General features: G+C 59.1%; 94 protein-coding genes and 3 pseudogenes (1 of these 97 cut by a window edge). 35 read left to right on the forward strand and 62 right to left on the reverse strand.

Annotation, left to right across the window (positions count from 1 at the left end):
* Both ACA073_RS25965 and ACA073_RS25970 read right to left on the reverse strand, forming a co-directional pair.
* Positions 1-560: the 5' end (the start) of an NAD(P)/FAD-dependent oxidoreductase gene (locus tag ACA073_RS25965; RefSeq protein WP_497400525.1), read on the reverse strand. The gene continues 589 nt to the left of window position 1, outside the view; only the first 560 of its 1,149 coding nucleotides appear in the window; it begins with the start codon at positions 558-560; its stop codon lies beyond the left edge, outside the window.
* A 21-nt stretch (positions 561-581) separates the two neighbouring features.
* Positions 582-749 carry a rubredoxin gene (locus ACA073_RS25970; protein WP_007954349.1) on the reverse strand — a complete coding sequence of 56 codons (168 nt, stop codon included), beginning with the start codon at positions 747-749 and terminating at the stop codon, positions 582-584.
* Positions 750-950: 201 nt separating this feature from the next.
* On the opposite strand from ACA073_RS25970, the gene ACA073_RS25975 reads away from it, so the two are divergent.
* Complete coding sequence (locus tag ACA073_RS25975; protein ID WP_497400527.1) at positions 951-1,502, forward strand: chorismate--pyruvate lyase family protein; 552 nt, start codon at positions 951-953, stop codon at positions 1,500-1,502.
* A complete protein-coding gene (gene ubiA / locus ACA073_RS25980) occupies positions 1,502-2,392 on the forward strand; it encodes a 4-hydroxybenzoate octaprenyltransferase (RefSeq protein WP_497400529.1) in 891 nt (296 codons plus the stop codon). Before ACA073_RS25975 ends, ubiA begins: the two co-directional genes overlap by 1 nt.
* A gap of 102 nt (positions 2,393-2,494) precedes the next feature.
* Here the strand turns inward: ubiA and ACA073_RS25985 are convergent, their stop codons facing one another.
* Positions 2,495-2,878 carry a COG4315 family predicted lipoprotein gene (locus ACA073_RS25985; protein ID WP_497400531.1) on the reverse strand — a complete coding sequence of 128 codons (384 nt, stop codon included), beginning with the start codon at positions 2,876-2,878 and terminating at the stop codon, positions 2,495-2,497.
* Between the two features lie 153 nt (positions 2,879-3,031).
* Here ACA073_RS25985 and phoB point away from each other — a divergent pair, with 153 nt between their 5' ends.
* The 3 genes from phoB (at position 3,032) to ACA073_RS26000 (ending at position 6,553) form a co-directional block, all read left to right on the forward strand.
* Positions 3,032-3,721, forward strand: coding sequence for a phosphate regulon transcriptional regulator PhoB (gene phoB / locus ACA073_RS25990; protein ID WP_007896474.1), 690 nt, complete (start codon positions 3,032-3,034; stop codon positions 3,719-3,721).
* 81 nt (positions 3,722-3,802) lie between these two features.
* On the forward strand, positions 3,803-5,089 hold the full coding sequence (gene phoR / locus ACA073_RS25995) for a phosphate regulon sensor histidine kinase PhoR (RefSeq protein ID WP_497404234.1): 1,287 nt from the start codon (positions 3,803-3,805) through the stop codon (positions 5,087-5,089).
* Between the two features lie 123 nt (positions 5,090-5,212).
* A complete protein-coding gene (locus ACA073_RS26000) occupies positions 5,213-6,553 on the forward strand; it encodes a hemolysin family protein (protein WP_497400533.1) in 1,341 nt (446 codons plus the stop codon).
* A 117-nt stretch (positions 6,554-6,670) separates the two neighbouring features.
* Here the strand turns inward: ACA073_RS26000 and ACA073_RS26005 are convergent, their stop codons facing one another.
* The 8 genes from ACA073_RS26005 to ACA073_RS26040 all read right to left on the reverse strand — a co-directional run bounded on the left by ACA073_RS26005 (position 6,671) and on the right by ACA073_RS26040 (position 17,462).
* Positions 6,671-7,567: a peptidoglycan DD-metalloendopeptidase family protein gene (locus tag ACA073_RS26005; RefSeq protein ID WP_497400535.1), complete on the reverse strand. Its 897-nt coding sequence runs from the start codon at positions 7,565-7,567 to the stop codon at positions 6,671-6,673.
* Positions 7,568-7,774: 207 nt separating this feature from the next.
* Positions 7,775-8,740, reverse strand: a complete 966-nt coding sequence (locus tag ACA073_RS26010; RefSeq protein ID WP_497400537.1) for a response regulator — start codon at positions 8,738-8,740, stop codon at positions 7,775-7,777.
* 168 nt (positions 8,741-8,908) lie between these two features.
* Positions 8,909-9,670, reverse strand: a complete 762-nt coding sequence (phoU, locus tag ACA073_RS26015) for a phosphate signaling complex protein PhoU (protein ID WP_497400538.1) — start codon at positions 9,668-9,670, stop codon at positions 8,909-8,911.
* A 72-nt stretch (positions 9,671-9,742) separates the two neighbouring features.
* Positions 9,743-10,576 carry a phosphate ABC transporter ATP-binding protein PstB gene (gene pstB, locus ACA073_RS26020; protein WP_462008087.1) on the reverse strand — a complete coding sequence of 278 codons (834 nt, stop codon included), beginning with the start codon at positions 10,574-10,576 and terminating at the stop codon, positions 9,743-9,745.
* A 172-nt stretch (positions 10,577-10,748) separates the two neighbouring features.
* Entirely contained in the window at positions 10,749-12,419 is a 1,671-nt protein-coding gene (pstA, locus tag ACA073_RS26025; RefSeq protein WP_497400540.1) for a phosphate ABC transporter permease PstA, read from the reverse strand.
* 15 nt (positions 12,420-12,434) lie between these two features.
* Complete coding sequence (locus tag ACA073_RS26030) at positions 12,435-14,468, reverse strand: ABC transporter permease subunit (protein WP_497404236.1); 2,034 nt, start codon at positions 14,466-14,468, stop codon at positions 12,435-12,437.
* 485 nt (positions 14,469-14,953) lie between these two features.
* Complete coding sequence (locus tag ACA073_RS26035) at positions 14,954-15,955, reverse strand: phosphate ABC transporter substrate-binding protein PstS (protein WP_497400542.1); 1,002 nt, start codon at positions 15,953-15,955, stop codon at positions 14,954-14,956.
* Positions 15,956-16,163: 208 nt separating this feature from the next.
* Positions 16,164-17,462 (reverse strand): MFS transporter, encoded by a 1,299-nt coding sequence (locus tag ACA073_RS26040; RefSeq protein WP_497400544.1) that lies wholly within the window; start codon positions 17,460-17,462, stop codon positions 16,164-16,166.
* Between the two features lie 362 nt (positions 17,463-17,824).
* Here ACA073_RS26040 and ACA073_RS26045 point away from each other — a divergent pair, with 362 nt between their 5' ends.
* Positions 17,825-18,229 (forward strand): acyl-CoA thioesterase, encoded by a 405-nt coding sequence (locus tag ACA073_RS26045; RefSeq protein WP_007896491.1) that lies wholly within the window; start codon positions 17,825-17,827, stop codon positions 18,227-18,229.
* A gap of 56 nt (positions 18,230-18,285) precedes the next feature.
* Complete coding sequence (locus tag ACA073_RS26050; RefSeq protein ID WP_497400545.1) at positions 18,286-19,185, forward strand: D-hexose-6-phosphate mutarotase; 900 nt, start codon at positions 18,286-18,288, stop codon at positions 19,183-19,185.
* 118 nt (positions 19,186-19,303) lie between these two features.
* Here ACA073_RS26050 and ACA073_RS26055 read toward each other — a convergent pair whose 3' ends face one another.
* From ACA073_RS26055 to ACA073_RS26075, 5 genes are all read right to left on the reverse strand, one after another.
* Positions 19,304-19,840: a DUF3299 domain-containing protein gene (locus ACA073_RS26055; RefSeq protein WP_497400547.1), complete on the reverse strand. Its 537-nt coding sequence runs from the start codon at positions 19,838-19,840 to the stop codon at positions 19,304-19,306.
* 87 nt (positions 19,841-19,927) lie between these two features.
* Entirely contained in the window at positions 19,928-20,173 is a 246-nt protein-coding gene (locus ACA073_RS26060; protein ID WP_497400549.1) for a GlsB/YeaQ/YmgE family stress response membrane protein, read from the reverse strand.
* 246 nt (positions 20,174-20,419) lie between these two features.
* The gene (locus tag ACA073_RS26065; RefSeq protein WP_497400551.1) at positions 20,420-21,502 is read right to left on the reverse strand and encodes a 5-(carboxyamino)imidazole ribonucleotide synthase; all 1,083 of its coding nucleotides are present in this window, start codon (positions 21,500-21,502) and stop codon (positions 20,420-20,422) included.
* Positions 21,503-21,513: 11 nt separating this feature from the next.
* A complete protein-coding gene (gene purE / locus ACA073_RS26070) occupies positions 21,514-22,005 on the reverse strand; it encodes a 5-(carboxyamino)imidazole ribonucleotide mutase (protein ID WP_019694319.1) in 492 nt (163 codons plus the stop codon).
* A gap of 331 nt (positions 22,006-22,336) precedes the next feature.
* Positions 22,337-23,254 carry a LysR substrate-binding domain-containing protein gene (locus ACA073_RS26075; protein ID WP_461952615.1) on the reverse strand — a complete coding sequence of 306 codons (918 nt, stop codon included), beginning with the start codon at positions 23,252-23,254 and terminating at the stop codon, positions 22,337-22,339.
* 180 nt (positions 23,255-23,434) lie between these two features.
* Between ACA073_RS26075 and aspA the strand changes: the two genes are divergently transcribed.
* From aspA to ACA073_RS26110, 7 genes are all read left to right on the forward strand, one after another.
* Positions 23,435-24,859 (forward strand): aspartate ammonia-lyase, encoded by a 1,425-nt coding sequence (aspA, locus tag ACA073_RS26080; protein WP_497400554.1) that lies wholly within the window; start codon positions 23,435-23,437, stop codon positions 24,857-24,859.
* 531 nt (positions 24,860-25,390) lie between these two features.
* Positions 25,391-26,842: an alanine/glycine:cation symporter family protein gene (locus ACA073_RS26085; protein WP_497400556.1), complete on the forward strand. Its 1,452-nt coding sequence runs from the start codon at positions 25,391-25,393 to the stop codon at positions 26,840-26,842.
* 142 nt (positions 26,843-26,984) lie between these two features.
* Complete coding sequence (locus ACA073_RS26090) at positions 26,985-27,989, forward strand: asparaginase (RefSeq protein ID WP_497400558.1); 1,005 nt, start codon at positions 26,985-26,987, stop codon at positions 27,987-27,989.
* 163 nt (positions 27,990-28,152) lie between these two features.
* Positions 28,153-29,145 (forward strand): AraC family transcriptional regulator, encoded by a 993-nt coding sequence (locus ACA073_RS26095; protein ID WP_497400560.1) that lies wholly within the window; start codon positions 28,153-28,155, stop codon positions 29,143-29,145.
* A 308-nt stretch (positions 29,146-29,453) separates the two neighbouring features.
* The gene (locus tag ACA073_RS26100) at positions 29,454-30,485 is read left to right on the forward strand and encodes a histone deacetylase family protein (protein WP_497400562.1); all 1,032 of its coding nucleotides are present in this window, start codon (positions 29,454-29,456) and stop codon (positions 30,483-30,485) included.
* A 13-nt stretch (positions 30,486-30,498) separates the two neighbouring features.
* A complete protein-coding gene (locus tag ACA073_RS26105; protein WP_497400564.1) occupies positions 30,499-31,599 on the forward strand; it encodes a polyamine ABC transporter substrate-binding protein in 1,101 nt (366 codons plus the stop codon).
* Positions 31,600-31,825: 226 nt separating this feature from the next.
* On the forward strand, positions 31,826-36,442 hold the full coding sequence (locus tag ACA073_RS26110; RefSeq protein WP_497400566.1) for a dermonecrotic toxin domain-containing protein: 4,617 nt from the start codon (positions 31,826-31,828) through the stop codon (positions 36,440-36,442).
* 51 nt (positions 36,443-36,493) lie between these two features.
* On the opposite strand, the gene pdxR is transcribed toward ACA073_RS26110, so the two are convergent.
* Positions 36,494-38,038: a MocR-like pyridoxine biosynthesis transcription factor PdxR gene (pdxR, locus tag ACA073_RS26115; RefSeq protein WP_497400568.1), complete on the reverse strand. Its 1,545-nt coding sequence runs from the start codon at positions 38,036-38,038 to the stop codon at positions 36,494-36,496.
* Between the two features lie 90 nt (positions 38,039-38,128).
* Here pdxR and ACA073_RS26120 point away from each other — a divergent pair, with 90 nt between their 5' ends.
* Genes ACA073_RS26120 through ACA073_RS26130 form a run of 3 tightly spaced genes read left to right on the forward strand, consistent with a single transcriptional unit; the run spans position 38,129 to position 39,897 of the window.
* The gene (locus tag ACA073_RS26120) at positions 38,129-38,752 is read left to right on the forward strand and encodes an FMN-binding negative transcriptional regulator (RefSeq protein ID WP_497400570.1); all 624 of its coding nucleotides are present in this window, start codon (positions 38,129-38,131) and stop codon (positions 38,750-38,752) included.
* A gap of 9 nt (positions 38,753-38,761) precedes the next feature.
* A complete protein-coding gene (locus ACA073_RS26125; RefSeq protein WP_497400572.1) occupies positions 38,762-39,208 on the forward strand; it encodes a GNAT family N-acetyltransferase in 447 nt (148 codons plus the stop codon).
* A gap of 17 nt (positions 39,209-39,225) precedes the next feature.
* The gene (locus ACA073_RS26130) at positions 39,226-39,897 is read left to right on the forward strand and encodes a GNAT family N-acetyltransferase (protein ID WP_497400574.1); all 672 of its coding nucleotides are present in this window, start codon (positions 39,226-39,228) and stop codon (positions 39,895-39,897) included.
* A 119-nt stretch (positions 39,898-40,016) separates the two neighbouring features.
* Here the strand turns inward: ACA073_RS26130 and ACA073_RS26135 are convergent.
* The 3 genes and pseudogenes from ACA073_RS26135 to ACA073_RS26145 all read right to left on the reverse strand — a co-directional run.
* Positions 40,017-40,111, reverse strand: a pseudogene (locus ACA073_RS26135) (homocysteine S-methyltransferase family protein); the annotation flags it as partial.
* Positions 40,112-40,114: 3 nt separating this feature from the next.
* Positions 40,115-40,393 carry a helix-turn-helix domain-containing protein gene (locus tag ACA073_RS26140; RefSeq protein WP_497400576.1) on the reverse strand — a complete coding sequence of 93 codons (279 nt, stop codon included), beginning with the start codon at positions 40,391-40,393 and terminating at the stop codon, positions 40,115-40,117.
* Positions 40,390-41,715: a HipA domain-containing protein gene (locus ACA073_RS26145; protein WP_497400578.1), complete on the reverse strand. Its 1,326-nt coding sequence runs from the start codon at positions 41,713-41,715 to the stop codon at positions 40,390-40,392. The genes ACA073_RS26140 and ACA073_RS26145 overlap by 4 nt, the downstream gene beginning before the upstream one ends.
* A 347-nt stretch (positions 41,716-42,062) precedes the next feature.
* On the opposite strand from ACA073_RS26145, the pseudogene ACA073_RS26150 reads away from it, so the two are divergent.
* Positions 42,063-44,092 (forward strand): annotated as a pseudogene (locus tag ACA073_RS26150) (autotransporter outer membrane beta-barrel domain-containing protein).
* Between the two features lie 206 nt (positions 44,093-44,298).
* Here ACA073_RS26150 and oadA read toward each other — a convergent pair.
* Both oadA and ACA073_RS26160 read right to left on the reverse strand, forming a co-directional pair.
* On the reverse strand, positions 44,299-46,107 hold the full coding sequence (oadA, locus tag ACA073_RS26155) for a sodium-extruding oxaloacetate decarboxylase subunit alpha (RefSeq protein ID WP_497400580.1): 1,809 nt from the start codon (positions 46,105-46,107) through the stop codon (positions 44,299-44,301).
* A gap of 11 nt (positions 46,108-46,118) precedes the next feature.
* Complete coding sequence (locus ACA073_RS26160; protein WP_497400582.1) at positions 46,119-47,534, reverse strand: acetyl-CoA carboxylase biotin carboxylase subunit; 1,416 nt, start codon at positions 47,532-47,534, stop codon at positions 46,119-46,121.
* A gap of 190 nt (positions 47,535-47,724) precedes the next feature.
* Between ACA073_RS26160 and ACA073_RS26165 the strand changes: the two genes are divergently transcribed.
* Positions 47,725-48,687, forward strand: coding sequence for a LysR family transcriptional regulator (locus ACA073_RS26165; protein ID WP_497400584.1), 963 nt, complete (start codon positions 47,725-47,727; stop codon positions 48,685-48,687).
* On the opposite strand, the gene ACA073_RS26170 is transcribed toward ACA073_RS26165, so the two are convergent.
* The 3 genes from ACA073_RS26170 to ACA073_RS26180 form a co-directional block, all read right to left on the reverse strand.
* A complete protein-coding gene (locus ACA073_RS26170) occupies positions 48,629-48,838 on the reverse strand; it encodes a PA3496 family putative envelope integrity protein (RefSeq protein WP_497400586.1) in 210 nt (69 codons plus the stop codon). The two genes, ACA073_RS26165 and ACA073_RS26170, sit on opposite strands and share 59 nt — an antisense overlap.
* Before the next feature lie 224 nt (positions 48,839-49,062).
* On the reverse strand, positions 49,063-49,929 hold the full coding sequence (hexR, locus tag ACA073_RS26175) for a transcriptional regulator HexR (protein ID WP_008027445.1): 867 nt from the start codon (positions 49,927-49,929) through the stop codon (positions 49,063-49,065).
* Between the two features lie 236 nt (positions 49,930-50,165).
* Positions 50,166-53,033 carry an EAL domain-containing protein gene (locus ACA073_RS26180; RefSeq protein WP_497400588.1) on the reverse strand — a complete coding sequence of 956 codons (2,868 nt, stop codon included), beginning with the start codon at positions 53,031-53,033 and terminating at the stop codon, positions 50,166-50,168.
* 259 nt (positions 53,034-53,292) lie between these two features.
* On the opposite strand from ACA073_RS26180, the gene uvrD reads away from it, so the two are divergent.
* The 3 genes from uvrD to ACA073_RS26195 all read left to right on the forward strand — a co-directional run bounded on the left by uvrD (position 53,293) and on the right by ACA073_RS26195 (position 57,182).
* A complete protein-coding gene (gene uvrD, locus ACA073_RS26185; RefSeq protein ID WP_497400590.1) occupies positions 53,293-55,476 on the forward strand; it encodes a DNA helicase II in 2,184 nt (727 codons plus the stop codon).
* Positions 55,477-55,764: 288 nt separating this feature from the next.
* On the forward strand, positions 55,765-56,637 hold the full coding sequence (locus tag ACA073_RS26190; RefSeq protein ID WP_497400592.1) for a Tim44 domain-containing protein: 873 nt from the start codon (positions 55,765-55,767) through the stop codon (positions 56,635-56,637).
* A 137-nt stretch (positions 56,638-56,774) separates the two neighbouring features.
* Positions 56,775-57,182 carry an SMI1/KNR4 family protein gene (locus tag ACA073_RS26195; protein ID WP_007943369.1) on the forward strand — a complete coding sequence of 136 codons (408 nt, stop codon included), beginning with the start codon at positions 56,775-56,777 and terminating at the stop codon, positions 57,180-57,182.
* A gap of 21 nt (positions 57,183-57,203) precedes the next feature.
* On the opposite strand, the gene ACA073_RS26200 is transcribed toward ACA073_RS26195, so the two are convergent.
* Complete coding sequence (locus tag ACA073_RS26200) at positions 57,204-58,967, reverse strand: cation:proton antiporter (protein ID WP_497400594.1); 1,764 nt, start codon at positions 58,965-58,967, stop codon at positions 57,204-57,206.
* Positions 58,968-59,253: 286 nt separating this feature from the next.
* On the opposite strand from ACA073_RS26200, the gene ACA073_RS26205 reads away from it, so the two are divergent.
* Positions 59,254-59,736: an acyl-CoA thioesterase gene (locus ACA073_RS26205; RefSeq protein ID WP_497400596.1), complete on the forward strand. Its 483-nt coding sequence runs from the start codon at positions 59,254-59,256 to the stop codon at positions 59,734-59,736.
* A 146-nt stretch (positions 59,737-59,882) separates the two neighbouring features.
* On the opposite strand, the gene pdxY is transcribed toward ACA073_RS26205, so the two are convergent.
* The gene (gene pdxY / locus ACA073_RS26210) at positions 59,883-60,755 is read right to left on the reverse strand and encodes a pyridoxal kinase PdxY (RefSeq protein WP_497400598.1); all 873 of its coding nucleotides are present in this window, start codon (positions 60,753-60,755) and stop codon (positions 59,883-59,885) included.
* 118 nt (positions 60,756-60,873) lie between these two features.
* Here pdxY and ACA073_RS26215 point away from each other — a divergent pair, with 118 nt between their 5' ends.
* Positions 60,874-61,284, forward strand: coding sequence for a DUF3301 domain-containing protein (locus tag ACA073_RS26215; RefSeq protein WP_497400600.1), 411 nt, complete (start codon positions 60,874-60,876; stop codon positions 61,282-61,284).
* Between the two features lie 84 nt (positions 61,285-61,368).
* Here ACA073_RS26215 and ACA073_RS26220 read toward each other — a convergent pair whose 3' ends face one another.
* Positions 61,369-62,334, reverse strand: a complete 966-nt coding sequence (locus ACA073_RS26220) for a CobW family GTP-binding protein (protein WP_497400602.1) — start codon at positions 62,332-62,334, stop codon at positions 61,369-61,371.
* Between the two features lie 27 nt (positions 62,335-62,361).
* Between ACA073_RS26220 and ACA073_RS26225 the strand changes: the two genes are divergently transcribed.
* Complete coding sequence (locus ACA073_RS26225; protein WP_497400604.1) at positions 62,362-62,718, forward strand: NADH:ubiquinone oxidoreductase; 357 nt, start codon at positions 62,362-62,364, stop codon at positions 62,716-62,718.
* A gap of 30 nt (positions 62,719-62,748) precedes the next feature.
* Here ACA073_RS26225 and zigA read toward each other — a convergent pair whose 3' ends face one another.
* Positions 62,749-63,957, reverse strand: coding sequence for a zinc metallochaperone GTPase ZigA (gene zigA / locus ACA073_RS26230; RefSeq protein ID WP_497400606.1), 1,209 nt, complete (start codon positions 63,955-63,957; stop codon positions 62,749-62,751).
* 111 nt (positions 63,958-64,068) lie between these two features.
* Between zigA and folE2 the strand changes: the two genes are divergently transcribed.
* From folE2 to ACA073_RS26260, 6 genes and pseudogenes are all read left to right on the forward strand, one after another.
* The gene (gene folE2, locus ACA073_RS26235) at positions 64,069-64,965 is read left to right on the forward strand and encodes a GTP cyclohydrolase FolE2 (RefSeq protein WP_497400608.1); all 897 of its coding nucleotides are present in this window, start codon (positions 64,069-64,071) and stop codon (positions 64,963-64,965) included.
* A complete protein-coding gene (locus tag ACA073_RS26240) occupies positions 64,962-65,630 on the forward strand; it encodes a metal ABC transporter ATP-binding protein (protein ID WP_497400610.1) in 669 nt (222 codons plus the stop codon). The genes folE2 and ACA073_RS26240 overlap by 4 nt, the downstream gene beginning before the upstream one ends.
* Entirely contained in the window at positions 65,630-66,496 is an 867-nt protein-coding gene (locus ACA073_RS26245; RefSeq protein ID WP_497400612.1) for a metal ABC transporter permease, read from the forward strand. The genes ACA073_RS26240 and ACA073_RS26245 overlap by 1 nt, the downstream gene beginning before the upstream one ends.
* An 11-nt stretch (positions 66,497-66,507) precedes the next feature.
* Positions 66,508-67,383: a metal ABC transporter substrate-binding protein gene (locus ACA073_RS26250; RefSeq protein WP_497400614.1), complete on the forward strand. Its 876-nt coding sequence runs from the start codon at positions 66,508-66,510 to the stop codon at positions 67,381-67,383.
* Positions 67,380-67,487 (forward strand): annotated as a pseudogene (locus ACA073_RS26255) (carbonate dehydratase); the annotation flags it as partial. The gene ACA073_RS26250 and the pseudogene ACA073_RS26255, both read left to right, overlap by 4 nt.
* A 118-nt stretch (positions 67,488-67,605) precedes the next feature.
* Entirely contained in the window at positions 67,606-68,496 is an 891-nt protein-coding gene (locus ACA073_RS26260; protein WP_497400616.1) for a His/Gly/Thr/Pro-type tRNA ligase C-terminal domain-containing protein, read from the forward strand.
* Between the two features lie 151 nt (positions 68,497-68,647).
* Here ACA073_RS26260 and ACA073_RS26265 read toward each other — a convergent pair whose 3' ends face one another.
* On the reverse strand, positions 68,648-69,169 hold the full coding sequence (locus tag ACA073_RS26265) for a DUF3617 domain-containing protein (RefSeq protein ID WP_497400618.1): 522 nt from the start codon (positions 69,167-69,169) through the stop codon (positions 68,648-68,650).
* A 132-nt stretch (positions 69,170-69,301) separates the two neighbouring features.
* Between ACA073_RS26265 and cls the strand changes: the two genes are divergently transcribed.
* The gene (gene cls / locus ACA073_RS26270) at positions 69,302-70,741 is read left to right on the forward strand and encodes a cardiolipin synthase (protein WP_497400620.1); all 1,440 of its coding nucleotides are present in this window, start codon (positions 69,302-69,304) and stop codon (positions 70,739-70,741) included.
* Here the strand turns inward: cls and cfaB are convergent.
* The 5 genes from cfaB to hflK (ACA073_RS26295) all read right to left on the reverse strand — a co-directional run bounded on the left by cfaB (position 70,738) and on the right by hflK (ACA073_RS26295) (position 78,073).
* Complete coding sequence (cfaB, locus tag ACA073_RS26275) at positions 70,738-71,922, reverse strand: C17 cyclopropane fatty acid synthase CfaB (RefSeq protein ID WP_497400622.1); 1,185 nt, start codon at positions 71,920-71,922, stop codon at positions 70,738-70,740. The two genes, cls and cfaB, sit on opposite strands and share 4 nt — an antisense overlap.
* A 190-nt stretch (positions 71,923-72,112) precedes the next feature.
* A complete protein-coding gene (locus ACA073_RS26280) occupies positions 72,113-74,023 on the reverse strand; it encodes a cation-translocating P-type ATPase (RefSeq protein WP_497400623.1) in 1,911 nt (636 codons plus the stop codon).
* Positions 74,020-75,078, reverse strand: coding sequence for a protease modulator HflK (hflK, locus tag ACA073_RS26285; RefSeq protein ID WP_497400625.1), 1,059 nt, complete (start codon positions 75,076-75,078; stop codon positions 74,020-74,022). Before hflK (ACA073_RS26285) ends, ACA073_RS26280 begins: the two co-directional genes overlap by 4 nt.
* Positions 75,075-76,115 (reverse strand): protease modulator HflC, encoded by a 1,041-nt coding sequence (gene hflC / locus ACA073_RS26290; RefSeq protein ID WP_497400627.1) that lies wholly within the window; start codon positions 76,113-76,115, stop codon positions 75,075-75,077. The genes hflK (ACA073_RS26285) and hflC overlap by 4 nt, the downstream gene beginning before the upstream one ends.
* Entirely contained in the window at positions 76,112-78,073 is a 1,962-nt protein-coding gene (hflK, locus tag ACA073_RS26295; protein WP_497400629.1) for a protease modulator HflK, read from the reverse strand. The genes hflC and hflK (ACA073_RS26295) overlap by 4 nt, the downstream gene beginning before the upstream one ends.
* A 216-nt stretch (positions 78,074-78,289) precedes the next feature.
* Between hflK (ACA073_RS26295) and lpdA the strand changes: the two genes are divergently transcribed.
* Positions 78,290-79,690, forward strand: coding sequence for a dihydrolipoyl dehydrogenase (gene lpdA / locus ACA073_RS26300; protein WP_497400631.1), 1,401 nt, complete (start codon positions 78,290-78,292; stop codon positions 79,688-79,690).
* A 121-nt stretch (positions 79,691-79,811) separates the two neighbouring features.
* Here the strand turns inward: lpdA and ACA073_RS26305 are convergent, their stop codons facing one another.
* The gene (locus ACA073_RS26305; RefSeq protein WP_497400633.1) at positions 79,812-80,285 is read right to left on the reverse strand and encodes an Lrp/AsnC family transcriptional regulator; all 474 of its coding nucleotides are present in this window, start codon (positions 80,283-80,285) and stop codon (positions 79,812-79,814) included.
* Positions 80,286-80,429: 144 nt separating this feature from the next.
* Here ACA073_RS26305 and ACA073_RS26310 point away from each other — a divergent pair, with 144 nt between their 5' ends.
* Positions 80,430-81,059: a LysE family translocator gene (locus tag ACA073_RS26310; RefSeq protein WP_497400634.1), complete on the forward strand. Its 630-nt coding sequence runs from the start codon at positions 80,430-80,432 to the stop codon at positions 81,057-81,059.
* Here the strand turns inward: ACA073_RS26310 and ACA073_RS26315 are convergent, their stop codons facing one another.
* From ACA073_RS26315 to ACA073_RS26335, 5 genes are all read right to left on the reverse strand, one after another.
* On the reverse strand, positions 81,060-83,183 hold the full coding sequence (locus tag ACA073_RS26315) for a hypothetical protein (RefSeq protein ID WP_497400636.1): 2,124 nt from the start codon (positions 83,181-83,183) through the stop codon (positions 81,060-81,062). It lies immediately after the preceding gene.
* Positions 83,170-84,366, reverse strand: coding sequence for a DUF3142 domain-containing protein (locus ACA073_RS26320; protein ID WP_497400638.1), 1,197 nt, complete (start codon positions 84,364-84,366; stop codon positions 83,170-83,172). Before ACA073_RS26320 ends, ACA073_RS26315 begins: the two co-directional genes overlap by 14 nt.
* Before the next feature lie 129 nt (positions 84,367-84,495).
* Positions 84,496-86,526 (reverse strand): pyridoxamine 5'-phosphate oxidase family protein, encoded by a 2,031-nt coding sequence (locus tag ACA073_RS26325; protein ID WP_497400640.1) that lies wholly within the window; start codon positions 86,524-86,526, stop codon positions 84,496-84,498.
* Positions 86,527-86,589: 63 nt separating this feature from the next.
* On the reverse strand, positions 86,590-87,216 hold the full coding sequence (locus ACA073_RS26330) for a glutathione S-transferase family protein (RefSeq protein ID WP_497400642.1): 627 nt from the start codon (positions 87,214-87,216) through the stop codon (positions 86,590-86,592).
* Between the two features lie 130 nt (positions 87,217-87,346).
* A complete protein-coding gene (locus ACA073_RS26335; protein ID WP_497400644.1) occupies positions 87,347-88,249 on the reverse strand; it encodes a LysR family transcriptional regulator in 903 nt (300 codons plus the stop codon).
* A gap of 109 nt (positions 88,250-88,358) precedes the next feature.
* On the opposite strand from ACA073_RS26335, the gene ppk2 reads away from it, so the two are divergent.
* Positions 88,359-89,180, forward strand: coding sequence for a polyphosphate kinase 2 (ppk2, locus tag ACA073_RS26340; protein WP_497400646.1), 822 nt, complete (start codon positions 88,359-88,361; stop codon positions 89,178-89,180).
* Between the two features lie 70 nt (positions 89,181-89,250).
* Here the strand turns inward: ppk2 and glmS are convergent, their stop codons facing one another.
* The 21 genes from glmS to rpmH all read right to left on the reverse strand — a co-directional run bounded on the left by glmS (position 89,251) and on the right by rpmH (position 109,639).
* Entirely contained in the window at positions 89,251-91,083 is a 1,833-nt protein-coding gene (gene glmS / locus ACA073_RS26345) for a glutamine--fructose-6-phosphate transaminase (isomerizing) (RefSeq protein WP_497400648.1), read from the reverse strand.
* A 1-nt stretch (position 91,084) separates the two neighbouring features.
* A complete protein-coding gene (locus ACA073_RS26350) occupies positions 91,085-91,861 on the reverse strand; it encodes a DeoR/GlpR family DNA-binding transcription regulator (protein ID WP_497400650.1) in 777 nt (258 codons plus the stop codon).
* A gap of 214 nt (positions 91,862-92,075) precedes the next feature.
* Positions 92,076-93,443, reverse strand: a complete 1,368-nt coding sequence (gene glmU, locus ACA073_RS26355; protein ID WP_497400652.1) for a bifunctional UDP-N-acetylglucosamine diphosphorylase/glucosamine-1-phosphate N-acetyltransferase GlmU — start codon at positions 93,441-93,443, stop codon at positions 92,076-92,078.
* A gap of 116 nt (positions 93,444-93,559) precedes the next feature.
* Positions 93,560-93,985 (reverse strand): F0F1 ATP synthase subunit epsilon, encoded by a 426-nt coding sequence (locus ACA073_RS26360; protein WP_007969909.1) that lies wholly within the window; start codon positions 93,983-93,985, stop codon positions 93,560-93,562.
* Positions 93,986-94,030: 45 nt separating this feature from the next.
* Entirely contained in the window at positions 94,031-95,410 is a 1,380-nt protein-coding gene (atpD, locus tag ACA073_RS26365) for a F0F1 ATP synthase subunit beta (RefSeq protein WP_262170939.1), read from the reverse strand.
* A gap of 27 nt (positions 95,411-95,437) precedes the next feature.
* Complete coding sequence (gene atpG, locus ACA073_RS26370; RefSeq protein WP_497400654.1) at positions 95,438-96,298, reverse strand: F0F1 ATP synthase subunit gamma; 861 nt, start codon at positions 96,296-96,298, stop codon at positions 95,438-95,440.
* A gap of 50 nt (positions 96,299-96,348) precedes the next feature.
* Positions 96,349-97,893: a F0F1 ATP synthase subunit alpha gene (gene atpA, locus ACA073_RS26375; RefSeq protein ID WP_008155713.1), complete on the reverse strand. Its 1,545-nt coding sequence runs from the start codon at positions 97,891-97,893 to the stop codon at positions 96,349-96,351.
* A gap of 21 nt (positions 97,894-97,914) precedes the next feature.
* Positions 97,915-98,451: a F0F1 ATP synthase subunit delta gene (locus ACA073_RS26380; RefSeq protein ID WP_008027533.1), complete on the reverse strand. Its 537-nt coding sequence runs from the start codon at positions 98,449-98,451 to the stop codon at positions 97,915-97,917.
* 12 nt (positions 98,452-98,463) lie between these two features.
* Entirely contained in the window at positions 98,464-98,934 is a 471-nt protein-coding gene (locus ACA073_RS26385) for a F0F1 ATP synthase subunit B (protein ID WP_008073637.1), read from the reverse strand.
* Positions 98,935-98,990: 56 nt separating this feature from the next.
* On the reverse strand, positions 98,991-99,248 hold the full coding sequence (gene atpE / locus ACA073_RS26390) for a F0F1 ATP synthase subunit C (RefSeq protein ID WP_002555987.1): 258 nt from the start codon (positions 99,246-99,248) through the stop codon (positions 98,991-98,993).
* A 133-nt stretch (positions 99,249-99,381) separates the two neighbouring features.
* Entirely contained in the window at positions 99,382-100,251 is an 870-nt protein-coding gene (atpB, locus tag ACA073_RS26395) for a F0F1 ATP synthase subunit A (RefSeq protein WP_497400657.1), read from the reverse strand.
* A 16-nt stretch (positions 100,252-100,267) separates the two neighbouring features.
* Positions 100,268-100,675 carry a F0F1 ATP synthase subunit I gene (locus ACA073_RS26400; RefSeq protein ID WP_008027539.1) on the reverse strand — a complete coding sequence of 136 codons (408 nt, stop codon included), beginning with the start codon at positions 100,673-100,675 and terminating at the stop codon, positions 100,268-100,270.
* Positions 100,676-100,822: 147 nt separating this feature from the next.
* Positions 100,823-101,695, reverse strand: coding sequence for a ParB/RepB/Spo0J family partition protein (locus tag ACA073_RS26405; protein WP_461952558.1), 873 nt, complete (start codon positions 101,693-101,695; stop codon positions 100,823-100,825).
* A 9-nt stretch (positions 101,696-101,704) separates the two neighbouring features.
* Positions 101,705-102,502 (reverse strand): ParA family protein, encoded by a 798-nt coding sequence (locus ACA073_RS26410; protein ID WP_461952557.1) that lies wholly within the window; start codon positions 102,500-102,502, stop codon positions 101,705-101,707.
* An 18-nt stretch (positions 102,503-102,520) separates the two neighbouring features.
* Positions 102,521-103,165, reverse strand: coding sequence for a 16S rRNA (guanine(527)-N(7))-methyltransferase RsmG (gene rsmG / locus ACA073_RS26415; RefSeq protein ID WP_310349330.1), 645 nt, complete (start codon positions 103,163-103,165; stop codon positions 102,521-102,523).
* Positions 103,162-105,054 carry a tRNA uridine-5-carboxymethylaminomethyl(34) synthesis enzyme MnmG gene (gene mnmG, locus ACA073_RS26420; protein WP_497400660.1) on the reverse strand — a complete coding sequence of 631 codons (1,893 nt, stop codon included), beginning with the start codon at positions 105,052-105,054 and terminating at the stop codon, positions 103,162-103,164. Before mnmG ends, rsmG begins: the two co-directional genes overlap by 4 nt.
* Positions 105,055-105,710: 656 nt before the next feature.
* Complete coding sequence (mnmE, locus tag ACA073_RS26425) at positions 105,711-107,081, reverse strand: tRNA uridine-5-carboxymethylaminomethyl(34) synthesis GTPase MnmE (RefSeq protein WP_497400662.1); 1,371 nt, start codon at positions 107,079-107,081, stop codon at positions 105,711-105,713.
* Positions 107,082-107,160: 79 nt separating this feature from the next.
* The gene (gene yidC, locus ACA073_RS26430; protein ID WP_497400664.1) at positions 107,161-108,846 is read right to left on the reverse strand and encodes a membrane protein insertase YidC; all 1,686 of its coding nucleotides are present in this window, start codon (positions 108,844-108,846) and stop codon (positions 107,161-107,163) included.
* A gap of 2 nt (positions 108,847-108,848) precedes the next feature.
* Positions 108,849-109,094, reverse strand: a complete 246-nt coding sequence (gene yidD / locus ACA073_RS26435) for a membrane protein insertion efficiency factor YidD (RefSeq protein WP_010207715.1) — start codon at positions 109,092-109,094, stop codon at positions 108,849-108,851.
* Complete coding sequence (rnpA, locus tag ACA073_RS26440) at positions 109,087-109,488, reverse strand: ribonuclease P protein component (protein ID WP_497404238.1); 402 nt, start codon at positions 109,486-109,488, stop codon at positions 109,087-109,089. Before rnpA ends, yidD begins: the two co-directional genes overlap by 8 nt.
* Before the next feature lie 16 nt (positions 109,489-109,504).
* A complete protein-coding gene (rpmH, locus tag ACA073_RS26445) occupies positions 109,505-109,639 on the reverse strand; it encodes a 50S ribosomal protein L34 (protein WP_003213577.1) in 135 nt (44 codons plus the stop codon).
* Positions 109,640-110,205 lie beyond the last annotated feature (566 nt).

Here is a 110,205-nt window from a genome sequence, read left to right on the forward strand (position 1 = left end):
GCTGCCGGGTGCAGCAGGGTCGGCATGACCTGTTCGCACGGTGCAACCAGTTGCACCTCGTAACCGCCAAGGATCAGGTCGTTGGCGAACTCGCAACCGATCAGGCCGGCACCGAGCAACAACACCCGACGTTTGCCGGCCGCTGCCGCACGGAAGCGCGCGTAGTCTTCGAGGTCGTTGATCGGGAACACGGCGTCCGCCGCATCACCCTCGATAGGCACGCGCACGGTTTCGGCGCCCCAGGCCAGGATCAGGTCGCGGTAGATCACCGATTCTTCGCCGATCCACAGGCGCTTGTGGCCAGGGTCGATGCCGCTGATGCGCGTGTGGGTGCGCACTTCGGCTTTCAGTTGCTCGGCCATCGCACCCGGTTCGGCCATGCTCAGGCCGTCGGCGTCTTTGTTCTTGCCGAAGCCCGTGGAGAGCATCGGCTTGGAGTAGGAGCGTCCGTCATCGGCGGTAATCAGCAGCAGCGGTGTTTCACCATCGAGTTTGCGAAACTCCCGGGCCAGGTTGTAGCCAGCGAGCCCGGTGCCGACGATCACGACAGGTGCGTTCATTCTCTACTCCTCTCAAATGTCTTAGTTGATTTCAATCATTTCGAAATCCATCTTGCCAACGCCGCAGTCCGGGCACAGCCAGTCTTCCGGCACGTCTTGCCACAGGGTGCCCGGCGCAATGCCGTCATCCGGCCAGCCGTCGGCTTCGTTATAGATCAGGCCACAGACCACACATTGCCACTTTTTCATTCAGGTACTTCCTCAGGGTTCAGGCTTATTGCCGGCGCGAACGGTCGATGGTTGCAGCGTTGCCGTCCGGCTCAGGGCGTTTTGTACTGATCGGGCCCGGCAGTTGCAAGCCTGTTCGGCGCAATGGCGCGCCGGTTCAATCAAAATCGCCGGGTGACATGGTAAGCTCGCCGCCTCATTTGCTGCCAATAATGACTCACTGTGCCGCACTCAAAACCTCCATTCTGGCTTCCCCAAAGCCGACTCTCGCCCCTCCCCGACGCCTCTATTCTCGACTGGTTGTTCGACGAAGGTTCGCTGACCCGACGGCTGATCCGCCTGTCGAATGAAAGCTTCAGCGTCACGCCGCTGTTCGAAGGCTGGCAACCGCTGCGCGCAGACGAATGTGCGGCGCTGGACCTGGCCAAAGGCAGTGAAGGCTGGGTGCGCGAGGTGTATTTGCGCGGCCACGGGGAAGCTTGGGTGTTCGCCCGAAGCGTGGCGGCACGCAGTGCATTGCAGGGCGATGGGTTGCACATGGACGAACTGGGCAGCCGCTCGCTGGGCGAATTACTGTTCTGTGATCAGGCGTTTCAACGGCGCGCCATCGAGGTTTGTCACTATCCTCAGGATTGGTTGCCGCTGGAGTGCCGGGCAGCTGAATTGTGGGGCCGTCGCTCGCGCTTCGACCGTGGCGCCTTGAGCGTGCTGGTGGCCGAGATTTTCCTGCCGACCTTGTGGCTCGCCACCCGCGCCCATCCGGAGAACTGCTGATGTACCAGAGCCTGCTCAAGTCCCTGAACCGCGTGAACCCTCGGGCCTGGGATTTCATTCAGCTGACGCGCATGGACAAGCCGATCGGCATTTACCTGCTGCTGTGGCCGACGCTGTGGGCGCTGTGGATTGCCGGTAAAGGCTCGCCCTCGCTGGCCAACGTAGTGATCTTCGTCCTCGGCGTGGTGCTGACCCGCGCTGGGGGCTGCGTGATCAATGACTGGGCGGACCGCAAGGTCGATGGCCATGTGAAACGCACCGAACAACGGCCACTGGTGAGCGGCAAGATCAGCTCCAGGGAAGCTTTGGTGTTTTTTGCGCTGTTGATGGGCGTGAGTTTCCTGCTGGTGATGTGCACCAACGCGGCGACGGTCTGGCTATCGTTCGGCGGCCTGGCGCTCGCCTTCAGTTACCCTTTTATGAAGCGCTACACCTATTACCCGCAAGTGGTGCTGGGCGCGGCGTTTTCCTGGGGGATGCCGATGGCGTTCACCGCCGAAACCGGTGAACTGCCAGCGGCTGCGTGGTTGCTGTGGATCGCCAACCTGCTATGGACCGTCGCCTACGACACGTATTACGCGATGACCGATCGCGACGACGATTTGAAGATCGGTGTGAAATCCACGGCGATTCTGTTTGGCGAGGCAGACCGGGTGATCATCCTGACGCTGCAAGGTCTGGCGTTGGGTTGCCTGCTGCTGGCCGGATCGAAATTCGAACTTGGGGGCTGGTTCCACCTGGGATTGCTGGCGGCGGCGGGCTGTTTTGCCTGGGAGTTCTGGTACACCCGTGGCAAGGACCGGATGCGTTGCTTCAAGGCGTTTTTGCACAACCATTGGGCGGGGTTGGCGATTTTTGTCGGGATTGTGCTGGATTATGGGTTGCGTTGAGATAGCGAAAAGATCGCAGCCTGCGGCAGCTCCTACATGGAACGGTATTCCAACGTAGGAGCTGCCGCAGGCTGCGATCTTTTTACGGCTTCAGCGAATCACTTACTTATGCTCGCGCATCACGTGCCACACGTCTTTCATCTTGTCGCCCGTCATGTCTCCGGGCTTTTTGTCCTTCTGAAAGGTGTACAGCGGCTTGCCGTCATAGGCGTATTGCATCTTTCCGTCATCACGCTTGATGACGCTCCACTTGCCTTCGGCCTTGGCGCCCGCCGGCGCCATCATTGGCGGCCAGTATTCAGCGCACTCGCCGTTGCACATCGACTTGCCGCCCGAGTCCTTGTCGTACGTGTACACCGTCATGCCCTTGTGATCGACCATCATCCCGTCTTTCATCATCGCCGGCTCGTCGGCGAAGGCCAATGTCGGCAGCGTTAGCGCAGCCGTGACCAGCAGAGCCTTCCAGGATTGAGCAATGTGCTTCATGGAAACCTTCCTTTTGTGGTTGTCAGGGTTCGGACTTAAAGCTTAGTTCAGGATCATGACAATCGCCGGTCGACTAAAATAGTGTCACACGACTGCAATAATTCCGTTATCTAATGCGGCGCAAGACAGTTAAATGACAAGAGGATTAATGGCATGGTTGGCAGGAGCATTCTGATCGTCGACGACGAAGCGCCCATTCGCGAAATGATCGCCGTTGCGTTGGAAATGGCCGGCTATGACTGTCTGGAGGCCGAGAACTCGCAGCAGGCCCACGCCATCATTGTCGACCGCAAACCAGACCTGATCCTGCTCGACTGGATGCTGCCCGGCACCTCCGGCATCGAGTTGGCCCGCCGCCTCAAGCGCGATGAGCTGACCGGGGACATCCCGATCATCATGCTCACCGCCAAGGGCGAAGAGGACAACAAGATCCAGGGCCTGGAAGTCGGCGCCGACGATTACATCACCAAACCTTTTTCCCCACGTGAACTGGTCGCGCGCTTGAAGGCTGTGCTGCGCCGTGCCGGACCTACCGACGGCGAGGCACCGATCGAAGTCGGCGGTCTGCTGCTGGACCCGATCAGCCACCGTGTGACCATCGACGGCAAACCTGCCGAGATGGGCCCGACCGAATATCGTTTGCTGCAATTCTTCATGACCCACCAGGAACGCGCCTACACCCGTGGCCAGTTGCTGGACCAGGTCTGGGGCGGCAATGTGTATGTCGAAGAGCGCACCGTCGACGTGCACATCCGTCGTCTGCGCAAAGCCCTCGGCGATGCTTACGAAAATCTGGTACAAACCGTGCGCGGCACCGGCTACCGGTTTTCCACCAAAGCCTGATCCGTACCCTTCCCGCCCGACAAGCTGACAAGGACACGCGTTCAAGTGAACCAAAACTGGCATGGCACCCTGATTCGCCACATGCTGCTGCTGGTCACCGCCTGCCTGGTGATCGGCCTGGTTACCGGCTACTACGGCTGGAGCCTCGCCGCGGGCCTGGGCCTTTACCTGGCCTGGACCCTCAAGCAATTGCTGCGTCTGCACGAGTGGCTGCGCCTGCACAAAACCGAAGATGCACCGCCCGATGGCTATGGCCTGTGGGGCGAAGTGTTCGACAGCATCTATCACCTGCAACGCCGCGACCAACGCGTGCGCGGACGCCTGCAAGCGGTGATCGACCGGGTCCAGGAGTCCACTGCCGCGTTGAAAGACGCGGTGATCATGCTCGACACCGACGGCAACCTCGAATGGTGGAACCGCGCGGCGGAAACCCTGCTCGGTCTCAAGACGCCGCAGGACAGCGGCCAGCCGGTGACCAACCTCGTACGCCATCCGCGCTTCAAGGAATACTTCGAGCAGGACAGCTACGCCGAGCCGCTGGAAATCCCGTCACCGACCAACGACCGCGTCCGTATTCAGCTGTACATCACCCGCTACGGCAACAACGAACACTTGATGCTGGTGCGCGACGTGACGCGTATCCATCAGCTGGAACAGATGCGCAAGGACTTCATCGCCAACGTCTCCCACGAATTGCGCACGCCGCTGACGGTGATCTGCGGTTATCTGGAAACCCTGCTCGACAATGTCGAGGAGGTGAACCCGCGCTGGAGCCGTGCCTTGCAGCAAATGCAGCAACAAGGCGGGCGCATGCAGACGTTGCTCAACGACTTGCTGCTGCTGGCCAAACTGGAAGCCACCGATTACCCGTCGGACAATCAGCCCGTGACCATCGACAACTTGCTGCAATCGATCACCGGCGACGCTCAGCAACTGTCCGGGCAAAAAAATCAGCGCATCACCCTCGAAGCCGACCCGACGATTCAGCTCAAGGGCAGCGAAGCCGAACTGCGCAGCGCGTTTTCCAACCTGGTGTTCAACGCGGTGAAATACACCCCGGCCGAAGGCAATATCCGCATTCGTTGGTGGGGCGACGAGCAAGGCGCGCACCTGAGCGTGCAGGACTCCGGCATCGGCATCGACAGCAAACACCTGCCGCGCCTGACCGAACGTTTCTACCGTGTCGACTCCAGCCGCAACTCCAACACCGGTGGCACCGGGCTTGGGTTGGCGATCGTCAAACACGTGTTGCTGCGCCACCGCGCACGGATGGAGATCAGCAGCGTGCCGGGCCACGGCAGTACGTTTACCTGCCATTTCGCGCCGGCTCAGGTCACGAAAACGCGAGTCATCCGCACGGCCGATTGATACCGACCAGCACTCGCCACTAGGCAATAGTCCGGTCAGCCGCTACATTGGCTGACTTGTGCCTGCTCTTCAGGCCCACATTTTTCTTTCCTTTCGAATACACGGAACCCGCAAAACTCCATCATGGACCCTTCCCCTGGCTTGACCCTCGCAACACTCTTCGCCGATTTCGGCATGATTCTTTTTGCTCTGATCCTGGTTTTGCTCAACGGTTTTTTCGTTGCGGCGGAATTTGCCATGGTCAAATTGCGCTCGACCCGGGTCGAGGCCATCGCTGAGAAAAACGGCTGGCGCGGACACATCCTGCGCACCGTTCACAGTCAGCTCGATGCCTACCTGTCGGCCTGCCAATTAGGTATCACCCTCGCCTCCCTCGGCCTTGGCTGGGTCGGTGAACCGGCGTTCGCGCACATCCTCGAACCGCTGCTGGAAGCCGTCGGCGTGCAGTCGGCCGAAGTGATCAAAGGCGTGTCGTTCTTCGCTGCATTCTTCGTCATCTCGTACCTGCACATTGTGGTCGGCGAACTGGCGCCGAAATCCTGGGCCATCCGTAAACCGGAGCTGCTGTCGCTGTGGACCGCCGTGCCGCTGTACCTGTTCTACTGGGCGATGTACCCGGCGATTTACCTGCTCAACGCCAGTGCCAACACGATCCTGCGGATTGCCGGCCAGGGTGAACCCGGCCCGCATCACGAACACCATTACAGCCGTGACGAGCTCAAGCTGATCCTCCACTCCAGTCGCGCCAGCGACCCCAGCGACCAGGATATGCGTGTGCTGGCCTCGGCCGTGGAAATGGGCGAGCTGGAAGTGGTCGACTGGGCCAACTCGCGCGAAGACCTGGTCTACCTCAACAGCACGGCCAAGCTGGAAGAAGTGTTCAGCCTGTTCCGCCGTCACAAGTACAGCCGCTTCCCGGTGTACGACGAGGAAACCGAGAGCTTTATCGGCCTGCTGCACATCAAGGACCTGCTGCTGCAGCTGTCGGTGCTGGAGATGCTGCCGTCCAAGTTCAATCTGACCGAGCTCCTGCACCCGCTGGAGCGGGTGACCCGGCACATGCAGCTGTCCAGCCTGCTGGAACAGTTCCGCCAGGGCGGCGCGCACTTCGCGTTGGTCGAGGAGGCCGACGGCAAGGTGATCGGCTTTCTGACCATGGAAGACGTGCTGGAAGCGCTGGTTGGCGATATCCAGGACGAACACCACAAGGCTGAGCGCGGGATTCTCGCGTACCAGCCGGGCAAGCTGCTGGTACGCGGTGATACACCTCTGTTCAAAGTCGAACGCCTGCTGGGCATTGACCTTGACCACGTCGAAGCCGAAACCCTCGCCGGGCTGGTTTACGAAACCCTGAAACGAGTGCCGGAAGAGGAAGAAGTGCTGGAAGTCGAAGGCTTGCGGATCATCATCAAGAAGATGAAAGGGCCGAAGATCATTCTGGCCAAGGTGTTGATGCTGAATTGATTTGTCCCGGGCTGAAACCGAGTCGATCCCTTCGCGAGCAAGCCCGCTCCCACAATTGAAATGCATTCCAACTGTGGGAGCGGGCTTGCTCGCGAAGGCGTCAGGACAGACAACACGTTACTGCTTGCCGAGCGCAAAGTTGGGCAGCGCCCCCACCGGTTGATTGAACTGGTACGGAATCGACACCAGCCCCAACCCGGTATTGCGCTGCACCACGAAATGCAGGTGCGGCCCGCTGCTGTTGCCGGTATTGCCCGACAGCGCCAGCGGACTCCCCACCGACACCCGCTGCCCTTCGCGAACGCTGACCGACCCTTGCTTGAGGTGCAGGTAGACGCCCATCGTCCCGTCATCGTGCAGCACCCGCACGAAATTGCCCGACGGGTCGGTGCCGCGCCCGGTCTGGGCATTCTCGGTTTTCACCACCACCCCGCCTCGTGCCGCGATGATCGGCGTGCCCACGGGCATGGCGATGTCCATGGCGTAGCGGTTCCTTGGACCGAAGTGGCTGTACTGTCCATCGGCGCCCTGACTCAGCCGAAACGGTCCGCCACGCCAGGGGAACGGGTATCGATAGGCCATGGCAGCCCCTGAGGGATCACCCAGGGAGTATTCGAATTTGGGGGTGTACGCGAGCGGCCTTTCGGCTTTCGTGGCCGTGAGCAGCGCCAGACGAATACTGCTGCGCGCCGGCATGACCCGGCGAATCGGCCGGCTCGGTGCACCGCTGACGTTTTGCAGCCCGGCGAAACTCAACTCGATTTCTACCGGTGCATACAGGTCATTGCGCACGTAAACGCTGTCCACGCCCTTCTTCTTCGTGATGACGAGGTACACCTGTCGCTCAAGGTGCTCGACCATGCGATCGCGAAAAGTGAACACCTGGGAGCCTTTGGTGGGGCGGTCGCTATAGGAAACCACGCCATTGGCGTCGGTGGATTTGTAGATGGTCATGGCCATGGCCGTGGTGGACGCCATGAACAGACCACAGAAAAACAGCAGGCGCGCGAGCATGGGCAAAAATTCTGTCGAGGGAGGCCTGGGGGTGAGCCTAGCAGCTGCAATGGACCCGGGTAGTCGGCAGATGTTTCAAAATGGGCAGTTCAGGGGATGTAAGGTGAATCAGAAGGCCCCTTCGCGAGCAAGCCCGCTCCCACAGGATTCACACTGTACCTGTGGGAGCGGGCTTGCTCGCGAAGAGGGACTGTCAGGCGACGAAGATCACGCGCCTGGAACGAAATGCTTCTGCGCCGTACCACGTGCGATCAAACGCGAGATGTAATCCAGTTTCTGCGCGTCCTGGTCGACAAAGCGGAACGTCAGTTGCAGCCATTCGCTGTCGGGTTTCTGCTCGTGGGCGACGATAGCGTGCAGGTAACCGTTCAGACGCGCGACTTCAGCGTTGTCGCCCTGTTCCAGATCGAGCACGGCGCTGTCGAGCACTTGCGGCAGGACTTCGCTGCGTTTGACCACCAGCAGCGCTTCCTTGAGGCTCAAGGCCTTGATCACGCATTGCTGGATACCGTTCGGCAGGCGCAGTTGGCCCGGGCCACGACCGCCGGTTGACGCTGCAGAGGCAGCTGGTGCCTTCACCGGCGGGCTGTTGAGCAGGCCACGGGACGCTGCGGCAGCCGCTGGGGCCGGGGCTGGCGCAGCGGCGGCAGGCTGGGCGATCGGGGCAACCGGCGCAGGAGCAGGCGCGACGCTGGCGACCGCAGGCTTGCCACCGGTCAATGCGCTCAACGAATCGTTGCCGAACGCCGAGTTCATTTTGGTCGGCGCGCTGTTCATCAAGGTATCGAGCTTGCCGACCTTGTTCAGCGCCTGCTTGACCTTGGTCAGCAGTTGCTCGTTGGTGAACGGCTTGCTGACGTAGCCGGAAACCCCGGCCTGGATCGCCTGGACGACGTTCTCTTTGTCGCCACGGCTGGTCACCATCACGAAGGGCATGGTCTTGAGGTTGTCCTGCTCGCGGCACCAGGTCAGCAATTCCAGGCCGGACATTTCCGGCATTTCCCAGTCGCACAGGACCAGGTCGAACGCTTCCCGTGCCAGCAAGGCCTGAGCCTTCTTGCCGTTGATCGCGTCTTCGATCCGGATCCCCGGGAAGTAGTTGCGCAGGCACTTCTTCACCAGGTCACGAATGAACGACGCATCGTCCACGACCAACACACTGACCTTACTCATCCATTACCCCTTTAAAAAATCCCGGCAAGCATACCAACTGTCTGATGGCACATTGCCAAAAACCTTCAGTCACGCCGGGACTTTTCGTTCGCGGGTGCTGCTGTCGAATTCGTAAGCCCCTAAACAAAAACGCCCGGCCAATAGGCCGGGCGCTTTACTTGGGCAATCTTACTTATCGTCAACTTCGCCCGGAACATTAGCGGTTTCACCACTTGTGCCTTCAACTTCTTCCTTCATGCGCTTGAGGCCCAGGTGACGCACGTCGGTGCCGCGCACCAGGTAAATCACCAGCTCCGCGATATTGCGCGCGTGGTCGCCGATGCGTTCCAGCGAACGCAGCACCCAGATAATGCTCAGAACCCGCGAGATAGAGCGCGGGTCTTCCATCATGTAGGTGGCGAGTTCACGCAGGGCGGTCTTGTATTCGCGGTCGATGATCTTGTCGTACTGCGCCACCGACAACGCCAGGTCGGCGTCGAAGCGGGCAAACGCGTCCAGTGCGTCACGCACCATGTTGCGCACCTGGTCGCCGATGTGGCGCACCTCGACGTAGCCGCGTGGGGCTTCGCCTTCTTCACACAACTGAATAGCGCGGCGGGCGATCTTGGTCGATTCGTCGCCGATGCGCTCGAGGTCGATCACCGACTTGGAAATGCTGATGATCAGACGCAAGTCGGACGCGGCCGGCTGACGACGGGCCAGAATGCGCAGGCATTCTTCGTCGATGTTGCGTTCCATATGATTGATCTGGTCGTCGATCTCGCGAACCTGCTGGGCCAGGCCGGAATCGGCCTCGATCAGCGCCGTCACGGCGTCGTTGACCTGCTTCTCCACCAGCCCGCCCATGGCCAGGAGGTGGCTGCGCACTTCCTCGAGCTCAGCGTTGAATTGCGCGGAGATGTGATGGGTAAGGCCTTCTTTACTAATCATGTTGGCGTCCTTGGAGCGTCCGGTAAGGTGCGGTGGGCCGCAGCGTCAATTCAGTGAGCAACCACAGGCTTCCTAGCCGTAACGACCGGTGATGTAGTCTTCGGTCTGCTTCTTCGCCGGATTGGTGAACAGGGTGTCGGTGTCGCCGAATTCCACCAGTTTGCCCATGTACATGAACGCCGTGTAGTCGGAAACCCGCGCGGCCTGTTGCATGTTGTGGGTCACGATGACGATGGTGAATTTCGATTTCAGTTCGTAGATCAGCTCTTCGACTTTCAGCGTGGAGATCGGGTCGAGTGCCGAACACGGTTCGTCGAGCAGCAGCACTTCAGGTTCCACGGCGATAGTGCGCGCGATCACCAGACGTTGTTGCTGACCACCGGACAGGCCCAGTGCCGACTCGTGCAGACGGTCTTTGACTTCGTCCCACAGCGCCGCGCCTTTCAACGCCCATTCGACGGCTTCATCGAGGATGCGTTTCTTGTTGATGCCCTGGATGCGCAGGCCGTAAACCACGTTTTCGTAAATGGTTTTCGGGAACGGGTTCGGCTTCTGGAACACCATGCCGACGCGACGACGCAGCTCGGCCACGTCTTCGCCCTTGCGGTAGATGTTGTTGCCGTACAGGTTGATTTCACCTTCCACGCGGCAGCCGTCAACCAGGTCGTTCATGCGGTTGAAGGTGCGCAGCAGCGTGGACTTGCCGCAGCCGGACGGCCCGATGAAGGCGGTCACGCGCTGCTTCGGAATATTCAGGCTGACGTCGTACAGCGCTTGTTTGTCGCCGTAGAACAGGTTCAGGCCCGGCACTTCGATGGCCACGGTTTCCTGCGCAAGGCTCAGGCTCTGTTTGTCGCGGCCCAGGGCAGACATGTTGATGCCGTGGGTATGTGCTTCGTGCTGCATGGGAGGCTCCCTGTGCTGACAAATTCGGTTCGGGCCACCGCTTCGCGGCATGGCCAATAAATATTCCTGTGGACGCGGTCCACTGTGGGAGCGGGCTTGCTCGCGAAGGGGGCCTCACGGCCGCCAAAAGCTTCGCGAGCAAGCCCGCTCCCACAAGGTCCGCGCCGACCTGTTAACTATCCAGCGCTTTGTATTTCTCGCGCAGGTGGTTCCGGATGTAGACGGCCGACAGGTTCAATGTCGCGATCACCAGTACCAGCAGCAGCGCCGTGGCGTACACCAGCGGTCGTGCGGCTTCGACGTTCGGGCTCTGGAAGCCGACGTCATAAATATGGAAGCCCAGGTGCATGATCTTCTGATCAAGGTGAAGGTACGGGTAGTTGCCATCCAGCGGCAACGACGGCGCCAGTTTCACCACACCCACCAGCATCAGCGGCGCCACTTCACCGGCGGCGCGAGCCACGGCGAGGATCATGCCGGTCATCATCGCCGGGCTGGCCATCGGCAGCACGATCTTCCACAAGGTTTCAGCCTTGGTCGCGCCGAGGGCCAACGAGCCTTCACGCACGGTGCGAGGAATCCGCGCCAGGCCTTCTTCGGTGGCCACGATCACCACCGGCACCGCCAGCAGCGCCAGGGTCAGGGACGCCCAGAGCAGGCCCGGCGTACCGAAGGTCGGTGCCGGCAGTGCTTCAGGGAAGAACAACCGGTCGACCGAGCCGCCCAGCACGTAAACGAAGAAGCCCAGACCGAACACGCCGTAAACGATGGCCGGAACGCCCGCGAGGTTGTTCACGGCAATGCGGATAATCCGGGTCAACGCGTTCTGCTTGGCGTATTCACGCAGGTAAACCGCCGCCAGTACGCCGAACGGGGTCACGATCATCGCCATGATCAGGGTCATCATCACGGTGCCGAAGATGGCCGGGAAGATCCCGCCTTCGGTGTTCGCTTCACGCGGGTCGTCGCTGAGGAATTCCCAGACCTTGCTGAAGTAGAAACCGATCTTGGTCATCGTGCCCATGGCGTTCGGCTGGTAGGCGTGAACCACTTTGCCGATGTCGATGACGAGCTCTTTGCCGTTGGCATCGCGGGCCGTCAGGCTGTCGCGGTTGAACTGGGCGTGCAAGTCGGCAAGACGTGCTTCGATGTCCTGATAACGTGCGTTCAGCTCGGCGCGCTCGGATTCCATGTCCGCTTGCGCGGTGGCATCGAGTTGGCCAGCCAGTTCCAGTTTGCGAGTGTGCAGACGAATGCGTTCGAGACCGGCGTTGATCGCGCCGATGTCGACCTTTTCCATGGTCTTGAGCTGTGCAGCGAGCTGGTTGACGCGGGCAACACGAGCCTGCAACTCAGGCCACGCAGCCTCGCCTTCAGCGATGACCTTGCCGTCCTGTTTGACGTTGACCAGATAGCCGTAGAAATTGCCCCACTCGCGGCGCTCGATGGCCATCAGCTCAGGTGGCGTCTTCTGGTTGGTCAGCCACTCGCCGACGATCCAGGTGAAGTCGTTGCCGTTCAAGTCACGGTTGCCGACCTTGATCAGCTCGCGAGTCATGAACTCCGGGCCTTCATCAGGCACCGGCAGCCCGGCGCTTTTCAGGCGCGCGCGCGGCACTTCTTCTTTCTGCACCACTTCGCCGATGACCAGGTGATTAGCCTGGCCCGGTACGTCGTAGCTGGCGTGGATCAGGTCCGCCGGCCAGAAGTGACCCAGACCGCGCACGGCAATCACCGCGAGCAGGCCAATGGTCATGATGACCGCGATGGACACCGCGCCGCCGCTGATCCAGACGCCGGGGGCGCCGCTCTTGAACCATCCGTTCAGGGAGTTCTGTTTCACAGACTTCTACCTTTCTTAAAGCGACGAGTATTTCTTGCGCAGACGCTGACGAATCAGTTCCGCGAGGGTGTTCATGACGAAGGTGAACAACAGCAGCACCAGCGCCGAGAGGAACAGCACGCGGTAGTGGCTGCCGCCGACTTCCGATTCGGGCATTTCCACCGCGACGTTGGCGGCCAGCGTGCGCAGACCTTCGAACAGGTTCATTTCCATGACCGGGGTGTTACCGGTGGCCATCAGCACGATCATGGTTTCACCGACCGCACGGCCCATGCCGATCATCAGTGCCGAGAAGATGCCCGGGCTGGCGGTGAGGATCACCACCCGCGTCATGGTCTGCCACGGGGTAGCACCAAGTGCCAGGGAACCAAGGGTCAGGCCGCGAGGCACGCTGAACACGGCGTCTTCGGCGATGGAGTAGATGTTCGGGATTACCGCGAAGCCCATGGCCAGACCGACCACCAGTGCGTTGCGCTGGTCGTAGGTGATGCCCAGATCGTGGGAGATCCACATGCGCATGTCGCCGCCGAAGAACCAGGTTTCCATGTACGGGCTCATGTACAGCGAGAGCCAGCCCACGAACAGGATCACTGGAATCAGGATCGCGCTTTCCCAACCGTCCGGCACTTTCAGGCGGATGGACTCGGGCAGGCGACTGAAGACGAAACCGGCCACCAGGATGCCAATCGGCATCAGCATCAGCAGGCTGAAGATGCCCGGCAAATGCCCTTCTACATAAGGTGCGAGGAACAGGCCGGCGAAGAAACCGAGGATCACCGTCGGCATCGCTTCCATCAGCTCGATCACCGGTTTGACCTTGCGGCGCATGCCCGGGGCCATGAAGTACGCGGTGTAGATTGCTGCGGCAACGGCCAATGGAGCGGCCAGCAGCATGGCGTAGAACGCGGCTTTCAGGGTGCCGAAAGTCAGTGGCGACAGGCTCAGCTTCGGTTCGAAGTCGGTGTTGGCGGCGGTCGATTGCCAGACGTATTTAGGCTCGTCGTAGTTCTCGTACCAGACCTTGCTCCACAGCGCGCTCCACGACACTTCCGGGTGCGGGTTGTCGAGCAGCAGCGGTTGAATCTTGCCGCCTGCTTCCACGATCACGCGGTTGGCCCGTGGCGACAGACCGAAAAGGCCCTGGCCATCGACCACCTGATCCACCAGCAAGGTGCGGTGCGCGGTGCTGTGGAACACGCCGAGCTTGCCGGACGCATCAAGGGCAACGAAGCCTTTGCGACGTTCTTCGGCAGTGATTTCAACGATCGGCGTGGTGCCCATCTGGAAGGTGCGGATCTGCTTCAGGCGCAGTTCGCCATCCGGGTCGCGCGCCATGAACCATTGGGCCAGGCCACCTTTGGAATCGCCGAGGATCAGCGAGATACCGCCCACCAGCTGGGTGCTGGCGGTAATTTCGGCATCGCCGTTTTCGAGCAGCTTGTAGCGACCGTTGAGGCTCTTGTCGCGCAGGCTGAACACGTCGGCTTGCGCACGACCGTTAATCACGTACAACCACTGCTGACGCGGGTCGACGAAGATGTTCTTCACCGGCTCGGCCATTTGCGGCAGGTCGATGCGCTTCTGCTCGTTGGTGATTTCGCCGGTCATCATGTTTTCTTCGCTGGTCAGCGATAGAACATTGAGTTGCGAACCGGTGGAGCCGACCAGCATCAGCGTGGTGTCGGTGGCGTTGAGACTGACGTGCTCCAGCGCGCCGCCCGCCTCGTTCAGCGCGATCGGGGTTTCGCCGTACGGATATTCGACGGCCGGCGAGATGGTTTTCTTGCCGTCCGGGTAGCTGACTTTATAAGTGTGACGGAACACCAGCGCCTGGCCATTGGACAAGCCCACCACCACCAATGGATGGCCCGGTTGGTCTTCGCCGATGGAGGTCACGGTCGTGCCGGCCGGGATCGGCAGATCGACGCGCTTGAGTTCAGCGCCACTGTCGACGTCGAAAAACAGCGCCTGCCCTTTGTCGGAAATCCGCATGGCGACCTGGTTCTGCTCTTCCAGGGAGATCATCAGCGGCTTGCCGGCATCTTGCATCCAGGCGGGCGTGATGGCGTCCTTGGCGGTCAGGTCGGCACCCTGGAACAGGGGCAAGACGACGTAGGCAAGGAAGAAGAAGATCAGCGTGATCGCAGCAAGAACAGCGAGGCCGCCAATGAGGACGTACCAGCGGGTCAGGCGATCCTTTAGCGCGCGGATGCGGCGCTTGCGTTGCAGCTCAGGCGTATTGAAATCAATTCGCTTGGGGGGATTTGTAGTCATGGTGGAATTGGCCAGATCAGTCATGCGCACACCCTAGCGATCCTGTATGACAGAAAGATGACAATGCAGTGACGCAACAAATCCTCCGCCAGCGGAACTGGCAGTGGATCGGAAATTTGGGAGGCCGGCGTACCGGCATTTGCAGGAGCGAAGCTTGCTCGCGAAGGCGTCATTTCATTCAACTTAAATGCTGACTGAACCACCGCGTTCGCGGGCAAGCCTCGCTCCTACAGGTCCGGGTTTACCCCGGACCTAGGGTTTTACTTTTTTACGACTTCAGCGCCGCCTTCCGCGAGACCCAGGTCAGCCAGTGCTTTTGCAGCAACCTTGGCCGGCAGTGGGATGTAGCCGTCTTTCACTACAACTTCCTGGCCCTGTTTGGACAGAACCAGTTTCACGAACTCGGCTTCCAGCGGGGCCAGAGGCTTGTTCGGGGCTTTGTTGACGTAAACGTAGAGGAAGCGCGACAGCGGGTATTTGCCGTTCAGGGCGTTTTCTTCGGTGTCTTCGATGAATTCAGTGGTGCCTTTTTTGGCCAGGGCCACAGTCTTCACGCTAGCGGTTTTGTAGCCGATGCCCGAGTAACCAACGCCGTTCAGCGAGGAGCTGATCGACTGCACGACCGAAGCCGAACCTGGCTGTTCGTTGACGTTTGGCTTGTAGTCGCCTTTGCACAGGGCTTCTTCTTTGAAGTAGCCATAGGTGCCCGATACCGAGTTACGACCGAACAGTTGAACCGGCTTGGTGGCCAGATCACCGGTCACGCCCAGGTCACCCCAGGTTTTCACTTCGGTTTTAGCGCCGCACAGACGAGTGGACGAGAAGATCGCGTCGACTTGTTCCATGGTCAGGTGCTGGATCGGGTTGTCTTTGTGTACGAAGACAGCCAGGGCGTCCACAGCAACCGGGATCGCGGTTGGCTTGTAACCGTATTTGGTTTCGAAGGCTTGCAGCTCGGTGTCCTTCATCTTGCGGCTCATCGGGCCCAGGTTAGCGGTGCCTTCAGTGAGCGCAGGTGGCGCGGTAGACGAACCGGCAGCCTGAATCTGGATGTTTACGTTCGGGTATTCTTTTTTGTAGTTCTCAGCCCACAGGGTCATGAGGTTGGCCAGGGTATCGGAGCCGACGCTGGACAGGTTGCCCGACACACCAGTGATCTTGGTGTAGCTCGGGATCGACGGGTCTACAGCGGCGAACGCGTTGGCAGTCGCAACGCCAGCAGCGACAAAAGTCATTGCCGCCATCAAACGCTTCAGTTTCATGCCTTACTCCTAGCAGATAGGGTGTGTTAAGTCGGGGCCAAGTATCAGCAGGCCGTGTGAACACTCTATGGCTGAAATATGACAATTGGATGAAAGGCCAGCATTCAGTGTTTCGAAGTGATTCCGCGTTAGCGTTCTTCGCGGGCAAGCCTCGCTCCTACAGGTGTTCTTGTAGGAGCGAGGCTTGCCCGCGAAGGCGTCAGTCGGCTTAGCGCCCCTTCTTCCAGAGATACCCACCCACCACAATCCCGACCCCACAAATGACCGCCACGTAATAGGCCGGCCCCATCGGGCTTTCCTTCAGCAGCAACGTCACTACCATCGGGGTCAGACCGCCAAAAATCGCGTAGGCCAGGTTGTAGGAAAACGACAGGCCGCTGAAGCGCACCACCGCCGGGAAGGCTTTGACCATCACGTAGGGCACCGCGCCGATGGTGCCGACCAGCAAACCGGTCACGGCATACATCGGGAACAGCCAGTCCGGGTGATTGAACAGGCTGTGGTAGAAGGTCCACGAGCTGAGCAACAGCAGGGTGCTGCCGAACACAAATATCCGGCCGGCGCCGAAGCGATCAGCCAAAGCACCGGAAGCCACGCAGCCCAGGCTCAGGAATACGATCGCCAGGCTGTTGGCCTGCAACGCGGTGGTTGGAGCGAAGTGGTAAACGGTCTGTAGCACGGTCGGGGTCATCAGAATGACCACGATGATGCCGGCGGACAGCAGCCAGGTCAGCAGCATGGAGATCGCGATCGCGCCGCGATGATCGCGTAACACCGCGCGCAGCGGCACTTCTTCGGCCAGGGCTTTGCGCAATTGCAGTTCGGCGAATACGGGCGTCTCGTGCAGCCAGCGGCGCAGATAAACCGAGAACAGACCAAACACACCACCGAGCAGGAACGGGATCCGCCAGGCGTAATCCGACACTTCCACCGGGGTGTAAATGCTGTTAATCACCGTGGCGACCAGCGAACCCAGGAGGATGCCCGCCGTCAGACCGCTGGTCAGCGTGCCGCAGGCGTAGCCGATGTGCCGCTGTGGCACGTGTTCGGAAACGAAGACCCACGCGCCGGGCACTTCCCCGCCAATCGCAGCGCCTTGAATCACGCGCATCAGCAGCAACAGGATCGGCGCCCACATGCCGATCTGCGCGTACGTCGGCAGCAGGCCCATGATCAAGGTCGGCACCGCCATCATGAAAATGCTCAGGGTGAACATCTTCTTGCGGCCCAGCAGGTCACCGAAGTGCGCCATCACAATGCCGCCCAACGGACGCGCCAGGTAGCCGGCGGCGAAGATGCCGAAAGTCTGCATCAGCCGCAGCCACTCGGGCATGTCGGCCGGGAAGAACAGCTTGCCCACCACCGTGGCGAAGAACACGAAGATGATGAAGTCGTAGAACTCCAGCGCGCCGCCCAGGGCAGACAGCGATAAAGTTTTGTAGTCATTGCGGGTCAACGGACGTGCGGGCTGGGTAGGCTGCGCGATGCTCGAGGGCGCTGTGGTCATGGCAAGGGCTTCTCTAATAGTCGGATCTGCAACCTCCACAACGCTGGCGGAGGCTTGGGCAGGTCCGCACGATAGCAAATTGTTCGAAATAGCACATAGAGGCGCGTATTTGAGGGGCAAAATGAGAACCGGACGGTCGTCTCGGGGTCTACCGACCGATATACTCGCGATCTTGCAATAGTTTGAAAGGGTTGCTGTGCAAAAACGCCTGCCGGGGTGTGCAGGCGGTTTCGCAGAGTTTCCCTTTAGGCGCCTTACGAAAAACGTGACGAACGTAGTATGTTCGGGCTGAATCGTTTTTTCTGAGACGGCTATTCACCTGAAATACCAATGAAGAGTCACGGGTCAGAGGCACCCCCGGCATGATAGAGCTCGAACAAGAAGATCCAATCCCGCAAGGCGACCTGGCCCTGCAAATCACCGCGCTTCCGCGTGAAACCAACGGTTTCGGCGATATTTTCGGTGGCTGGCTGGTGGCGCAGATGGATTTGGCCGGCACCGCAATGGCCAGCAAAGTCGCTGGCGGTCGAGTGGCCACCGTTGCGATCGACCGCATGGCGTTCCTGGTTCCGGTCGCGGTGGGCGCTCAGCTCTCCTTCTATACCCAGGCCCTGGAAATCGGCCGCAGCTCGATCCAGATGATGGTCGAGGTCTGGAGCGACGATCCGCTGTCCAGCGAGTGGCGTAAAGTGACTGAAGCCGTGTTTGTGTTCGTTGCCATCGACGGCAGCGGTCGCACCCGCTCGGTGCCGCCACGCGCGCGTTAAACACGGGGACCGTTTTGCGGTCCATTGCAGCCCTGTTCCCGATCGAGAGTTGTCCCATGAACACGCCCAACGTTGAAGCCGTGAAACTGGATGAACTGAACTGCTGGCGCATCCGCCACGGTCAGGCCGAATTGCTGGTGGCCCAGCAAGGCGCGCACATCCTCAGTTATCAATTGGCCGGCCAACCGCCGCTGATCTGGCTCAACGATGAGGCTGTGTTCAAGACCGGCAAGGGTATCCGCGCCGGTGTGCCGGTGTGCTGGCCGTGGTTCGGCAATTTTTCGCGCAACCCGCAGAGCGTTCAGGCGATGCGCGTCAGCAACGAACCACCGACCGCCCACGGTTTTGTGCGGGCGATGGACTGGGAGCTGGGCGGTATCGAAACCGAAGGTGAAAGCCTGAAGGCGGAATTCGTCCTGCCCTACCCCGAAGGTGGCTTCCCCGGTTGGCCGCATCAGGTGGATTTGAAGTTGAGCATTCGACTGGATGAACAACTGCATATCAGCCTGACCAGCCACAACCAGGGCACCGATACCGTCACCCTCAGCCAGGCGCTGCACAGCTATTTCGCGGTCAGCGATGTGCGCAATGTGCAGGTTGAAGGGGTGGATGGCTTGAATTACATCGAGACGCTGGATGACTGGAAAACCAAGACTCAGTCTGGTGATCTGAGCTTTACCGGCGAGACCGATCGCATCTACCTCAATGCTCCGGCGAAACTGACCATCGTCGATCCAGCCTGGGAACGGCGCATCGAGCTGACCAGCAGTGGTTCGCGCTCGGCGGTGATCTGGAACCCGTGGATTGATCGCGCGGCGGCGTTCAGTGACATGGCCGATGATGGCTGGCAGCGCATGCTGTGCATCGAAACGGCGAATGTGATGGATGATGTGGTGGCGTTGGCGCCGGGTGCAAGTCATACGCTCGGCGTGAGCATCGGTAGCGCACCTTTATAGGCAACACCATAGAACACTGTGGGAGCGGGCTTGCTCGCGAATGCGGTATGTCAGGCAACATTAATGTCGACTGACACGCCCTCTTCGCGAGCAAGCCCGCTCCCACAGTTTTGGTTTTCTATAAATCCGACTCTTTCACCACTCTGACCTTCGCCGCATCCAGCGCATACGCCGCATCAGCCAACTCATTGTTGACCTTCTCGATCTTCAACGTACCCGTTACCCACAGCGGCGTGTAGATATCATCCAGCTTCAACCCTTTCGGATAGCGCACCAGCACCAATTGATTCGGCGGCGGTGGCGGCACGTGGATGCAGGCGCCCGGATAGGGCACGAGGAAGAACAGTGTGCTGCGGCCCTTGGCGTCGGATTCCAGCGGCACCGGATAACCGCCGATGCGGATGTTCTTGTCGTTCATCGACGGCACGGTTTTGGTCGAGTACATCACCGCCGGCAAGCCTTTGCTCTGCTTCATGCCACCCTTGTCGGTAAAGGTGCCATTGGCTTCGGGGGAGTCGTGGTCGATTTCGGGCATGGCCTCGAGGGCTTTCTGGTCCGACTTGGGCATCAGTTCCAGCCAGTCGGTTTCCGGCAGTTCGCCGGCATGGGCGAGGCCCGAGCCCAGTAAAAGAAAAGTCAGTAAAAGACGGCGCATGGAAATGCTCGGTAAAGGAGAGGACGATGCAACGCCAAGCATTCTAGCCCTCCCGCCTTGCGCAGCAGAGAGGGCTTTGTCGCTAAATCAGTTCTTTTTGATCAAGCCGTAGATCACCAGCAACACCACTGCGCCAACCAGCGCACCGATGAAGCTCGCGCCTTGGCCGGCCTGGTAGATGCCCAGGGCCTGACCGCCGTAAGTGGCCGCCAGCGAACCGCCGATACCGAGCAGGATGGTCATGATCCAGCCCATGCTGTCATCACCCGGTTTCAGGAACCGGGCCAGCAGGCCGACGATCAAGCCGATAAAGATGGTTCCGATAATTCCCATGGCATTTCCTCTGAGTAAGTGGCTGTGTCCTGTCTCACCAATACGTTCCTCTTTTGACGAGTGGCTGTTGTCGTCAGGCAAGGCGCCGTGACGAGTCATAGCCAGAGCATGACGGCAACAGACGCCGTCAAAAAGGAACCGTATGGGTGAGACAGGACACCTGACGAAAGCCTAGTCAGACTTTCGCATCCTGCCATGAGAGAACGGCGGCCCCTGAATGGTTCCGCCGCTGCCACATGAAACTGTTTACTCGGCGATCAGCGCTTCGACCTTGAGGATCTGTGCCGCCAGCGTATCGCGGTCTGCACAACGCAGGTTGGCGTGACCAACCTTGCGGCCGACCTTGAAGGCCTTGCCGTAGTGATGCAGATGGCAATCGGCGATGGCCAGGACCTTTTCGGTCTCCGGCACTTTACCGATGAAGTTGAGCATGGCGCTCTCGCCGACCTTGGCCGTCGAACCCAGCGGCAGACCGGCAACGGCCCGCAGGTGGTTTTCGAACTGGCTGCATTCGGCGCCTTCGGTGGTCCAGTGCCCGGAGTTGTGCACGCGCGGGGCAATTTCGTTGGCCTTCAGGCCTCCGTCGACTTCAAAGAACTCGAACGCCATCACGCCAACGTAGTTCAGCTGCTTGAGCACGCGGCTGGAGTAGTCTTCGGCCAAGGCTTGCAACGGATGATCGGTGCTGGCCACGGACAGCTTGAGGATGCCGCTGTCGTGGGTGTTGTGAACCAGCGGGTAGAACTTCGTTTCGCCATCGCGGGCACGCACGGCGATCAGCGAAACTTCGCCGGTGAACGGCACGAAGCCTTCCAGCAGGCAGGCAACGCTGCCCAGTTCAGCGAAGGTGCCGACCACGTCTTCAGCGGTGCGCAGGACTTTCTGGCCCTTGCCGTCGTAACCCAGGGTGCGGGTTTTCAGCACGGCCGGCAGACCGATGGACGCCACAGCGGCGTCCAGATCGGCTTGCGACTGGATGTCGGCGAACGCCGGGGTGGGAATCCCCAGGTCCTTGAACATGCTCTTCTCGAACCAGCGATCGCGGGCGATGCGCAGGGCTTCGGCGCTCGGGTAGACCGGGACGAACTGCGACAGGAATGCCACGGTTTCAGCCGGGACGCTTTCGAACTCGAAAGTCACCAGATCGACTTCATCGGCGAGCTGTCGCAGGTGATCCTGATCGCCGTAATCGGCCCGCAGGTGTTCGCCCAACGCGGCTGCGCAAGCATCCGGCGCGGGGTCCAGGAAAGCGAAGTTCATGCCCAGCGGAGTGCCCGCCAGCGCCAACATGCGACCCAACTGGCCGCCACCGATTACACCGATCTTCATCGTCAACAACCTCAGGCGATGCGTGGGTCTGGATTGTCCAGGACGCTGTCTGTCTGCTCAGCACGGAAGGTTTTCAGCACCGCGTGGAACTGCGGGTGCTTGGCGCCCAGGATACTCGCCGACAGCAGGGCTGCGTTGATTGCGCCAGCCTTGCCGATGGCCAGGGTGGCGACCGGAATGCCCGCAGGCATCTGCACGATAGAGAGCAGCGAGTCGACGCCCGAGAGCATCGACGACTGCACCGGCACGCCCAGCACCGGCAGGTGGGTCTTGGCCGCACACATGCCTGGCAAGTGGGCCGCGCCACCGGCGCCGGCGATGATCACCTCGATGCCACGCGCCTCGGCCTCTTCGGCGTACTGGAACAGCAGGTCCGGGGTGCGGTGGGCAGAGACCACTTTCACCTCGTAAGGGATGCCGAGCTTTTCCAGCATATCGGCGGTGTGGCTAAGGGTGGACCAATCGGACTTGGAGCCCATGATCACGCCAACCAGTGCACTCATCGTCGTGCCTCTTCTCTCTGGGCGCCCGCAGGCGCGTCAAAAAACAACAAGCCACGCAAAATGCGTGGCTTGATTGTACGAAAAATGGCCGGACGAACCGGCCGAAGGCCGCGCAGTATACCTCAATGAAGCAGATAAACAGCCCCCTAAGCGACCATCTGTCATAGGGCGCAAAGTGCCGGTTTTATTGACTCAAAGGTCAATCAAATACACCACTAATCCCCTGTGGGAGCGGGCTTGCTCGCGAATGCGGTGGGTCAATCGACATCAATGCTGCCTGACCCACCGCATTCGCGAGCAAGCCCGCTCCCACATTTGATCTTCATTGGCCTCAGGAACCCGTTGTGCCCTGCGCGGCGCCGCCTTCAAGTTTTCGCCACAGCAACCGCACATTCGCCTTGCGCACCAACGCGCAGCGGTAAAGGCGAATCTCCAGCGGCACATGCCATTGCGGGCCGCCGCAGACCACCAGTTCGCCGCGAGCCAGCTCGGCCCGCACGCTCAATTGCGGCACCCAGGCAATGCCCAATCCTTCCAGCGCCATGCTTTTCAAACTGTCAGCCATGGCGGTTTCGTACACCGTGGTAAACCTTAGCGCGCGCTGGCGCAGCAAGCCGTTCACCGAACGCCCGAGAAACGCTCCGGCGCTGTAGGCCAGCAACGGAACGCTGGCTTCGCCCTCCAGATCGAACAGCGGCTTACCGTCGGCATCCGCCGCGCACACCGGCAGCATTTCAGTGTGCCCCAGGTGCAGCGACGGAAAGATCTCCGGGTCCATCTGCATGGCGGCGTCAGGGTCATAGAACGCCAACATCAGATCGCAACCGCCTTCGCGCAACGCATGCACCGCGTCGCCAACGTTAGTCGCCACCAGCCGCGTGGCGATGTTCAAACCTTCATTACGCAACTGCGCGATCCAGCGCGGAAAGAAGCCCAACGCCAAGGAGTGAGCAGCGGCAACTTGCATCACTTCGCCCTGCCCACCCTCCAGATGATGAAGATGGCGCAGCACTTCGCCGAGTTGCTCTACCACGGTCCGTGCGGTGACAAGGAACAACTGCCCCGCCGCAGTCAGCTCGACCGGCGTGCGCGAGCGGTTGACCAGTTGCAGCCCCAGTGCGGCTTCCAGGCTGCGGATCCGTCGGCTGAACGCCGGCTGAGTCACGAAGCGTCGTTCGGCAGCCTGGGAGAAGCTGCGGGTGGCGGCCAGAGCACTAAAGTCCTCAAGCCATTTACTTTCCAGATTCATCACGTCCTCCCGGACACGCACCAATTTAGGTCACACGCTCGCCACACACGTGGCGTCACATGGGCATTATGCCGAATGTGCATAGGCCAGTGCTTAACAGCATTGGCCGAAAATTCTCCACAAGCCTAGCATTTGAGGCGTTCCGGCACAGACCGGGTCCATATCGAGATGATTTCTATCATGTCCTCCGCTGCATCTTTCCGCACAGAAAAAGACCTGCTTGGCGTACTCGAAGTACCGGCTCAAGCGTATTACGGCATCCAGACCCTGCGAGCGGTGAATAACTTCCGTCTCTCCGGCGTTCCGATTTCGCATTACCCGAAGCTGGTTGTCGGTCTGGCGATGGTCAAACAGGCCGCCGCTGACGCCAACCGCGAGCTGGGTCACCTGAGCGAAGCCAAGCACGCTGCCATCAGCGAAGCCTGTGCACGATTGATCCGCGGCGATTTCCACGAAGAATTCGTGGTGGACATGATTCAGGGCGGCGCTGGCACTTCGACCAACATGAATGCCAACGAAGTCATCGCCAACATCGCACTGGAGGCCATGGGCCACAGCAAGGGCGAATACCAATACCTGCACCCGAACAACGACGTGAACATGGCGCAGTCGACCAACGACGCCTACCCGACCGCGATCCGTCTGGGTCTGCTGCTGGGCCACGACGCACTGCTGGCCAGCCTCGATAGCCTGATCCAGTCGTTCGCCGCCAAGGGTGAAGAATTCAGCCACGTTCTGAAGATGGGCCGTACCCAGCTGCAAGACGCCGTGCCGATGACCCTCGGCCAGGAATTCCGCGCTTTCGCCACTACCTTGGGCGAAGACCTGGCGCGCCTGAAAACACTGGCACCTGAACTGCTGACTGAAGTGAACCTGGGCGGCACCGCGATCGGCACCGGCATCAACGCCGACCCGCGCTATCAGCACCTGGCCGTTCAGCGTCTGGCGCTGATCAGCGGTCAACCGCTGGTTCCAGCGGCCGACTTGATCGAAGCCACTTCCGACATGGGTGCTTTCGTACTGTTCTCCGGTATGCTCAAGCGCACCGCGGTCAAGCTGTCGAAGATCTGCAACGACCTGCGTCTGCTGTCCAGCGGCCCGCGTACCGGCATCAACGAAATCAACCTGCCGGCACGTCAGCCAGGCAGCTCGATCATGCCAGGCAAGGTCAACCCGGTCATCCCGGAAGCCGTGAACCAGGTGGCGTTCCAGATCATCGGCAACGACCTGGCCCTGACCATCGCGGCCGAAGGCGGCCAGCTGCAATTGAACGTGATGGAGCCGCTGATCGCCTTCAAGATCTTCGACTCGATCCGTTTGCTGCAACGCGCCATGGACATGCTGCGCGAGCACTGCATCACCGGCATCACCGCCAACGAAGCCCGCTGCCGCGAACTGGTCGAACACTCGATCGGCCTGGTGACCGCGCTGAACCCGTACATCGGCTATGAAAACGCCACCCGTATCGCCCGTATCGCCCTCGAAAGCGGCCGCGGCGTGTTGGAACTGGTGCGCGAAGAAGGCTTGCTCGACGAAGAAATGCTCGCCGACATCCTGCGCCCGGAAAACATGATTGCTCCGCGTCTGGTTCCGCTTAAAGCCTGATCCAACGCATTATTTGTAGCACCGCTCACCAGGTCGAGGGACTAGACACCTCTCACCTTTTGAGGGCTTGGGGATTCATTCCCCAGGCCCTTTTTTTTAACTATTTGGCAGCAATCCAGGATGTCTGGGAGCTGCTCTTCTGTGGGAGCGGGCTTGCTCGCGAAGGCGTCGGCACATCCAGCATTAATGTGTCTGACACACCCTCTTCGCGAGCAAGCCCGCTCCCACAGAAAAGCAGATCCCGCATAAGCCCGACGGCATAACGTCAGGTGTTCCAAAGCTTCGTTTCGCCGAACGCACCACAACAGTGCAGACGGACGGCACTCTCCTAGGTATAGTGCCGCCCCTCTTCGCGTGAGCGGTCGTCGGTAACGAGGCCCAAACCCATGCGAAACCCGAACTAATAACAAACCCGCAATATGAAATCGGGACGAACCTTCGCCCACCTGTTTTGCCGTGCGCAAAGCGGAGTAACGCGATGTTTCCGACCGCTCAGCATTTGCCTAAACAAAAAACAGCGAGGAATAATCCATGCTCGAAGTCATCAACGACTTCCTCTCAGGGAAAGTACTGATCGTGCTCATTGTCGGGCTCGGTAGCTACTTCACGATCCGCTCGCGTTTCGTTCAATTGCGTCACTTCTTCCACATGTTCGCGGTGTTCCGCGACAGCCTCAAAAGCAGCGCCGGTCAACTCAGCTCCTTCCAGGCCCTGATGCTCAGCCTCGCCGGCCGCGTCGGTGCAGGCAACATCGCCGGTGTCGGCATCGCCGTGACCCTCGGTGGGCCAGGTGCGGTGTTCTGGATGTGGGTGACCGCGCTGGTCGGCATGTCCAGCAGCTTCTTCGAATGCTCCCTCGGTCAGCTCTACAAACGCGCCGACGCCGACGGCACTTACCGTGGCGGCCCGTCCTATTACATCCAGCACGGTCTGCAGAAACGCTGGTTGGGCATGATCATGGCGTTCCTGCTGTTGATCACCTTTGGCTTCGCCTTCAACGGCCTGCAATCCCACGCCGTGACCCACTCGCTGAACAACGCCTTCGGCCTCGACACCACCTGGACCGGCCTCGCGCTGGCGGTGTTGCTGGGTCTGGTGTTCATCGGCGGGATCAAGCGCATTGCCAAGGTCGCTGACCTGCTGGTGCCGGTGAAAACCCTGGTGTATATCGGCGTGACCATCTACGTGATCGTGCTGCAATTCGACCACGTACCGGCGATGCTGATGACCATCGTCAAAAGTGCCTTCGGTCTGGATCAAGCCTTCGGCGGCCTGATCGGCAGCGCTATCGTCATGGGCGTGAAGCGTGGCGTGTTCGCCAACGAAGCGGGTTTGGGCAGCGCACCAAACGTGGCGGCAGTGGCGTCGGTCGAGCACCCGGTGTCACAAGGCGTGGTTCAGGCATTCAGCGTGTTCCTCGACACCTTCGTGATCTGCACCTGCACCGCGTTGCTGATCCTGCTTTCGGGCTTCTACACTCCGGGCTTCGAAGGCGACGGCATTGCCCTGACCCAGAACTCGCTCGCCGCTGTCGTGGGCGACTGGGGCCGGATGTTCATCTCCGTGGCCCTGGCGTTGTTCGTGTTCACCTCGATTCTCTACAACTACTACCTGGGCGAGAGCAACCTGCGCTTCCTGATCGGTGAAAACCGCAAGGCGCTGATCGGCTACCGCGCGCTGGTGCTGGTGTTGATCTTCTGGGGTGCGATCGAGAACCTCGGCACGGTGTTCGCGTTTGCCGACATCACCATGACCCTGCTCGCGTTCGTGAACCTGATCGCGCTGTTCCTGTTGTTCAAGGTCGGCATGCGCATCCTGCGCGACTACGATGACCAGCGCGCTGCCGGCATCAAGACGCCGGTGTTCGATTCGAGCAAGTTCCCGGATCTGGACCTGGACCTGAACGCCTGGCCAGCCAACCCGCCAGCCGCCGCCATCAAGGCTGAAGCTGAGGCGCAAGGCGTACCCGCAGCGCAACGCTGATCGGTTAAAGTGCGCAATCCCTATGTGGGAGCGGGCTTGCTCGCGAAGAGGTCGTGTCAGTCAACGTTGATGTTGATTGACACACCGCCTTCGCGAGCAAGCCCGCTCCCACAAGGGAAGTCATTGTTCTCGGAGAGTCTCCATGAATTCCTCGACCTACCCTGCCGCCCAGCACGTCATGGTGCTTTACACCGGTGGCACCATCGGCATGCAAGCCAGCGAACACGGCCTGGCACCAGCGTCCGGTTTTGAAGCGCGGATGCGTGAATACCTGCACAGCCAACCTGAGCTGGTGGTGCCGCAGTGGCAGTTTCGCGAGATGGCGCCGCTGATCGACAGTGCCAACATGTCTCCGGCGTACTGGCAACAACTGCGTGAAGCGGTGGTCGATGCCGTCGACGTACAGGGCTGCGACAGCGTGCTGATTTTGCATGGCACCGACACCCTCGCTTACAGCGCGGCGGCCATGAGTTTCCAACTGCTCGGCCTGCAGGCCCGCGTGTGCTTTACCGGCTCGATGCTGCCCGCCGGTGTAACCGACAGCGATGCCTGGGAAAACCTTGGCGGTGCTTTGGTTGCATTGGGCCAAGGTCTGGCGCCGGGTGTTCATCTGTACTTTCACGGCGAATTGCTGGACCCGACCCGCTGCGCAAAAGTGCGCAGTTTTGGTCGTCATCCGTTCAAGCGCCTTGAGCGTCAGGGCGGGGGAGCGAAAGCCACCTCACTGCCTGCAGCGTTGAACTACAACCAGACCAAACAACTGGCGAATGTCGCGGCGTTGCCACTGTTTCCCGGTATCCGCGCAGAAATTCTGGATGGCCTGCTCGATAGCGGCATTCAGGGCCTGGTGCTGGAGTGCTACGGCAGTGGCACCGGTCCGAGCGACAACCCCGAGTTTCTCGCGGCACTTTCGCGGGCTCGCGACAACGGTGTGGTGGTCGTTGCGGTCACGCAGTGCCATGAAGGTGGTGTCGAGCTTGATGTGTACGAAGCGGGTAGTCGCTTGCGTGGGGCCGGCGTGCTTTCGGGTGGCGGCATGACACGTGAGGCGGCGTTCGGGAAGTTACATGGGTTGCTGGGTGCCGGGCTCGACACCGCTGAAGTGCGGCGACTGGTCGAACTCGACCTGTGCGGCGAACTCAGCTAACCCAACACAAAACCCTGTGGGAGCGGGCTTGCTCGCGAATGCGGTGTGTCAGCCACATTGATGCTGGATGTGCCGCCGTCTTCGCGAGCAAGCCCGCTCCCACAGGTCTGTTGCTCGGCATGTAACTTGCTGCGTTCCAGCCACCCCAAGGCTGGAAGCCGTCATGCTCCACTCCCACCTCACCACCCTCAACGCCGTCTCCCTGGTGCTCAACGCCTTCAAGGCCGAAGGTCTGTCCAGCGAAGCGCTGCTCGCAGGCAGCGGCATCAGTGTGGCGGACCTGAGCCGGGCCGACACGCGCATCACCACCAATCAGGAGATGCAGGTCTGCGCCAACGCGGTCGCGCTCAAGCGTGACATCGGTCTGGAACTGGGCCGGCGGATGCACGTTTCGTCCTACGGCATGCTTGGTTATGCCCTGCTCACCAGTGCCACCTTCGGTGACGCTTTGCGCTTGGCGATGCGCTATCCGGCGCTGTTGGGAACACTTTTTGAACTGAGCCTGGAAGACGACGGCGACCGCGTCTGGTTCGTCGCTGCCGACTACCGGGAGAGTCCGGCGATGGCGGTGTTCAACGCCGAGTTTTGCCTGGTCTCTCTGAAAGTCATCTGCGACGACCTGTTCGGTCATCCGCTGCCGCTACTGGCCGCACGCTTCGAACATGCTGCACCCGATTATGAAGAGACCTACGCCGAGCACTTCGACTGCCCACTGCACTTCGGCGCACGGGACAACGCCTTCGCCTTCGACAAACTATGGCTCGACCAACCCTTGCCTCTGGCGGACGTCATCACCCATCAGGCCATGGCCGAGCGTTGCCGAAAGCAGAACCTTGAGTTCACCGGGCGTCAGGCGTGGCTGGGGCGGATTCGCCAGTTACTCAGTGCTCAACTCAACGCGGCGCCTGGCCTTGAAGGGTTGGCCGAACAAATGAATTGTTCGGCGCGGACCCTGCGCCGGCACCTCAAGGATCTGGGTTGCAGCTATCAGGAATTGCTGGATGAGCTGCGCTTCGAACAGGCCAAACACATGCTCTGCGAAGAACAGATGCCGATTTACCGGATCGCCGAAGCGCTGGGCTTCAGCGAAACCGCGAGTTTCCGCCATGCGTTTGTGCGCTGGAGCGGCGTGGCGCCGAGCCAGTTCCGGCCTTGAGTGTTGTGGCGTTTTGGGGGCCGTCTTCGCGAGCAAGCCCGCTCCCACATTGAATTTGCGTCGTACACAAATGATGTATTCAGCGCAGATCAAATGTGGGAGCGGGCTTGCTCGCGAAGACGGCCTACGGAACACCAACGGCGTCGCGGAATGGCTCACGCCCCGAGCTAAATACCGTGCCGCAGAGGGGCGAATTTCGGTCAAGTATTTTGGCCACATTAATCCCCTTTTGGCCTTTCCTGCCGTTCTCCAAATCGCCGCCCGCCGCAAGACTGTAGCCAACCGAATCAGCCTGCGGAGAACAAGAAATGCTGACGATCTACTCGGACGATCACCACCTGCACCACGGCCGTTGTGAATTGATAGACGGGCAACTCAAGCCCTGCTTCGAAATGCCTTCGCGCGCCGACCATGTGCTGGCACGGGTGCAATACCAGAACCTCGGCCCCGTTGAAGCGCCGAAGGATTTCGGCCTCGACCCGATCGGGCGTATCCACAGCCGCGACTACCTCGACTTCTTCAAAGGCGCCTGGGCCCGTTGGACCGAGTGCTACACCGACGGCGACTTGCTGCCCTACACCTGGCCGGCGCGCACCTTGCGCCGTATCAAGCCCACCAGCCTGCACGGCGAGCTCGGTTATTACAGCTTCGACGGCGGCGCCCCGATCACGGCCGGCACCTGGCAAGCGGCCTACAGCGCGGCGCAAGTGGCGTTGACCGCTCAAGCGGAAATCCAGCGCGGCGCCCGCAGTGCCTTCGCGTTGTGCCGTCCACCGGGACACCACGCCGCCAGCGACTTGATGGGGGGTTATTGCTACCTCAACAACGCCGCCATCGCCGCTCAGGCTTTCCTCGATCAGGGCCACAAGAAAGTCGCAATCCTCGACGTCGATTACCACCACGGCAACGGCACGCAATCGATTTTCTACGAACGCAGCGACGTGCTCTTCACCTCGATCCACGGCCATCCGGAAGCGGAGTTTCCGTTCTTCCTCGGCTATGAAGATGAACTCGGCGAAGGTGCCGGCGAAGGCTTCAACTTCAATTACCCGTTGCCCGCCGGCAGCGGCTGGGACACCTGGAGTGCAGCGCTGGAACAAGCCTGCAAAGAAATCGAAAGCTACGGTGCCGACATCGTCGTGGTTTCCCTGGGCGTCGATACGTTCAAGGACGATCCCATCTCGCAGTTCAAGCTCGACAGCCCGGATTACCTGGCAATGGGCGAGCGCATCGCCAGGCTCGGCGTGCCGACGCTGTTCGTGATGGAAGGCGGCTACGCGGTGGAAGAAATCGGCATCAACGCCGTGAACGTGCTTGAAGGTTTTGAAAGCGCTCAATGAGGAAACAACAACAATGAACAGACTCAAGCGTCTTATCGCGCCCGCGCTATGCGCCACGGTGCTCAGTGCGGCCGCTCACGCTGAAGAGCGAACGTTGCGCGTCTACAACTGGTTCGACTACATCACCCCCAAAGCGCTGGAAGACTTCAAGGCGCAGAACGCCCAGACCAAACTGGTCTACGACATCTTCGACACCAACGAAGCGCTGGAAGCCAAACTGCTGACCGGCAACTCCGGATACGACGTGGTGGTGCCGTCCAACGTGTTCCTCGCCAAGCAGATCGAGGCGGGTGTTTTCCAGCCGCTGGACCGCAGCAAACTGCCGAACTGGAACCACCTCGATCCGAAGCTGATGAAGCTAATCGAAGCCAACGATCCCGGCAATAAATTCGCCGTGCCCTACATGTACGGCACGATCCTGATCGGCTTCAACCCGGACAAGGTCAAAGCCGCGCTGGGCGACAATGCGCCGGTGGACAGCTGGGACCTGATCTTCAAGGAAGAGAACATCAGCAAGCTCAAGCAGTGCGGCGTTGCCCTGCTCGACTCGCCGTCGGAGATCCTGCCGCTGGCCCTGCAACACCTTGGCCTGGACCCGAACAGCAAGAAGCCGGCGGACTATGAAAAGGCTGAAGCGCTGTTGATGAAAATCCGCCCGTACGTCACCTACTTCCACTCGTCCAAGTACATGGCCGACATCGCCAACGGTGACATCTGCGTCGCCGTCGGTTACTCCGGCAGCTTCTCCCAGGCCGCCAACCGCGCCAAGGAAGCCAAGAACGGTGTGATCGTCGACATGCGCCTGCCCAAGGAAGGCGCGCCAATCTGGTTCGACATGCTCGCCATTCCGAAGGGCGCGAAGAACACGGAAGACGCCTACACCTTCATCAACTACTTGCTGCAACCTCAAGTGATCGCGCCGGTCAGCGACTTCGTCGGCTACCCGAACCCGAACAAGGACGCCACGGAAATGGTCGATCCGGCGATCCGCAACAACCCGAACCTGTACCCGACCGAGGGGGCGATGGGCACGCTCTACACCCTGCAACCGTTGCCGCGCGATGCTGAACGTGCGCGGACCCGGGCCTGGACCAAGATCAAGTCCGGTACCTGAGACTGTCAATTTGTAGGAGCGAGCTTGCTCCGGGCGGCGTTCCGACGATGGACGCCAACGATAACGCGTAAAACCAGATGCCCCGCGACGCCCTTGGGTTTTTCGCGAGCAAGCTCGCTCCTACAAAAGTCAGCTTTCTCCTAACTGATCAGCATAAATAATTACCGCCAACCCTGTCTCGCCGCTCCCTAGCATGGTCATTCCGAGGCTTAGGCCCTCAAAGACCATGACCGACCAGACAGGAATTCTGATGACACTTCCTCCACCATCCTCTGCTCCAGCACGCTCCCTCCAGCCCATCGACACTCCGATCACACAACTGAGCGTAGGGCCGACCTTTGCCGAAGTCGCTGCGGTACTGCTTCGAGACGCCCTGAAAAACCTTTACCCGGCGCTGGACATCGATCCGGATAATGCAATGGTCGGCGAGCCGGCATGGGACATTCTCGACGATGAAATCGTTGTCCGCCCTACCCGCTATCGATCACTCACCGATACGCTGATTGGCCTGGCTGTCGGAGAAGAGGCAACGGTATTCGTTGAAGGCTTGCATTTTCTCACCCGGCAGCCAGTGGCCATACCTGTCGTTCATTTGCCGGTGCAGATCGACAAGATCGGGCGCTTGCTCAATGAACTGGCAAAGGTCATGACCATTGCCTTCCAGGAACAATTGCTGGCGTTCTGGAGCACCACCGGCACCACGTCAGAACCCCGCTGGCGCGATCTGTCGAAAACGATGCAAAACGCATGGGACGCCGATGAATCCACAGGCTGGAGCGCAAAGGAGTGCGCCTTGGCCAGGCAGCTTTTCCAGAGCCCTGAACGCCAGAGCAACCCTTCAAGCGACAAAGACGCGCCCCGGGCTTACCTGATTCACGTAGACCAGGTCGATGGCACCGAAGTGAAGAACTTGAATGAAACCGCGACCGTTGTGCTCATCGGCAAGGTTGATGACAGCGAAGTCATCCTCGCGTATTCCCTGCTCAACGGTTATGAAAAATTCGATTCACAGGATGCGTTGGGCGAAGCGATTCCAAATCACCTGAACGCTTCATCCGGGCGCAAAGCCATCGAGTGGCGGTTGTACGAACCCGAGGGCAACATTTTCGATCATCAGGCGTGCTCGCTGATTGCCATGCAAGTCGACGCCATCGGCGCCCTCGACTTTTCAAAGCTTTCCACAGCTGACGATTCCGACCAGCCGGTGAATAACACACCCGGTACCGGCGGGTTGACACCCGGGAATACGCCTGGCCAATCCTGGTTCCAGCAAGCGATTCCCGACTGGCTCAAATCAGCGTCACCCACCGACCAGACGTTGTATGCCCGCTACATGAAGGATTTGTCGGCGCTGGTCAGTTCCCATGCCGGAAAGACCTATCAGGATGACATTGCACCCATCGCAGACTACGCATTGAATGCTCTGCGAACACAGGTGTTGAAGGACCACCCCGAAGCGTCGAATCTCAATCTTGAAGACATCCGTATTCAGATCAAGAGTCCGGTCGTCTGGGGGTTGTTTGTCGTTCCCGGAAAAGTCGACACCACTCAATTCAGTCTGGTGGAACTGGCGCTCCAGAACCTGATCGCCGTGCCTTCAGGCATCAAAACGCTGCAGTCTCACAGCCCCTTGCCGGCGTGGATGACAGTCGAATACATCGAAACACTCGTTACCACGGTGGACATCGGCCGCACCTACCCACAACTGATCAAAGACAAGTTGATTGATGACGCTGCGGAGTCGAACCGCCGAAGCCTGCTGTATACCAGTCAATTACGTCTTCAATTACCGCTGCTGGCCTTGCAGTGCAATATCCGCAAACAGGACGGTATAGACCAGCAGGGTTATCGCTATGTTGCCGCGCTGATGGAGCCTGAATCAGCGGACCGCAAAGTGGACGGGCAAACCATTGTTCTTCGCAAGCTGGCCTTCATACCCGAACTTCAATTGACCGACTCAGCGGATGTCGTCAGCAATATGTTCGTGATCGGTCCCGAAGATCCGGCCGCCGGCCCGTGCCTGCTCTATCGACCCCTGTCTGACCACCCGCTGTCTCAATACACATCACCTGATCAACTGCTGTATGCCATTCGACAAACGCCCTCACTGCGTACGTCCGTATTGACGTGGCTGCCGGATGGCGTGCGCGAGGATTACGCCCGCCTTGCCTTTCCCGGCCCGATCCCCTCCCCTTGGGCCGTGGTGGAATACCTGACGGATACCGTGAAAACGCTGAAAATGAGCGGCCCCATCAAACTGGGGCGCGAAACCGTCGAGGGTGATTTCCTTGCCGCTTTATTCAAGGCCAACGCTGACGCTTTGGTAACACTCGCCAATTCTCAATCGGTGTCGAACAGTGAAAGTCGCTGGGAAACGTTGAAACATGCAGGATGGTTGATCCTGAGCGCAGCCTTGCCTTTTCTGGGACGCACGGCAGGGATTGCAATGTGGATATGGCAGGTCATGGATGATCTGGAACAGATTGCGACGGATGATCAAAAATCCGATAGCGAGACAAAATGGTCTGCCTTCGTCGATCTGCTGTTGAACCTCGGAATGGCAATCACCTCGCACGCCATCAGTCGTCATCAACAATCCGGAAGCTCCCGTAGAGCCAATGCGCCCAAATCGCAGGTGACGCAAACACCGCCAAAACCAAGCATCAAAAAGCTTCCCCCGCTCAGCACGGCAGAACGCGCCTCCGATCAACACCAACCCATGCGCACGGTTGCAGCCCTGGCAAGCGCTCGCCAAAGCCTGGGCTCTCTATTGGCCACACTGAGCGTCGATAAGCCCGATGGATTGGGAAAGCCCATCGCCGAAGGTGCGCGCAAGGGCCTCTACCAACAAGGAACGCAGTGGTATGCCGAAGTTGCCAACAAGTGGTTCAACGTCTCGGTGGCGGGTGACGACGTATTTATTTTCAATACGGAGAAGTCCATAAGTTCCGACCTTCCCTTGATCGGTAACGTTGCCGGCACCTGGTATGTCGATCTTCGTCTGCGCCTTCGCGGTGGTGGAATCAAAAGCTCGAGGCAAAAGGTTCAGGTTGAGTCAGATTCAAGCACTGCATCACTGCGCGATGAGTTGATCGCGTTTGAACTGCTCAAATCCGAAAAACAGAAAGCGCTGCAAAAGGCCTACAAGGAGATGACAGAGGCGCCCAGCACGTCCAAGGAGGCCAAGCGCAAACTTTTCCAACAGACGTTGAGCTCACAGCGAAAAAGTTACGACGAGGCGCTGGAGACGCTGATCAAATGGTCCGAAGTCGGTCCGGTACCCGACTTCGGACAATGCAAGCTGGGCTATCTCAAGGCACAAATGGATTTCACCCTTGCCGACCTCAGCGAAAGGATTCCTTCGTTCACTTCAGCCCTTAACAAATCCCTGGAGCAAATCGAGCAGACAGTCGACACCGTCGAGCAACAACACGTTGACGACGCCGAGCAAATGATCACGATGAGTGAGGAAATGATCGAGCGCCTGGACTATATGCACACGCGTTTTACCGCGCTCAAGACGCTGGGACCGGAAGGGCTGGAACTGACCCGGGAAGCACGTGGAAAGCTGCCGGCGTATCAAAGCGACGACCTTCGACTTACTCAGCTGGATATGTATCGCCACCTTTGCCTGTCGTTGGACACCCTCCAGACCGTGCCTGAAGGATGGACCACGCTCAATCAGCTGATGGACATTGCCGCTGTCGCTTTTCAGAGCCTGCGCGACGCCATCAATGAACGCAGTGTGGTACGCCTGGACGAACAGATCGAATCACTGAGCAGCCTGACCGAACAGTTCACAGTCCTCAACGAACGCCTGACAGACTTTGAGCGTGAGTACAAAACCAACGTCCGCCCGGATCACCTGACCCGACTGCGCAGCAAGATCGGCGACTTCAAAAAGCGCGCAGTGAAACATCTGATACTCGCTGTCGATGAAAGAGATGCGTTAAGGCTGAAAAGCCCACCTTATGAACCTCGCCCGCTTCCCCAGCGAAAAATCATTCGGGCACTTCATTGGGGCGTCATCAGCGGTGAGCCGCGCTTGTCCGACACCGGCGAGGAAACCGACCGCGTCGATCTGAAACGGCCTTACTCGGATAAGCTCATTGTCTCGTTCCATCGCAAGGAAAACGGTACGTGGGCCCCCAACGAAAGGAGCACCGTCCTTTCAAAAATAGTACCGACACTGTCTTCGAGTATGACGACGGGCAACGCGTTGATCGAAGGCCTGACTGCGTTCAATGAACATGTCACGCAGCTCGTGCAAAACCCTGACCGGACACCCACCGGTATTGAGCTGCTGATGCGCCAACATGCCAGAAGGCTGACGCATATCAGTAGTGAGATCACCAAAGCATCCCGTCAGACGACCAGCACGCCGGGAGAAGAGCGTTTGGCCACCTCCCTGAGCACCCAACTGAGCAATGCCGCGAAAACACTTCAACAGTCGGCCACCGACACCATGCTTGGCATGATCAAGAAAAGGCCACCCACCGTAGAAAGCATCGAATGGCTCAAGAGCAGAAATCATATCTCTATCAAAAAAACGCTGAAACGCCGCAAGGTCAAGGACTCGACCGACGACTTTTTGGATCGGTATGAGATTCATGATCTGGCGAACAAGAAAACAGTGCTGTGGTATGCGGATTTTCATTATCCGACCAGTTGGAGAGCTGATCACGCTTACCTGTCCGCCCGTTTGAGAACACCCGAACAGATTAAATCCGGGGACAGGGTCGATGACCCTGCCGCACTGAACGAACATCAGTTGATTGATTTCTATCGCAGCGAAATCGCTGTCGATCAGGCTAAAGAACTGTTCTTCCCATCTCGTCCATAGTGAGTCTGCAAGCCGGGGCGTCCGTGACGCTCCGGCCTTGAACGCAGGCCATTACGTCCATACCCTTTTCAACTGCTCGAGCGCGGCATCGATCTTCGCTGGCGGGACCGCCGCAAATCCCAGAACCAGGCCTGCTCGCACTTGGTGCGGTGCCGTATCGGGCAACCAATAGGTGCTCAAGCCATTGACCTCGATGCCGGCACCGAGCGCTTGCAGGATCAGTTGTTGTTCGCGTTCGACACTGTCGACAGGGACCGCCACGTGCAACCCGGCCACTACGGCCGGCATGGCCCCAAGGCCTGGAATGTTCGTCGGCCATCCTGCCAGGAGCGCATCGCGTCGAACCAATGCCGCCCGGCGCATTCGACGAATGTGCCGCTGAAAGTGTCCAGCGGACATGAATTCGGCCATCACCACTTGAGTGCTGACCTCGGAATGCCGGACGTCCACCGCTCGGCGCTGAGAGAACGCCTGCACCAACGTGGGTGGCAACACCAGATAACCCAGACGCAGCGCCGGGAAAGCGACTTTGCCAAAGGTCCCGACGTATAAAACCCGTCCCTGCCGATCGAGCGCCGCCAACGGCGCCAATGGCGCACCGCTGTAACGGTATTCGCCATCGTAGTCATCCTCGACGATCCAGCCTTGGGTGCGCTCCGCCCAGGCGAGTAATTCAAGACGCCGCGCCAGGCTCATGACCACCCCGGTCGGGTACTGATGTGACGGCGTGACATACGCGAGACGGCAATCGCCGAGCGCGGCCAATCCGGAACAGTCGATGCCCTCACTGTCCACCGCGACGCCATGCAATCGGGCACCCGCGACCGCGAACGCATGACCCGCCGCCCGATAGCCTGGATTCTCAACCGCCACCCCATCGCCCGGCTCCACCAGCAGCTGTGCACAAAGGCTGATTCCCTGCTGCGCGCCACTGGTGATCACTATTTGTTCAGCGGTGCATTGCATGCCTCGCGAACTGCGCAAATAGGCGGCGATCAGCCCACGCAAACGCACGTCGCCCGCCGGATCGCCGTAACACAACTGCTGTAAATCCGGTTTGCGCCAAAAAGCCGCATTAAGCTTGGCCCAAACCTCAAAGGGAAACAGATCGAACGCCGGAACGCCGACGCGAAAAGCGCGGGGAGGACCGCTCGGAGGCGTCGCCAAATGGTTCTTTTCGACCCGCTCCAATGCGCCGCTGTGGATAACTTTACTGGATGAAACCACAGGCAAATCCAGCCAATTTGTGGATAAGGCTGTGGGTAACCCTGTTGACAACCCTGTGGATACTTTTGTGGATAGTTTTTTGGCGAGGAGCGCGCTTTGCGGTAATTTCGCGACATACGTCCCGTCACCGACGCGCCCTTCGATAAACCCTTCTGCATAGAGCTGATCGTAAGCCCGCACCACGCTGTTGCGGGAAATCGCCAGTGCTGACGCCAGATCGCGGCTGGCCGGCAATCGCGTGCCGCTGGCCAGTCGTCCGTCGAGCACACGCAAGCGCAAGGCCTGGTAGAGCTGACGACTCAGGCCCTGACGGCGATCAAGTTCGATACCCGCAGGGTTGAACGACAAGGAAAGCGGCGCATCCGTCATGGTAATGGACCTATGAATTTGGCCAGTAATGGCTCTTACAACAGACCAATAGCCTGCCTAGGATGAAGGCATTCGCCAAGGAATTTTTCTATGTACAACCCCAGCAGCTTTGCCATCAAAGATTTGGACGAACTGCAGCAGCAGATACTCGGCACCCGCCTCGCCGTGGTGGTCACCCACGGCGAGCAAGGCCTGCAAGCCAGTCATCTGCCGCTGTTATTTCGCCCGGACCAGGGTGCGAATGGCACCCTCTACGGCCACTTCGCCCGAGCCAATCCACAGTGGAAAGAATTGCAGAATGGCGCTGAAGCGCTGGTGATTTTTGCCGGTGCCGACGCTTATGTCAGCCCGGTTTTTTATCCGAGCAAAGCCGAGCACGGCAAAGTGGTACCGACCTGGAATTACATCGCGGTGCACGCTTACGGCACGGCTGAAGTGTTCACCGATGCCGATCGCCTGCTCAACCTGGTCAGCGCTTTGACCGATCGTCATGAAGCCGGCCGCGCTCAACCATGGACAGTCGCCGACGCTCCTGCTGACTACATCGACGGCATGCTCAAGGCCATCGTCGGGTTTGCGCTGCCAATCCAGCGTCTGGAAGGCAAACGCAAACTCAGCCAGAACCGCAGCGCGGCAGACATTGCCGGTGTGCGCGAGGGGCTTGCCGCGAGCCCCGATGCGCATGATCAGGCCCTCGCCCACTTGATGCGTTAAGGAACGAACATGAGTCAGATTGAAATCCGCCAGGTCACTGCCGACGATCACGCCGCGTGGCTGCCGTTGTGGCAAGCCTATCTGTGTTTTTACAACACCGAACTGCCTGAGGCGGTCACTGGCAGCACATGGCAACGCATGCTCGACTCGAATGAACCGACTCATTCGGCATTGGCCTGGGTCGATGGCAAAGCAGTCGGCATGGTGAACTTCATCTACCATCGCTCAAACTGGAGCATCGAAAACTCCTGCTACCTGCAAGACTTGCTGGTGACGCCCGAGACCCGTGGCACCGGCGTCGGTCGGCGGCTGATCGAATTCGTCTACACCACCGCCAAAGCCGATGGCTGCTGCAAAGTCCATTGGTTGACCCACGAAACCAATGCCACCGCGATCCAGCTCTACGAGCGCATCGCCGAACGACCGGGTTTCATCCAGTTTCGCAAAGCCCTTTAAGGTTCAAGGAGAACAGCATGTCGACTTCACTCGCGAACTGGAAAGGCGTCTCGGCGCCAACGGTTCAAACCATCGAAGGGCGTTTCATCCGCCTGGAAAAACTCGATCCGGCACGTCATGGCGACGGTTTGTTCAAAGCCCTGCAAGGCCCCGGCGCCGACCCGAAGCTCTGGGACTATTTGCCTTACGGTCCTTTCCCTGAGCGCAGCGCTTTCAATGATTGGCTGAACAACCATGCCGCCAACAGCGATCCGTATTTCTTCAGCGTGATCGACCGTGCGAGCGGTGACGTGCAAGGCATTCTCAGCTTGATGTCGATCGTCCCGTCCCAAGGCCGTATCGAAATCGGCCACGTCACCTTCGGCGCGCCGATGCAGCGTTCGCCAAAAAGTACCGAAGCGGTTTACCTGTTGGCCAAAGAGTCGTTCGCCCTGGGTTACCGACGCCTGGAATGGAAATGCAACAACGGCAACGCCCGCTCCAAGTACGCGGCGGAGCGGTTGGGGTTCAGTTTTGAAGGGGTGTTCCGTCAGCACATGGTGGTGAAGGGGCAGAACCGGGACACGGCGTGGTATTCGATTCTGGATTCGGAATGGCCGGTGGTTGGGGCTGGTTTTGAGCGGTGGTTGAGCGATGAGAATCAGGTGGGGTCGGGGCAGGTGAAGACGTTGGTGGAGTGTCGCGGGTGATCTTCAGCGCCTGAACGGACGCCTTCGCGAGCAAGCCCGCTCCCACACGGATTGCGGCTGACCACAGTTTTGTGATCAACGCATACCCCATGTGGGAGCGAGCCTGCTCGCGAATGGCTTTACGCTAAATTCTTGGCCAGCACAGCAATATGCTCCGGCCCAATCCCGCAGCACCCGCCCACATGGCTGGACCGCGTGCTTTCCAGGCAACCGCGGTTCAACTGATATCACGTCGAATCCGCACTACGCCCATCTTCAATCCAAACGGCCGGAATACCGCATTCAGCGACTTAAGTGTCTGATTCCCTTCCCCATGCTCAATGTGCACCAGCGTACGTACCGAAATTTTGCACATCTTCGCGAATTGGGTTTGGTGCAGGCCGGTGACCTCCACGCGTAATCGGCGGACCGCTTCGCCTATTTCAATAGTCCCTTCAACCAGCCCCTGTTGAATGCTTTCGATCAAAAGCGCCCGAACATCAATGGAGAGGGTCATTTCAGTCCCCAGTTTTTCAACCGTTGCTCAAGGTTTCTCAGCGCAATCCCCGGATGATTCATCGTGGCTTCGGGAAGACCGCTGGCGGTGAGAATGTCCGGCAAAGCCAACAAGTGATCGGCGTCCTCTCGCAATCTTTCGAACAGCGCCTCGGCGTCGCCGATAACTGCCAATGCATTACACACTTCTCGCCACTTGACCTCGCCGGCCACTTCCAGATCTTTGGGCCATTTAGTGGTGCGCGTAACGCCTTCGTCGTCCATCACCATGGGCGCCAGGTCGTAGATCGGAGCGAGGCGGAAGAAGTCTGGACCACGAACAATTGATGTGTTGCGTCCATGATTGTCCGAGTTGCCCAGAATTTTATTGATCAAATCGCGGCGCAGATAATCGGACACCAGTTCAGGAACCAGGTGGGCTTGTCCCGCTTGAGTCCACAGTCCAGCAAGCAGCTGGATCACCTCAAGATGATTCATATAGCTGCCAGGCACTGTCACACCGGCCAGCGAGTAGATGGATTCAACCGCCGACCGCTCAACCCCTTGAGCGGTCACTTTACGGTCAAAGCGCTTCATCCAGAGACTGGGTTTAGTCGCCTCCTCCAGCGCCAGCCCCTCTGCTTCGATCGTATCGATGCCCAGAACATTCAAAGCCTTGTAGTAGTGAAACTCGCTTCTGAGAATGACCTGATCATTTTGGGCCGCTTTGTTGCGAGCAAACTTCACAAACCAATGCTGCACGACTTGATCGTCGCTCAACACAGCATCCGGATATAGCAGGCCGTTCCTACCTTCTGACATCAGAAGCTTCGGGGCTTCGCCGCCCGCACCCGTCGCGCCGCCGATGGCTGCACCCTGCTCATAGGCGTACTCCAGAAAAGTGTTGTCGCGTGCGATCACTTCCGCACGACGAAAACCTATGGCGGGCCTGTCGTCTGCAAACTCAGCAGACTCCTTGATACGCATGTGGCCGATAGGTGCCGGAGTGCTGCGCCCCAATAGAAACAAATCAGCGCTGATACCGTCAGGCTTGTCTTGGCCGACACGTCCCATGAGAAAGCGTTTGGCGGCTCCGGCCGGGGCGATATCGAGCAGTAAAGCAGGTGCCTTTTTCAACGAAAAACTGTCCCAATCCAACGCCAGCCTGGCGCTGACCGCTTTAGAAAAAGGCGATGCCATGGACTCGAGATTGTTCGTCACGTAGTCGGTTTTGTAAGCGAATCGGCACGGACCTTCGAAACCCTTTTCCGGCTCGGTAAACACTAGCGTCATCGCGTCTAGCCAGTGACCCATGGCGTATACCTGCAACGTCAGTGCGTACATAACATCACCTGCAATTTAATGCGTTCAAACGTCCATTAATGGCTTACCAGATGCAATATAGTGCAGTTATTGGCACTTCACACGCCTTATCTACGCATTAAAATGCACTTGAGATTCGATTGGGATGTGGCAAATAAGTTTTTTGCTGTATGAAAAGTGCTCATTGCAAGATGATTTGTAGGTAAAAGCTGAGCTGGGGCATCGGCAGAAACCATCGTTGCATTACAGCCCGCGCTTTTTCCGAATGACAATCCGACGCTACCTGCGCTGCGCGCCGGACCCGGCTGACATCCGCAAAATCAGCCGCCTTTTAGAGTTTGGCCTCCTGTCAAAAGAGGCCGAACTCGATGCCCGTTCAACACACATACCGACTGAAACATCTCGCCTTGGCGATAGCGCTTGCCGTGGGCTGCGCTGAGGCTTCACTTGCCGAAACGCTTGCCGATGCATCGCCGTCTCCCCTTGTAGCACCGGACGAGCTGATCTCCCGACTCGACGCTTTCATCAGCCACACCGACATCCACTTAACTGCCATCAGTAAAGCTTCAGAGTGGACAGCTCTGAAGCTGGACGAACGCGATGATTTGGTTTCGGTGATAAATAAAGGGGTTTCAAGAAAGTTGGCGGATGGTGGCGAGGGCATGAACGTCTTGCAGCTCAACGCCGCGATCGGGGGCTCACTCGCAGATACCCGGAATTTCCGCATGCTGGAAGTTAAACAAGGTCGTTGGACGGCAAGTGGTGCCGGCGATTTTGACGACGGCGTGGTCGTTCGTTCCAATGCAACGCTTGTCAATGATGGGCACATCAATGGCGGAGCGATCACGCAAGGTACGTTGATCAACAGCGGCTCGATTGGCGGCCATATTTTCGTGGATGAAGCGGGCACATTCAGTGGCAAGGGAACAGTGGGCTCGCTGAACGTGCACGGCAAGCTTGTCGTCAATCGCGCGGAGGGAGCACCAACGGTAAAGGGCGATATGAGGTTTTCCAGCCCTGGCGTTCTCGCTTACGAGGTCAATCCAGATGGCCCGGGCGAGACCATTAAAGTGGATGGCACCGCCTACCTTAATAGTGCGACGCTGGAAGTCAGCGCATTAGCGGGCAAAGAATTACGCGACGGCCATCACATCATCATCGCGGCCGAACGGATTGACGGAAAATTCCGTGAGGTACTCGACGATCTCCCGCTCATTGATTTCACGTCGGAGAGTGACGGAAGAAACGTAGAACTGAAATACAAACGAAGCGAGGCCTCTCTAGAGGAGCTTACTGCGGGCAAAAACAGCGGGGAGTTCGCCCGCGCCAATGAAGAATTGGCCGCATCGACCACCAGCGAAAACGCCGCCATCAACGCTTTGCTCCGTTCCGACACCGAGACCATCGCCCAGGCCCTCGAAATTCTCGCCGGCGACAGCAACGGCAACCTGGGCAAGGCGACCTTGAACAGTGACGGCCCGATAGGCGCCACATTACTCTCGGCCATGCGCCAGCTCGATAGCACCCGAGTTTCAAATAATCAAAACGGCGCACCTCGTCTCGCGGCGGGCAGTGATGCCGCAGGCAGAATCTGGCTGCAGGCACTTGGACATAGCGGGAAACTGAGTCGCGAATATGACCCCTTGCAACATTCCACCCAAGGCTTGTTGGTGGGCGCCGATTGGCGGCTCGATGAGCAGTGGCGTCTGGGAGTGATGGGCGGCCAATCCCGTACGAGTCAGAAAAGCCGCGAACTCGACGGCAATCTGGACAGTTGGCACTTGGGCGCTTACGCCCTGCGCCAGGAAGGCCCAATGTCACTGCGCCTGGGTGCGACACACAACAGTCACGACGGAAGCAGCGCACGCCGAGTAGAGTTTTATGGTTTCAAGGATCGTCCCAAAGGCCGTTACGACGCCAGTACCCAGCAAGCCTTCGCGGAGGTGGGTTACAACCTGGGCCGCGCCAATGTCAGCATCGAACCCTTCGCCAGTCTTGGATACCAACGTTATCAGCGCGACAGCTTCACGGAAAAAGGTGGCGACGCAGCATTGAAAGTCCACGATCAATCCGAGGAAAACTTCAGCAGCACATTCGGCCTGCGTCTGGCGAAGCTCAATACGCTGAATAACGGTATGCAACTGACGCCGCGCTTTAGCGCTGGCTGGAAACACGCGTACGGCAAGGTTTACACCGAAACCAGGCAACGTCTTGTCGCCGGTGGCAACGATTACAGCGTCTACAGTGCGCCGCTGGATCGGGACAAGTTGAGGGTCGATGCGCGGGTGTGGATCTCAGGCTTTCCGCACGTAATACGCTTGGCGTAGGCCTTACAGGTGAAATGGGCAGCGATAGCCGCAGCCATGGCGTCATGGGCCAGTGGCAGTTGGCGTTCTGATCAACCACTGACACACCGCTGTACCTGTGGGAGCGGGCTTGCTCGCGAATGCGGAGTGTCAGCCAACATTGATGCTGATGGACCACCGCTTTCGCGAGCAAGTCGGATCGCCGCACCGCCGCTCCCACATTGGATTTTCTGCGCACAAAAAAAAGGGGAGCACATGCCCCCCCGAGGTTTAAAGCGTTGTTATCTCAGCTGTTAACTCAGCCTTCGATCTCGATCAGGATTTCGCCCGGATTCACTCGGTCGCCCTTGGCCACGTGGATGGCGGTGACCTTGCCGGCGATGGCGGCCTGCACTTCGGTCTCCATCTTCATTGCTTCGGTGATCAGCACGGCCTGGCCAGCCTTGACGGTGTCGCCTTCCTTGACCAGCACGTCGACGATGTTGCCCGGCATGGTGGTGCTGACGTGGCCCGGTGCAGAGGCTTGCTTGCGCTTGCTGCTGCCGCCGCCGACGAATTCGTTGAGCGGTTCGAACACCACTTCTTCCGGCATGCCGTCGATGGACAGGTAGAAGTGACGCTTGCCTTCAGCCTTGACGCCGACGCCGGTGATGTCGACGCGGTAGGTTTCGCCATGGACGTCGATGACGAACTCGGTCGGCACGCCTTCGCCACCGGCAGAGGCCACACCGCCCGCCTCGGGAATCGGCAGCAACACTTCTGGAGTCAGGGTGCCGGCAGCACGTTCCTCGAGGAATTTGCGGCCGATGTCCGGGAACATCGCGTAGGTCAGCACGTCTTCTTCAGACTTGGCCACAGCACCGATGTCGGCACGCAGCTTGGCCATTTCCGGCTTGAGCAGATCAGCCGGGCGAACGTCGATCACTTCTTCGCTGCCGATCGCCTGGCGACGCAGTTTTTCGTTCACGATGCCCGGCGCTTTGCCGTAGCCGCCCTGCAGGTAGAGTTTCACTTCGTTGGTGATGGTTTTGTAGCGCTCGCCGGCCAGCACGTTGAAGAACGCCTGGGTGCCGACGATCTGCGAGGTCGGGGTCACCAGCGGTGGGAAGCCGAGGTCTTCGCGAACGCGCGGGATTTCAGCCAGCACTTCGGCCATGCGGTTCAACGCGCCCTGCTCTTTGAGCTGGTTGGCCAGGTTGGAGATCATGCCGCCCGGCACCTGGTTGACTTGCACGCGGGTGTCGACAGCGGTGAACTCGCTTTCGAACTGATGGTACTTTTTGCGCACGGCGTAGAAGTACAGGCCGATCTCTTGCAGCAGCTCCAGGTTCAGGCCGGTGTCGAATTCGCTGCCTTTAAGGGCTGCGACCATCGACTCGGTGCCCGGGTGACTGGTGCCCGAGGCGAAGCTGGAGATCGCGGTGTCGATGTGGTCGGCGCCGTTTTCGATAGCCTTGAGTTGGCACATCGTGGCCAGACCAGCCGTGTCATGCGAGTGGATGAACACTGGCAGCGACTGCTCGGCTTTCAATGCCCTGACCAGTTCGCCAGTGGCGTATGGAGTCAGCAAACCAGCCATGTCCTTGATCGCCACCGAGTCGCAACCCATGGCTTCCATTTGCTTGGCTTGCGCGACGAACGCGTCGATGGTGTGCACCGGGCTGGTGGTGTAGGCGATGGTGCCCTGGGCGTGTTTGCCCGCTGCTTTCACGGCTTCGATGGCGACGCGCAGGTTACGCACGTCGTTCATGGCGTCGAAGATGCGGAACACGTCGATGCCATTGACCGCTGCCTTGGCGACGAAGGCTTTGACCACGTCATCGCTGTAATGGCGGTAGCCCAGCAGGTTCTGGCCACGCAGGAGCATTTGCAGACGCGTGTTAGGCAACGCCGCGCGCAGTTGGCGCAGACGCTCCCACGGGTCTTCTTTCAGGAAGCGTACGCAGGCGTCGAAGGTTGCGCCGCCCCAGCATTCCAGCGACCAGTAGCCGACTTTGTCGAGCTTGTCGCAGATCGGCAGCATGTCTTCGGTGCGCATGCGGGTCGCGAGCAGCGATTGGTGGGCGTCGCGCAGGATTGTGTCGGTAACGTGGATTTTCTTGGACATTGTTTTATTCCTCACAGGCCTGCGTGGGCGGCAATGGCGGCGGCGATGGCCAGGGCCAGCTCTTCGGGTTTGCGCTTGATCGAGTAGTTGGTCAGTTCAGGGTGGGCTTCAACGAAGCTGGTGTTGAACTGGCCGCTACGGAATTCCGGATTACGCAGGATTTCCTGGTAGTACGCGGCGGTGGTCTTGACCCCTTGCAGACGCATGTCGTCGAGGGCGCGCAAGCCACGGTCCATCGCTTCTTCCCAGGTCAGCGCCCATACCACCAGTTTCAGACACATGGAGTCGTAGTACGGCGGAATGGTGTAGCCGGTGTAGATCGCCGTATCGGTACGCACACCAGGACCGCCGGGCGCGTAGTAACGGGTGATCTTGCCGAAGCTCGGCAGGAAGTTGTTTTTCGGGTCTTCGGCGTTGATCCGGAATTGCAGCGCGAAACCGCGGTGCTGGATGTCTTCTTGTTTCACCGAAAGCGGCAGGCCGGACGCAATGCGGATCTGCTCACGCACGATGTCGATGCCGGTGATCTCTTCGGTGATGGTGTGTTCCACCTGCACCCGAGTGTTCATCTCCATGAAGTACACCTCGCCCTCGGCGAGCAGGAACTCCACGGTGCCGGCGTTCTCGTAGCCCACCGCTTTGGCCGCACGCACCGACAGGTCGCCGATATAGGCACGCTGTTCCGGCGTCAGTTGCGGGCTCGGAGCGATCTCGATGAGCTTCTGGTTGCGGCGCTGGATCGAGCAATCACGCTCGAACAGGTGCACCACGTTGCCGAAGCTGTCACCAAGGATCTGCGCTTCGATGTGCTTCGGATTGACGATGCATTTTTCCAGGAACACTTCCGCCGAACCGAACGCCTTGGTGGCTTCGGAGATCACGCGAGGGAATGCCTGTTCGAGTTCTTCGCGGCTGTTGCAGCGACGAATGCCGCGGCCGCCACCACCGGAAGTGGCCTTGAGCATTACCGGGTAACCGATGCGGTCGCCTTCGGTCAGGGCCTCGGCGATGTCCGCGACGTTGCCTTCGGTGCCCGGAGTAACCGGCACGCCGGCCTTGATCATGCTGCGGCGGGCTTCGGTCTTGTCGCCCATGCGGCGAATGACTTCAGCCGATGGACCAATGAATTTGATTCCGCGCTCTGCACAGATGTCCGCCAGCTCGGCGTTTTCCGAGAGGAAACCGTAGCCGGGGTGCAGCGCATCGCAACCGGTTTCCACGGCCAGGTTCACCAGCTTGCGCGGGTTCAGGTAACCGGCCAACGGGTCGGCACCGATGCTGTGGGCTTCGTCCGCACGCTTTACGTGCAAGGCATGACGGTCGGCGTCGGAATAGACCGCGACCGAGCGGATGCCCATCTCGGCGCAGGCGCGCACGATTCGTACGGCAATCTCACCACGGTTGGCGATCAGGATCTTTGTTATCACTTGGAGTTTCCCTTGAGCCGGTGGTACTCACGACCTGCTAGACCAGGTCGACTCGTGACCAAATGTTTCGATTTAGTCGCACGCCCACACTAGCCCTCGCAAGGGATTAACAAAAATGATTAATTATTGGGTCAGGCATAAGGAAAGACTTATAGTTGACCTATCAGCCTGCTGCGAGAGCGTCTAGATAATGCGTAAGTCATTGATGCGTATGACATTGCGTCAATTGCAGATCTTCAATGAAGTCTGTGATTTGCGATCCTACAGCCGCGCAGCGGAGGAAATGTCGCTCACACAACCTGCCGTGAGCCTGCAGATTCGTCAAATTGAGGAGCTGATTGGTCAGCCGCTGTTTGATTACGTGGGCAAAAAACTCTACATGACGGAAGCCGCCGAAGCCCTTCAGCGTGCCAGTCGGGACATTTTCGGCCGCCTGGAAAACCTCGACATGCAGCTCTCGGACATGCAGGGCTCGTTGCAGGGACAGCTGAAACTGGCGGTGGAATCCAGCGCCAAGTATTTCGTGCCGCACCTGTTTGCCGCATTCAAGCGTCAGCACCCGGAAGTGAACCTGCAGCTAACCGTGGTTAACCGTGGGCAGGTGATTCGGCGCCTCTCCGACAACCGCGATGACCTGGTGATCATGTCCATGGTGCCGCAGGACATGGGGCTGGAGTTTCTGCCGTTCCTCAACAACCCGATCGTGGCCGTGGCGCCACCGGATCATCCGCTGTGCCACATGGGGCCTTTGCGCCTGCAGGACCTTGAGCCTTACACCCTGCTACTGCGCGAGCCCGGCTCCGGAACGCGATTGGCGTGCGAAGAGTATTTCAAGGAGAAACGCGTGCACTTCAACCAGACCCAGGAGGTCTCATCGGCCGAAGCTCAACGAGAATGTGTGCTGGCGGGTCTGGGCGTTGCGCTGTTGACGCGCCACGCCCTGAACCTGGAGTTGGCGACCGGCGGCTTGATCGAATTACCGGTCGAAGAGTTGCCGCTGCTTCGCAGCTGGTGCCTGGTGCAGGCCAAGGCCAAACGGCTGTCGCCGGTGGCCCACGCATTCCTTGCGTTTATCCGCAGCGAACGAGTGCAGATCAGCGCCCTGGTTGAGCGTTTCGACGGGAAGTTGCGGGCGTTGCCTGCCAGTAGTTGAGTTCCAGATCAGGAAAATCGCCGATCTCGGCCAGCAACTGGCGGCGCTCGCAGCGGTCTTCGATGGCGCGACGAAATTCCATGCGGCGCTGGTCTTCTTGCTGACGACGGGTTCTGACGGCGCTGTTGCGTTCTTCGTAGGGCTGGGCCATTTCGAGTCTCCCAAGGCGATTACGGGAGTTACAGGATGGGCGCGAGGGATGACGGTTTGGCGGCGGGTGGGTTACAACGATGTGAATATTGCCGAGTAGATGGGGCGCTTTCGAGGGCGCCTTCGCGAGCAAGCCCGCTCCCACATTTGATCGGGTTCACCTGTGGGAGCGGGCTTGCTCGCGAATGAAGGGCGGAACGACCTTCCGGCGATGTCAGATCAAAATCAATCGTCCAGCGCTTTCACCGACTTGGGCGACAGCCGCAAACTGCGAAGGCTGCGTTTGACGCTCTTGAGGTGGTTAACCAGGCTCGGCCCGCGCGCCATGGCCACGCCCATCGCCAACACGTCGATCACCACCAAATGGGCGATGCGCGAGGTCAGCGGCGTATAGATTTCGGTGTCTTCGTGCACGTCGATCGCCAGGTTGACGGTCGACAGCTCGGCCAACGGCGTCTGGCTCGGGCACAAGGTAATCAGCGAGGCGCCGCTTTCGCGCACCAGATTCGCAGTAATCAACAGGTCCTTGGAACGCCCGGACTGGGAAATGCAGATCGCCACGTCGGTCGGCTTCAACGTTACCGCCGACATCGCCTGCATGTGCGGGTCGGAATACGCCGCTGCCGTCAGCAGCAAACGGAAGAACTTGTGCTGGGCATCCGCCGCCACTGCACCCGAGGCACCGAAACCGTAGAACTCGACACGCTGGGCCTGGGACATGAGCGACACCGCGCGCTGCAACTCCACCGGATCGAGCTTCTCGCGAACCTCCATCAGGGTATGCAGGGTGGTATCGAAGATCTTCAGGCTGTAGTCGGCGACCGAATCGTCTTCATGGATCGCAAACTGACCGAAACTCGCACCGGCCGCGAGGCTCTGCGCCAGCTTCAGTTTCAAATCCTGAAACCCGGAGCAACCGATGGCGCGGCAGAACCGCACGATGGTCGGCTCGCTGATGCCCACGCTGTGGGCCAGGTCGGCCATGGAACTGTGCATCACCGCCGCTGGATCAAGCAGCACGTGGTCGGCGACCTTGAGCTCCGACTTGCGTAACAGGTGGCGTGACTGGGCGATGTGTTGCAGCAGATTCAAGGGGCTGGACTCTTTGTTATTGGCAGGTGCCGGGGATGTAGCAAGCTTGTAGTTATACTACATGAATCGGCTTTTTGCCTGCTCAATGCGTAACCGAATCCCTCGTTTTCAGGCGTGCGCGCTCAATGTAGCACTCATTGTCAGAGTTTCAGCGCAACTGAAGCACACCCTTAAGGCTAGCAACCACCCACCTTCCCGTCTCAGCGCAACGGAAAGTGCGATTTTGCGATGAACTATCAGTCGATGCCTTGCGCTTGTAGCAGAACCGCCAGTGCCTGCGCCTCGACCGGCCGACTGATGAGGTAGCCTTGCACCTCATCGCAGCGTTCAACCTTCAAAAACTCAAGCTGCTCCAGCTGCTCCACGCCTTCAGCTACCACCTTCAACGATAAACCGTGAGCCATGGCGATGATCGCCCGGGTAATCGCCGCATCCACGCTACCCTCCCCCAGACCGCGGATAAACGCCTGATCGATCTTCACGTAATCCACCGGGATCCGCTTGAGGTAGCTCAGGGACGAATACCCGGTGCCAAAATCGTCGATGGCCAGTTTCACCCCAAGATCACGCAACTGCTGGAACGTGGCGATGATGTGTTCGACGCTGTCCAGCAACTGGCTCTCCGTAAGCTCCAGCTCGAGGTAGTGCGGCGCCAGACCGGTTTCTTCCAGCACCTGACGCACCAGGCTGACCAGTTTGCCCTGCCGTAATTGATGCACCGACAAATTGACCGAGACCCGAATTGGTTCCAGCCCCTGACGCTGCCATTCGCAGGCCTGCCAGCACGCCTGACGCAAGACGAACTCGCCAATCGGGCCGATCAGCCCGGTTTCTTCGGCCAGGCCGATAAAGTTTCCCGGCGGCACGCTGCCCATGGTCGGGTGATCCCAGCGCACCAAGGCCTCGGCGGCATTCAACCGGCCAGTGGCGAGGCAGAGTTTCGGCTGGTAAAACACCTTCAACTGCTTCTCTTCGATGGCTTTACGCAGTTGGTTCTCCAGCTGCAGGCGCTCAAGCGTGCTGGCTTGCAGGCTCTCGGTGTAGAACTGGAAATTGTTGCCGCCCAGGTGTTTGGCATGTTGCATGGCCATGTTCGACTGACTCACCAGCGCAGAAATTTCCCGCGCGTTGTCCGGCAACATGCTGATGCCCATGGACGCGCTGACCACCAGCTCATGCCCCTCGACGGTCACTGGCACACGCAATTTGGTCGAAAGTCGCGTCGCCACTCGCGCCAGACTTGAAAGACTGCCGTAAGCGTCGAACAGCACCGCGAACTCATCGCCGGACAATCGCGCAATGGTGTCCGCCTCCGGCAGCGCATTGACCAGCCGCCGGGCCATCTTCTGCAACAGCTGGTCGGCAATTTCATGGCCAAGGCTGTCGTTGAGCAACTTGAAACGGTCCAGGTTGATGTGCAACAACGCCAGACTGCGCCCGCCCTTGCGCACGCGCTGATGAGCCTCACGTAACCGCTCGCGGAATAGCGAGCGATTGGCCAGCCCCGTCAGCTCATCGTAGTGCGTCAGGTAACGCATGCGCTCTTCGGATTCGCGCCGCGCCGAGAGATCGGCGAAGAAACCAACAATATGACTCACATTCCCCCGGGTATCGCGCACGGCATTCAGTTGCAGCCATTGCGGATACAGCTCGCCGTTCTTGCGGGTTTCCACCAGTTCGCCCTGCCAACTGCCGTGTTGTTCCAGCGCCTGATGGATCGCCCCGTAGTGCCGACGGGCGTCGCGACTGCACGGTAACTCCACGACGTTGCGCCCGAGCATGTCGTCGATGTCATAGCCCGTTAAGCGGCTGAACGCCTGATTTACCGCGATGAGTGCGTAATTCGGATCGAAAATCATGATGCCTTCGCTGGCCGCCTCGAACACCGTCGCCGCCAGTTGCTGCTGCGCTTCCAGGCTCTTGCTGGCACTGATGTCGCGGCGGGTGCCGACCATGCGAATCACCCGGCCGATTTCGCTGCGCTCAACCGCTCGACCGCGGTCTTCGATCCAGACCCAATGACCATCGCCATGGCGCACGCGGTACTCAATCTGATAGTCCTCGGTGCGCCCCTTCAAATGCTCGACCAGCGCGCGCCTCAGCGAAGGCAAGTCCTCGGGATGCAGGCGTGGCTTGAGGTGACGCAGCATGGCCGTCACGAATTCCGGCTCCAGGCCGAACAACTCCTGAATATGGGTGTGATGGACTTCGTCGGTTTGCAGGTTCCAGTCCCACAATCCCAGCTCACTGGCTTTCAACGCCAGCGCCAGTCTCGCCTCACTTTTGCTCAAGGCCTGGTTGGCAGCGTCCAGTTCCAGGCTACGCTGGGCGACGCGGCTTTCGAGTCCGATCTGAATTTCGCGCAACTCGTCTTCGGCACGGCGGCGCTGGTCGATTTCCTTGGCCAATTCGTGGTTCAGCTGGTCGCTACGACTTTGGGCCTGCTGCAAGTGTTCAATCAGCGCCTCATTCTGAAAGCGTCGCAGCAACCCGCGATCAATCAGCCGATTGACCTGCCAGGCGACCACGCTCAACGCCCCCAGCAAGATCAGCCCGAACCAGCCCCAGCCCTGCTCCTGCTCGTCACCGCCCCAGAATAAATAGGCGATGGCCGGCAACAGACACGGCAAGGTAAAGGATAGAAAGGCCGGAAGACTGACCGCGTAGGCCACGCTGGCCGAGAGGGCTGCCGCACCGATCAGGCCGAACACCCAGGCTTGCTGGATGAAATTGTCGGCGGGCACCAGGGCAATGCCGGCACCGGCCAGGGTCAGGCCGGTCATGGCCGAACCGAGCAGAAACATTCGACGCCAGACCGGATGGGCCTGGCGATTAGGAATCGCTGAATCGAACGCAGCGACCTGAATCACCCGCAACGCTACCAGCGACAGCAACCACACCAGCCAGACGCTGACCAGAAAGTAGCGCTGCGGACTCCAGAGCAAGCCCGCGCACACCAGGCCATTGATTAGCATGAACAGCGTAGGCAGGAGCGAGCCCTGGTAAAGCAGGCGCGTGCGTTCGACCGCCATTTCCATGGCGTATTGTTTGCGGATAACCCGGGGCTCCACAGTGGGGCCCGACAGGTCGGAGCTGAGGGTCATAGGCAATGTTTCTTGTTCTTATAATGATGAGCATGAGCCCGAAACGTGCATGGAGCATACACAAGCCAATGCGCTTACCACACTGCTCCAGATCATAAATTTGACAAAAGCCCGGAGGCCCTTTGCCCCCCGAAAACCCAGGAAGCGAGCCCCGCCACCGCTCGCAGCCAGTGACCGACCGGTCGTCCTGCGCGTATCTTTCATCGGCTAAAGCAAAGCGGGGTTTGCCCGGTGTGACGCGGCCCCCTAGAATGCCCCGATGCGCGATGATCTCTCCCTTCTGCTGAACTCCCTCAACGATGCCCAACGCCAGGCCGTAGCTGCCTCCGTGGGTCGTCAGTTGGTCCTGGCCGGTGCTGGTTCCGGTAAAACCCGAGTGCTGGTGCACCGTATCGCCTGGTTGATCCAGGTCGAGAACGCCTCGCCCCACTCAATCCTATCGGTGACCTTCACCAACAAGGCCGCAGCCGAGATGCGTCATCGCATCGAGCAACTGATGGGTATCAACCCGGCCGGCATGTGGGTCGGCACCTTCCACGGCCTGGCGCACCGCTTGCTGCGGGCGCACTGGCAGGAAGCCGGCCTGAGCCAGACTTTCCAGATTCTCGACAGCGACGACCAGCAACGACTGGTCAAGCGGGTAATCCGCGAACTGGGCCTGGACGAGCAACGCTGGCCGGCCCGTCAGGCTCAGTGGTTCATCAACGGGCAGAAAGACGAAGGTCTGCGCCCGCAACATATCCAAGCCAGCGGCGATCTGTTCCTGGCAACCATGCGCGGCATTTATGAAGCCTATGAGGCCGCGTGCCTGCGCGCCGGCGTCATCGACTTTTCCGAACTGCTGCTGCGTGCCCTCGATCTGTGGCGCGATCACCCTGGCCTGCTGGCGCATTATCAGAAGCGCTTCCGGCACATTCTGGTGGACGAGTTCCAGGACACCAACGCCGTGCAGTACGCCTGGTTGCGCCTACTGGCCAAGGGCGGCGACAGCCTGATGGTGGTCGGCGACGACGATCAGTCGATCTATGGCTGGCGCGGCGCGAAAATCGAGAACATCTATCAGTATTCCGACGATTTCCCGGATGCCGAGACCATTCGTCTGGAGCAGAACTACCGCTCCACTGCCGGGATCCTCAAGGCTGCCAACGCCCTGATCGCCAACAACACCGGGCGCATGGGCAAAGAGCTGTGGACCGATGGTGGCGAAGGCGAAGCGATCAATCTATACGCCGCGTTCAACGAACACGACGAAGCACGCTATGTGGTGGAAACCATTGAAAGCGCGCTGAAAACCGGCCTGGCTCGCAGCGATATCGCGATTTTGTACCGTTCGAACGCCCAATCGCGCGTTTTGGAAGAAGCCTTGCTGCGCGAGCGCATTCCTTATCGCATCTATGGCGGCCAGCGCTTCTTCGAGCGGGCTGAAATCAAGAACGCCATGGCCTACCTGCGCTTGCTGGAAGGTCGTGGCAACGATGCAGCGCTGGAGCGGGTGATCAACGTTCCGGCCCGTGGCATCGGCGAGAAAACCGTTGAAGCGATTCGCGACCATGCGCGCCACAGCGATGTGTCGATGTGGGAAGCGATGCGCCTGCTGGTCGCGAATAAAGGGCTGACCGGCCGTGCCGCCGGCGCGCTTGGCGCGTTTATCGAGCTGATCGAGAACCTCGCCGCCAAGTGCATGGAAATGCCACTGCACTTGATGACCCAGACCGTCATCGAGCAGTCCGGGCTGATCGCCTACCACGAAGCGGAAAAAGGCGAGAAAGGCCAGGCCCGGGTAGAAAACCTTGAGGAACTGGTCAGCGCCGCGCGCAACTTCGAAAATGCTGAAGAGGACGAAGACCTGACGCCACTGGCGGCGTTCCTCGGTCACGCATCGCTGGAGGCCGGGGATACCCAGGCCGACGAGCACGAAGACAGCATTCAGTTGATGACCTTGCACAGCGCCAAAGGCCTGGAGTTCCCGTACGTGTTCCTGGTGGGCATGGAAGAAGGCCTGTTCCCGCACAAAATGAGCCTGGAAGAACCCGGCCGTCTTGAGGAAGAGCGGCGTCTGGCTTATGTCGGCATCACCCGGGCCATGCAGAACCTGGTGATGACCTACGCGGAAACCCGACGCCTGTATGGCAGCGAGACCTACAACAAGGTGTCGCGTTTCGTACGTGAAGTACCGAAAGGTCTGATTCAGGAAGTGCGACTGTCCAACAGTGTCAGCCGTCCGTTCGGTGGCGGTCAGCAGCAGAGCTCCAGCAGTCTGTTTGGTGGCAGCGAGATACCTGACACCGGGTTCAGTCTCGGCCAGGCCGTTCGGCACTCGGTATTCGGCGATGGCGTGATCCTGAACTTCGAAGGCGCCGGAGCTCAGGCGCGGGTGCAGGTCAACTTCAGCGAAGGCAGCAAGTGGCTGATGCTCGGTTACGCCAAGCTGGAAGCGATCTGAAGCCAGCCGAGGACTAATGTGGGAGCGGGCTTGCTCGCGAAAGCGGTGTTTCAGCAGACATAAGTCTCGACTGACACACCGCTTTCGCGAGCAAGCCCGCTCCCACAGGGTCCCATTCCTACAGAACTAATTAACAAATCCTACAGACCAAAGTTAACAGGCCTTATTGCCTTGATTGAAGCTGAACGAAACCTGTCAGGCAAAAGCCCGAAACACTCTGCCGCTAGCCAGTAACACTTCAGCTGTGCAACATGGCGCGCGTGCCTTCCACAAATGGGAATTCCCTTTATGAAACGTTTTCTTAGCATCGCCATGGCGTTGTGCATCGGCCTGACGATGAGCCTCGACGCCAACGCCAAGCGCTTTGGTGGCGGCAAGAGCTCCGGCGCTGCGCCGACTCACCAGACCAGCCAAATGGCTCCTTCTTCTGCTGCAGGTGGCGCTGCTGCCACTGCGGGCGCGGCCGGTGCCGCCGGCGCTGCCGCCAAGGCCGGCGGTGCTTCGCGCTGGCTCGGCCCACTGGCCGGCATCGCTGCCGGTGGCCTGCTGGCCTCCATGTTCATGGGCGGCGGCTTCGAGGGCATGCAGATCTTCGACATCCTGATCATGGCGGTCATCGCCTTCCTGGTCTTCCGTTTCATCGCCGCTCGTCGTCGCAAGCAACAGGAGCACCTGGCTCCAGCCGGCGCGCCGATGCAGCGTGAAGTGTTCGAGCAGAAGCCTGCAGCCATGGGTTCGATCTTCGGCGGCTCGGCCGCACCGGTTGCCGCTCGTCCGGTAATCAATGCGCCAGCCTGGTTCAATGAAAAGAACTTCATTGAAGCAGCCCGCAACCACTTCCAGTCCCTGCAGCAACACTGGGACGCCAACGAAATGGACAAGATCTCCGAGTTCGTGACCCCGCAACTGCTCGAGTTCCTCAAGCGCGAACGTGCCGATCTGGGTGAAGGTTTCCAGTCCACCTACATTGATAACCTCAATGTTCAACTGGACGGTGTCGATGATCGTGCCGAGAAGACCATCGCCACCCTGACCTTCAGTGGCGTGTCGAAAACTTCGCGTTTCGACCAGGGCGAAGTGTTCAGCGAAAGCTGGAACATGGAACGTGCACAGGGCGAAAACCAGCCTTGGCTGGTTGCCGGTATCCGCCAGAACGGCTGAACCGACCCGCGTTAAATGTGTCGCAACAAAACCCCGGCCTCGGCCGGGGTTTTTCTATTTCGCGGTTGCATCTATAGCGAGCTACTGTATAAACCGCCCCAACTAAACCGCGCCATACAAGCAAGAGGATCCCGGACGTGGAAGAAATCATCGAACAACTGCGTGAAGCCAACGAACCGGTACCGGTCCCCTTGGAGCTTCCCGACGAAGACCAGATCGTGGAAATCGAAGAACAACTGTTCATCGACATTCCCTTCGTCTTCAGAGAGTTTTTGCTGACCGTGAGCGACGTGGTATACGGCAGCCTGGAGCCGGTGACCGTCACCGACCCGCAATCACACACCTACCTGCCGGACGTTGCCGCCAACGCCTGGGATGCCGGTGTCGATCGCAGCATGATTCCGATCTGCCAGGACGGTGACGACTACTACCTGGTCGAAGAAGATGGCACCGTGGTGCTGTGGCAGGCCGAAGAAGAACTGATTGCCGAAGAAACCTGGGAATCGGTGTGGCACTGGGCGCGGGACGTCTGGCTGGAAAGCTGAGCCGTCTGACGCGCCGCGTGGTCAATGCCCGGACGATTCCTTGTGATTGTCCAGGGTTTCCAACAAGGCCACCTGCATCCGCGTGTGCACGCGGATGAACCAGCGCCAGAGCAGCGCCGCCACAGCAGCCGCGACCACGGTAATCAACACCAGCAACTTGTTGGTCGGCAGAATACTGGCCGACAAGGCTGCCAACAGCAGGAAGATCACCAGCAGCGATAAGATCGGGATCACTTCTGCGATCACCCGACGCACTCGCTGCGTGTGGCGGCCGGCCATCTCCGGTTTCACACCCATCTCCGCCAACAGCATCGACAGCGCCTTGAGCTTGCGATACGCCGCGATCAGAAATGGCAGCGACAACAGCAACGCCCCACCCCAGATCAACGCTTTCTGCCAGCTCGGGTCGCTGATCCAGTCTTGCAGGTAAGCGGACATTCGCTCGGCGAAGTAAGCACCCGAAAAGAAGATCGCAATCACCAGCGCCAGATTGACCCCCACCTGTAACAGAATCCGCCGAATCATCGACGCCAGCAGCGCGCCTTCGCCCTGGGGCTGGATGCTGCGCAGCCATTCGCCGTACATGCCCAGCACGCGGCCCAGGCGTTGCGGCATCACGTCAGCCAGCTTGATCGACAGCGGGTCAGCGGCGCGGATCAGATACGGCGTCAGCAGCGTGGTGATCACCGATACCGCCACGGCGACCGGATAGAGGAAGTTGCTGGTGACCTGCAGGGTCATGCCCAATGCCGCGATGATGAAAGAAAATTCGCCAATCTGCGAAAGCCCCATCCCCACGCGCAGTGAGGTGCGTCCGTCATTGCCGGCGATGAAGGCGCCGAGACCGCAGGACAACATCTTGCCAAGCACCACGGCCACAGTGATCACCGCAATCGGCCACGCGTATTGCAGCAAAATCATCGGGTCGAGCATTAGCCCGATGGCGACAAAGAAGATCGCACTGAACAGATCACGAACCGGCTCGATCAAGCGCTCGATCTTCAGCAACTGCCGGGATTCAGCCATGATCGCGCCAATCAGGAACGCGCCAAGTACCATGCTGTATTCGAGCTTGACCACCAGCAGACAGAAGCCGAAACACAGGCCCAGCACGGTGATCAACAGCATCTCGTTACTTTCGAATTTGGCCACATAGGCCAGCAGTCGCGGCACCAGCAGGATCCCGATCACCAGCGCGACAATCATGAACAGCGACAGCTTGCCGACCGTGGAGAGCACTTCGCCGGAACTGACCGTGCCGCTGACGGCGATGCTCGACAGCAAGGCAATGATGCCGATGCCGAGAATGTCCTCGACAATCAGCACACCGAAGATCAGTTGCGCAAAGCGCTCGTTCTTCATCTTCAGGTCATTGAGTGCCTTGACGATGATGGTGGTCGAGGAGATCGCCAGGATCGCGCCGAGGAACAGCGAGTCCATGGTGTTCCAGTCGAACCAGCGACCGATTTCGTAGCCGATCCAGATCATCAGCACGATTTCCAGGAACGCCGCGATAAACGCCGTGGCGCCGACCTTGAACAACTTGCGCAGGCTGAATTCCAGGCCCAGGCAGAACATCAGGAAAATCACCCCGAGCTCGGCGAGGGTCTTGATGGTTTCTTCGTCGTGAATCAAGCTGAACGGCGGTGTGTGCGGGCCGATAATGAAGCCGGCGACGATGTAGCCGAGGACCACCGGTTGTTTGAAGCGATGAAACAGCACGGTCACCACGCCCGCGACCAACATGATCACTGCCAGGTCCTGAATAAAACTGATGGCATGCATGGTGTGGGGCTCCTTGGCTGACGTTGCTCAATCGCCAGACGCGGGAAAGGTCTGATCGAGCAGAGTAAAAATCCGCTTTCCGCGTAGGAATTGCCCTTGGGGAGGGCTTTTGAAGGGTAACACCGCGACTTCCGGCAGAAAGGCAGTGCAATATATGGAAACAGATCGATACGGCGTGACGGCGATCACCCGCCCGGCGTCCCGATAACTGTGGTTTGAAAAAACCGATCAAACACCCGCAGAGGTGCACACTCCTCCGAAACCTGCCTTGGACCGTGAGAACGCTATGGAACCCGGAAACGCCCAGCTGTCGATGACGGTATTGATGACCCCCGACATGGCCAACTTCTCTGGCAATGTCCACGGTGGCACCTTGCTCAAGTACCTCGACGAAGTGGCCTACGCCTGCGCCAGCCGTTATGCCGGCCGCTACGTGGTGACCCTGTCGGTGGATCAGGTGATTTTTCGTGAGCCGATTCATGTCGGCGAACTGGTGACCTTTCTGGCCTCGGTCAATTACACCGGCAACACCTCCATGGAGGTGGGCATCAAGGTGGTGACCGAAAACATCCGCGAACGCTCAGTGCGCCACACCAACAGCTGCTTCTTCACCATGGTGGCGGTGGACGACGATCGCAAACCGGCTGCTGTCCCGCCGTTTCAACCGCAGAACAGTGAGGACAAACGCCGCTTCATGCAGGCCCAGCAGCGTCGCCAGATTCGTCAGGAACTGGAAAAGCGTTATCAGGAGATCAAGGGCGACGCTTGAGTTGATCAGGCAGTTTAATGGCGTTCTTTAGATAGCCTTCGCGAGCAAGCCCGCTCCCACACTAGATCTTCGTCGTACACAAACTTTGTGTTCACAGGAGATCCAATGTGGGAGCGGGCTTGCTCGCGAATGGGGTCAACTCGATATCAGAGGCTAATCGCAGTCGCCTCAAACCGCACCCGCGGATGCGCAATCCGGTCCTGCGCCCGCACCAACTCCAGTTCATAGCTCGCGCACGCCTGGGTCTCAAGCAGCACCTCATGCACTGCCGACGCCGCGAACTCGAACGCCGCCACCAGGCTATCGCCCAACAGGATGCGAGCCAGAAACAGCCCGGATGTCAGGTCGCCAACACCCACTGGCTGACGCGGAAACGCCAGCATTGGCCGTCGCAGGTGCCAGCTGCCTTCGCTCGTCACCAGCAACATCTCAAACACATCCTCCGGTTTGCCGGGATAGGCCAGATGCTTGACCAGCACCGCCTGCGGGCCGCGCGCCAGCAATGCTCGCGCCATGGCCAGGCAATCGAACAGCGACTGCGGCTTGCGCCCCGAGAAGCTGTCCAGCTCCAGTTGGTTCGGGCACATGAAATCCGCCACGGCAGCCGCTTCTTCCAGCAGGAAATCGCTGACTTCTGCGGGCACGCTGCAGCCCTTCTCCGGATGGCCCATTACCGGGTCGCACAGATACAGCGCCTTGGGATTCATCGACTTGATCCGCGCCACACCCGTCAGGATGGCCCGGCCCTGGGCTGCACTGCCGAGATAGCCGGACAATACGGCATCGCAATTGCCCAACTCGCCAATCGCTGCAATGCCTTCGACCAATTCGGGAATCTGGTGTGGCGACAGCACCTCGCCCGCCCACTGCCCGTATTGAGTGTGGTTGGAGAACTGCACGGTGTTGAGCGGCCAGACATTCACCCCGACCCGCTGCATCGGGAAAACCGCGGCGCTGTTGCCAGCGTGGCCGAACACCACGTGGGACTGAATGGCGAGCAGATGGGGCGTACGTTTCATGCGGTAAGTTCCGTAAAACGATTGAAATTCGAGCCGCGCAGTATGCGACTAAACGCAGCCTGTACGACAGACCGGCGACACAGTTAAGCTGGCACTATCTTGTTGGAGCACCCTGCTGATGCTGACCCTCGGAAATATCTTCGTGCTGATGCTGCTCGCCACCGCTGGCGCGTGGCTGTGGCACAACCATGGCTTGCGCGAGCGCGCGCTGGAACGGGTCAAGCAGCATTGCAGCAAGCTCGGGATCGAGTTGCTGGATGGCAACGTGGCGCTGAGAAAAATTGCATGCATCAAGGATGCCAATGGTCGGCGACGTCTGGCCCGTGTGTATAACTTCGAATTCACGGTCACCGGTGAAACCCGCCATAACGGCACCATCACCCAGTTCGGCGCCCACAGCGCGCAAATCGAACTGGCCCCCTACCCGATGCCCTACGACGACACGCCTCCGGTGGACGAGGTGAAGCCGCGCGCTGAAGTGATTGAGCTTAGTCAGTGGCGCCAAGAACACACCAAGTGGCGTCCATAAATCAAAAGATCGCAGCCTTCGGCAGCTCCTACATGGGAATGCGAAATCCTGTAGGAGCTGCCGAAGGCTGCGATCTTTTGATCTTCAATTCGACCGACAGTCGGCCAAACCTCTTTGCAGCAACTCAATATCCTGCGGCTCACTGAAAATCAGCTCAATCCGCGAATCCCGGCGCCACTCGCTGAGCTGCCACGCCAGTGCCGAGTTATCCAGCGCATTCGCCGAAACCCAACCCTCGACGCTGTGGATAACCAGCTTCGCCCGCCGCCAGCCAAGGCTTTCGAGCCACCGGCCAACGCGCGCTGAATCGAACGTCTGGCTCGGATGCCAGCGCCAGCCGATGCTCCAGCCGCCGTCCTGTTCCTGGCTCAGGCAAATCGGCAAAGCGGGATCAGTCCAGACAGCAGGCATCTGCGCCAATCCTTTGGGGGCGATGAAGTTATCCACACCCGCCATAGCCTGTGTCTCAAGGCCTGGTAACTCGCTTAACGGGAGAACCGCCTGCTGCGTCCAGTACAAACGCCGCGCCGGCAACTGCACAACGATTCGCTGACGATCACCTTCGTCGAGATTTTCCGACTTGTTCAACAGCAGCAACCCGGCGCTGCCCAACGCCTCCTGCTGCGTCACCGGCAGCGGTTTGCCAGCGGCGAGCGCCTCGGCATCCAGCACCAGCACGCAGGGCTGCACCGCCAGCACGCCGACCCACGGCGCCTCACTCAACTGTTTCAGCAACTGCGCCGGATGCCCGAGCCCGGACGGTTCGATAAACAACCGATCCGGCCGTGCCTTGCGCAGCAAACGCCCGAGGCCGATCTGAAACGGCGCACCGTTGACGCAACACAAACAGCCCCCGGCCACTTCACCCAGTGCGATACCATCGGCGTCCCGGGTCAGCAACGCAGCATCGATGCCGATCTGGCCGAACTCGTTAATCAGCACCGCCCAGCGCTCGTTCGCCGGTCGCTGCGCCAGCAGGTGCTTGATCAAACTGGTCTTGCCTGCGCCCAATGGGCCGGCAATGACGTGAGTAGGAATGTTCTGCAACATGGTCAGTGTTTTCTGAGGAGGTAAAGGATGCGGTTGATTGGCTGGACGTTGCTCTTGGCGCTGGTTTCCGGCGAAGCGCTGGCCCAGGCTTGCGTGGTACATACCACGGCTGAGCGACTGGACGTGAAAGTCTGTCAGCAGAACCGAAACATCCCGGAAAAGCTCTTCGCCGATGGCTTCTGTCTGCCGAACCTGCCTGGGCAGAAAGTCGAGGTGCAATACGTCGACCAATGCCCCGGCGGCGCCTTCGGCGTATGCAGCAATGCTCAAGTCGCCAATATGCCTTACCGGCAGGATATTCACTATTACGGCGTGGCCACCGACGCTGCGTACCTGAAGCCGTTTTGCGAAGGCCAGAGCCAGGGCAACTGGCTCAAGCCTTGATCCGCTAACTCAGCCAATCGAGGGTCAGGATCACGCAGCTTCCTCTTCATGCCAGGGGCCGAACGGGTCCGGCAGCAGCCGCCAGCCCTCGACGCCTGACGCCATTTCATCATCGGTCAGCAGGCAATCGTCCAGCTCTGCGGTGAGTTGGGTGAAGTCGATGTTCTGGCCGATGAACACCAGTTCCTGGCGGCAATCACCGGTGGTGGCGTTCCAGTTTTCCATGATCGCGCAGGTGCTTTCTTCGTCTTGCGGCCATTGGGTTTTCGGCACGAAACGCCACCAGCGTCCGGCAAAACCATGGCGCATCAAACCGCCCGCCTGGGACCAACTGCCCGCGTCCATGGGCTTGCTCGCCAGCCAGAAAAAACCTTTGGAGCGCAGCAGTTTTCCGTTCACCCATGGCCGGTCGATGAAGCTGAAAAAGCGTTGCGGGTGGAAGGGTCTGCGTGCTCGATAAACCATGGAGGCGATGCCGTACTCCTCGGTTTCCGGCACGTGCTCGCCGCGCAGCTCTTGCAACCAACCTGGTGCCTGCGCAGCTTTTTCGAAATCAAAACGACCGGTGTTGAGAACTTTCGCTAATGGGATTTCACCCATGACCATCGGGATGATGTCGGCTTGCGAGTTCAATCGTTCAAGGATCGCGATCAGCTCCTGACGCTCGCGGCGGCTGATCAAGTCGATCTTGCTGATCAGGATCACGTCGGCGAATTCAATCTGCTCGATCAACAAGTCAGTGATGGAGCGTTCGTCCTCCTCGCCGAGGGTTTCGCCCCGAGAAGCGAGGCTTTCGGCGGCCTGATAGTCGAGCAGGAAATTCAAGCCGTCGACCACAGTGACCATGGTGTCGAGCCGTGCGATGTCGGCCAGGCTTTGCCCTTCTTCGTCGCGGAAAGTGAAGGTTTCCGCCACGGGCAGCGGCTCGGAGATGCCGGTGGATTCGATCAGCAAGTAATCGAAGCGGCCGTCCCTGGCGAGCTTGCTGACTTCTTCAAGCAGGTCTTCGCGCAAGGTGCAGCAGATGCAGCCGTTGCTCATTTCCACGAGTTTTTCTTCAGCGCGGTTCAGGGTGACGTCACGCTGAACTTCGCTGCCATCGATGTTGATCTCGCTCATGTCGTTGACGATCACCGCGACTCGCAAGTTTTCGCGGTTACGCAGTATGTAATTGAGCAGCGTGCTTTTGCCGGCGCCGAGAAAGCCCGACAGGACGGTCACAGGGAGACGATGGGGCATCAGGAATTCCTCACAGGGATGCCCGGTCGCAATGTCGGGCTCAAAAAAAGCGTAGTCGATTCTAATGTAATAACATAACATGTGAATCCGACTTCCACGATGGACCTGCTCATGAATGCGCTGACTCTGCCGGATATCGCCGCGCAGGCCTCACGCCAAACCCTGCCACTTGAATGGGTGGGCATGTGCGGCATTGCTCTTCCAATTATCTTCGATGGCCCGCGATTGAGCGCGAAGGCCGATGCGGGCGTAAGCCTCGACGACGGAGACGCACGGGGGATTCATATGTCGCGGTTGTATCTGGCGCTGGAAATGCTCGAGCAGGAAAACCTGACGTCAACCTTATTGCGGCGTGTATTGCAGCGATTTCTCGATACGCATGAAGGTCTGTCCAACAGCGCTTACCTGAAAATCCACTCGGATTTACTGCTCAAACGGCCGGCCCTCATCAATCCATTGGCCGGTTGGAAAACCTATCCGGTTAGCATCGAAGCGCGTTTGAAAAACGCAATGTTCCACGTGGAACTAAAAATCGACATCCCTTATTCCTCAACTTGCCCCTGCTCAGCTGCGTTATCCCGGCAACTGATACAGCAACAATTCGTCGATGACTTCGCCAACAAGTCACTGCAACACGCCGAAGTTTTGGCTTGGCTCGGCTCCGCAAAAGGCATCGTTGCGACGCCTCATAGCCAGCGCAGCAACGCGCAGTTAAAGCTTCGTCTCGACGACTATCTGGATGACCTGCCACTGATTGCGCTGATCAACGATGCCGAAGCCGCTCTCGGCACGGCCGTGCAAACCGCCGTAAAGCGCGCCGACGAACAAGCCTTCGCCCTCGTCAATGGGCAAAACCTGATGTTCTGCGAAGACGCCGTTCGACGCTTGAATATGGCTTTGAAACGCTCTCCCGGCATCAACGCATTCCACCTGAAAGTCGTCCACGCAGAAAGCCTTCACGCCCACGACGCCGTCGCCGAAAGTCGATGGAACTGGGAGGCCGCATGATTCGCTGCGAGGCTTTGTGCTGGGGAGCGCCCGGACAAGCGCTCACGCCGGCGCTGGATTTCGAATTGCCCAAAGGCAGTCTGACCGCCGTAATCGGTGCCAATGGCTCGGGCAAAAGTAGTCTGTTGAAAGTCCTCGCCGGCCTGCAAAAACCACTGACCGGCAAAGTGATCCTTGATGTTCCACGCAAAGGCTCAGTCTCATTCCTCCCCCAGCAACAACACCTCGACCGGCAATTCCCGATCAGTCTGCAAGAGCTGGTGGCCGCCGGTTTCTGGGGCAGCAAACAATCACCCGAAGTCCGAAGCCAACGCCTCGAAGCCGTGCTGGAAAAATGGTGCCTGACCGGTCTGGAGCAGCGCCCATTGATGGCCCTCTCCGGCGGCGAATTGCAGCGCGCCCTGCTCGCTCGTTTAAGCCTCACAGAAGCACCTTTGCTGCTACTCGACGAACCCCACGCCGCCCTCGATGAACTCGGTCAGTCACTGCTGTATAAACACATCCACGCCTGGCACGCCGAAGGCCGAACCCTTGTGGTCGTGTGTCATGACCTGGCCGCTGTTCGCCAACACATTCCTCAAACGCTGCTGATCAAAAGTAGCGGCTGCGTCCTCGGCCCAAGCACCGACCTGATCCGCCAACAACCCAAAACGCAGGTGGCCTGATGCTAGCGGCCGCTCAACTTTGGCAACCCTTCCACGAGTTCGTCTTCATGCGCCGGGCACTGCTCGGTGGATTGGTGTTGGCATGCAGCACGGCACCGCTCGGGGTGTTTCTGATCCTGCGGCGCATGAGCCTTATCGGCGATGCGGTCGCTCACGGCATCCTGCCCGGCGCTGCGCTTGGCTTCTGGTTCGCCGGACTGAGTCTCCCGGCGTTGACCATCGGCGGCCTCGGCGCAGGCCTGAGCATGGCCGGGCTCGCCGCGTGGATCACCCGCCGCACAGGTCTGAGAGAAGACGCGAGCCTCGCCGCTATCTACCCGATTTCCCTCGCCGGCGGCGTGCTGATCCTCGGCATCGCGGGCAAACGTCTGGACCTGCTGCACCTGCTCTTTGGCTCGGCGCTGGCGGTCGACGGCCCCACGTTGACCGGCATGTTGTGGGTCTCTGGATTCAGCTTGATCGCCATGGCACTCATCTACAAGCCGCTATTACTGGACACCCTCGACCCACTCTTTTTGCAAACCGTCAGCCGACTCGGTCCACTCGCCCACGGTGTGTTTCTGACCCTGGTGGTACTGAACCTGGTGATCGGTTTCCAAGCCATCGGCGCATTGATGGTCGTCGGCCTGATGATGTTACCCGCCGCCGCATCACGATTCTGGAGCCGTCGCTTGCCCGTGTTGATGGGCATCGCCGCCCTGCTCGGCTGCCTCTCGGTGTGGCTCGGTTTGTTGCTGTCGTTCTACTGCTCGCTGCCCAGTGGTCCGGCGATCGTGCTGGTGGCTGGCGGTTTGTATCTGCTGTCCGTGGTGTTCGGTCCGGTGCACGGTTTGCTGCGCCGCCCGCCTTTGCTCACATCCCAATGAGGTGTTGCCCGATGCGCGCTTTACTCGTGCTGTTCAGTTTGATGCTGTCGATGTCGCTGTCCGCTGCGGAAAAACTTCAGGTGGTCACCAGCTTCAGCATACTTGCCGACATGACCCATCAGGTCGGCGGCGAGCATATCCAGATCACCAACATGGTCGGTCCCGACGCCGACGCCCACACTTACGAGCCGACGCCCGATGACGCGATGGCCTTGCTGAAAGCCAAACTCATCATCAAAAACGGACTGGGTTTCGAGCCATGGCTGGACCGTCTGGTGACCAGCACTGAAACCAAGGCCCCAGTCATCAGCGCAAGCCACGGCGTCATTCCGCGCTCGCTGGATGAAGACGGCGAGACCGCTCCCGACCCTCACGCCTGGCACAATCTGGCGAACACCGAGCTGTACATCAGCAACATCACCAAGGCGCTGATCGTCGCCGACCCGGCGAACAAAACCGACTACGAACGCAACAGCCAGGCCTATTTGAAACAGATCTACGCGCTGCTCGCCGAAGCCAAGGCCAAGCTCGGTTCGCTGCCAGCGGGCAACCGCAAGATCGTGACTTCCCATGACGCGTTCGGTTATCTCGGTCAGGCCTATGGCATCGACTTCATGGCGCCACAGGGTCTGTCCACCGAGCGCGAGCCCTCGGCCACCGAAGTCGCTGCACTGATCACCCAGATCCGACAGGCCAAGGTCAAAGCGGTGTTCATGGAAAACATCAAGGACACACGTCTGCTCCAGCAGATCGCCGATGAAAGCGGCGCGCACATTGGCGGCACCTTGTACTCCGATGCGCTTGCCGCGAGTGGTCCGGCCAGCACCTTCGCCGGCCTGTTCGAATACAACCTCAACACCCTGTACGAGGCGTTGAGCAAACCATGATCCACAAGAATCCTTCAGGTGATTTACCGCTGATTGCCGAGTCTGCGTACGTGGACAAAACCGCGATCATTTGCGGCAAAGTGGTGATCGGCGAGAACGTTTTCGCCATAGCGTCAACACCACGCTAGTGTCCGGACAAATCGCATGGCGCGACAAAAGTCTTAATGACAACTGTCAGGGTTTAGCTCTACGGTTGATGCGCTAGCACTCGAGAGCACCGACATGATTCACATCACCCTGAGCGATGGTTCATTGCGTGAATACGACCAACCGTTGTCGGTGTACGAACTCGCCGCGAGCATCGGTCCCGGGCTGGCCAAAGCGGCTGTCGCAGGGCGGGTCGACGGCGTTTTGGTGGATTGTGAATTCATGCTCGAAGCCGATGCCCGGGTCGGTATTGTCACGCCGCAAGAGCCCGACGGGCTGGAGATTCTTCGTCGGTCCTGCGCGTTGGTGTTGGCGATGGCCGTGAAACAGCTTTATCCAAAAGCGCATTTGCAGACGGGATCGGCGTTGGGTGATGGCTTCTTCCATGAATTCGAGCTTGAGCGTCATTTAAACCTGGTCGACCTTGCCGGCATCGAAGCGCGCATGAGGACACTGGCGGCGACCAATCATTCGATCCGCCGCCGCATCACGCCTACAGAACAGTTATCGTCCTACCTGCTGGGGAACTTCGAGTGTGTGTCGACGGGTCCGCATGTTCCAGCAACCCAAGTGTTGCAGGCCTTCGCGCTCGATCACATCAGCGGCACGTCACCACAGCGGATCTACGGCACCTGCTGGTCCTGCCAGGAGGAACTGGACAACTGGCGGGCACCGCCGCACGTGATGATCGTCAGCATGGATGACCGTCAGGCGCATTATGCGCAGTCGGTGACGGAGGCGTTGCGCAGAAGCGGCGTGCGCGCTCGCGCAGATCTGCGTAAGGAGAAAGTCCGCCACAAGATACGCGAGCACAGTCAGCAAGTACCGTATCTGGTGGTGATCGGGGAGAAAGAAAAAGAAGGCGGGTTTGTCAGTGTGCGCAGCCGCACGGGGGAGGATTTCGGCCAGATGGCGGTTGATACGGTGTGTGCCTGGCTGAGATCAACTGGCATGGCGGGTGCCTGAACGGACGCCATCGCGGGCAAGCCCTAATTGTAGGAGCGAGCTTGCTCGCGATGGACTCAAGAGCGCCGCGTTTAGCCAGTAAACACGCGTTTCCGTTAAAGACCATCGCGAGCAAGCTCGCTCCTACAGGGATAGCGTTCCGACAAAGCTTTTAGGCTCTCGGCTTAACAGTCCCGCAATCTTGCCCCAACCAGACCGCGCGAGTATCAAGACTACCCTTCTGCTGAATGCCGGTAGCGTTGAAGGTGCCGTTGACCTTGGTGGTGAACTCGCGATCACTCAAGAAAGTAGCCACACCCGCACCCTGCGCTTTCGGGCAGCTGAAGCGGAATTTCCACTGGTTGCCGGTGCGCTCGGTGATTTCCTGTTTGCAGCCCGATTGCGGATCCGTCAGCGGGATGTTGTCGGTTTTCACTTGCTCCGGCGTCAGGCAAGCGCGAATGCCCTTGCCGCCCATCGTGATGCCCTGCTTCTCCAGCTGCGCACGCTGTTCAGGGGTGATCTGACTCTGTATCTGGCCGAGGATCAATTGCAGATCCGGCATGTTCTGGTCATCGACCTTCATGTTGCTCGAGGTCAATTCCCACAAGCCCGGCTGCAGCATCTGCGCCTGAGCGGCCACCGGAAGTGCCAAACCAAAAGTCACGGCTAAACCCAGCAAACGAACGTTCATCGTGTAACTCCTGATCAGTAGTGGCCGTTAGACGTCAGCCGCAGGCTTCGGTTCATGGGCCAATTAAATAGCGACATTCTGCACGGAACATGGTCTGTTAAGCATTGAATTCTTCAGGAGCAAGGCTGCCCCATGGATTATTTTGGACCGCATGTTTTCGGTTATCTGATCGCACTGTTGCACTCATTAGGGTTGATCGCCGCCATCCATGCCGTATTGACCGTTCGGACCGCCCAGGGCTCGATCGCCTGGGCCCTGTCGTTGCTGTTCATCCCCTACCTCACACTTATCCCGTACCTGGTCTTCGGCCGCAGTACGTTCGATGGTTACATCAAGGCGCGGCGACAGGCCAACGAGGAAATGCGCAAGGCCATCTCCGAGTTGAACTGGCGGCCGTGGGTAGAAGAGGCGCTGACGGCACGCGCCTCAAACGCTTACGCCTCATTAAGGGCAATGCCGAAGCTAGGCCGCATGCCGTGCCTGGCGAACAATGAGGTCCGCCTGCTGATCAATGGCCCGGCCACTTTCGAGGCGATTTTCGAAGCCATCAGCCACGCCAAAGCAGCCGTGCTGATCCAGTTCTTCATCATCCACGACGACCGCCTCGGCCAGCGCCTGCAAACCTTGCTGTTGAAAAAAGCCGCCGAAGGCGTCGCCGTTTATCTACTGTACGACCGTATTGGCAGCCACTCCCTGCCCCACAGTTACGTGCAGCCATTGCGGGATGCGGGTGTCGAGGTGAAAGCTTTCGCGACGCGCAGCGGCTGGCTCAATCGCTTCCAGGTCAACTTCCGTAACCACCGCAAGATCGTCGTGGTCGACGGCGTGTTGGGCTTCGTCGGCGGACACAACGTCGGCGACGAATACATGGGCGAGAAACCACCTCTGGCGCCGTGGCGCGATACCCACGTACGCGTGCGTGGGCCGGTGGTGGCCTGCATGCAGGAGTCTTTCGCCGAAGACTGGTTCTGGGCGGCGCGGTCGTTGCCGCCGTTGATACTGCCGGATGTGTATCCGGACGACGGTGTTCTCTGCCAATTGCTTGCCAGCGGCCCGGCAGATTCCTACGAAACCTGTTCACTATTCTTTGTCGAGGCCATCCACGCGGCGACGGAGCGGGTGTGGATCACCAGCCCCTATTTCATCCCGGACGAAGCGGTGTTCGCGGCGTTGCGGCTGGCGGTGCTGCGGGGCGTCGATGTGCGGCTTCTGCTGCCGTCGCGGCCCGACCACCGGATCGTCTACGCCGCCTCCAGTCTGTACGCCTTCGAGGCGGTACGCGCCGGCGTGCGGGTGTTCCGCTACGAACCCGGTTTCCTGCATCAGAAAGTGGTGTTGATCGACAGCGAAATCAGCGCCATCGGCAGCGCCAATCTGGACAACCGCTCGTTCCGGCTGAATTTCGAAGTGATGTTGCTGACGGTCGACAGTGTGTTTGCCGGCGAAGTGGAACAGATGCTCAACGACGATTTTGCGCAAGCCCATGAAGTCGCCAAAGAAGAAAGCCGGGAGACCCACCGCCTGCAACAGGTCGGCATGCGGATCGCCCGGCTTATTTCTCCGATACTTTAAGGGTTGTAGATGTCGTCGCGAGTCCATGGCAGTTCATGGCTGCCATCGGGGTGCGCTTTCACCGCGAGGATCTGGTGCAGATTGATCCAGCCCCTGGCGAACGCATAAGCGCATCCCGCCAGGTACAGCCGCCAGATACGCAGTGCCTGCTCAGGCACGAGCTTGCCGGCAGCTTCCAGATTGTCTTCCAGATGTTCACTCCAGTGGTCCAGGGTGCGCGCGTAATGCAGGCGCAGACTCTCGACATCGACGATCTCCAGACCCGCTTCGCTGATCTCGGCAGAAATCATCGACAAGTGCGGTAGCTCGCCATTGGGGAACACATACTTCCCGATGAATTCCCCGGCACCGCGCCCCACCGGACGGCCATCGATGTGCTTGGCGGTGATCCCGTGGTTCATCACCAGACCACCCTCTTTCACCGCGCCGAACAACGTTTTGCAGTACTCGGACAGGTTCTCGTGCCCCACATGTTCGAACATGCCGACGCTGACCACTTTATCGAAGCGCCCATCCTGAGGCAGATCGCGGTAATCCAGCAGTTGCAGCTCGACCAGATCGTCGAGGCCTTCGGCCGTTACCCGTTCACGGGCCAGGGCCAGTTGCTCTTTGCTTAGCGTGATCCCGAACACTTTCGCGCCGAACTCCCGCGCCGCATAGCGCGCCAAACCGCCCCAACCGCAACCGACGTCCAGCAGATACTCACCAGGTTGCAGTCGTAACTTGCGACACAAGTGACGGAATTTGGCTTGCTGCGCCTGTTCCAGCGTTTCACTCCCGGTCTCGAAATACGCGCAGGAATACGCCATGTCACTGTCGAGCCACAGCTGATAAAACGCATTGGACAAGTCGTAATGATAGGAAATCGCGGTGGCGTCGGTTTCCTTGTCGTGGGGGGTGCGCACGGGATGACTTTCCAGGTCGCCCAGCATTGCCTGGCTCCATTCATCAACGACGCGGATCACGTCGCTGATGGAACCCTCCAGCTCGACTTTGCCCTCGACAAACGCCGCTCCGAGCGCATCCAGGCTTGGATGAGTGAATTGGGTAACCAATTGTGGGTCCTTGACCACAATCGTGACGCTGGGCGTCGGCCCCAGATTGAATTCATGGCCGTCCCACAGTCGCAGGCGTAACGGTAGCTGCAGATTCTGTAAGGCCGGTGGAAGTTGCGCGAGCATGGAATATCCCCCTTGTTTCAGACGTCTGATGTGAGGTTAGACCATCCTTGAAAAATAGCAGGCTAACGATTTAATAGCCCTTTCCATGACCCGCAGCGTTCAAACCCAACCGTCGCAAATTCACAGAAGTGATTGCCCTTACCCTAGAGGACTGCGAATTCTGCGCACAGTTCTGAAAATTACAAATCCCTCAAACGTCGTCCTTCATCTTCAGCAACGGCTCTTGGAAACGCAGCAGCCGTCCGGCGTTCCCCAACACCAGCAACGTACTCAAGTTATGCAGCAACGCAGCAATCATCGCCCCCGCCGCGCCGAGCCAGCCGAATGCGGCGAAGGCCACTATTGCCAGCGTCCAGCCCAGCCCGATGATCACGTTGACTTGCAATGTGTTCCGGCACTGGCGACTCAAACGCACGCAGGTGCCGAGCCGACGCAGATCACTGCCGATCAGCACGATGTCGGCGGACGCCAAGGCAATGTCGGCCCCGCCCGCCCCCATGGCAACGCCGACCACACCGGCCTTGAGGGCCAGCGAATCATTGATGCCGTCACCGACCACCATCGGCCGAAAACCGCTGCCGATTTCTTTCAGCACGCGATTGAGTTTGTCCTCGGGCAAGGCCTGAGCCTCGACATCGACGATCCCGACGTCCCGGGCCAAGGTATTTGCGACACTCTGGCGATCGCCTGTGAGCAACAACTGCCGGCCCAGCCCGAGCTCACGCAACTCGCTCAAGGCAAACCGCGCCTCAGGTTTGACGCTGTCCGCCAGCAACAGCCAGGCGAGAAATTCACCATTGAGTGCGAGCCCGGCAATCGGGCCATCGTGTTCGGGAACCGCTGAAGTGGGGATGCCCAATTGTGCGAACAGCTCTGGACGACCGAGGGCCGCTTCGCCCTGCTCCGTCATCGCCACCACGCCCAGGCCTTGGCGTTCGTGAATGTCCGAGAGCAGCAGAAAATGTTCCTGAGTGACCAACCCGGCAAGCGCCCGACTGACCGGATGGCTGCTGGCGGAACCGAGGCTGGCGGCGAGTTTCAATACGTGGCTGCGATCTTCCAGCGGGCTGTCGATGGATTGCAGGCGCAAGGTGCCGAAGGTTAGCGTCCCGGTCTTGTCGACCACCAGTGACGTCAGGTCTGCCAGCTCTTCAAGAAACGCCGAACTGCGAATCAGAATTCCGTGGCGAGCGGCAACCGCAACCCCGGCAATCGCCGTGGCCGGTGCCGACAACACCAGCGCACACGGACAGGCTGCCACCAACACCGCGAGCATCGCCTGTGCATCGTTGGTGATGAACCAGGTGACGGCGGCCAGCAGCAACACCAACACCATGTAGCTGCCAGCGTAGCGTTCCAGCAATCGGGTGATCGGCGGTTTGGAACGCTCGGCGCTTTGCATCAGCGCGATGACTTTGCCGAGGGTCGATTCGCTGCCCGTACGCGTCACTTCAATACGCAGCAGGCCGTCGAGGTTGATCGCCCCGCCGAACACGGTCATGCCAACGCCCGCCTCCACCGGCACCGACTCACCGGTGATCGAAGCCGTGTCGAGACTTGCCTGACCGGAGAGCACGCGGCCATCGGCCGGCACTCGGTCGCCGGCGCGAACTTCCACACGGTCGCCGGCCTTGAGTGTGCCGTTGTCGACTTCGACGATGGAGCCATCTGCCTGAACCTTGCGCGCATGGCTGCGCGTCAGTTTGCCCAGCGCGTGAATCGCTTCCTGGGAACCGATCACGCTGCGCTCTTCCAGTACGTGGCCGAAGATCATGATGATCGGCAATAACGCAGCGGTCAGCAGATCGCCGGTCGCCCAGGCACCGAGCATGGCCAAGGCGATCAATTGATCCGTGATTCCGTGCAAGCTCGGATAGCGCAAGCTGTACCAGGCCGAACGCATCACCGGTACGGCCACCAGCAATGAGGCAAAACCCAACAGCAATTGACTGACGCCGGTCTGTTCTGGCGACCACCAACGCCAGCTCAAACCCAGCGCCAACAAACCCAATGCAAGCATGGCCAGGGTCAACTGGCGGGCGGCGCTGCGTTGTTCGGCCGAGGACAACAGGCTCGGTGCGGCGGCGGTTTGTGCGGTCATTGTGCAGCTCCCTGAATGATCAGGCGGGAATCGTCTTTCGGATTGACCGTGGTTACTGAGCCCGCTTGCCCGAGAATTTTCGGCATGCGCTCGCGATAGATGCGCAGCAGCATTTGCGGGTCGGTGCCCTGTTGTTGCGCCTTGGCCAGACTCAACACAGTGGCCGTGTCGGCGGAGGCTTTGGCCAGCCGTTCGCTCGCTTGAGCGTGAGCGACCTGCAACGTACGGTCGGCTTGTTCGTTGGCGGTTTGGCTAAGTTTCTCGGCTTCAGTGCGTGCGTTTGCTACGGCTTTATCGGCTTGCTGACTCGCCGTCAGCACCGCGTTGAAGGCGTTGACTGCCGGTCCCGGCAGACTCGATTGCACATCGACGCGCGCCACTTCGATGCCCAGCCCCTGCCCGGTCGCCGTGAGATCTGCGAGACGCCGATTGATGCCTTGCACCAGATCACCGCGCAGGCGCTCACGTCTTTCGGCCGCCTGTTTGTCCGCACCGATCAGTTCCGGTCGCGCCACCAGAATGGTGTCCAGATCGCGGGCGGCCGTCAGCGCCACGGCACTGCGAGTCACAAGGCGATCCAGTGCCGGTAGCACATGTTCACCTTGAAGCACGAACGCATAGGGTTCGGTAACTTTGTAAAAGACCCGCACATCCAGTTGCACCACGCCGGCGTCACCGGTCAGCAAATAACCCGACCCCGCGAGGGCATCACTGAGTGGCGTGGCGAATGTGGCGACCCGGTCGGCCTGCAACGCGGCATCGCTACGCAGCAGATTGGCGACCCGACGCTCGATCACCCGGTCGGCCGCCGGCAGCAAAATGACCTGCTCGAACGGTCTCGGCCATGCCAACAGCAGACCGGCATTCTGAATGCGATCCAGCGCCCCAAAGTGCAACACCACCGCGCGATACTGCGGGTCGATTTGCCGAACATTGGAAAACGCCCAAGCCAACGCAGCCAATACCGTCACCGCATACAGCGCGAGAAAAGCCAATCGCCCGGCCTGAATCCAGGGGCTGCTCAACTCATTTGTTCCACGTGGAACCAAACTCATGGCTGCGACCCGGACTTGTTATCGAGCGTCGGCGGACCGTCAACCAACACCCTGAACGGCGCAGCATCAGTGCGCAAAATCAGTTTGGTTCCGGGCGTGACGATGGTGCCCAAGGTGTCGAGGGAGCGCAGCAAGTTATACAGCTGCGGTGAACCGGCGTAAGCGCGACCATAAATCTGCGCAGCTTCGACGCGGGATTGAGCTTCGATGTCAGCGGCTTTTACCGTGGCATCGGCCTGAACAATTCGCGCATCACGTTCGGCGGCTGAGCGAATTTGCGCCGCTTCACGTTTGCCAATCGCCGTGCGTTCGGTGGCGATTGTTTCACGCTCCGCACGCATGCGATCAACCGTGGCGGTCAGGGTCACCGACGGCAAGGTCAAACGTTCGATGCCGACTTGCAGCACGCGAACGCCATACGTGGTCAGCAACTGCTGATCGATTTGCTGACGCAACTGCGCTTCGAAATCGGCAATGTGCACCTGATTGGCGTCGGTGTTTACAAGATTGGCCAGATCAAAACTGCTGGCCGTGGTTTCCAGCGCAGAGCCAACAAAGGTGCGAATCTGCCGCGCCGCTTCATCCGGCTGATTCTGCACGGCGCGCATGAAGCGCTGCACATTGTCCGGATCACCTTGAACCTGCCACGCCACGTAAGCCTGCACGATGATGCGTAAACCGTCTCGTGTGCCCACGTCCTGTAACCCACTCGACGTGGTGCGTAGACGCAAATCGACAGGAATCGCCGCTTCAAAGGGTGCGGGCCAACGCCAGCCCAGCCCCGGTTCAAGCAACACCCGCGACGGATTGCCGAAGCGCGTGATGACCGTGGCCTCGCCGGAACGCACTTGCACCAGGCTCGCTGCCGCGATGGCAAACGCCACCAGCAACGCCGCCCATCCCATGCGCCGCCACGGGAAGGGACCGGCTTCTTGTGGATCGCCGTGGTGGTGATGGTGATGCCCGTGATGATGCCCGCCATGGCCGTGATCGTGCCCGGCGTGGTCAGCATGATCGTGGGTTTGCGACTGGCTCATTTGGCAGCTCCTGGCTGAGCAGTTTGACGCGACGGCGCGGGGTCAGCCGGCAGCGTGAACGTACGGAGGTCGATGGACGGCGCGTTGTTGCTGCCGCCCAAACGATGATCGAGAACCAGCAACTTGGCGTTGGCCAATCCTTGGGAAAGCTGGCTGAAATACTGCTCCAGCACGAAGGCCTGACCGGCACTGGCATAGGCTTTTTGCTCGGCGCTGAATTTCAGATCCGCTGCCTGCGCAGCCGCATTGATTTCACGAGCGTTGGCCGTCGCCTGATCGCGAGCGATGCTGGCCTGCAATTGCGCCTGATGGGTCGCCTCTGCTGCCGCGCCGCGTTCGCGTGAGATCAACGTCTGGGCACCAATCTGTGCAGCTTGCACGCCGTGATAGGCGTTGGCCGCGCCGGCCGGCGGATGAATCGCCTCGACCACGGTCGCAAGAATTTCCACGCCGCTGCCGAGTGTTTGCAGGTCGGCCTGCACCGCGTGGCCAATCTCTTCGGCGAGCCCTACCCTGTCCTCACCGAGCAAACCGTCGAGGGTTCGCGAGGCGAAATCGTGAACCAGAATCCGGCTGGCGGTACTGCGGATCAGCGTCGGCACATCAGCATTGTTGTAGGTCGCGGCCAACGCCGCTTGATCCGTCAGGCCGATGCGGTAAACGAACCGCACGTCCATGTTGACGATCTGGAAGCTCTGCTTGTCGGCACGGCTACTGGCGATGACTTGGGATTTGTCATTCACATGGCTGGCGTCCCACAAGCGATTGGCAACGGCCGGTGCCGGACCTTCTGCGGGCTCCGCCGCAACGCGCGCCGCCGCTTCGCCGACACTCGTCGCCAACTCATGGACCACACCGTTCTCGACGCTCAACACTCGGCCCAGCGGCCACGGCAAACCCGCATGCAAACCGGGACCGAACACCTCCACCGGTTTGCCGAAGCGCTCGTAGATGCCCCGACCTTGCAGGGGGATTTCGTGAATGCCGGTCAGCGACCACCCGACAATCGCGACCACCGCCAGCACCGGCACAAACGCGCGACGCATGTAGGTGAACGCCCAGATTTGCCGCAGATCAATGCCGAAGCGGTTATGCAGTTCATGCTGCAACGCCAACAGCGGTTGTGGTGGCCAGCGCAGCATGTCGGCGACGAAGCTTCGAGCCAGCAATGCAGGTTCCAGTTGTTCGCGCCGGGGACTGAACAATGACAGTACTGCTCGAAGCAGCAGTTCCACAGCGACGAGCCCCGGCAGCAGCCCGATCAGCACAGCCAGTCGCACCGGCCAGACCGACACCTCGCTACCGAACAACAGACACAACGCGCTCAGCACAAGACTGATGATTGCCACGCGAGTCAGCTGGGCCAACTGCCCTGCTTCAGGCCACTGGGCCACGTTTTCCTGGGCAAACTGCCGCTCCAGCACCAGCAAACCGAAGGCCAGCAACAACGACAATGCAGCACCGACATTGGCCGAAAAGCCTGGCGCTGCAGGGGGTAGAGCAAGGTTCCAGACCTGGCTGATGCTGAACAGCGCCAACAACGCCCAACCACCGAGCCACAGCGTCGGGGCGCCGATCTGCACCAGCATCCGCGTCGATCGTTGGCTGATTTGCTCCAGTAACTGTTCATACCAGCCAACCGGAGCGTCAGCAGCGACGTCGACCTCCACCGGCAGCGCTGCGGGATTCATCGCCCGAGCACGCCATTGCGTCACCCACCACGCCGATTGCAATCCGGCGATCAGCACCAGCAGACCGGCACTCTGGTTGACCAGCAACGCTGGCCAAAGCGATTGCGGCGCAAACAGCCCGACAAAAAACGCCAGCACCAGCCCTGTTCCGGCGAGCGCGCCGAGGCCGATTGCCAATTGCCGCAATCGTCGCCCTTGAAAGACTGCCTGCTGAAAGCGCGGTAACCCGGCTACCGCTACTCCCTCAACTTCGAGATCGACTTGCATACCACCCCAGTGTTTTCTTTGCTCAAGGCGCAATTCGTTACGATATAACGAAAGTCGTGAAATTTTTGTACTAAATCGTTCTATCTAAAGGCGCACAACCTGTCGCTTGGCTGAAGCCTTGACCAAAAGGCTGAGGAGCGCACATATTACGCTCGTAATTTTATCTACGAACTACGTTTATCCAGCCCGATTCCCATTCAATCCAGGAGCAAATCCATGAGCAGCTATGACGTCGTGATTCTGGGCGGAGGCCCCGGCGGTTACAACGCAGCGATCCGCGCCGGCCAACTGGGCCTGAAAGCCGCTTGCGTTGAAGGCCGCGCCACCCTGGGCGGCACCTGCCTGAACGTGGGTTGCATGCCGTCCAAGGCGCTGTTGCACGCTTCCGAACTGTACGACGCGGCCATGGGCACTGAATTCGCCAACCTGGGAATCGAGGTCAAACCCACGCTCAACCTCGCGCAAATGATGAAGCAGAAGGATGAAAGTGTGGTCGGGCTGACCAAGGGCATCGAGTTTCTGTTTCGCAAAAACAAAGTCGACTGGATAAAGGGTTGGGGGCATATCGACGGCCCGGGCAAAGTTACGGTAACGGATAGCCAGGGCGGAAAGACCGAACTGAGCGCCAAGGACATCATCATCGCCACCGGTTCCGAACCCACTCCCCTGCCCGGCGTTGAGGTCGACAACCAACGCATCCTCGATTCCACAGGTGCGCTTTCTCTATCCGAAGTGCCCAAGCATCTGGTGGTGATTGGCGCCGGGGTCATTGGCCTGGAACTGGGTTCGGTGTGGCGGCGCTTGGGCGCACAAGTGACGGTCGTCGAATTTCTCGACCGGATCTGCCCCGGCGTGGACGGTGAGGCAGGCAAAACGCTGCAACGTTCGTTGAGTAAGCAAGGCATCAATTTCAAGTTGAGTTCGAAAGTCACCAGTGCCACCACCTCGGCCAATGGCGTGCAACTCAGCGTTGAACCGGCGGCCGGTGGCGCGGCCGAATGGCTGGAAGCCGATTACGTGCTGGTGGCCATCGGGCGCCGGCCTTACACCCAGGGTTTGGGGCTGGAGAACGTCGGACTCGCTACTGATAAACGCGGCATGCTCGCCAACAAAGGCCATCGCACTGAAGCGGCCGGCGTCTGGGTCATTGGCGATGTCACGTCCGGGCCGATGCTCGCGCACAAGGCTGAAGATGAAGCCATGGCCTGCGTCGAGCAGATCGTCGGCAAGGCAGGCGAGGTCAATTACGACCTGATCCCCAACGTCATTTACACCCGACCGGAGCTGGCCAGCGTCGGCAAGACTGAAGAGCAACTCAAGGCTGAAGGCCGCGCGTACAAGGTCGGCAAATTCCCGTTCACCGCTAACAGCCGGGCGAAGATCAACCACGAGACCGAAGGCTTCGCCAAAGTGCTGGCCGATGAGCGCACCGACGAAATTCTCGGTGTGCATCTGGTGGGCCCGAGTGTCAGCGAAATGATTGGCGAATATTGCGTGGCCATGGAGTTCAGCGCCTCCGCGGAAGACATCGCGCTGACTTGTCACCCACACCCGACCCGCTCCGAGGCCTTGCGCCAGGCGGCGATGAATGTGGAGGGGATGGCGACGCAGATGTAGGGCGGGAGATTTGCGGTGTCGGGTCTACCGCCTTCGCGAGCAAGCCCGCTCCCACTTTGGTTTTGTGTACGCCATAGAACCAATGTGGGAGCGGGCTTGCTCGCGAAGGGGGCAACTCGGTCTAAAGCGGCAAATGCTCTAAAGGCAACGCCCCCGGCGTCTTCACCGTGTGAATCGCAAAGTTGCTGCGGATATCGCTCACGCCCGGCAACTTCAGCAAACTCCCGGTGAGAAAACGGTCGTACGCACGCAGATCCGGCACCACCACCTGCAACAGAAAATCCGATTCCCCTGACACCAGAAATGCCGAAATCACCTCGGGCAACGCTGTCACAGCCAGACGAAAAGCCTCGGCCTGCTCGTCGTTATGGCGCTCAACCTTGACTCCGACAAACACCGTCAGCCCCAGCCCGACTTCATCGCGATCGAGATTGGCCTGATAGCCGCGAATCACTCCCGCGTCTTCAAGCATTCGTACCCGACGCAGACAGGGTGACGCGGACAGACCGATCTCGTCAGCCAGTTGCACGTTGCTCAACCGACCATCCCGTTGCAGGGCCGCGAGAATCTTGCGGTCGTAGGCGTCCAGTTTCATGTTTGGCAGATCCTGATGGTTCAGTGGTCATTGAATGGCAGGTTATGCCAACCAAAGACTATTTAGAAGCAAACTACGCAACCACCTGCCCTGCCCTTCAGCCCTAGACTGGCCCTACCGAACCGACAACGAATGGGGTGCATCGTGGCAGGACTCTGGCTGTTTTTCATGGCACTGACGGTGGTTTACCTGTTGCCGGGCCCGGACATGATTCTGCTGTTACAGACCGGCGCACGTCAGGGTAAAGGGGCGGCACTGGCGACGGCGGTGGGGTTGGGCATTGCCCGGGGTTGTCACGTGGCATTGGCGGCCTTGGGGCTGGCGGCACTGTTCAAGGCTGCGCCTTGGACCTTAGATGCGGTGCGCCTGGCAGGGGCCGCGTACCTGTTGTGGATCGGCATTCAGTGCCTGCGAACCACGATGCTGCCGAACCTGAACGGTGCAGAGGCAACCTGTGGAAAACCCCGCTGGCGTGAAGCGATCCAGCGCGGATTGCTGACCAACCTGCTTAACCCCAAGGCGCTGCTGTTCTGCTCGGTGCTGTTGCCGCAGTTCATCGACCCGCACGCAGGGCCGGTGCTCGCACAATTCGCGACCCTGGGCGTGGTGCTGGTCGGTGTCGGTTTGTTGTTCGACAGCGCCTATGCGTTGGCCGGCGCCGCACTGGGCCGCTGGCTGCAACGCAGTGCTTCGGCCCAACGCTTCCAGCAATGGTTGTTTGGCAGCCTGTTGATCGGTTTTGCGCTGCGGCTGACCTTTGTTCAACAGACCTGATTACCGGCGAGCCTTGCGTTTGTGTCGATTAATCAGCAACAGCGCGAGCGCCGTAAACCCCACGACACCGCCTGTTTCCAGCCATTTTTTATATGGCCGCAGCGTCGCCCGGATCGGACTCAAGGCCTGGGTGACGTAACGTTTGTCTGCGTTCTGGAAGTCCGGATAAGGGCATCGCTCGCCGAAGAATAATGCCCAACCCACGTAGGGGCCTTCTTTGACGTAGCGTTTGTAGAAGGCACTTTTTTCTTCCTGACCAGTGTTCCACCCCGTGGCCGCGCACAAAACCGCCGCAAAAGCCTGACTGGTATGCGGCAGGTTATCAGCGGCGCGGCTGGCCAATGCATTGGCGACATAACGGTAGTGGTAACGCTGATCGGGTTGAGCAGCGCTGGCCTGCTGACGCTTGACCTCCTCTTCAGCCACTAATGGACCGACCTTGAGTTCGTTGCTTTCGAGGCTGTAATTGCCTCCGAAAGTAGCGTAGTCCGGGGACATCTCGTAGCCCAACAACTCCATTCCGTAGGAACGCGCCATCGTCGCGGCATTGAAGTAAGCGAAGGCACGTTTGCTCGGCCACCATTTCGATTCGGCGTCGTGACGCAACTCCCCGAACGACTTGGCCAATCCCTGCAATTCGGCACTGTCGAAATAGCCTGGCGCTTCGTCATAACGCTCTTCACGCAGCAGCCGCCGCCCGAGCAAATTGCGCAGTTTCGCCGCTACTGGCAATGGCACGTAATTATCACGCTCTTGCTGAGTCAGCGACGGCGGTGCCGGCACCTGAGTGTCGACGTAATGCTTGAGCTCATCGACGGTCAGCACACGCTCGGCGACGGTCGCGGCGTCGAGCCAGTAAATGTCGTTGCTGCGATAGAGCTGATCGAACGCTTGCAGATAATCCCCGCGTTGCAGGGCCAGAATTGCGCTCTCGCCTTCGACCCGGCATTTGGGCTGAAGCGTTTCGAAATCGTAGTCCGGCGTTCGCCGCTCACCCCAGGATTCATTCTGCGGAAAGGCCTGAGCCGCCTTGGCATACGCCGCGGCGGCAGCAGTTTTATCGCCCTCGCGCATCGCCAGTTTCGCCCGCAGCCACCACGCCAGGCCACTGTCGCCAGCGTGTTCCAGGAAAGCCTTGGCGCTGGCGTAGTCGCCCTGTTGATAATTCATCGCCGCCAGTCGATCGGCGTAATCCAGACTGCCGCGGGTGCTGGCCTGCAGCAATTTGATCAACTTTTGTTCGGCGGGAGGTTGTTCACCAAATGACCAACCCAACCGGCTGATCAAGGATGCCGTGACCAGTTGCTGCACCGGTTTGCCTTTTAGCAACGCGGCCAGTTGATCGTCAGGCATCGCCGCCAGATCGGCCACCAACAGTTTCAGTGAGGAGTAGCCCACCGCTGAACCGTGAAGGTTTTGCGTGGCATAGAGCTCAATGGCACGGTTCCAGTCACCCGCCGTGCGCGCCACTCGTGCTTCTTCGCCGAGGCTGGCGACGCCCAGTTCCAGCGTGTCGCTGAAGCCATCGATGCTCAGTTGCCGGGCCTGTTCGAAGGCCGTGCGCGCCTGCGCCAGCAGGTCGGGCGTTGCGTCCGCTCCGGCGCTCATGGCAAACAGCGCACGGCCCAGCGAGTACGCGGCCCAGGTGCTGCGCAACGCGCGCTGATCTGCGGGTAGCGCCAGCACTTTCTGGAAGTACTCGGCGGCCAATCCGTGGTCACCCGCGTTGAACGCCACGGCACCCGCCAGATACAGCCTGAGTTCGGTCGGCAGGCTCGCGCCCAGTGCTTCAACCTGATGCGCATCGGTCAAACTGCGCAACTGCTTTACCTGCGCTTGCTGCTCCACGGTCAAACCAGCCTGCTCGGCCTTGTCCCGTTGCTCGGCATAGTCGGGCGCATCCATGCTGCTGTAGACGACTTCGGTGACGTTCTTCAGACCCGCCATCGCATGCCCGAGACGATTGATCTCGAACTTGAAATTGCCTTCCGGCAGCTCCGCCAGCGACTGACTCCGGTTGTCGAGCAGGCGCATGGGGAAATCCGGCCCGCAGGCCACTGCCGAACCCAGCGGCAAACTGAGGCTCAGGCAGAGCAAATGGCGGGGCCAGTTACGGGTGAACATTCGAACCTCCTTGATCAATGTGTGTGCAGCGCGCCCAACCGATGGCGCGCTGCCCGCCGGCCGGAATCCGACCGTCGCGCAGGCGGGTGAAGGTAAGCAGATCCGGGCGCTGTTGCAACGCATAACCGGCCAGGGCATCGGCGCCGTCACAGCCCTGCACCGCAAGTGTCAGACGCTCGGGCCAGGCGTTGTCGAGGTTGCCTTGATTGCTGATGCTGACGTCATAGAGGCCATCCTGGGCCGAGAGTTTCAGCGTCAGGCGACTGTCGAGGACGTCGCCGCGGGCTACGGCGCCCAAGGTCGTCAGGCTCCAGGCCCGGCGATCATTGGCCAATGGCAGGCGAAACCAGATCAGCCCGGCCAGATGAGCCGGTGGATCGTTGCGTAATTCAGTGGCAAGTGTGCGCATTTGTTGCGGATCGGCCAGCAGTTCCCGTCGCTCACCGCCACGTTCAACCGGCACCTCGCTTTCCACCAGCGGTGCGCCTCTCGCCTGCGGCAACAACGCCACGCCATAGGCCGGCAGCGCCAGATAAAAAGGTTTCAAAGTGATGCGGCTCCAGGCCCTCGCCCATTTTTTGGCCTGATCCGGGTCAAACAAGCCCCTACGCGGGTCACTCACCGCATGCACCTGCAACACGCTGCTATCGACTGAGGATAACAACGCCGGCAGTTCGGGACTTTCGAGCCAGGCGGGTAATGCGGTAATACTCAGCCGTAAAGAGGCCGGCAGAATCGCGCGCAAATCCGTGAGAAATTTCCGATACGCCGGTAGCCGAGCGCTGCCCGCGTCGTGGTCGATTTCCACACCGGCGAGGATCAGCCCCTGCCCTTGCCAATCGCTGAGCACCTGGCGAATCTGCGCGTTGATTTCATTCTGATCCAGCGACTTGAGCTGGCCATCGAGACGAATCACCGCAATCAGCGGCCGGCCATCCTGTTTGAGCAGCACCGGGTCGATTCGCGCCCGGCTCCAACCCGCCTGTGGAAATGTCTGCAAGGCCAGCACCCGCAGAGTGGAAAAGTCCGCGTGGCTGTCCCTGAGTGCGGCTTCGTGGGCCGGCGTCCATTGCCGTTGCCAGATGTAGAGCTGCTGATCGAGCGGCGGCGCGTCCTGTCGTTCGCAACCGGTAAACAACGTCACCATCACCAGCAAGCTCGACAGGCGAGCAAGAAAAACCATAAAACTCCTAAGGCTGAATCTCATCTTGTAGGAGCGAGGCTTGCCCGCGAAGGCGTCCTAAACTCCGCCAAAAGCTTCGCGGGCAAGCCTCGCTCCTACACACGCAGCCACGCAGGCTCGTCCCAGATGCTACAGGTCGAGCACCAAAGGCTGCGAGCCCTGCGCCGGAATCGCACAACAAATCAGCACATGTCCGTCGTCCGGCACTTCCGCAGGCGGCTGTGGATAATTCACCTGGCCGCTGACCAAGCGAGTCTTGCAGGTCCCGCAGGAACCGCCGCGGCAACTGAATTCCGGACGCAAGCCACGGCTTTCCGCCAACTCCAGCAAACTGCCGCCATCGGGTTGCCAGCGGGCTTCTTTGGCCGAGCGCTGAAACACCACCGGCACCGAGGTGGTTGCGGCGGGCGGTTGCTCGATGACCACCGCATCGGGGTCCGGCTGGCGACGCAAGGTCGACGGGCCGAAAGTCTCGGCGTGAATCCGGCTGTCACGGATGTCCAGTTCCCGAAGGCTGTCGTACAGCCCTTGGGTAAAACTGCCCGGGCCGCAGAGGACAAAATCCAGCTGATCGTAGTCCTCCACTTCAAGGATGGTCTTGAGCAGTGCCGTGTCGATTCGTCCAGTCAGATCGAAATCTTCACCCTCCAGCAGCCCGGCTTCCGGCTGACTGAGCAGACGCAACACCCGCACCGCCTCACCCGCACTCTCGAGCAAGCGATCCAGCTCAGGACGAAACGGTTGATCGGCCAGCGTGCGTGAACTCTGGAAAAACCATGTAGGCCGAATGTACCGGGTGCGCAGGCCTTGATACACCACCTCCCGCACCATCGACAGCAGCGGCGTAATGCCGACCCCGGCCGCCAGCAACACCAGCGGCCGACGTTCATGGGTTGCCACGGTGAAGTGCCCTTGAGGCGCGCGGGCTTCCAGCAGATCACCCACACGAACCTGCTCATGCAGGTGCGAAGACACCAGCCCTTCACGCTTCACACTGATGCGAAAAAAATCATCGGACGGCGCGCTCGACAGGCTGTAAGTGCGGATATGCACTTCACCGCCAATGTTGAATCGCAGCGGCAAATGCTGCCCGGCCTGAAACACCGGCAACCCCGCGTCGTCGGCGGGTTCCAGATAGATCGAACGGATGTTGTGGCTTTCCGCTTCGATCCGCGCCACCCGCAGCGGCCGCCAACGATCACCCAGGGCCTGGGCTTGCAGACGGGCGCTGGCCTGCTCCCATGTGCCGGTCATCAAACTGTTGGGTGATACACCGTCGAAGCGCCAACGCAAAGCCAACGCTGCCGGCCGACGCACCACCTGCTCCACCTCGAATGTCCACAGACGCTCGGCGCCTTGAAAGGCTTCGACCTGAGGGCCTTCAAGGATGATGTCGGTGCGCCCGCTGAGGTGCAGCAGATCGCCCGAATTGAAATCAATAAACAGCAAACCCGCCCGGGGATTGATCAGCAGGTTGCCCAAGGTATTGAAGAACAGGTTGCCGGCGAAGTCGGGGATGGTCAGGCGATTACCTTCCACCTGTACGAAACCGGACTGGCCGCCTCGGTGCGAAACGTCCACTGAGCGCTGGCCATCGACATCCACATAACTGGCGACGAAGAAGGTGTCGGCTCCAGCGATCATGGCTTTGGCCGCGTCATCCAGGCCATTAAGGTGCTGAGCGATACGCGTCGCAGGATCCGCCAGCGGCACCGAGCGAAACTGCCGCAATTGAATGTATTGCGGGCAGTTGCCGAAGGACTGTTCGACCGTTACATCAAAGCCCTTCCCCGTCACTGCGCTGACGCGACCATTGAGACGGTTGCGCCGCCGCGTATGCAGTTCAATCCCCAGCAACCCGATCGCCGCGCCATCGGTCAATTGCGCAGGATCATCCGCCCCCGGCAAGCTGTTGAACAGCAGCGCACCCGGCTCCGGCGAGTGAGCGAAGCCCGGTGGCCCTTCAAGAATGCTGGCCCATGGATTGCCGTCGGCGTCCACCGCGCCGAACAGCATGAACGGCAGCTGCTCATAGAATGTGCGGTGCTGGTCCGGCATCTCAGTGCGAACCACCCTACGACCCAACGTCTCCATTCGCTCGGCAACACCGACGTGTGCCTGCAACTGTTTCTCGCCAGCATGCCAAGGTGAACGGTCCATAACAGCTTCTCCCCTGCGCGACAGGCACAGTGTGGACGACCCGACAATGCCGGGCCGCAAGTATCAGGCAGTTTTTTGCAGGCCGGCGACGGTACGCGGCATACCGACAAAACCGGGCAGGGCTTCGATACGCGCCAACCAGGCTCGCACGTTGGCGTAGTCCTCGAGCGACACATTGCCTTCGGGCGCATGAGCGATGTAGCTGTACGCCGCGACGTCGGCAATGGTGGGTTCGCTGCCGGTCAGATAAGCCGAACCAGCCAGCTCGTGATCAATCAGTTTTAGCCAGGTGTGGGCGTAAGCGATCGTCTCGTCAGCGTTATAAGGGGCGCCAAACACCGTGATCAGCCTTGCTCTGCCCGGACCAAAGGCAATCGGACCGGCCGCGACTGACAACCAGCGCTGAACCTTCGCCGCGCCGACGGGATCGGCTGGCAGCCAGCGGCCGTTGCCGTACTTTTGCGCCAGGTAAACCAGAATCGCATTGGAATCAGTCAGCACCACGCCTTGATCGTCGATGGCGGGAACCTGCCCGAACGGGTTAATCGCCAGGTAGTCCGGCTGTTTGTGCTCGCCCTTGGCCAGATCGACAAAGATCAGCTCGGTCGGCAGTTGCAGCAGGGACAGCATCAGTTCCACACGGTGAGCATGGCCGGAACGCGGGAAGTTGTAGAGTTTGATCGCTTGCATGGTCGACTCCGCTGAGTGGTGGCGCCGTTCAGGACAGATCAGCACCAATGGCCGCTATCTTCCACCCGCGACCAAAACAACAGAATAACCAGCAAATGCAATCCATTATTTCAGCCTGCGCAATAAACGCTCAGTCCTGCAAGGCCGGGTGTTCCCGCAGCGCTTTCACCGTGAAGTCCACAAAGCTGCGAATCCGTGTCGGGGCATTGCGTCCGCCCTGATACACCACATGGATGGGCAATGGCGGCAGTTCGAAGTCGGCGAGTACGATTTCCAGCTCTCCGGCCTCGACTTTGCTGGCGACCTGATAAGACAGGACGCGGGTGTATCCCAGCCCGAGGCTCGCGGCGGTAATGGCGGCCTGATTCGCCGTCACCACCAGGCGCGGTTCCGGTCGAACGTTCAGCGGCTCTCCGGCTTCAAGGAAGGGCCAGTTTCTCAGCTGACCGATAGAAGATGTTGCGATCACCGGGGCCTTGGTCAGGTCCTGAGGATGCCGAGGTCGACCGTTAGCCGTCAGAAAATCCGGAGAAGCACAAATCACCCGCCGCACTTCACCGACACGGATCGCGTGCTGATTGCTGTCGGGCAACTCACCGATGCGCACCGCCACATCAATCCCCTCCTCGACCATGCTCACCACTCGATCAACCAGCAACCCATTGATGCAGACTTCCGGAAACTGCGTCAGATAACTCACCATCACCGGCGTGACAAACAACTCGCCAAACAACACCGGCGCCGTGATTGTCAGTTGCCCACGAGGCTCTGCGTGACTGCCCGCCGCCGAATCCTCCGCTTCCTGCACCTCGGCGAGAATTCTCCGACAGTCTTCAAGATACCGCTGACCCGCTTCGCTCAAATGCACACTGCGGGTGGTGCGCGTCAGCAGCAACGTGCCGATGCGTTTTTCCAGCGCGGCCACTGCACGGGTGACACTGGCGGCCGACAGACCCAAACGCCGCGCCGCCGCCGAGAAGCCTTGCTCCTGGGCGACGGCGGCGAAGACCTGCATTTCCTGGAATCGGTCCACTGGGCATGCCTCAATTCAGAAAAAAAATCGCGACCGTCAGGCTGCGAGTTCAATACGGCGTCCAAAACGACCTAGTCTGACATGACCGGGAATTAGTGAGGCCTTGGTCATGAAAAAGGACAAGAAACAGGTACAAAAGCAGCAAATGGCTGACAGCTCGAAAATGAATAACAAAGACTACCTGAAAGCGCTACGCGAACTGCACGTCGAAACCGTCAAGCTGCAGGAGTGGGTGCGGCACAAGGGCATCAAGGTGTGCATCGTTTTTGAGGGCCGCGATGGGGCCGGAAAGGGAGGGACAATCAAGGCGCTGACCGAACGGGTAAGCCCGCGTATTTTTCGGGTGATAGCGTTGACCGCGCCTACCGATCGCGAGAAAAGCCAGATGTATGTGCAACGCTACCTGCCGCACCTGCCTGCGGCTGGCGAAGTGGTGATCTTCGACCGCAGTTGGTACAACCGTGCGGGCGTGGAGCGGGTGATGGGGTTCTGCACCAAAGACCAGGTCGCCCGTTTCCTGAAATCTATCCCTCTGGTGGAACGCGCAATCGTCGATTCGGGCATCATCCTGATCAAGTATTGGTTAGAGGTCAGCCAGGAGGAACAGACACGACGGCTTCAGGCTCGCATCAAGGACGGACGTAAAATCTGGAAGCTGACCGGCATGGACCTCAAGTCATATAGCCGCTGGTACGACTATTCGCGCGCACGTGACGACATGTTCAAGATGACCGACACCGACCATGCGCCGTGGTTTGTGGCCAACTCGAATGACAAGCGACGGGCTCGTCTGAACATCATCACCGACCTGCTCAGTCGCATTCCCTATGAGGATGTTCCAAGGGAGGCCGTGACGTTGCCCAAGCGCCAAAAGCCGGGTGACTATCGAGAACCGAATTATCCACTGAGGTTGATTGCGGAAAAATTCTGAGGTGAATGTAAAAGGGGCAAGGTCCCTGTCAATGACAGTGACCTCGCCCCTCGCTTCAGCTGTGGATAACTTATTCCACAGTGACTGACTTCGCCAGATTACGCGGCTGGTCCACGTCTGTGCCTTTGAGCACGGCCACGTAGTACGAGAGCAACTGCAGCGGAATGGTGTAGAGGATCGGCGACAGGATGTCGTGGATGTGCGGCATGTGCACAACATGGGTGCCTTCGCCGTTGGTCATGCCGGCCTTCTCGTCGGCGAAGACGACCAGTTGGCCGCCACGGGCGCGGACTTCCTGGAGGTTGGACTTCAACTTCTCCAGCAGCTCGTTGTTTGGCGCCACGGTCACGACGGGCATGTCGTTATCCACAAGCGCCAACGGGCCGTGCTTCAGTTCGCCAGCCGGGTAGGCTTCGGCGTGGATGTAGGAGATTTCCTTGAGCTTGAGTGCCCCTTCCATCGCCACCGGGAACTGCGCGCCACGACCGAGGAACAGCGTGTGGTTCTTCTCGGCAAACAGCTCGGCGATTTTCTCCACGGTGCCGTCCATGGCCAAGGCTTCACCCAGACGGGTTGGCAGGCGACGCAGTTCTTCAACAAGAGTGGCTTCAACACCTTTGGCCAGCGTGCCGCGAACCTGACCCAGGGACAAGGTCAACAACAGCAGGCCGACCAACTGAGTGGTGAAGGCTTTAGTGGAGGCCACGCCGATTTCGCGACCGGCCTGAGTCAGCAAAGTCAGGTCGGATTCACGCACCAGCGAGCTGATGCCGACGTTGCAGATGGCCAGACTGGCGAGGAAGCCCAGTTCCTTGGCGTTGCGCAACGCAGCCAGCGTGTCGGCGGTTTCGCCGGACTGGGAAATCGTCACGAACAGGGTGTCGGGCTGCACCACCACTTTGCGGTAGCGGAATTCGCTGGCGACTTCGACCTGGCACGGAATGCCGGCCAGCTCCTCCAGCCAGTAACGGGCAACCATGCCGGCGTGATAGCTGGTGCCGCACGCGACGATCTGCACGTTACGCACTTTGGCGAACAGCTCGGCGGCCTGTGGACCAAACGCCTGCACCAGCACACCGTTCGGGCTCAGGCGACCTTCGAGGGTGCGCTGCACAACGGCCGGTTGTTCGTGGATTTCCTTGAGCATGAAGTGGCGGAATTCGCCTTTGTCAGCCGCTTCGGCGCCATCACGATACTGCACGGTTTCACGTGTGACGGCATTGCCGCTGATGTCCCAGATCTGCACGCTATCACGACGAATTTCGGCGATATCGCCTTCTTCCAGGTACATGAAGCGGTCAGTGACCTGACGCAGGGCCAACTGGTCGGAAGCGAGGAAGTTTTCCCCCAGACCCAGACCGATCACCAACGGGCTGCCGCTGCGGGCAGCGATCACGCGATCCGGTTGATCGGCGCTGATCACGGCCAGACCGTAGGCACCATGCAGCTCTTTAACGGTAGCCTTGAGGGCTACGGTCAAATCGTGCAGATCCTTGAGTTTGTGGTTCAGCAGGTGGGCAATGACTTCGGTGTCGGTGTCCGAGGTGAACACGTAGCCCAGCGCTTTGAGTTGTTCGCGCAGGGCTTCGTGGTTCTCGATGATGCCGTTGTGCACCACGGCCAGATCACCGGAGAAATGCGGGTGCGCATTACGCTCGCACGGCGCACCGTGTGTGGCCCAGCGAGTGTGAGCGATACCGAGGCGACCGATCAGTGGCTCGGCTTCAAGCGCCTGTTCCAGTTCGCTGACTTTGCCTGGACGACGCATGCGCTCAAGCTTTGCGTCATTGGTGAAGACCGCCACACCGGCGCTGTCATAGCCACGGTATTCCAGGCGTTTGAGGCCTTCGAGCAGGATGGCGGTGATGTTACGTTCTGCGACTGCGCCGACAATTCCACACATGCTATTTCTCCTGACTGACAGCCGCGCAAATCAAAGTGATATCGCGGGCCTGAATCTGATCACGTGCTTCTTGCGGCAGGCGATCATCGGTAATAAGGGTATGGACACTGCTCCAGGGCAGTTCCAGGTTAGGAATCTTGCGGCCGATCTTATCGGACTCCACCATCACGATCACTTCGCGAGCGACATCCGCCATGACGCGGCTGAGTCCCAGCAATTCATTGAAGGTGGTGGTACCGCGCACCAGGTCGATGCCATCGGCACCGATGAACAACTGGTCGAAATCGTATGAGCGTAAAACCTGCTCAGCGACCTGCCCCTGAAAGGATTCGGAATGCGGATCCCAGGTGCCGCCCGTCATCAACAGCACCGGTTCGTGCTCGAGTTCGCTCAGGGCGTTGGCGACGTGCAGCGAATTGGTCATCACCACCAGACCCGGTTGTTGACCCAGTTCAGGGATCATCGCAGCGGTGGTACTGCCGCTGTCGATAATGATCCGTGCATGCTCGCGAATCCGCGTAACAGCAGCACGGGCAATGGCCTGCTTGTATCTGGAAACTGTCTGACCGATGTCGGCTACCAGTTCCTGAGGCATGGTGATCGCTCCACCATAACGGCGCAGCAACAAGCCATTGCTTTCGAGTGCTGCCAGATCCTTGCGAATCGTAACTTCCGAAGTTTCGAAGCTTTTGGCCAGCTCATCCACACTGACTTCGCCCTGCTCATTGAGCAAGGCGAGGATATTGTGGCGGCGTTGCGGCGTATTGCGTTTCGACATGGCTTGGTAAGTTTCGATTCGAAAGATAACGGAAGCAATCAAAACCTATTGTCGAAACTTCGTCAAGCGGGACGCGACAAAAAGAACTGTGGATAACCTGTAGGAGCGAGCTTGCTCGCGAAAAGCTTAAGGACGGCAGGTTTTCCAGAGGGAAAACGCGTAATCGTTCACGTCCATCGCGAGCGAGCTCGCTCCTACAGGGTCTGTGGACAACTTACGTTTTCTTGATCTTTTCCGGCCGCTTCCAGCCGTTGATATTCTTCTGACGTGCACGACCGACCGCCAACTGCGCGTTATCCACATTCTGCGTAATGGTCGATCCGGCGGCGGTGGTTGCACCGTTAGAGATATCCACAGGCGCCACCAACGAGTTGTTGGAACCGATAAATACATCTTCACCCAATACGGTTTTCCATTTGTTGACGCCGTCATAGTTGCAGGTAATGGTGCCCGCTCCGATGTTGGTACGCGCGCCGATCTCGGCATCGCCCAGGTAGGTCAGGTGACCGGCCTTGGCGCCTTCGCCCATATGCGCGTTTTTCAGCTCGACAAAGTTACCCACATGGGCGCGAGCCTCCAGCACGGTGCCGGGACGCAGACGGGCGAACGGGCCGGCATCGCTGCCTTCGCCGAGAATTGCACCTTCGATGTGGCTGTTCGCCTTAATCACCACGCCTTTACGCAAGGTGCTGTCCTTGATCACGCAGTTCGGGCCGATCACCACGTCGTCTTCGATGACAACGTTGCCTTCGAGGATCACGTTGATGTCGATCAGCACATCGCGGCCGACGGTGACTTCACCGCGCACATCGAAACGCGCCGGGTCGCGCAAGGTCACGCCTTGCGCCATCAAACGGCGTCCCGCGCGCAGTTGATAGTGACGCTCGAGTTCGGAGAGCTGCTTGCGATCGTTGGCGCCCTGCACTTCCATCGCATCGTGAGGGTGCTCGGTCGCCACCACCAGACCATCGCTGACCGCCATGGCAATCACGTCGGTCAGGTAGTACTCACCCTGGGCGTTGTTGTTGGAGAGACGACTCATCCAGCCGCCCAACTGCGCGAAAGGCAGCGCCAGAATGCCGGTATTGCCTTCGGTGATCGCGCGCTCGGCATCGCTGGCGTCTTTCTGCTCGACGATCGCCGTGACCTTGCCGGCAGCATCGCGGACGATGCGGCCATAGCCGGTCGGGTCGTCCAGTTCGACGGTCAGCAAGCCCAGTTGCTGCGGTGCAACCTGCTTGAGCAGGCGCTGAAGGGTCTCGACTTCGATCAACGGCACGTCGCCGTAGAGAATCAAAACGGTATCGGACTTAATGAATGGCACTGCTTGAGCAACCGCGTGGCCAGTACCCAGCTGTTTGTCCTGCAGGACGAAATTCAGATCATCCGCCGCCAGACGCTCACGAACGGCGTCGGCACCATGACCAATCACCACGTGGATGCGCTGTGGATCAAGTTGCCGCGCGCTGTGGATAACATGGCCAAGCATCGAGTTGCCGGCAATCGGATGCAGAACTTTCGGCAGCGCCGAACGCATGCGAGTGCCTTGACCAGCAGCGAGGATAACGATTTCAAGAGACATGACTGGCTACCAATCCTGGATGGTCAGCGTCTGCGACCAGATGATGAAAGTCTGAAAAGAAAAAAGGGTAGCCGAGGCTACCCTTTTTAATCAATCGCGCAACAAGTGACAGCCTGTTAGTGGCCGAACTTCTTGCGGATCTGCTGGACGGTGCGCAGCTGAGCTGCAGCCTCGGCCAGACGTGCGGCAGCAGAACCGTAATCGAATTCCGCGCCCCGCTCATGCAAGGCCTTCTCGGCAGCCTTAACGGCTTCCTGAGCGGAGGCTTCGTCCAGGTCGGCAGCACGTTGCACGGTGTCGGCAAGAACCTTGACCATGTTCGGCTGAACCTCGAGGAAACCACCGGAGATGTAATAAACCTCCTCTTCCCCACCCTGCTTGACCAGGCGGATCGGGCCCGGCTTTAGATTAGTGATCAGCGGCGCGTGACCCAGGGCGATACCAAGATCACCCAGTGCACCGTGCGCAATCACCATCTCGACCAGACCGGAAAAGATTTCTCCTTCCGCGCTGACGATATCGCAATGGACTGTCATAGCCATCTGATTGCCTCAACCTAAATTAGCGCCCGTTGCCGGGCGCCGGGATTACAGTTTCTTGGCTTTCTCGATCGCTTCTTCGATGCCGCCGACCATGTAGAACGCTTGTTCTGGCAGGTGGTCGTAGTCACCGTTGAGGATGCCTTTGAAGCCAGCAATGGTGTCTTTCAGGGAAACGTATTTACCCGAAGCACCGGTGAAGACTTCAGCCACGAAGAACGGCTGCGACAAGAAACGCTGGATCTTACGAGCACGGTTTACCAACTGCTTGTCGGCTTCCGACAGCTCGTCCATACCCAGGATCGCAATGATGTCCTTCAGTTCTTTGTAACGCTGCAGAACATACTGAACACCGCGAGCGGTGTCGTAGTGGTCCTGGCCGATCACGTTCGGGTCCAACTGGCGCGAAGTCGAGTCGAGTGGATCGACCGCCGGGTAGATACCCAGGGAAGCGATGTCACGGGACAGAACGACGGTGGCGTCCAAGTGGGCGAAGGTGGTCGCTGGCGACGGGTCAGTCAAGTCATCCGCAGGTACGTATACCGCCTGGATCGAGGTGATCGAACCGTTTTTGGTCGAAGTGATACGCTCTTGCAGAGTACCCATCTCTTCGGCCAGGGTCGGCTGGTAACCTACTGCGGAAGGCATACGGCCCAGCAGTGCGGATACTTCAGTACCGGCCAGGGTGTAACGATAGATGTTGTCGACGAACAGCAGAACGTCGTTACCTTCGTCACGGAACTTCTCGGCCATGGTCAGGCCGGTCAGTGCTACGCGCAGACGGTTACCCGGCGGCTCGTTCATCTGACCGTAAACCAGTGCCACTTTGTCCAGAACGTTGGAATCCTTCATCTCGTGGTAGAAGTCGTTACCCTCACGGGTACGCTCACCCACACCGGCGAACACGGAATAACCGCTGTGCTCGATGGCGATGTTACGGATCAGTTCCATCATGTTTACGGTTTTGCCTACACCGGCACCACCGAACAGACCGACTTTACCACCCTTGGCGAACGGGCAAACCAGGTCGATAACCTTGATGCCGGTTTCCAGCAGGTCGTTGCCGCCCGCTTGTTCAGCGAAGGTTGGCGCAGGACGGTGAATGCCCCAGCGCTCTTCGGTGTCGATCGGGCCAGCTTCGTCGATCGGGTTGCCCAGTACGTCCATGATCCGGCCCAGAGTCGCTTTACCGACCGGTACGGAGATGGCTGCGCCAGAGTCAGTGACTTCCAGACCGCGCTTCAAGCCCTCGGTGGAACCCATCGCAATGGTACGAACCACGCCGTCGCCCAGCTGCTGCTGAACTTCGAGAGTGGTGCCTGCATCGCTTTTTACACTCAAAGCGTTGTAGATGCTCGGTACGCTGTCGCGTGGGAATTCCACGTCGATAACGGCGCCGATGATTTGAACGATACGTCCGCTACTCATAGCTGGATCCTCTGAATATTTGAACCGTTAAACCGCGGCAGCGCCGCCGACGATTTCCGAGATCTCTTGGGTGATCGCAGCCTGACGCGCCTTGTTGTAGACCAGCTGCAAATCGCTGATCAAATCACCGGCGTTGTCGGTAGCGTTCTTCATCGCGATCATCCGCGCAGCTTGTTCAGCCGCGTTGTTCTCGACCACCGCCTGGTAGACCTGCGACTCCACGTAGCGGACCATCAAGCCGTCAAGCAGCTCTTTGGCGTCCGGTTCGTAGAGGTAGTCCCAGTGGTGCTTGAGTCCTTGATCCGGGGTTGCCACCAGTGGAATCAACTGCTCCACGGTAGGCGTTTGCGTCATGGTGTTGATGAACTTGTTGGACACCACGGACAGGCGGTCAATACGGCCGTCCAGGTAGGCATCCAGCATCACCTTGACGCTGCCGATCAGGTCATTGATCGACGGCTCTTCACCCAGGTGGCTGATAGCTGCTACGACGTTACCGCCGAAGTTGCGGAAGAAAGCCGCACCCTTGCTACCAACAACACACAGATCGATCTCGACGCCGTTTTCACGGTTTTTCGCCATGTCCTTGACCAAGGCCTTGAACAGGTTGGTGTTCAAGCCACCACACAGACCGCGGTCACTGCTCACCACAACGTAACCGACGCGCTTAACTTCACGGTCGATCATGAATGGGTGGCGATATTCCGGGTTGGCGTTGGCCAAATGACCAATAACCTGGCGGATGCGCTCCGCGTAAGGACGGCTAGCAGCCATGCGCATTTGTGCCTTGCGCATTTTACTGACCGCCACTTTTTCCATGGCGCTGGTAATCTTTTGCGTGCTTTTGATGCTCGCAATCTTACTGCGAATCTCTTTTGCGCCTGCCATGTAACACCTATCAGGTTAGCAAGCGGGAGCCTTGCGGCCCCCGCTGCGGCTTACCAGGTTTGGGTGGCCTTGAACTTCTCGATACCGGCTTTCATGCCAGCGTCGATTTCGTCATTGAAGTCACCCTTCACGTTGATCTTCGCCATCAAATCGGCGTGATCGCGGTTGAAGAAAGCAATCAGCGCTTGTTCGAAGCTGCCGATCTTGGCGATTTCAACGTCAGTCAGGAACCCACGCTCAGCGGCATACAGCGACAGCGCCATGTCAGCGATCGACATTGGTGCGTATTGCTTCTGCTTCATCAGCTCGGTAACGCGCTGACCATGCTCAAGTTGCTTACGGGTCGCTTCGTCCAGGTCAGAAGCGAACTGGGCGAATGCCGCCAGTTCACGGTACTGAGCCAGAGCGGTACGGATACCACCGGAGAGCTTCTTGATGATCTTGGTCTGAGCGGCACCACCCACACGGGATACCGAAACACCGGCGTTCACTGCAGGACGGATCCCGGAGTTGAACATGGCCGATTCCAGGAAGATCTGACCGTCGGTGATGGAAATCACGTTGGTCGGAACGAACGCGGAAACGTCGCCAGCCTGGGTTTCGATGATCGGCAGTGCGGTCAGGGAACCGGTTTTGCCGGTCACTGCGCCGTTGGTGAACTTCTCTACGTATTCTTCCGAAACGCGGGATGCGCGCTCCAGCAGACGGGAGTGGAGATAGAACACGTCGCCTGGGTAAGCTTCACGGCCTGGTGGACGGCGCAGCAGCAGGGAAATCTGGCGGTAAGCCACTGCTTGCTTGGACAGATCGTCATAAACGATCAGCGCGTCTTCACCGCGGTCGCGGAAGAATTCACCCATGGTGCAACCGGAGTACGGTGCCAGGAATTGCAGTGCTGCAGATTCCGAAGCGCTCGCTGCCACGACGATGGTGTTAGCCAGTGCGCCGTTTTCTTCCAGCTTGCGAACCACGTTGGCGATGGTCGATTGTTTCTGACCGATCGCGACGTAGACGCAGAAAATGCCGCTGTTCTTCTGGTTGATGATCGCGTCGATCGCCAGAGCGGTTTTACCGATCTGACGGTCACCGATGATCAGCTCACGCTGGCCACGGCCGACAGGGATCATGGCATCGACAGCCTTGTAGCCAGTCTGTACAGGCTGGTCTACCGACTTACGCCAGATCACGCCTGGAGCAACTTTCTCGACCGCATCGGTCTCGGTGTTGTTCAGTGGACCTTTGCCGTCAACCGGGTTACCCAGTGCGTCGACTACGCGACCCAGCAGTTCCTTACCAACGGGAACTTCGAGGATGCGGCCGGTGCACTTGGCGCTCATGCCTTCAGCCAGAGACTGGTAGGAGCCCAAAACTACGGCACCTACGGAGTCTTGCTCCAGGTTGAGAGCCATACCGAAGACGCCGCCCGGAAACTCGATCATCTCGCCGTACATAACGTCGGCCAGACCGTGAATCCGCACGATACCGTCAGATACGCTGACGACAGTGCCTTCGTTACGGGCTTGGGAGGTCACATCGAGCTTGTCGATGCGGCCCTTGATAATTTCACTTATTTCGGAAGGATTGAGTTGCTGCATTGCTCTGCTGCCCCTTCAAACTCAAGATTTCAATGCTTCGGCAAGGCTCGCGAGTTTGCCGCGAACCGAGCCATCGATAACCAGGTCGCCGGCGCGGATGACAATGCCCCCAATAAGGGATTTGTCTTCCTCGACTTGCAGGCGCACTTCCCGGTTGAGTCGTGCACTGAGAACCTTGGCGAGTTTGTCTTGCTGTTCTTGGTTCAATGCAAAAGCACTGGTCACTTCAACGTCTACCGACTTCTCTTGTTCGGCCTTGTACAGGTCGAACAGAGCGGATATCTCCGGCAAAAGCGGGAGACGGTCGTTTTCGGCAACGACGTTGATGAAGTTCTGTGCCTTGGCATCAAACTTGTCGCCGCACACGTCAATAAACGTGGCGGCCTTGTCTGCGCTCGTCAGTCGCGGGGCCTTGAGCACGCGCTGCATGGTGTCGTCTTGCGACACTGCTGCAGCCAGGCCGAGCATGGCTGACCAAGAGGCCAGTTGCTGGTGGGCCTGGGCGTGCTCGAAGGCTGCCTTAGCGTAAGGTCGGGCCAACGTGGTCAATTCTGCCATGATCGCCCTCGCTTAAATTTCAGCAGCCAGTTTGTTTACCAGCTCCGCGTGCGCGTTTTGATCGATTGTGGCACCCAGGATCTTCTCGGCGCCGCCAACGGCCAGAGCACCCAGTTGGGCACGCAGCGCGTCTTTGACACTGTTCAGTTCCTGCTCGATCTCGGCCTGAGCCTGAACCTTCACACGGTCAGCGTCGAGACGGGCTTTTTCAACAGCCTCGTCAACGATCTGGTTACCGCGTTTTTTGGCTTGCTCAATGATTTCAGCTGCCTGAGCTTTCGCTTCGCGCAGTTGCTGACCCACTTTCTCATGGGCCAACTCCAGGTCGCGAGCTGCTCGGCTGGCAGCGTCCAGTCCATCCGCGATCTTCTTCTGACGTTCGTGCAAAGCCGCGATGACCGGAGGCCACACGAACTTCATGCAAAACAGTACAAAAATGAAGAACGCAACGGACTGGCCAATCAGGGTTGCATTAATGTTCACGCCAACACCTCGCTCGTTCGTTGCACATCAAACCAATCACTCGAAGGTTCGAGTGATTAGCCAGCGAGTTGACCAACGAATGGGTTCGCAAAGGTGAAGAACAGAGCGATACCAACACCGATCATGGTTACGGCGTCGAGCAGACCGGCAACGATGAACATTTTAACTTGCAGCATTGGAACCATTTCTGGCTGACGCGCTGCGCCTTCCAGGAACTTGCCGCCCAACAGGCCGAAACCAATTGCGGTACCCAGTGCGCCCAGGCCGATCAACAGTGCAACAGCGATAGCGGTTAGACCAACTACAGTTTCCATCTTTCCTCCCGACTTTTACGTCGTATGGTTTAGGTTTTTTAGATTTTAAAGCGGTAAAACAAATCGTTTCATAGCCCTGTTCGGGCACCCACTCGTTTGACCGAGTGGGACATCAGACTAGTCGAGACTGGTCTTAATGGTTCTCTTCGTGCGCCATCGACAGGTAAACGATGGTCAGCATCATGAAGATAAACGCCTGCAGGGTGATGATCAGGATGTGGAACACAGCCCACGCCCACTGCAGAACTACGCCCAGGCCGCTAAGCCAGAGCAGACCGCTGCCGAACATCACAGCGATCAGAATGAAGACCAGCTCGCCGGCGTACATGTTGCCGAACAGACGCAGCGCCAGGGAGATAGGCTTAGCGATCAGCGTCACGAACTCCAGCAGGAAGTTCACCGGAATCAGCAGGGCTTGAACGAAGATGTTCTTGCTGCCGAACGGGTGCAGGGTCAGTTCGCCGATGAAGCCGCCGATGCCCTTGACCTTGATGCTGTAGAAAATGATCAACGCGAACACCGACAGGGCCATGCCCAGGGTAGCGTTCGGGTCAGTGGTCGACACGGCACGGAACGGAATGTGCGCATCGCCAGTGATCAGCATGGCCAGCTGAGGAATCCAGTCGACCGGGATCAGGTCGACGGCGTTCATCAGGAAGACCCAGACGAAGATGGTCAGTGCCAGCGGTGCAATCACCGGGCTACGGCCATGGAAGCTGTCTTTCACGCTGCCATCGACGAATTCGACCAATACTTCAACGAAGTTCTGCAAAGCACCAGGCTGACCGGAAGTCGCCTTCTTTGCCGCCATGCGGAAAAGAAGAACGAAGATCAGACCCAAAGCGACCGACCAGCCGAGGGTATCGACGTGGAAAGCCCAGAAGCCCATTTCTTTGGCTTCTGCTGCGGTGTGGGCAAAGCCCCACCCGCCGGTTGGGTGCTGACCGAAGGTCAGGTTTTGCAAGTGGTGCTGGATATAGCCCGAAGCGGTTGTTTCTGCCATGGTTGCCTCAAACGCCCTAAGGTCTCGAAAGTCTTGTTCTCATCAGCAGGGGCGCGAACCAGCTGACCAGTTGGGTCAACACGAAGACGCCGAATACAGCTAGCGGCGCCAATGGCTTCACACCTGCGAACGTCAATGCAAAGAGCACTGCCGTCAAAATCAGTTTGCCCGCCTCGCCGGCATAAAAAGACCGGACGATGGCTTGAGCTGCTCGGGCGCCGGAAAACCGAAATGCCCTGTGAGCGAAATAAACATTGGGCAGCAAGGCTATCAGGCCTCCGCAGAGTCCCGAGTACCCGGCAACGACTCCGTGCCATTGCCAGAGCGCCAAAGCGGCGATCAGCAGAACGACAAACTGAGCCATCAACACCGGAAAAACTGCCAGGCGATGGAACGGCAAGCGGTTTGGCGTGCGGGTTTCCATCACTATTGCTCTCCAATGGTCGGCTGCCAGAATTCAATAACTTGGCATAATTTGTGCCGACAAAATGCGCGCAGAGTATAGGGGCGGTTCTGCCCCTATTCAACTGTCAGGTAGTGATTTCCGACTGCACGCTACAAGGGATATGTTTCAGCGAATGTGTGCGAGCACACCTTGAAGCTCATCGAGGGAGTTGTAACCGATCACCAACTGCCCCTTCCCCTTCTTTCCGTGTCGGATCTGCACCGCAGAGCCTAGGCGCTCGGCCAGGCGCTGCTCGAGTCGGGCGATATCCGGGTCCGGTTTTGCCGGTTCGGCAGGCTCCTGTTTGCCACTCAACCACTGGCGAACCAGTGCCTCAGTCTGGCGCACAGTCAGCCCCCGTGCGACAACATGTCGCGCCCCTTCAACCTGTTGATTCTCCGGCAAACCAAGCAATGCACGCGCATGACCCATTTCCAGGTCACCGTGGGACAGCATGGTTTTGATGACTTCCGGCAACGCGATCAAGCGTAGCAGGTTGGCCACGGTCACGCGGGACTTGCCCACCGCTTCGGCCACTTGTTGCTGAGTCAGCTGGAATTCCTGCTGCAAACGCTGCAGGGCTACCGCTTCTTCGATCGGATTGAGGTCTTCGCGCTGGATGTTCTCGATCAGCGCCATGGCGATGGCGGTTTCATCCGGCACATCGCGAACCATCGCCGGGATGGTTTCCTGGCCAGCCTGCTGGCTGGCGCGCCAGCGGCGTTCGCCGGCAATGATTTCGAAGCGGCCGCTGCCGATCGGACGCACCACGATCGGCTGCATCACGCCCTGTGCCTTGATCGACTGCGCCAGTTCTTCCAGCGCTTGCGGGTCCATGTCCCGACGCGGTTGATACTTGCCGCGCTGGATCAGGTCCAGGGGCAAATGCTGCAGCTCACGCTGATCGGCTTGTACCGCCTGCTCTTCCAGCGAGCTGACAGTCGGACCGCTCAGCAGTGCATCCAGTCCACGTCCGAGACCTCGTTTCTTGACGGCCATGGGGATTCCTTAATTTGCCTGAGCTGCGGCGGTGCGTGAGTTTTTGCGCTGACGGCGAACCATCTCGCCCGCCAATGCCAGATAGGCAATGGCGCCCCGTGATGTTTTGTCGTACGCCAGCGCCGGCATGCCATAGCTTGGCGCTTCGGCCAGGCGGATGTTGCGCGGAATGACGGTGTCGTAGAGCTGCTCGCCGAAGTGTTCTTTCAGCTGCGCCGATACGTCGTTCATCAGGCTCAGGCGCGGGTCGTACATCGTGCGCAACAAGCCTTCGACTTTCAGGTTCGGGTTCAGCAATTCAGCGATGCGCTTGATGTTATCCACAAGGTCGCTCAGGCCTTCGAGCGCAAAGTACTCGCACTGCATGGGGATAATTACCCCGTCAGCTGCGACCAGAGCGTTCAGTGTCAGCATCGACAGCGACGGCGGGCAGTCGATCAAAATGTAATCGTAGTTTTCCCGGATCGGCGCCAACGCGCTGCGCAGCCGGCTTTCCTTCATCTGCATTTCCAGCAGAACCACTTCGGCCGCGGTCAGGTCACGGTTGGCCGGCAACAGCTGGTAACCACCGTGCTCGGAGTAGTGCATGGCCTGGGCCAGGTCGCACTCGCCGATAAGCAGGTCATATACCGAATTTTCCAGCCCGTGTTTATCCACACCGCTACCCATGGTGGCGTTGCCCTGTGGATCGAGGTCGATCAACAGCACCCGACGCTTGGTAGCGACCAGGGAAGCTGCGAGGTTGATGCAGGTGGTGGTTTTACCCACACCACCTTTCTGGTTCGCTATCGCGAATACCTTAGCCATTCTTGCTTGTGTTCCCAATCATGCCGTGCGGCGCAGTATCAGCAGATGGCGTTGGCCTTGGCAACCAGGTACGGCCAGGGCGTGTTCGCTATCGAGGTGGAAGTCTGCCGGCAATGCTACCAGCTCATCGGCCGGATGAACGCCCTTCATTGCCAGCCAGCGTGTATCGGCGTCACCGAGGTGGCGCGTCCAGTTGCTGAAGTTCTCCATGCTGCTGAAGGCCCGGGAAATGATCCCGTTGAAAGGCTGTGCAGGCTGGAAGGCTTCGACGCGACTGTGGATAACTTGCAGGTTATCCAGTTTTAGTTCGAGTTTGACCTGGGTCAGGAAGCGGGTTTTCTTGCCGTTGCTGTCCAGGCAGGTCACTTGGGATTCTGGAAACAGGATGGCCAGCGGAATGCCCGGCATGCCGCCACCGCTACCAACGTCGAGCCAGCGACCGTTTTCGATGAACGACATCACGCTCAAACTATCGAGCAGGTGACGCGAGACCATTTCGTCCGGATCGCGCACGGCGGTCAGGTTGTAAGCCTTGTTCCATTTGATCAACAGGGCCAGATAACCCAGCAACTGCGCGTGCTGGGCTTCGGTCAATGTGACACCGAGCTGGCGAGCACCTGTGGATAACTCTTCGGCGTGTTGCGAGGTGACCAACGAACTCAAGCGCTTTGCTCCAACTGACGGCCCGCGCCGCGTTTTTTCAAATGAATCATCAACAGCGAAATGGCTGCCGGCGTAACGCCCGGAATACGCGACGCCTGGCCCAGGGTCTCTGGACGGCTCGCACCGAGCTTGCTCTGGATCTCTTTGGAGAGACCGGAAATGTTCGTGTAATCGATATCCACAGGCAGTTTTGTATCTTCACTGGCCCGCAGACGCGCGATTTCATCCTGTTGACGATCAATGTAACCGGCGTATTTGGTCTTGATTTCGACCTGCTCGGCGACTTGTGGATCTTCTGCGCCCCCACCGGTCACGGCGATCAGACCAGCGTAGTCGATTTCTGGACGGCTCAGCAGGTTGAGCAAGTTGTATTCGTGAGTGAGCGGTGTACCGAATTTTTCGGAAATCGCATCGCCCTGCTCGGTGCCCGGGCGAACCCAGGTACTTTTCAGGCGTTGTTCTTCCAGGTCGATGCTTTCGCGTTTCTTGCAGAAAGCCGCCCAACGCGCGTCATCGACCAGACCCAGTTCGCGACCTTTTTCCGTCAGACGCAGGTCGGCGTTGTCTTCGCGCAGGATCAGGCGGTACTCGGCGCGGGATGTGAACATCCGATACGGTTCTTGAGTACCCAATGTAATCAGGTCGTCGACCAACACGCCGATGTACGCCTCGTCGCGACGCGGGCACCAGGCGTCTTTGCCCTGTGCACGCAGTGCGGCGTTGGCCCCGGCCAGCAAACCTTGGGCGCCGGCCTCTTCATAACCGGTAGTGCCATTGATTTGTCCGGCAAAAAACAGACCGCCAATCACTTTGGTTTCCAGGCTGTACTTCAGGTCACGCGGATCGAAATAGTCGTACTCGATGGCGTAGCCCGGACGCACGATGTGTGCGTTTTCCATGCCGCGAATCGATTGCACGATCTGCAATTGCACGTCGAACGGCAACGATGTGGATATCCCGTTCGGGTACAGCTCGTGAGTGGTCAAACCTTCCGGCTCGATAAAGACCTGATGGCTTTCCTTGTCGGCAAAGCGGTGAATCTTGTCTTCGATCGACGGGCAATAACGCGGGCCGATGCCTTCGATCACACCGGAATACATCGGCGAACGATCAAGGTTGGAGGCAATGATTTCGTGGGTGCGGGCGTTGGTGTGGGTGATCCAGCAACTGACCTGTTTCGGATGCTGCTCTTTGGAACCCATGAACGACATCACCGGGATCGGCGTATCGCCGGCTTGCTCGGTCATCACCGAGAAATCCACGGATCGACCGTCTATGCGCGGTGGCGTACCGGTTTTCAAGCGACCAACACGCAGTGGCAATTCACGCAGACGGTGAGCCAGGGCGATCGACGGCGGATCACCGGCGCGACCACCGGAATAATTCTGCATCCCGATGTGGATAAGTCCACCGAGGAACGTGCCTGTGGTCAACACCACGGAATCGGCGAAGAAACGCAGACCCATTTGGGTAACGACACCGCGCACTTGTTCCTGCTCGACGATCAGGTCATCAGCGGCTTGTTGAAATATCCACAGGTTCGGCTGGTTTTCCAATGTTTCGCGGACAGCGGCCTTGTACAGAACCCGGTCTGCCTGAGCGCGAGTTGCACGCACGGCCGGGCCTTTGCGGCTGTTCAGAACGCGAAACTGGATACCACCTTTATCGGTCGCCATGGCCATCGCGCCGCCGAGGGCATCGATTTCTTTGACCAGATGGCTTTTGCCGATCCCGCCAATGGCAGGGTTGCAACTCATGGCACCGAGGGTTTCCACGTTATGCGTCAGCAACAGGGTTTTTGCACCCATGCGTGCTGAGGCCAGTGCTGCCTCGGTACCGGCATGACCGCCGCCGATGACGATCACTTCAAAACGGGAAGGGAAATCCACCACGCACCTCGTGCCTGCTTCAGTTAGGTAATCAGGAATAGTTTGAGCTCAGGTTTTTGGACCTGGGCGGCAAGTATAGGGACTTCGCCCTTCCTAAAGAACCCTTTGCACAAAATTTAACCAGCTGTGGAGAAGTCGGGGTTATAGAAATTAAAAAGAGAGAAATTTATTAAATCTTTGTTTTTATGTTTATTTCTACTGAGGCACCTTTCTGTGGATAGATCTCTACAGGCCTTTATATTCAATATGTACAGAGATTCAAAACCCTGTGGTCATGTGCTAATGAGGCCCTTGGATAACCGGTTTAAGCCTGTGGATGAAAGGGGTGGTTATCCACAGAGGTGGTTATCTTCAGTTTTGAGGCCCTGTTATCAACTGCCCTTAATGGCAGTTATTCACAGGGCTTAATCCACAGAAAAGCGGGGATTGGTCAAATCCCGGGCACGGAAAATCCGCCCAGGCAGAAAGAATCTGCTCGGCACTGGAAAAAAATTAAGAGAAAGGAAGAAAACAGCCAGGCTCGAATGGCTAATGCCAGTCAGTTAAGCGAACGCTGACCCTTGTAGGAGCAAGCTTGCTAGCGATGGACGTAAACGATAACGCGAGTTTGCTGGATAACCGCGTCGCCCTCAGCTCCATCGCGAGCAAGCTCGCTCCTACTTACCGATACAGAAGCTTGAAAAGATCCGTCCCAGCAGGTCATCGGAGCTGAATGCACCGGTGATTTCACCCAAAGCGTGCTGAGCCTGGCGCAAATCTTCGGCCAGCAGCTCGCCGGCACCGGCCAAGGTCAACTGTGCACGGCCATGCTCAAGGGAAGCGCTGGCATGCCGCAAGGCCTCAAGGTGACGCCTGCGTGCACTGAAGCTGCTTTCCGAGGTCTGCTCGTAGCCCATGCAGGCCTTGAGGTGGTCACGCAGCAGTTCCAGTCCCTCGCCTGCAGACCTGGCGCTGAGGCTGATGGTGACGTGGCCATCCTCGCTGACTTCCAGGGCTATCGCTTCACCGGTCAGGTCAGCCTTGTTGCGGATCAGCGTGACTTTGGCCGGATCCGGGCGGGTTTCCAGGAACTCTGGCCACAATGCGAACGGATCAAGCGCTTCCGGTGCTGTGGCATCGACCACCAACAGCACCCGATCCGCTTCGCCAATGGCTTTCAACGCCCGTTCCACGCCTATTTTTTCCACATGGTCATCGGTATCTCGCAGACCAGCGGTATCCACCACGTGAAGCGGCATGCCATCGATGTGGATATGTTCGCGAAGAATGTCCCGGGTCGTGCCGGCAATCTCGGTCACGATCGCGGCTTCCCGCCCAGCCAGGGCGTTCAGCAAGCTGGATTTGCCGGCGTTCGGTCGACCGGCGATGACCACTGTCATGCCGTCACGCAACAATGCACCCTGTCCGGCTTCGCGCAGTACGGTGGATAACTCGTCCCTGACCTTGTCGAGCATGCTCAGTACATGGCCATCGGCAAGGAAGTCGATTTCTTCTTCCGGGAAGTCGATGGCCGCTTCTACATAAATCCGCAGGCCGATCAGTTGCTCGGTGAGGTTATGTACACGATCGGAAAAGGCGCCCTGCAAGGAACGCAGTGCATTGCGGGCTGCCTGTGCAGAACTGGCCTCGATCAGGTCGGCGATCGCTTCGGCCTGCGCCAGGTCGAGTTTGTCATTGAGGAACGCACGTTCGCTGAATTCACCTGGCCGTGCCAGACGACACCCCAGTTCAAGGCAACGCTTGAGTAGCATGTCCAGAACAATCGGGCCACCATGACCCTGGAGTTCCAGCACGTCTTCGCCGGTGAACGAGTTCGGTCCCGGAAAATACAAGGCGATGCCCTGGTCCAGCACCTCTTCGTTTTTATCGAAAAACGGGCCGTAGTGGGCGAATCGCGGCTTGAGTTCACGACCGCTGAAGGCCTTGGCCGCAACGCTCGCCAGTGGCCCGGAAATACGGACGATGCCTACGCCGCCACGACCTTGAGCGGTGGCGACGGCGGCGATGGTTTCACGAGGAGCGCTCATAAACCGGTATCCAGACAAAAGTGACAGATAGCAAAACGCCCCACTAGGGGGCGTTTTGAGTGGTTATCCACAGTGTAAATCAGGCGGCTGCTTTAGTAGCCGCTTCGATTTTACGAGTGATGTACCACTGTTGAGCGATCGACAACACGTTGTTCACTACCCAGTACAGAACCAGACCAGCCGGGAACCACAGGAAGAAGAAGGTGAAGATGATTGGCATCAGCTTCATTACCTTGGCCTGCATCGGATCCGGAGGCGTCGGGTTCAACTGCTGCTGGATGAACATGGTTGCACCCATGATGATCGGCAGAATGAAGAACGGATCCTTGATCGACAGGTCCGTAATCCACAGCATGAACGGCGCCTGGCGCATTTCAACGCTTTCCAGCAGAACCCAGTACAGCGAAAGGAAAACCGGCATCTGCACGAGGATTGGCAAGCACCCACCCAGCGGATTGATTTTCTCTTTCTTGTACAGCTCCATCATGGCTTGCGACATTTTCTGCCGGTCATCGCCATGTTGCTCTTTCAGCGCAGCCAGTTTCGGAGCCACTGCACGCATACGGGCCATGGATTTGTAGCTGGCTGCCGACAGCGGGAAGAAGATCCCTTTGATCAGCATGGTCAGGAAGATGATCGACCAGCCCCAGTTGCCGACCAGTGCGTGGATGTGTTGCAGCAACCAGAAGATTGGCTGGGCAATGAACCACAGAATGCCGTAGTCGACGGTCAGTTCCAGACCTGGGGACAACTCTTTCAACACAGCCTGGCTTTTCGGACCGGCGTACAGCACAGCGCTTGTCTCGGCCTTCGCACCAGGGGCAACAGTCATTGCCGGGGCGGTGTAGCCGATGATGTAGTTGCCTTTGCTGTCTTTGCGGGTCTGGACGAGGTTGTTTTCGCCCTTCGCCGGAATCCACGCGGTCACGAAGTAGTGTTGCAACCAGGCAACCCAACCACCGTTCACGGTTTCTTTCAGCTGAGCCTTGTCCATGTCGCTCATCGACACTTTCTTGTACGGCTCGTTACTTGTCCACAGGGCGGCGCCCAGATAAGTCGCGGTGCCGGTGGCGGTGCTGGAAGAAGGATCGGAGCTGGCGTCACGCTTCAACTGCGCAAACATTGCACCGGACCAGGGCTGAGCGCTCTGGTTGTCGATCAGGTAGGAAACGGTTACGTCATACAGGCCACGTTTCACGGTGAAACGCTTGATGTAGTTGACGCCGTCCTTGCTGAACTTCAGGTCCACGACCAATTGGTCCTGACCGTCAGCCAGTTGGTAAATCTTCTTCTCGGAGGAGTAAACCGGACGACCGGCAGGACTTGCGTCCGGACCGTTGGTGCCGATCAAACCGCTTTGAGCCAGATAAGTCCGCTCGTTGCCGTTATCGAACAGCTGGAATGGAATTTCCGGATGGTCCTGGCGACGTGGATACAGCGGCAGCGTCAACTGGGCAACATCACCACCTTGTGGATCGATAGCCAGGTTGAGCACATCCGTTTTGATCTGGATGAGGTCTTTGCTTGCAGCTACCGGCGTTTCAGCAGGAGCATTTGCACTGGTATCGCTTGCGGCGCGTGGAATGTCGTCACTGACAGAAGCATTATTGCCAGTCGCCGTTTCCGGTAGGCCCGGTGCGGTAGTACTGGAAGCAACATTCTGAGTCGGCAGGGCAGCCTGGCCATAGTCCTGGTTCCATTTAAGAACCATAACGTAGGACACGATTGCCAGGGCGACGATCAGGATCGTGCGTTTGATATCCATGATTACTCGGCCATCGAAGAAGAACGGGAGGTAGGGATAGGCGGAACCGGGTCATAACCACCGGGATTCCACGGATGACAGCGACCTAAACGACGAAAGGTCAGCCAGCCACCGCGCAGAAGGCCATGATTTTCTATGGCTTCTAACGCGTAGCAGGAACAACTGGGGTAGAAACGACAGTGACTGGCCATCAGAGGACTAATGGCATAGCGATAAAACTGGATCGGAACGAGTGCCAGTTTACGCATCGGGACTGTCTACCCCTACAGTTTCGGTTTTGACTGCTGGTACCGGCGTGCTGCGTGCCAGACGCTTCCAGAGTTTGCCGAAATGCTGAATCAATTCGGGGTTTTCTACGTCACCCAAACCTTTGCGCGCGACGATTACGATGTCCCAACCGGCCAGTAAATCCTGGTTCAGACGGAACGATTCGCGCATCAGACGTTTGAGGCGATTGCGCTCGACGGAGAGCTTTACGCTCTTTTTCCCGATAACCAGCCCGAGACGGGGGTGATCAAGATCGTTGTTGCGCGCAAGGAGCAGGAGATTTTTCCCCGGAACCTTGCCGGTAGGGGAGTCAAAGACTGCCTTGAAATGCCGGGGGGTAAGCAGACGCTTTTCCCGACTGAAGTCCTGACTCACCTCCAGTGCCGGCTTATCAAACTGCCAGACGCGCACGACCTTTGGCGCGACGACGCGACAGAACGGCGCGACCGTTCTTGGTAGCCATGCGAGCACGGAAACCGTGGGTACGAGCGCGTTTGATAGTGCTTGGTTGGAAAGTACGTTTCATTGTCGTGTTACCTGGTTCGTCCACAACGGGCCGGAATGGCCCCCGTTTTAAGAGACCGGGGATTCTAGAGAAAGCAAGCCTCTAGGTCAATTTCCAACCAGCGTTTCCTTATAAATAGATCTCCAGTGGTTTTGCTCGCCTTCAGCCTTGGCCAAATATAAAAATAAAGAAGGAAAGTATTTAAAGCTTTTCTGTAAAGCTTATAAAAGCTAGGGCAGCGATCATCTGTGGATAACTGCCTTTAGGCCTTCTAGCACGGGATGTACAGAGAATGACAACTACGGTGGAAAACGGTGGTCAGCCTGTGCTGCGCTATCGGATAAGCTGTGTGTGAAAGGGGATGTTATCCACAGGCTGGTTATCCACCGAGTTTCGCCCCCACTTGTGCAACGACCTCAGGGGCGGTTATCCACAGAGCTTATGCACAGACCATTGGTCGTCTTTTTTACGTATAAATCGTTGATTCTTCTTGGCCAGTGGCCCACCTACGTGTGGATAAGTCGGCGTCTGGTCGCTACAATGGCCGCTTGTTTTTGCCTCACCGGCTTTCAACTTAGGGGATATCC

The sequence above is a fragment of the Pseudomonas sp. LBUM1670 genome, assembly GCF_059695695.1.

Excerpts from the sequence above, each read along its gene's own strand:
- ACA073_RS25970 (WP_007954349.1), bottom strand. The coding sequence starts at position 749 with ATGAAAAAGTGGCAATGTGTGGTCTGTGGCCTGATCTATAACGAAGCC.
- ubiA (WP_497400529.1), top strand. The coding sequence starts at position 1,502 with ATGTACCAGAGCCTGCTCAAGTCCCTGAACCGCGTGAACCCTCGGGCC.
- ACA073_RS25985 (WP_497400531.1), bottom strand. The coding sequence starts at position 2,878 with ATGAAGCACATTGCTCAATCCTGGAAGGCTCTGCTGGTCACGGCTGCG.
- phoB (WP_007896474.1), top strand. The coding sequence starts at position 3,032 with ATGGTTGGCAGGAGCATTCTGATCGTCGACGACGAAGCGCCCATTCGC.
- phoR (WP_497404234.1), top strand. The coding sequence starts at position 3,803 with ATGCTGCTGCTGGTCACCGCCTGCCTGGTGATCGGCCTGGTTACCGGC.
- ACA073_RS26000 (WP_497400533.1), top strand. The coding sequence starts at position 5,213 with ATGGACCCTTCCCCTGGCTTGACCCTCGCAACACTCTTCGCCGATTTC.
- ACA073_RS26005 (WP_497400535.1), bottom strand. The coding sequence starts at position 7,567 with ATGCTCGCGCGCCTGCTGTTTTTCTGTGGTCTGTTCATGGCGTCCACC.
- ACA073_RS26010 (WP_497400537.1), bottom strand. The coding sequence starts at position 8,740 with ATGAGTAAGGTCAGTGTGTTGGTCGTGGACGATGCGTCGTTCATTCGT.
- phoU (WP_497400538.1), bottom strand. The coding sequence starts at position 9,670 with ATGATTAGTAAAGAAGGCCTTACCCATCACATCTCCGCGCAATTCAAC.
- pstB (WP_462008087.1), bottom strand. The coding sequence starts at position 10,576 with ATGCAGCACGAAGCACATACCCACGGCATCAACATGTCTGCCCTGGGC.
- ACA073_RS26030 (WP_497404236.1), bottom strand. The coding sequence starts at position 14,468 with ATGCAAGATGCCGGCAAGCCGCTGATGATCTCCCTGGAAGAGCAGAAC.
- ACA073_RS26035 (WP_497400542.1), bottom strand. The coding sequence starts at position 15,955 with ATGAAACTGAAGCGTTTGATGGCGGCAATGACTTTTGTCGCTGCTGGC.
- ACA073_RS26040 (WP_497400544.1), bottom strand. The coding sequence starts at position 17,462 with ATGACCACAGCGCCCTCGAGCATCGCGCAGCCTACCCAGCCCGCACGT.
- ACA073_RS26045 (WP_007896491.1), top strand. The coding sequence starts at position 17,825 with ATGATAGAGCTCGAACAAGAAGATCCAATCCCGCAAGGCGACCTGGCC.
- ACA073_RS26050 (WP_497400545.1), top strand. The coding sequence starts at position 18,286 with ATGAACACGCCCAACGTTGAAGCCGTGAAACTGGATGAACTGAACTGC.
- ACA073_RS26055 (WP_497400547.1), bottom strand. The coding sequence starts at position 19,840 with ATGCGCCGTCTTTTACTGACTTTTCTTTTACTGGGCTCGGGCCTCGCC.
- ACA073_RS26060 (WP_497400549.1), bottom strand. The coding sequence starts at position 20,173 with ATGGGAATTATCGGAACCATCTTTATCGGCTTGATCGTCGGCCTGCTG.
- ACA073_RS26065 (WP_497400551.1), bottom strand. The coding sequence starts at position 21,502 with ATGAAGATCGGTGTAATCGGTGGCGGCCAGTTGGGTCGCATGTTGGCG.
- purE (WP_019694319.1), bottom strand. The coding sequence starts at position 22,005 with ATGAGTGCACTGGTTGGCGTGATCATGGGCTCCAAGTCCGATTGGTCC.
- ACA073_RS26075 (WP_461952615.1), bottom strand. The coding sequence starts at position 23,254 with ATGAATCTGGAAAGTAAATGGCTTGAGGACTTTAGTGCTCTGGCCGCC.
- aspA (WP_497400554.1), top strand. The coding sequence starts at position 23,435 with ATGTCCTCCGCTGCATCTTTCCGCACAGAAAAAGACCTGCTTGGCGTA.
- ACA073_RS26085 (WP_497400556.1), top strand. The coding sequence starts at position 25,391 with ATGCTCGAAGTCATCAACGACTTCCTCTCAGGGAAAGTACTGATCGTG.
- ACA073_RS26090 (WP_497400558.1), top strand. The coding sequence starts at position 26,985 with ATGAATTCCTCGACCTACCCTGCCGCCCAGCACGTCATGGTGCTTTAC.
- ACA073_RS26095 (WP_497400560.1), top strand. The coding sequence starts at position 28,153 with ATGCTCCACTCCCACCTCACCACCCTCAACGCCGTCTCCCTGGTGCTC.
- ACA073_RS26100 (WP_497400562.1), top strand. The coding sequence starts at position 29,454 with ATGCTGACGATCTACTCGGACGATCACCACCTGCACCACGGCCGTTGT.
- ACA073_RS26105 (WP_497400564.1), top strand. The coding sequence starts at position 30,499 with ATGAACAGACTCAAGCGTCTTATCGCGCCCGCGCTATGCGCCACGGTG.
- ACA073_RS26110 (WP_497400566.1), top strand. The coding sequence starts at position 31,826 with ATGACCGACCAGACAGGAATTCTGATGACACTTCCTCCACCATCCTCT.
- pdxR (WP_497400568.1), bottom strand. The coding sequence starts at position 38,038 with ATGACGGATGCGCCGCTTTCCTTGTCGTTCAACCCTGCGGGTATCGAA.
- ACA073_RS26120 (WP_497400570.1), top strand. The coding sequence starts at position 38,129 with ATGTACAACCCCAGCAGCTTTGCCATCAAAGATTTGGACGAACTGCAG.
- ACA073_RS26125 (WP_497400572.1), top strand. The coding sequence starts at position 38,762 with ATGAGTCAGATTGAAATCCGCCAGGTCACTGCCGACGATCACGCCGCG.
- ACA073_RS26130 (WP_497400574.1), top strand. The coding sequence starts at position 39,226 with ATGTCGACTTCACTCGCGAACTGGAAAGGCGTCTCGGCGCCAACGGTT.
- ACA073_RS26140 (WP_497400576.1), bottom strand. The coding sequence starts at position 40,393 with ATGACCCTCTCCATTGATGTTCGGGCGCTTTTGATCGAAAGCATTCAA.
- ACA073_RS26145 (WP_497400578.1), bottom strand. The coding sequence starts at position 41,715 with ATGTACGCACTGACGTTGCAGGTATACGCCATGGGTCACTGGCTAGAC.
- oadA (WP_497400580.1), bottom strand. The coding sequence starts at position 46,107 with ATGTCCAAGAAAATCCACGTTACCGACACAATCCTGCGCGACGCCCAC.
- ACA073_RS26165 (WP_497400584.1), top strand. The coding sequence starts at position 47,725 with ATGCGTAAGTCATTGATGCGTATGACATTGCGTCAATTGCAGATCTTC.
- ACA073_RS26170 (WP_497400586.1), bottom strand. The coding sequence starts at position 48,838 with ATGGCCCAGCCCTACGAAGAACGCAACAGCGCCGTCAGAACCCGTCGT.
- ACA073_RS26180 (WP_497400588.1), bottom strand. The coding sequence starts at position 53,033 with ATGACCCTCAGCTCCGACCTGTCGGGCCCCACTGTGGAGCCCCGGGTT.
- uvrD (WP_497400590.1), top strand. The coding sequence starts at position 53,293 with ATGCGCGATGATCTCTCCCTTCTGCTGAACTCCCTCAACGATGCCCAA.
- ACA073_RS26190 (WP_497400592.1), top strand. The coding sequence starts at position 55,765 with ATGAAACGTTTTCTTAGCATCGCCATGGCGTTGTGCATCGGCCTGACG.
- ACA073_RS26200 (WP_497400594.1), bottom strand. The coding sequence starts at position 58,967 with ATGCATGCCATCAGTTTTATTCAGGACCTGGCAGTGATCATGTTGGTC.
- ACA073_RS26205 (WP_497400596.1), top strand. The coding sequence starts at position 59,254 with ATGGAACCCGGAAACGCCCAGCTGTCGATGACGGTATTGATGACCCCC.
- pdxY (WP_497400598.1), bottom strand. The coding sequence starts at position 60,755 with ATGAAACGTACGCCCCATCTGCTCGCCATTCAGTCCCACGTGGTGTTC.
- ACA073_RS26215 (WP_497400600.1), top strand. The coding sequence starts at position 60,874 with ATGCTGACCCTCGGAAATATCTTCGTGCTGATGCTGCTCGCCACCGCT.
- ACA073_RS26220 (WP_497400602.1), bottom strand. The coding sequence starts at position 62,334 with ATGTTGCAGAACATTCCTACTCACGTCATTGCCGGCCCATTGGGCGCA.
- ACA073_RS26225 (WP_497400604.1), top strand. The coding sequence starts at position 62,362 with ATGCGGTTGATTGGCTGGACGTTGCTCTTGGCGCTGGTTTCCGGCGAA.
- zigA (WP_497400606.1), bottom strand. The coding sequence starts at position 63,957 with ATGCCCCATCGTCTCCCTGTGACCGTCCTGTCGGGCTTTCTCGGCGCC.
- folE2 (WP_497400608.1), top strand. The coding sequence starts at position 64,069 with ATGAATGCGCTGACTCTGCCGGATATCGCCGCGCAGGCCTCACGCCAA.
- ACA073_RS26240 (WP_497400610.1), top strand. The coding sequence starts at position 64,962 with ATGATTCGCTGCGAGGCTTTGTGCTGGGGAGCGCCCGGACAAGCGCTC.
- ACA073_RS26245 (WP_497400612.1), top strand. The coding sequence starts at position 65,630 with ATGCTAGCGGCCGCTCAACTTTGGCAACCCTTCCACGAGTTCGTCTTC.
- ACA073_RS26250 (WP_497400614.1), top strand. The coding sequence starts at position 66,508 with ATGCGCGCTTTACTCGTGCTGTTCAGTTTGATGCTGTCGATGTCGCTG.
- ACA073_RS26260 (WP_497400616.1), top strand. The coding sequence starts at position 67,606 with ATGATTCACATCACCCTGAGCGATGGTTCATTGCGTGAATACGACCAA.
- ACA073_RS26265 (WP_497400618.1), bottom strand. The coding sequence starts at position 69,169 with ATGAACGTTCGTTTGCTGGGTTTAGCCGTGACTTTTGGTTTGGCACTT.
- cls (WP_497400620.1), top strand. The coding sequence starts at position 69,302 with ATGGATTATTTTGGACCGCATGTTTTCGGTTATCTGATCGCACTGTTG.
- cfaB (WP_497400622.1), bottom strand. The coding sequence starts at position 71,922 with ATGCTCGCGCAACTTCCACCGGCCTTACAGAATCTGCAGCTACCGTTA.
- ACA073_RS26280 (WP_497400623.1), bottom strand. The coding sequence starts at position 74,023 with ATGACCGCACAAACCGCCGCCGCACCGAGCCTGTTGTCCTCGGCCGAA.
- hflK (WP_497400625.1), bottom strand. The coding sequence starts at position 75,078 with ATGAGTTTGGTTCCACGTGGAACAAATGAGTTGAGCAGCCCCTGGATT.
- hflC (WP_497400627.1), bottom strand. The coding sequence starts at position 76,115 with ATGAGCCAGTCGCAAACCCACGATCATGCTGACCACGCCGGGCACGAT.
- hflK (WP_497400629.1), bottom strand. The coding sequence starts at position 78,073 with ATGCAAGTCGATCTCGAAGTTGAGGGAGTAGCGGTAGCCGGGTTACCG.
- lpdA (WP_497400631.1), top strand. The coding sequence starts at position 78,290 with ATGAGCAGCTATGACGTCGTGATTCTGGGCGGAGGCCCCGGCGGTTAC.
- ACA073_RS26305 (WP_497400633.1), bottom strand. The coding sequence starts at position 80,285 with ATGAAACTGGACGCCTACGACCGCAAGATTCTCGCGGCCCTGCAACGG.
- ACA073_RS26315 (WP_497400636.1), bottom strand. The coding sequence starts at position 83,183 with ATGTTCACCCGTAACTGGCCCCGCCATTTGCTCTGCCTGAGCCTCAGT.
- ACA073_RS26320 (WP_497400638.1), bottom strand. The coding sequence starts at position 84,366 with ATGGTTTTTCTTGCTCGCCTGTCGAGCTTGCTGGTGATGGTGACGTTG.
- ACA073_RS26325 (WP_497400640.1), bottom strand. The coding sequence starts at position 86,526 with ATGGACCGTTCACCTTGGCATGCTGGCGAGAAACAGTTGCAGGCACAC.
- ACA073_RS26330 (WP_497400642.1), bottom strand. The coding sequence starts at position 87,216 with ATGCAAGCGATCAAACTCTACAACTTCCCGCGTTCCGGCCATGCTCAC.
- ppk2 (WP_497400646.1), top strand. The coding sequence starts at position 88,359 with ATGAAAAAGGACAAGAAACAGGTACAAAAGCAGCAAATGGCTGACAGC.
- glmS (WP_497400648.1), bottom strand. The coding sequence starts at position 91,083 with ATGTGTGGAATTGTCGGCGCAGTCGCAGAACGTAACATCACCGCCATC.
- ACA073_RS26350 (WP_497400650.1), bottom strand. The coding sequence starts at position 91,861 with ATGTCGAAACGCAATACGCCGCAACGCCGCCACAATATCCTCGCCTTG.
- glmU (WP_497400652.1), bottom strand. The coding sequence starts at position 93,443 with ATGTCTCTTGAAATCGTTATCCTCGCTGCTGGTCAAGGCACTCGCATG.
- ACA073_RS26360 (WP_007969909.1), bottom strand. The coding sequence starts at position 93,985 with ATGGCTATGACAGTCCATTGCGATATCGTCAGCGCGGAAGGAGAAATC.
- atpD (WP_262170939.1), bottom strand. The coding sequence starts at position 95,410 with ATGAGTAGCGGACGTATCGTTCAAATCATCGGCGCCGTTATCGACGTG.
- atpG (WP_497400654.1), bottom strand. The coding sequence starts at position 96,298 with ATGGCAGGCGCAAAAGAGATTCGCAGTAAGATTGCGAGCATCAAAAGC.
- atpA (WP_008155713.1), bottom strand. The coding sequence starts at position 97,893 with ATGCAGCAACTCAATCCTTCCGAAATAAGTGAAATTATCAAGGGCCGC.
- ACA073_RS26380 (WP_008027533.1), bottom strand. The coding sequence starts at position 98,451 with ATGGCAGAATTGACCACGTTGGCCCGACCTTACGCTAAGGCAGCCTTC.
- atpE (WP_002555987.1), bottom strand. The coding sequence starts at position 99,248 with ATGGAAACTGTAGTTGGTCTAACCGCTATCGCTGTTGCACTGTTGATC.
- atpB (WP_497400657.1), bottom strand. The coding sequence starts at position 100,251 with ATGGCAGAAACAACCGCTTCGGGCTATATCCAGCACCACTTGCAAAAC.
- ACA073_RS26400 (WP_008027539.1), bottom strand. The coding sequence starts at position 100,675 with ATGGAAACCCGCACGCCAAACCGCTTGCCGTTCCATCGCCTGGCAGTT.
- ACA073_RS26405 (WP_461952558.1), bottom strand. The coding sequence starts at position 101,695 with ATGGCCGTCAAGAAACGAGGTCTCGGACGTGGACTGGATGCACTGCTG.
- ACA073_RS26410 (WP_461952557.1), bottom strand. The coding sequence starts at position 102,502 with ATGGCTAAGGTATTCGCGATAGCGAACCAGAAAGGTGGTGTGGGTAAA.
- mnmE (WP_497400662.1), bottom strand. The coding sequence starts at position 107,081 with ATGAGCGCTCCTCGTGAAACCATCGCCGCCGTCGCCACCGCTCAAGGT.
- yidC (WP_497400664.1), bottom strand. The coding sequence starts at position 108,846 with ATGGATATCAAACGCACGATCCTGATCGTCGCCCTGGCAATCGTGTCC.
- yidD (WP_010207715.1), bottom strand. The coding sequence starts at position 109,094 with ATGCGTAAACTGGCACTCGTTCCGATCCAGTTTTATCGCTATGCCATT.
- rpmH (WP_003213577.1), bottom strand. The coding sequence starts at position 109,639 with ATGAAACGTACTTTCCAACCAAGCACTATCAAACGCGCTCGTACCCAC.